Raw genomic sequence first — 115343 nt, 5'->3', positions numbered from 1 at the left:
AAAGATAAAGCCGATGGCCGCTGTTTTGTCGCTCAAATTGATTTCGTCCCTGGTATGGATTTAGCCAGCCAAGATTGGGAAATTTATTTAAGCCAAATGCGCCCTGTGCAATCGGTTGAAAGCGGTGAATTGACGATAACGCACGTTAAAGGCGATTTACATCGTATTACGCCAACGGCTGCTTTTAAGGGATTTGTTAAGGGCGAGAAAAAGCAACTGACATTCCGTGGTGAGCCGTGGCAATTGGCTGAAACCGACGCTATGCCAAACTATTACCTCGCAGCAAAAGGATTAGAGCCCGTCATTATCGCCAGCACTCAAGTGGGTAAAGATGCCGAAACGGGTTTAGAGACGCGTCCGTATGTTGAAGGGTTTACGAATTTTAAAACCCAATATCAACGCACTGAAACGGATAAACTCGCGCCAGCCGATGCCGCGCAATTATTTAAAGCCAATCGAAGCGTGAGTGACGATGCCGCCTTGGCTGTGGATACCATTATCCCAACGCCACAAAAGGTGAAGATCCATTCAACCGATACACCAGTATCCCTTGCTGGTGGTATTAAGCTCGAATATCAGCATGATAACCCAGAGCAAAAGCGTCAAGTTGCGGCGGCGGTGGTACGTTTAGCTCGCCTAGGTGTGGCTGAATCTGCTAGTGGCATTACGGTGAAATTTGCCAGCCAAAAAGGGGATGAGGGCAGTTATCGCTTAGATATTCAGCCAACTGAAATTGTGATTGCTGCCAATGATGCGGCGGGCTTCTCTTACGGTTTGTCATCATTAGCAAGCCTTGTGGATGTGAATTCGCTGAAAGTGAATGCGATGACCATTGAAGACAGCCCACGTTATCTGTTTCGTGGTATGCACATTGATGTGGCACGTAATTTCCACAGCAAACAATTGTTGCTGGATTTGCTCGACCAAATGGCGGCTTATAAGCTCAATAAACTGCATTTACACATGGCTGACGATGAAGGTTGGCGACTCGAAATCGACGGGCTACCTGAGCTGACCGACATCGGTAGTAAACGTTGTCATGATTTAGATGAAAATTCCTGCTTATTACCGCAGTTAGGCAGTGGACCGTTTGGCGATACTAGTGTCAATGGCTATTACACTAAACAAGACTATATCGACATAGTGAAATATGCTGAGGCGCGTCAAATTCAAGTGATCCCATCGATGGATATGCCGGGTCATAGCCGCGCCGCGATTAAAGCGATGGATGCGCGTTTTCGTCGATTACAGGCTGAAGACGTAGAGCTTAAAAACACGGGCAAAGTGCAAGTTGTCCCTGTCCAGGAAACGGCAAATCAAGCTAGCACAGCGGTAAAAGTGTTAGATGCGGGCGCTCGTCAATTGCAAGCTGAAGGGAAAACCACTGCAGCTGAGCAATATTTGTTATCCGATGCAAACGACAAAACGGTTTATTCTTCAGTGCAATATTACGACGACAACACGCTTAACGTCTGCATGGAATCGACTTATCACTTTGTCGATAAAGTGATTGATGAAATTGCCAAGTTACACCAAGCCGCGGGTCAACCATTGACGCGTTACCACATTGGTGCCGATGAAACGGCGGGAGCTTGGAAACAATCTCCGCAGTGTTTAGCATTTGTCGCCAATAACGATAAAGGCGTTAAGTCGATAGATGACTTAGGCGCTTATTTTATTGAACGAATTTCGACTATGTTAGCGGCAAAAGGCATTGAAGCAGCAGGATGGAGCGATGGTATGAGCCATGTTCGTCCTGAGAATATGCCCGCTAAGGTGCAGTCTAATATTTGGGATGTGATTGCCCACAAAGGTCATTCGCGCGCCAATCAGCAGGCGAATCTCGGCTGGGAAATCATACTTTCTAATCCTGAGGTATTGTACTTTGACTTCCCCTATGAGGCCGATCCTAAAGAGCATGGTTATTACTGGGCGAGCCGCGCGACCAATAGCCATAAAGTCTTTAGCTTTATGCCTGATAATTTAGCCGCTAACGCCGAGCAATGGACCGATATTGAAAATCAGCCATTCGAAGCGGATGACAGAATAAAACTTGATGAGGCGGGTAACAAAGTCTCGGGTCCAAGGGAGAAAGGTAAACCCTTTACTGGCTTGCAAGGGCAGGTTTGGAGTGAGTCGATTCGCAGTGACGATACGATTGAATACATGGTGTTTCCGCGTTTGTTGATGCTGGCTGAGCGTGCTTGGCATCAAGCTGCGTGGGAAGTGCCTTATCAGTATCAAGGCGCTGTGTATAACCAAAGCTCTGGGGCTTTTACCTTAGCCATGCGTGATGCACAGGCAAAGGAGTGGCAACAACTTGCGAATACCTTGGGCCACAAAGAGTTTATCAAGCTAGATAAAGCGGGGATTGATTATCGCGTACCGACGGTCGGCGCCGAGATCCGTGACGGTAAACTGTTTGCTAATATTGCCTATCCCGGGCTCAAACTTGAATACCGAAGTCTAAATGGCCAATGGCAAGCTTATCAAGCGGGATTGGCGGTCACTGCACCGATTGAGATCCGCGCCATTGCGGCCGATGGTATTCGTAAAGGCCGAAGTTTAATCGTTAACTAAATCAATTTTTATATCTGGCTGTATTTTAAAGATAAAATACAGCCTTTTTGTTTTTCTGTGTCAGTGATTCCCTAAATTTGATTTTAGATCATAAATCACTTAAAAAAGTAAATGACAACGCTGTCATTTTTGCTGTAACATTGAGTTAACTAAAGTTGAGCGCTGTATTAACGGCAAATAATAAGCAACGGTAGCGCTGCATTGATAGGTGAAGAGGGGTGTCATGGGGTTAGTCCAGACAAAAGATCAACCACTGTTTATAGGTGTAGATGGAGGCGGTAGTAAATGCCGAGCCACCATCTACTGCGCAGACGGTACCGTTTTAGGGACAGGTGTTGCTGGACGCGCAAATCCACTGCATGGTCTCACACAAACATTTGAATCCATTGAAGCATCGACTCGCCTGGCGTTGCTGGATGCGGGCATGAACGAGAGCGATAGTCACTTGCTTGTGGCGGGTCTTGGTCTTGCTGGCGTAAATGTCCCTAGGTTATATCAAGATGTTATCAACTGGCAGCATCCTTTTGCAGCCATGTATGTCACTACCGATTTGCATACGGCTTGTATTGGTGCCCACCGCGGGGCCGATGGCGCTGTGATCATCACGGGTACTGGCTCTTGCGGTTATGCCCATGTTGGTGATACCAGCTTGAGTATTGGTGGTTATGGTTTTGCCTTGGGCGATAAGGGCAGCGGTGCTTGGCTGGGACTAAAAGCCGCCGAACACGTGTTGTTAGTACTCGATGGCTTTGCCGTACCGACGCGATTAACTGACATGCTGTTGAGCTACTTTAACGTCACCGATGCGCTCGGCATTGTCGAAAATCTAGCCGGTAAATCATCAAGTTGCTACGCCGCATTAGCCAGAAGTGTGCTCGATTGCGCCAATGAAGGTGACGCAGTCGCGACTGCCATAGTGCAAGAAGGCGCAGATTATATTAGCGACATGGCGCGTAAGCTATTTAGCCTAAATCCGGTGCGTTTTTCGATGATCGGTGGCCTTGCAGAGCCTTTACAAGCCTGGCTCGGTGCCGATGTGGTCGCCAAAATTTCAGAAACCTTAGCACCACCCGAACTTGGTGCTATGTATTTCGCCCAACAAGAATTTAATAAGTCGTTGTCAGTGCACATAGGCACTGAAGCCAAATCCTGTATTTGAACGTGAAGGTAAAAGACATGACAAACACTATTATGGAACAAGAAGCACGCACTGCACCGCAAAAAATTGCGGGTCAATTAGAAGCTAACGCTGACATCATGCAGCAGTTAGGTGAGAAACTGCGCGCCTTCGCCCCTCGTTTTGTGATGATAGTAGGTCGCGGCTCATCGGATCATGCGGGAGTGTTCGCTAAATACTTATTTGAGATTGAAGCGGGTGTACCGACCTTCGCCGCCGCACCTTCAGTGGCGAGTGTGTATGGTAAAACCTTGAAACTCGAAGGCGCGTTAGTCATTGTGATTTCACAATCTGGCCGGAGCCCTGACATTTTGGCGCAGGCGCGTATGGCAAAAAATGCCGGTGCTTTCTGTGTTGCCTTAGTGAATGATGAAAGTGCACCGATTAAAGATATCGTCGATGTCGTTGTGCCTTTACGTGCCGGCGAAGAAAAAGCCGTTGCCGCGACTAAGAGTTACCTCGCGACGTTGTCGGCGATTTTACAACTTGCCGCCGCTTGGACTCAAAGCGAATCGCTTGCTAGCGCCGTCGCTTCTTTACCCCAAGCGCTGCAAACGGCGGTGGACGCTGAGCCACAACTCACGCCAGAATCCGTTGCCGACGTGAAGAACTTAGTCGTACTCGGCCGTGGTTTAGGTTATGCGGTATCCAAGGAAATCGCGCTTAAGCTAAAAGAAGTGTGTTCAATCCATGCCGAAGCGTTCAGTAGTGCCGAGTTCCTCCACGGCCCTGTTACTTTAGTTGAGAAAAAACTCACTATCGTCGATGTGTGTATTGGCGATGAATCTTACGCTAGCCATATTGAACAAATTGAAAACGTGAGCCAACGCGGCGCCGATTTAGTGCATCTGAATCAAACCTCGACTGACATTCACCCACGTGTGGCGCCGTTAGCGTTATTACAACGTTTCTATATCGATGTGGCTGCGGTTGCGATTGCCCGCGGTATCGATCCTGATCAACCGGCGGGCCTTAAAAAAGTGACTCAAACGCTTTAAGCTGCCTAGCTTTAAGTGGCAAAAGTTTAAGAGGTTTAGGTGCTGCGGATTAGATTTAGCGGACTTTTAGCTGCACGATTAAGCAGCTGCACGATTAAACCTGTTCAGCTAAGCTCGTGCAGCTAAGCCCTCGCAGTGAACTTAATTTAAGACTTAAGTTACTCGTGTTATTTATTGAAAGAGGTTTGCGATGAAAATCACCTTGATCGCCGAGCGTATTTTTGATGGTGAATATTTCCATCAAGATGTGCCTGTGACTGTTGAAGACGGGCACATTCTGGCGTTTGATACGGTTGTTGGCGCGAAGGAAATCCGCCAAGCCGGAACGCTGGTGCCTGGTTTTATCGATGTACAAGTGAACGGCGGCGGCGGGGCGTTATTCAATGCCAATCCGAGTGTTGATTGTATTGAGACTATCGGCCGTGCTCATGCGCGTTTTGGCACGACAGGATTTTTACCCACACTTATCACCGATGATGTCAGCGTGATGGCCAATGCGGCCGATGCCGTGGCTGAGGCTTTAGTCAAAGGTAGCGCTGGCGTTTTAGGGGTGCATTTTGAAGGGCCACATTTATCTGTACCTAAAAAAGGTGTGCATCCACAGGGCTTTATTCGCGAAATCACCGATGCTGAACTCGCCGTATTTTGTCGTCAAGATCTGGGGATTAAAGTGGTCACGCTTGCGCCTGAGAATGTGTCGCCAGAGGTGATCCGTACGCTCGTTGCTTCGGGCGTTAAGGTGTGTTTGGGTCATTCTAATGCCGACTACGATACTGTGGTTGCGGCATTAGCGGCAGGCGCTACGGGCTTTACTCATCTTTATAATGCTATGTCTCCTCTGGGCTCCCGTGAGCCTGGCATGGTTGGCGCGGCGATTGAGAGTGAAACCGCTTGGTGTGGTTTGATTGTCGATGGTCACCATGTGCATCCAGCGGCGGCAAAGGTCGCACTACGGGCAAAACCGAGGGGCAAAATGATGTTAGTCACCGATGCTATGCCGCCTGTGGGTATGGACGGTGAGACTAGCTTCGAGCTCTTCGGTACGCAAGTGCTGAGAGTCGGCGACAGATTAAATGCCGTGACCGGTGAGCTGGCGGGTTGTGTGCTCGATATGGTGACTGCGGTCAATAATACGGTGAACTTGTTAGGTTTACCTTTGGCGGAAGCCTTGAGAATGGCGGCGTTATATCCCGCACAGTTCCTCGGGATTGAGCATAAAGCTGGCCGTTTAGCACTGGGACATAGGGCTGATTTTGTTTTGCTCGATGCGCAGAACAAAGTGCAGGCAAACTACATTGCGGGACGGGCCGTCTATTCAGGACAGAGGATAGGGGCACACCCTTAAATCGCTTTCTCAGTTTAGGTGATGTGTAACAATTGGCCCTTGTCGTATTTTGATGACAGGGGCTAAGTTTTTTTATTGTACAGCACTCATTTTATTCAGTATTAGTTTTGTACCGTATTAGTTTTGCTCAACTTTTATAAAAGCTTTTAATAACAATAATAAAGGATGATGGCATGGGGACTACACACACAAATGCAATTGTGCCAGTAAAGGTGAATAAACCTAGGTTGATGTCTCTGGATGCACTGCGCGGCTTCGATATGTTTTGGATTTTGGGCGGTGAGGCCCTGTTTGGTGGCTTGCTTATTTTAACGGGCTGGGCAGGTTGGCAATGGGGCGATGAACAAATGCACCATAGCCAATGGCATGGTTTTCACTTCTACGATTTGATTTTTCCGCTGTTTATTTTCCTCTCTGGTGTGGCCTTAGGTTTATCTCCCAAACGTTTAGATAAATTACCGATGAAGGATCGATTACCTGTGTATCGGCATGGGATTAAACGACTCTTTTTATTGCTGCTACTGGGCATTTTATACAATCACGGTTGGGGTACGGGCGCGCCTGCCGATCCTGAAAAAATTCGCTATGCCAGTGTGTTAGGTCGAATCGCTTTTGCATGGTTCTTTGCCGCATTACTGGTGTGGCATACGAGCCTACGAACGCAAGTTATTGTCGCCTTAGGCATTTTGCTCGGTTATGGCGCAATGCAACTTTGGTTGCCTTTCCCCGGTGGACAGGCAGGCGTGCTTTCGCCAACGGAATCCATCAATGCCTATGTCGATTCGATTTTATTGCCCGGCGTGAGCTATCAGGGGCGCACGCCCGATCCTGAAGGTTTACTGTCGACCATCCCTGCCATAGTCAATGCGTTAGCGGGTGTGTTTGTCGGCCACTTTATTGTTAAATCCCATCCTAAAGGTGAGTGGGTCAAAGTGGGATTACTCGCCGTAGCGGGTGGTGCTTGCTTAGCCTTAGGTTGGCTGTTGGATCTTATTATTCCGGTCAATAAAGAGCTGTGGACCAGTTCATTTGTGCTAGTGACGTCGGGCTGGAGCATGATCCTGCTGGCGGCATTCTATGCCTTAGTCGATGTGCTTAAGTGGCAAAAAGTCGCATTTTTCTTTGTGGTGATAGGCTCCAACGCCATCATTATTTACCTAGCCTCGAGTTTAGTGGATTGGAAATATATCGCCCAAAGCGTGTTTGGTGGCCTAATGATGGCCTTACCTGAAAGCGCTCAAGCGTTAGCTGCGGTTATCAGCTTACTTGCGGTGCAGTGGCTGGTGTTATATTGGATGTATCGCCGCAATATTTTTGTCAGAATTTAATCTGTTCGCTTAATTGCTTGAGCCGCACGCACTTAGTGTCTGCGGCTTTTTTTTACATTATTTTCTGGATGTGAGTCATCACTTACTTATAACTTATCAGTTGGCCAATCGAGGATTACGAGGGAATATTCGCGAGAATTTATTAAATGACAGCGTTGTCTTTTTGTGTTATTTGTTTTAACATCACTGAAACAATGGTGCGTTTGGATGATAACATTAGCCATTGCGGACTAGTCGCGATACGGATATTCGGGAACTTAGGCATTAATTTAAACCCCGTTATCACCTAAATAATTAATTACTATAAGAAGCAGGTTTATGGAAATGACACTCGATAAAAGCCAGCAGAAAAGCAGCTTTCTCCCCATGGCCATAGTGGCCGCTCTCTTTTTCATCCTCGGATTCGCCACTTGGTTGAATGGTTCTTTGATGCCTTATTTGAAACAAATATTGCAACTCAATCCCTTTCAAGCGTCGTTGATCCTGTTTTCTTTCTACATTGCAGTGACCTTTACTGCCTTGCCATCCGCTTGGCTTATTCGCAAAGTTGGCTACAAGAATGGTATGGCGATAGGCATGGGCGTGATGATGTTGGCGGGCTTACTGTTTATCCCTGCTGCGGAAACACAAATATTTGCCCTATTCCTTTTCGCCCAATTAGTGATGGGCGCAGGCCAAACCCTATTACAAACTGCGGTTAACCCTTATGTGGTGCGTTTGGGGCCTGAAGAATCTGCGGCCGCCCGTGTCAGTGTGATGGGGATTTTGAATAAAGGTGCGGGTGTGATTGCGCCTTTGGTGTTTTCGGCGTTGATTTTAGACAGCTTTAAAGACCGTATTGGTACTGAGCTAACTCAAGTACAAATTGAAGAAATGGCTGACGGTTTAGTATTCCCCTATTTAGGCATGGCCATTTTTATCGGTATTTTAGCGCTCGCGGTAAAAAAATCACCTTTGCCAGAGTTGTTGAATGAAGATGAAGCTGCTGAAAATACTGATAAAGGGCAACTTAAAGCGGCATTATCTCACCCTAACTTAGCGTTTGGCGTGTTAGCGCTGTTTGTTTATGTTGCTGTAGAGGTTATTGCTGGCGATACCATTGGTACATTTGCTTTGTCTTTAGGCATAGAGTCATACGGTGTTATGACTTCCTATACTATGGTGTGTATGGTGTTGGGTTATTCTTTAGGTATCCTGTTAATTCCTCGTTTTATTTCACAGCCTAAGGCTTTGATGGTGTCGGCTATTCTGGGTTTGTTACTGACATGCGGTATTTTGTTTGGCGACAATAATTCCTACGCTATTGCTAATGTTTTGTTAGTGCCTTTTGGCGGTGTGGCGCTGCCCGATACTTTGTTGATGATTGCTTTTCTTGGTTTAGCTAATGCGATTGTTTGGCCTGCGGTGTGGCCGCTAGCTTTATCTGGTATGGGTAAATTGACCAGTACAGGTTCTGCGCTTCTCATCATGGGGATTGCAGGTGGCGCCTTTGGTCCAGTGTCTTGGGGGTTAATGAGCTCAGCGACAGATATGGGCATGCAGGGTGGTTATATTGTGATGTTGCCATGCTACTTGTTCATCCTTTTCTACGCGGTGAAAGGCCATAAAATGCGTAGTTGGTAGTCAAGTCTGTTTGAACAGCTAAAAAGAAGCCCTCGATGATGAGGGCTTTTTTGTGTCTTAGTTAATCTAACCTAAGGCGAAATTAAAATGCGTAACTTACGCTCGCAAGTACGGTATCTGAGTTTTTGAATGCGCCATCAGAGACTTTTTGGTCACCGCTGAGATCTGTGCCTAACCAAGCGAGAGAAAGCCCAAAGCCTGCCAATTCGGTCGATACACCAATGGAGTAATCTGAATAGCTATCAAAACCTTCACCATCATCTAAGGCATCACCCACGTTATAGCCGTAGTGCAGATCGAGACTCCAGTTTTCAACAAATTCGTAGGAGTAGTTTAGCTCTCCATAGTGATAATCTAAGTCAGTACCACCGTAATCATTGGTAAACCAATAGGCTAGGCGAAAGCCCTTAAATTCCATACCCGTAATCACTTCGAAATAACCTATATCACTCTCGCCTGAGTAGTTATAACGGTTAAGGGTGATGTCGTAGGTCAGATCTTCGTTGATCTCACCACCATAGGCGACATAGAAATCGTATTCGATCGCTGGGCCGTTATAACCTGGCTCATCAAAGTCCACGTTACTTGCCCAAGCCCCAACAGAGAAACCCGAATCGAAGATCCAATCGATACCACCTTGCAGGGCAGGATCGCCAGCGGTTTGTGATACGCCGCGAAAACGATAGTCGTTAGTAAGACTAATTTCCCCAGTCACTTCGGCGGCGACCATGCCGGAGAATAGGGTCGTGGTTAGCGCGAGTCCGACAAGCTGTACCAGCCGTTTTTTTTTCAGATTATTATGCACGGTATTTCTCCCATTTTCTTTGTTGACTCGGACGTGTTACTGGCGACCATGGTTATTCAATCGCGCCAGTGCATCCGTTGGTTTGCCAAACAACAGCCTAGGAAAACCCGTTGCTGTGACCTCATGGCGAGTTATTGCTAAGAGAACTTAGCTTTTTTTGAGGCTAACATCAGCCTCGTTGATCTCACTTTTGTTCGAAAATGACGTAAACCTTGCGGCAGGGCTCCACGACTTCCCAAGTGCCTTGAAAACCCGCGGGTATGATAAACCTGTCACCCACAGTGAAAGTCTGCGATTGACCTTGAAGATCGGTGATAACACTCATCCCTTCGAGGATTTCGCAGTACTCGTATTCAGTGTAGTTTATTTTCCAAGCGCCTGATTCACTTTGCCAAATTCCACTGTGAAATTGATCACAAGGGCTAGAATAATGATTCTCTAGCCCTTGAGTTGGATTGCCAGTTAACAACTTTTCCGCCGGTAACTGGTAGGTTTCGACGGGTGTTTGCACCGTAGCAAAGCGAATAATGGCGTTGATACTCACAGTCATTTGCGATTTCCTTGTTGAGCTGATATTCGGCTATTTCATCGTTGGCATCACAAACTCGGCTTGAGTCTGTTTGCCTACGGGCCAGCGGGCAGTAATAGCCTTACGTTTGGTATAAAAACGCACGCCATCGGGGCCATGCATATGCAGCGGCCCAAAGAGTGATCGCTTCCAACCGCCAAAACTGTGGAACGCCATCGGCACTGGGATCGGCACGTTCACTCCAACCATACCGACTTGTACGTGGTGGCAGAAATGTCGCGCCGCTTCACCACTTTGGGTGAAAATCGCCGTGCCATTACCAAATTCGTGTCGGTTAATCAGCTCAAGCGCCGTTGGGTAATCTTTCACGCGCACAATAGCCAGCACTGGGCCAAAGATTTCTTCGCGGTAGATGCTCATTTCAGGCGTGACATGGTCGAATAGACAGGCGCCGAGAAAATAGCCCTGCTGATGATCTTCAACACTCAGTTTACGGCCATCGACCAGCAGCGCTGCACCTTCTTGCACACCGGCTTCAACATATTGGGTGACCTTGGCAAGGTGTTGTTTTGAGATCAGCGGGCCCATTTCCATCTCCGGCGTTAGGCCGTTGCCGACTTTTAAGGTTTGGATTTGCGGTAGCAGTTTTTCCACTAACGCGTCGCCCACATCGCCTACCGCGAGTACGACTGAAATTGCCATACAACGCTCGCCAGCACTGCCATAAGCTGCGCCTATTAAGGCGCTCACGGCTTGATCTAAATCCGCATCTGGCATGAGTAACATATGGTTTTTCGCGCCGCCTAAGGCTTGCACGCGTTTGCCATGTTTAGAGGCTGTGCTGTAGATGTATTCGGCAATCGGAGTTGAGCCTACAAAGCTCACCGCTTGCACATCTTTATGGGTGAGTAAGGTATCGACGGCTTCTTTGTCGCCGTTAATCACGTTAAACACGCCATCGGGAAGACCCGCTTCTTTAAGCAGCTCGGCAATCCGCATCACCGAGCTTGGGTCTTTTTCTGAAGGTTTCATAATAAAGGTGTTACCGCAGGCAATCGCGATTGGGAACATCCACATGGGAACCATCACGGGGAAGTTAAAGGGCGCTATGCCTGCGACAACACCTAAAGCTTGATTAACTGACCAAGAATCGACGCCGCCACCCACTTGCTGGGTGTGTTCACCTTTAAGCAAGTGCGGAATACCACAGGCAAATTCGACCACTTCGAGACCTCGGATCAACTCGCCCTTAGCATCGTCTATCACTTTGCCGTGCTCGCGGGTGATAAGCTGCGCCATTTCATCTAGGTTCTGCTCAACTAAGGCTTTGAATTTAAAAAGCACTCGAGCACGGTTGAGCGGCGTGACTTGCGACCAGGTTTCAAAGGCATTTTTTGCGATTGCGATGGCTTCGCCGACTTCGGTTTCGCTTGCCAGTGAGACTTGGCCACGTAGCTCACCCGTAGCGGGTTCAAAAATATCTTGGGTTCTTATACTGGCAGGGGTGTGCTGACCATTAACAAAATGAGTGATCTTGAGCATAGTTAACCTTTGAAGTTCCCCGCCGCAGCGGGGTGTTAAATGTGAGAGTGGAACGAACCGCTGGTGCTATTATCCAACGGCGTTAATGGCATCGCTTAGGCTATTAACCATTTGGTCAATCTCGCGTTTATCGACAATCAGTGGCGGTGACATGGCAATGATGTCGCCCGTGGCTCGCACTAAAGTGCCGTGGCGGAAGCAGTGTTCAAACACGCCGTAACCCCGTTTACCCGCGCCTTGAGCGTTAGGGGAGAATTGAATCCCCGCCACTAAGCCTGTGTTGCGGATATCAATCACATTCGGCAACCCTTTGAGGCTGTGCACGGCGTCTTCAAAGTAGCGCTCAAGCTCAAAACTACGTTCGAATAATTGCTCATTCTCATAAATCGATAGTGTGGCAAGTGCGGCGGCGGCTGCGACTGGATGACCTGAATAGGTGTAACCGTGGAAAAACTCAATCAGTTCTGTGGGGCCTTGCATGCAAGTGTCGTGGATAAAATCTTGCACAAACACTGCGCCCATAGGGATGGCGCCGTTATTGATGGCTTTAGCAGTGGTGATCATGTCTGGAATAACGCCCCAACGTTGACTCGCAAAAGCGGCGCCAACGCGGCCAAAAGCGGTAATGACTTCGTCAAAAATCAGTAGGATGCCGTGCTTTTTAGTGATTTCACGCAGACGTTTTAAGTAACCTTGTGGCGGCAATATCACCCCTGCTGAGCCTGACATTGGTTCAACGATCACGGCGGCAATATTCTCGGCGCCATGCAGGGTCACTAGTTGTTCTAATACTTCGGCTTTTTCAGCGCCAAAGTGCGAGAGTCCACGGGTAAATGCCGCATTTTGGATATCTAAGGTGTGCGGTAAGTGATCGACGCCTTGCAATAATTGGCCGCTAAATGCTTTGCGGTTATTGCTTAATCCACCCACAGAGATGCCGCCAAAGCCGACACCGTGGTAACCCATTTCGCGCCCGATAAAGCGGGTGCGTGAGGCTTGACCATTGGCTCTGTGATAGCAAAGTGCCATCTTAAGCGCAGTATCGACGGACTCAGAACCTGAGTTAGTAAAGAAGACTTTGTTCAATCCCTCAGGACTGAGCTCGACTAACCGCTCGGCAAGTTCAAAGGCGATAGGATGACCCATTTGGAAGGAGGGCGCGTAGTCCATCTCTTTAATTTGTTTGCTGACCGCTTCGCTGATTTCTTTGCGACCATGGCCTGCGTTACAACACCATAAACCGGCGGTGGCATCTAATACCTTATTACCATCAATATCCGTGTAATACATGCCTTCCGCTTTGGTGAGTAATCGCGGGTTGGTTTTGAATTGGCGGTTGGCGGTAAAAGGCATCCAGAAATGTTCAAGTGAGGGTGCGCTTGAGGAATTGAGCGGCAAATCGGCCATAGTGTCTACCTTGTCCTGTATTTTCAGGTCTTGTTTTAGGGTGGCTAATATTTGCTATGCTATGTTAGAAATAATGAACATGGAAGAGCCGTGTGCAGTTATTTGTGGCAAAAAAGCTATTTTTGTAAAAAATATTGAATTTTATTGCTTAAACAGCGTAACCTGAAGCTCGGATTATGACTGTGATGATGTTTAGCATTTGCGTTAAAGTCGTCACAGACCACTATTTTCTTGTCGATGAACGATAAACCACACCTATACGAATTATTAAGAGGTCATCATGAGCACACCGAAGAAACGTAGCGAATGGGAAAGTCTGGCTGCCAGCCTGTCTATTAATGGTAAGGCGTTTATCAATGGCGAATACCAAGATGCCGTTTCGGGTAACACCTTTGATTGTATTAGTCCTATTGATGGTCGCTTGTTGGTAAAAGTGGCGAGTTGCGATCTTGCAGATGCTAATCTTGCGGTTGCTAATGGCCGCAGTGTATTCGAGTCTGGTGTTTGGTCGCAGCAATCTCCGGTAAAGCGCAAACAAGTGATGATACGTTTCGCCGAGTTACTGGAAGAAAATGCCAATGAACTCGCGCTGTTAGAAACCCTCGACATGGGTAAACCAATTCGTTTCTCCAAGGCTGTGGATGTGGCGGGGGCTGCCCGTGCGATTCGCTGGTCTGGCGAAGCGATTGATAAAATTTACGATGAACTCGCGCCAACGGCTCACAATGAAATTGGCATGATCACCCGTGAGCCTGTGGGGGTTGTGGCCGCGATTGTTCCGTGGAACTTCCCAATGCTGATGGCGTGTTGGAAGCTCGGGCCCGCGCTGGCCACGGGTAATAGTGTAGTGTTAAAACCCTCTGAAAAATCACCCTTAACGGCTATCCGCATGGCGCAACTCGCCATTGAAGCTGGGATCCCACAAGGCGTATTAAACGTGTTGCCAGGATTTGGTCATACCGTAGGTAAAGCCTTAGCGTTGCATATGGATGTGGATACGTTGGTGTTCACAGGTTCCACCAAAATTGCTAAACAATTAATGATTTACGCTGGTGAGTCGAACATGAAACGCGTGTGGTTAGAGGCGGGAGGCAAGAGCCCCAATATCGTCTTTAATGACGCGCCAGATCTGAAAGCTGCCGCTGTTGCTGCGGCCGAAGCCATTGCCTTCAATCAAGGTGAAGTTTGTACCGCAGGTTCGCGTTTGCTGGTGGAATCTGGGGTGAAAGATGAGCTTATCGCGCTTATTGCTGAGGAGTTAGCATCATGGCATCCGGGGCATCCACTCGATCCCGCCACTGTAAGCGGCGCCGTTGTCGATAAACAACAGTTAGACACAGTACTCAGTTACATCAAAGCGGGTAAAGACGAAGGTGCGACCTTAGTCCACGGTGGCTGCCAAGTTATGGCCGACACGGGCGGTGTATATGTGCAGCCAACAGTATTTTCTAACGTAAACAACCAAATGAAAATTGCCAGCGAAGAAATCTTTGGCCCTGTGTTATCTGTTATTGAATTTAATGGCATGGAAGAGGCGATATCGATAGCCAACGATACTATTTACGGTTTAGCCGCTGGCGTGTGGACATCGGATATCAGCAAGGCCCATAAAACCGCTAAAGCCCTGCGCTCTGGCATGGTGTGGATCAACCATTATGATGGCGGCGATATGACAGCGCCATTCGGTGGCTATAAACAGTCAGGTAATGGCCGAGATAAATCTCTGCACTCCTTCGACAAATACACAGAATTGAAAGCGACTTGGATCGTGCTATAACCGCTCTTTTTTTGTCTATATAAGAGAAGGAGCCGCTTTCGCTCAATACTAAAACCTCTTTTCATATTACATGGAAAGAGGTTTTTTATTTTTTGTAGCTCAAGGCGTCCCCATTTTTCTAAGCCATATTTCACTTGTAAAATCTGCATCTGTTACCGTAAATAAAATGTTACCGTCTTGATTCGTAATGTTGTTGCTCATTTATACCCGATAGAATATTGACTTTAAACACTCCCATTAATATCTCAATTTACTTCCATTCTTATCTGCTTCATAAATATCGTAAGTTATCGCTTATAAATTTGTGGCTTTCAAACATTACCATTAATGAATTTAGTCATAGTGTAGTGGCATAGTGTGAAAAGTGTTGTAAGTTATTTGTGATATTATAGGGTGCTTAGAGTATTGAATAAGAAGGCAAGTATGCACAATGTAGAAGAGTTTGGGGCAATTGTCAGTAAAGCTCTAGATAGTTACAAATCCGATTTTATGGAACTTGTTAGGGAATATGCGATTTCTTGTAAAAATCAAGGTGAGGCATATTGCGATTTTTTTGTCGACATCGCCTCTATGATGAATGGCGCATGGCTTTTAACTGCAGTATGTGAATTTGAGTATGTTTATGAATTTAAAGCCTTTAATTGGTATTGGTTATTGAATGTTGATATAGACAATATGCCAGAAGATGATTTGTTCTCCCTACAAAATAAGCTATATGAAATCGGTTATATTTGGTTGGTGGAGCAATTAATTTCCTCTAAAAAAGAAATAAAATGTATCGAAATTAGGTTGTTTCATAATGGCAGCAATGAATACCAATCTTTGGCATAATTAGCTTCTAACAGAGCTAAACGACATCAGTCACTGGGCTCATTGGATAGAATTTTTTGTGTGTGGTTATGTCATACCGTTGGTAGTATTTACCTCTAGGGCAAGTATGAAGAACTTTATTAGCAAAGATCTAGATATTGAAGAGTTTAAAAAAGATTCGATAACATCAGAGAAAGTTTTATAAATTCTCTAAAAACAGCAAGTAAAGGTTATCGAAATGTAAGGTTCTTCGCTTGTGATGAAAGTGGAGTCCCCATTAAATGGGTATGGGATGATGAAACGTTCACACATAACTGGGAAGAGGGCACTCTTGAAGACGCTATTCAGTTTGCCCGTCACATGATAAATAGTGGAATGTATTTTGCGTTTATGGGTTGTTTGTCTGGTTCCTGTGATCTTGATATTTGGCTGACCACTTTTGAAAACCCCATAAAGAAACCTACATGGCCAAGTGGTAAAGAACCCAAATTTGAGATTATCCATGAAGTGTTAACTCGTTAGGGCTTTGTTTACCGATCTAAATTAGGAAACAAAGCCTCGTTATGACTGCATATTTTATCTCAAAGTAAGAGCATTCACCTGTAAATACGTGATTTTAGCGCGCAACTGCTGTAGCCTCGTGGAAATTTATTGTTTCTTATTTTGATCTTTTAGGATGCAGGTCTTGAGCTTTGCCATCTAAGGTTGTTCGTTAATTTCCCAGTGATTTTTTGCTGAGCCAATCACTCGTCAGCAAAGCGTTCACTCATTAGAGAGGGTGTCATGTGAATGCACTTCAAAACCCAATTAGGCAGTTCAATGTCGTCAAACTAGCTGTACTGGCATTACTAAGCTTTTTGGCCGGTTGTTCTTCAATGCAGACGGGTGAGAATGGAAACTGGGTGGGATTCACGGAAGCTGGTCAGGCTTCATTTTATGGGGATAAACATCAGAATAAGCAGACGGCCAGCGGTGAACTTTACAAACATAAATTAAAGACAGCAGCGCATAAAAAGTTACCCTTTGGCTCGAGTGTTAAGGTCACCAATGTCGATAATGGCAAAAGTGTGATTGTGAAAATTAATGATAGAGGGCCTTTCGTGCGTGGCCGCATTATTGATCTGTCTAAATCGGCGTTCAGTAGCATAGGCAACACTTCCTCTGGTTTGATTGACGTGAAAATAGAAGTGATTAAGTAGCGGCTATTTTGAAAACGGCTATCTTGAACACGGCCATATCGAAAAGGTCGTTTTGAAAGCTGCATCTTAAAAATGAGCAGTTTGAAAGCACTCTCTTCAAAACACGGCTTCGACGTAATCTAATGATTGAATGCACTAATAATTGAGCACATAAAATTGAGTCGACGCTTTTAAATAAAATCTCAAAGCAGACAATTTGTTAAGCCGATATTTGGGCTTTACGGCATTTGGTGAGAGACTAGCGGCAGACTTGGATAACAGTAAAAGGACCCGCTATGGAATACCCACTTGTTAGTACGCAGTGGCTCGAAGCACACCTCACCGATCCCCATTTAGTCTTGCTCGATGCCAGTATGGAAACCGTTATTGGTAAAGAACCCTTAGTTTACGATGAGCCTATTTGCATTCCGCGCTCACGTCGATTCGACTTGGAAAATGTGTTTTGCGATAAGACTTCAACCCAAATTCATGCCTTGCCGACGTTTGAGCAATTCAGCCAAGGGATAGCTCAACTTGGGATTGAGGTCGACAGTGTTATCGTTATCTATGATAACCAAGGCATTTATTCATCTCCACGGGCGTGGTGGACCTTTAAAGTCATGGGCTTTAATCGAGTCTATGTACTTGATGGTGGCTTGCCTCAGTGGATTGAAGAAGACCGCATTACCTCATCGCGTTATCAAGCCGAAGGCGTCGATTATGGCCCGACGGATATTGATACTTTTGCGGATGTGCTGCAATACCACCCCGAGCGGGTGATGGATGCTGAGGCCGTGTTATCACGTATTGAAGATGCCGGAACGGCGATTGTCGATGCCCGTGGTGCGCCACGCTTTTTAGGGAAAGTGAGTGAGCCGCGTCCCGGTGTGCGCTCTGGGCATATTCCTTGCTCGGTTAATTTACCCTTCGCTCAAGTGCTCGATGGTAATAAAATCAAAACGGTCAGTGAGCTACAGTCTATTTATCAAGGGCTAGCAGCGGATAAATCCACAAGGATATTCAGCTGTGGTTCTGGGATTACGGCGTGTATTTTGATCTTAGCTTCGGTTGCAGCGGGGCATAAAAATCCTATCCTCTATGACGGTTCATGGGCGGATTGGGGCAGCCGTAACGATCTGCCGATAGAGTGTTAATTGAGTATCACCATTGAAATTAGTGCTGTAGATTAATTAAGTTAGCGTGGTTTTTGTTGAACATCATGTGACTTTTACGTCGTTTGGCGAAATGCCAAGGAGAAACCTTTGATAGCGAGATTGATCGATAAGTTGGTATTTGGATTTATTTTAGTGATTGCCTTACAGTTACCACAACTGGCTGATCATTATCAGCAATTTTTATCAGGCCTTTATGAATCGACTCGATGGCAGGTAGAAGGTTACGAGGCAACGGCTAAGGAATATCATTACGCCGATGTTGATGCCATGATTGCCAGCCACCAGCAAAATGAGGAGCCAAGTGTGCGTGCCGACGCTGAGCAAAAGGTACAGACACTGGCGCTTTATAAAGCGTTAACACAGGGCGTGGCGATCTTTAATACGGGCAATTTGTTTGAGAAAACTGCCTATATGTTTAACCCTGTTCGCTTTGATTATCTTGAGAAAACCATCAGTAACTTTAAGCCAGGGATACCTTTAACTTCTAGTGGTATTGGCTTTGGCGTCTTGGTGGCTTTAGTCGTGCATTATCTTGGGTCTATCCCTTTTATCCTGTGGGCAAGGCGTAACAAGCGACTTAAAACAAGTCCTTAAATCTGTGATACAGCATGCCTGCAGCGAGTATAGGTGAGCGGAATGTTGGGCCGCCGGGGAAGGTGATGTGTTTGATTTTAGCGAACACATCGAAATGTCCCGCCTGTTGGCAAATAGCCTCGGCAAGCAGTTTTGCCGCCATGTGAGTGGCATTCACGCCGTGTCCCGCATAGGCTTGGGCGTAAAAAATATTATTTGCATCGGGAAGGCGACCAATTTGTGGCATACGGTTAGCACCGATACCTATCATACCGCCCCATTCATAATCGATACGCACGCCTTTTAACTGCGGGAAAACTTTCTCAAGATTCGGTCTCAGTGCCGCTTCAATATCTTTCGGATCTTTACCCGAATAGGTACAAAGGCCGCCAAACAGCAAACGACGATCTGCCGATAAGTGAAAGTAATCTAGGGCAATTCGCATATCTGCGAAGGCCATGTTTTGCGGGATAATACTCGCGCATTGGGCCTCAGTTAAGGGCTCTGTTGCCAATAAATAACTGCCTGCAGGTAATACTTTCCCCCCTACAAAGCTATTAAGTTTGTGGCCGATATAGGCATTGCCCGCCAGCACTAAGTATTGGCATGTGACTTCGCCCTTAGCAGTAATGACCTTAGGTTTGGCGCCTTGAATGATTTTTTCAGCAGCGCTGTACTCAAACAACTTAGCGCCGAGATTACGGGCGACGCGTGCCTCACCCAGAGCAAGATTCAGCGGGTGTAAATGGCCGCTGCCCATATCTACCAGCGCACCTTGATAAAAATCTGAGCCTATGACTTCACCTAATTGTGGCTTAGTTAACAGCTTGATTTCTTGCTGATAACCCATGGCCTTGAGTGCGCTAAATTCTTCTTCAAGCTCATCCATGTGACGAGGTTTTACCGCTAAGTCGCAATAACCCATTTGCAGATCACAGTCGATACTGTGTTCTTGTATGCGATTTCGCACAATTTCGACGGCTTCAAAGCCCATCTGTTGAATTGCTTGAACACCTTCAGTGCCTATTTCACTTTGAAATTGTGCAGGGTCATGGCCTATGCCGCGAATGAGTTCGCCGCCATTACGTCCCGATGCGCCCCAGCCAATTCGCCTCGCTTCTAACAGCACGACACTCATACCACGCTGCGCGAGTTCTATGGCGGTATTGATACCGCTAAAGCCGCCGCCCACGATACAGACATCGGCATTGATATTGCCTTCGAGTTGTGGGTGAGCGTAAATTTCTTTAGCAGTATCAACATAATAAGAGTGTGGATACTGTTCACTGTGCACTGGAGGTTTGCTTGCCATTATGGCTCCCAAAAATTGTTTTTATTGTAAATTGGACTTGTCTCAGTATACTCATCACACTTTTAACATGACGCAAAAAAGTGTTCGTTTTATTTAACACGCTTTTTATGTAGAATACAATGAAAGCAGTAAAACACGCGCTTTTTGGGCGAAAATGCGTTCTGGATGGTGTTTATCCTGAACAACCTGTTCGTCATCTATCGGGATTGACCCGAGCCTTTAGGGGGATGTGAAATTTGGATATTGGAGCCAGCCTCAAAACTGTTCGAAAAATGAAAGGCTTATCTCAACGAGAATTAGCCAAACGTGCTGGTGTGACTAACAGTACGATTTCAATGATCGAGAAAAACAGTGTTAGCCCGTCAGTCAGCTCTTTAAAAAAAGTGCTGTCGGGTATCCCGATGTCTTTAGTGGACTTTTTCTCCATTGAAGCCTCAACGGATAGTGAGCAAAAGGTCGTCTATCGATCCAATGAATTACTGAATATCGGTACTGGGCCACTTGAATTTAAACTGATTGGCCGTGATTACCCGAACCGTGCAATGTCAGTGATGAATGAGATTTACCCACCCGGTTCAGATACGGGTGAAGAGATGCTAAAGCACGAAGGTGAAGAGGCCGCTATGGTGATAGAAGGTAAATTCGAACTCACTGTTGGGGATGAAGTGTATATTTTGGAAGCGGGTGACAGTTATTATTTTAACAGTGAATTACCCCATAGATTCCGCAATCCCTTCGATGAACCTTGTCGCCTTGTGAGTGCGACTACGCCTGCAAACTTCTAATTAAGTCATTAACTTACCCTATTATTCAACATATTAGGCCACTTATTAGCTAAAAGTGAGTGGCGTAATACTGTTATTCAACATTCCTGCGTATTTACCTACTTTCTAACCCTGTCATATTGGTTATGTATCCTCTTCTTTGTGTAAATAATATTGGTTCAAATTTGGTTCGAATACGGTTTAATTTACCCTGTAAAAAGTGAGCTTTATGCTGGTGTAACCGCTGGTTTATATACATGAATTAGCGTGAAATGGGAAAAATATACATTTAACTACATGTTATTTATGCTTATTAAGAATAAGTGGATTAAATAACCTTTAACAAGTGTTTAACCTCTTGCCTAGTGCTAAATTTCGGTGTACTGTGTGAAAAAATGAACATTTAAAGGCAAAGTGTTCGTTATGCTAGTAAAATCAATTCTAAAGGTGAGATATGTCAGCCGATTTACCCCTCATAGGTGTTATTGCATGCAATCAACAATTGGGATCACACCCCTTTAATATTGTTGGTGAAAAATACCTTTTAGGCGTAGTTAATGGCGCGAAAGGCTGGCCGTTAGTGATCCCATCTTTAGGTGGCGATTTACCGATAGACGCTATTTTAGATCGTCTTGACGGTATTTTGTTTACTGGCTCTCCTTCTAATGTAGAACCCCATCTTTATGCAGGCCAGCCGAGTGAGCTTGGTACACACCATGATCCTAAACGTGACGCGACAACTTTGCCGCTGATCCACGCTGCTATTGCTGCTGGGGTACCTGTATTAGGTATTTGTCGCGGTTTTCAAGAAATGAATGTGGCTTTTGGTGGCAGTTTGCATCAGAAGCTCCATGAGGTGGGTGGCTTTATTGAACATCGAGAAGATAAAACCACACCCTTAGATGTGCAGTATGGGGCTTCTCACAGTATTACTGTTGAGCCCGGGGGGCTTATTTACGAGGCCTGGGGCCGTAACTCTGCAGAGATTAACTCTGTACATACTCAAGGCGTGGAGCGCCTGGGTGTTGGGTTGCGGCCAGAAGCTTATGCTCCAGATGGGTTAGTGGAGGCTTTCTCCGTAATTGGTACTAAAGAATTTGCCCTCGGTGTGCAATGGCATCCAGAGTGGAAGGTGAGCGAGAATCCGTTTTACCTCTCCATTTTCAATGCCTTCGGTGATGCATGCCGACGTAGGGCTACAACTCGAGTGAAATAATAATGAATAAGCTAATCGCTTTTTTAAAAGAACGAAAAATCACAGAAGTCGAATGTGTTATCAGTGATATGACTGGCATCGCCCGCGGCAAGATTGCTCCAGTCGATAAGTTTCTTGATGAAAAAGGCATGCGTTTGCCCGAAAGTGTGTTGTTGCAAACTGTGACCGGTGATTTTGTCGACGAAGAGATTTATTACAGTTTGCTCGATCCCGCCGACATCGATTTTGTTTGTGTACCCGATGAAAATGCTGTCTTTATGTTGCCTTGGACCATCGAAGCCACGGCACAGGTTATCCACGATTGCTACGACAGAATGGGTAATCCGATTGAGCTGTCACCACGTAACGTGTTGAAAAAAGTCTTGTCTCTCTATGACGAACAGGGCTGGGAACCTGTTATCGCTCCCGAAATGGAGTTCTATTTGACTCGTCGTAGTGACGACCACGATTTACCCTTAAAGCCTCCAATTGGTCGTTCAGGTCGCCCCGAAGCGGGTCGCCAGTCATTCTCTATTGATGCTGCCAACGAATACGATCCTATGTTTGAAGACATGTACGATTGGTGTGAGCTTCAAGGTTTAGATATCGATACTTTAATCCATGAAGATGGTCCCGCACAGATGGAGATTAACTTCAGTCATGGCAACGCATTATCTTTAGCTGATCAAGTGTTTATCTTTAAGCGCACTTTACGGGAAGCCGCGCTGAAGCACGATGTTTGCGCCACTTTTATGGCAAAACCCGTGACGGATGAGCCTGGCAGTGCGATGCATATTCATCAAAGCGTGATCAATAAAGAGACGGGCAAGAATATTTTCACCAATGAAGATGGGACTAAGAGCAAGCTATTCTTGGGATATATTGCAGGCCTACAAAAATTCATTCCTGAGTTGCTGCCACTGATGGCGCCAAATGCGAACTCGTTTCGTCGTTTCCTCCCCGGCACTTCGGCACCTGTAAACTTAGAATGGGGCGATGAAAACCGTACCTGTGGTTTACGCATTCCAGAATCTTCACCACAAAACCGTCGCATTGAAAACCGCATTCCCGGCGCCGATGCTAACTGTTATTTGGCGATTGCCGCGAGCTTGTTGTGTGGCTATATCGGCATGGTTGAGTCGCTAAAACCTTCGACTCCTGTGCAAGGTAAAGCCAATGAAAGTCGTAGCAATAATACCCATTGTTTACCACTGACATTAGAGGAAGCATTAGCGGCGATGGAAGAAAGTGATGCCTGTAAGCAATATTTAGGCGAATCCTTCACCACTGGATTTGTGGCGGTAAAACAGGCTGAACTTGAAAACTTCCGCCGTGTTGTCAGCTCATGGGAACGTGAATTCCTATTACTCACTGTGTAATGTTTTGGATTGATTGCACTGACCGTGTTGCCGCGTTAACCCAAGGAATAAGGGGTTAACGTTGGCCATAATGATACTGATGTGTGCACTGTTTTAGTGAGGTTGCACTTAACTGGTGCAACTCGCTTGTTAAATAATATGATGGTTTTTAATGGCTTGTCCGTTAAAGTGATTATTCAATTCCATTGCTTGTCTGCAAGGGAAGTAAAATAGGCTTAACAATTTTAGGTTGTTCGCTTGCTAGCGTTACTAACTAATTGTTATTCATTTTTAAAATGTGTTTATCTAAGTGTTTTTTTGCGATTGCTTAGGGACTTGAGGCATTTGCCTTAATGTTGCAAAATGTACAAGCAGTGTCATATCTAGTCTATTTTTTTGAGTGTTAATGCAATACCGATGCCTCGAAAATTTGGCACGAAACCTGATACTTAACAAATTGCAGCAAGATATAAAGTAGGCATGGTTATCATGCCGTAGAGACTGCCGATGCGGTTTTTAAGGTGTAGCATTGGTCGAAAATAACAACAATATCCGGGCAGCCCGGTGACACAATGTCAGAATTTGCTTAAGCAGTTCTGCTACCCGAGAAAGGAGAAAGCATGAAGCTATTTAATAAGATGACCACATTAGCGCTGGTGACTGCGAGCGTATTTGCGAGCGCAGTGGCCCAAGCGGAAGAAGTGGTTCGCGTGTATAACTGGTCAGATTATATCGCGGAAGATACCTTAGAAAACTTCAAGAAAGAAACGAGCATTAGGGTAATTTACGATGTATTTGATAGTAATGAAGTGCTTGAGGCTAAATTACTGTCTGGTCGTAGTGGCTACGATATCGTTGTACCTTCTAACCACTTTCTCGCTAAGCAAATCAAAGCGGGTGCTTTCAAACCTTTAGACCGCGCTAAGTTACCTAATTTTAAAAATTTAAATCCAGCCCTGATGAAGTTGCTTGAAAAAGCCGATCCGGGTAACCAATATGCCGTGCCTTATTTATGGGGAACCAATGGCATTGGTTACAACATAGATAAAGTGAAAGCCGCTGTGGGGGAAGATGCGCCATTTAACTCAATGGAACTGATCTTCAATCCTAAATACGCTGAAAAAATTTCTAAGTGTGGCTTTGCTATGTTGGACTCTGCCGACGACATGGTGCCACAGGCGATGATTTATTTAGGCTTAGATCCTAACAGCACTAAGGCTGAAGATTATGAAAAAGCGGGTGAGTTACTGGAAAAAATTCGTCCTTATGTGACGTATTTCCATTCTTCACGTTATATTTCTGACTTAGCAAACGGTGACATCTGTGTCGCTTACGGTTTCTCCGGTGACGTATTCCAAGCGAAAGCCCGTGCTGAAGAAGCAAAAAATGGCAATAAGATTGGCTACTCCATTCCAAAAGAAGGTGCCAATCTGTGGTTCGATATGTTAGCTATCCCTGCTGATTCAACGAACGTCGATAATGCACTCACGCTGATTAACTATTTTCTGCGTCCAGAAGTCATAGCGCCTATCTCTAACTATGTGGCCTATGCTAACCCGAACGATCCCGCTCAACCTCTGGTTGATGAGGCTATCCGTACCGATCCTGCGATCTATCCACCACAAGAAGTGTTAGACAAACTTTATATCGGTGAAATTCGTCCTTTGAAAATTCAGCGCGTATTAACTCGTGTTTGGACCAAAGTGAAGTCAGGACAATAGTCGATAGGGGGCAAGCCTAGCTTGCCCCCAGCTTGGCAAACTTCTATGTCCAATCCTATGCATAGTTAATCCACGTATAGGATTTGACACAGTTTGTTTAACCACTTTTCATTCATTAATCGTGTTGAACCTAGAGTTTGAGCGTATCTACGCCTCATTTTCGGGTGGAGAAGTACTATGGCAATCACCTCGAGCGTCACCAATAAACCGACAACAAAGACGCAAGAAAAAGTACTGCTCAAGATTGAGCGGGTAAGCAAATTATTCGATGACGTGCGGGCTGTCGACGATGTGTCATTAACTATCAATAAAGGCGAAATTTTTGCCTTACTTGGCGGGTCAGGTTCGGGTAAGTCAACACTACTGCGCATGTTGGCGGGTTTTGAAAAGCCCACCTCTGGCCGTATTTTCCTTGATGGGGAAGATATCACCGATTTACCGCCATACGAACGTCCCATCAATATGATGTTTCAATCCTATGCTTTGTTTCCCCACATGACAGTGGCACAAAACATTGCATTTGGTTTGAAGCAAGACAAGCTGCCTAAAGCCGAAATTGAACAGCGTGTGCAAGATATGCTGAAACTCGTGCATATGGAGCAATACGGTAAGCGTAAACCGCATCAGTTATCTGGTGGTCAGCGCCAGCGTGTTGCACTTGCCCGTTCATTGGCGAAACGACCTAAATTATTACTGCTCGATGAGCCTATGGGCGCATTAGATAAAAAACTGCGTACCCAAATGCAGCTAGAAGTGGTTGAAATCCTTGAGCGTGTCGGCGTGACCTGCGTGATGGTGACCCACGATCAGGAAGAAGCCATGACAATGGCTGGTCGAATTTCGATCATGAGTGATGGCTGGATAGCTCAAACTGGCTCGCCAATGGATATTTACGAAAGCCCGAACAGCCGCATGATTGCCGAGTTTATCGGTACTGTGAATTTGTTTGGTGGCGCGATTGAAGTGGATGAGGTCGACCATCTGATCATCAAGTCCAATGATTTGGCCCAACCTTTCTATGTCGGTTATGGCGTCACGACTAACGTTGAAGATAAGAATGTTTGGCTAGCTGTGCGTCCCGAAAAGACCATTATTAGCCGTGAACAGCCTGAAGGTCAGTACAACTGGGCGAAAGGAATCGTGCATGATATCGCTTATTTAGGCGGTATTTCAGTCTATTACATTCGTTTAGAGAATGGTCAAATCGTACAGTGCAGTATGACTAACCGTGAACGCCGCGCCGATCATGCCACATGGGATGACGAAGTGTTCATTAGTTGGGAGGACACCAGTGGCGTGGTGTTGAGATCATGAAGAAACCCATTAAAGTAAAGTGGCTTAAGGGCCGCTTCTGGACCATAGGTATTCCCTACGCTTGGCTGCTGCTGTTTTTTGCCTTACCGTTTGCGATTGTCCTTAAACTGAGTTTTTCGACGGCGGCGATTGCTATCCCGCCCTATGAAGCAACATTCCAATATGCAGACGATGTATTAAATATCTTCCTGCATTTGGGTAACTATTTGATGTTGCTTGATGATTCGCTATATTACATGGCTTATCTCAGCTCATTGAAAATGGCGTTAATTTCGACCTTGGGCTGCTTGATTATTGGCTACCCAATGGCCTATGCCATTGCCCGTGCCCCTGCGCGGTTGCAAACCGTGCTGCTGCTGTTAGTTATGTTGCCTTCTTGGACTTCATTTTTAATCCGTGTTTACGCTTGGATGGGGATCTTAAGTAACACAGGGATCATCAATAATTCACTGATGTGGTTGGGGGTTATTTCTGAGCCGTTACAGATCCTCAATACCAATATTGCCGTGTATATCGGTATTATCTATGCGTATTTACCCTTTATGATTCTGCCCTTGTACGCCACCTTAGTGAAACTTGATATGAGTTTGATTGAAGCTGCGTCTGACTTAGGTTCAAGCCGTTTGAATACCTTCTGGAAAATCACTTTCCCGCTGTCAAAAAGTGGTGTGATTGCTGGTTCTATGTTGGTGTTTATTCCTGCCGTGGGTGAGTTTGTGATCCCAGAGCTACTCGGTGGTCCCGATTCCTTGATGATAGGTCGAGTGTTATGGCAAGAGTTTTTCAATAACCGCGACTGGCCTGTGGCTTCGTCACTGGCGATTGTGATGCTGGGCTTATTGATTATTCCGATCACTTTATTCCATCGCTATCAGGCGCGTAGTTTGGAGAAAGACCTATGAAAAAATTAAGCTTTTCTTCAGTAATGCTCTGGTTTGGCTTGTTTTTCTTGTATGCACCTATGTTAGTGCTGGTGATTTATTCCTTTAACGACTCTAAATTAGTGACGGTATGGGGCGGATTTTCACCTAAATGGTATGGCGAGTTATTTCAAGACCAACAAATTTTAGATGCAGTATGGACCAGCCTGCGGATTGCGTTTTATAGCTCAACTATGGCGGTCATTATCGGTACTATGGCAGCCTTTGTGATGACACGCTTTAAGCGTTCATGGGCAAAACTGACCCTGTCGAACATGATTACTGCACCGCTGGTAATGCCTGAAGTGATCACTGGTCTGTCTTTGCTTTTACTGTTTGTGCACATGGCAGATTTGTTGGGCTGGCCCAGAGAGCGTGGCATGATGACAGTGTGGATTGCACACTCAACATTTTGTGCTGCCTATGTGGCTGTGGTGGTGTCTTCAAGATTGCGCGAGCTTGATATGTCAATCGAAGAGGCGGCAATGGACTTAGGGGCAACACCGCTCAAGACTTTCTTCTTGATCACTGTGCCTATGATTTCGCCGGCGCTGGTGGCGGGTTGGTTGTTGTCATTCAGTTTGTCCTTAGACGATTTAGTGATCGCAAGTTTTGCCTCAGGCCCTGGTGCAACGACCTTGCCTATGGTGGTGTTCTCTTCTGTACGTTTAGGCGTTTCTCCTAAGATCAATGCCTTAGCGACGCTGATCATACTGTGTGTTTCACTCATCGCTTTCCTTTCTTGGTATATGGCAAGACGGGCAGAGAAACGCGACCGTACACCAATGAACTAGTTAGCTTAATTTTGGGATGGCTTTGGTATTGCCAAAGCCATCCTTGATATTTGTCACCGCTCCCATCACCCGCTTTGCTTTGCAGGCTAGTCCTGTTACTCAAGATCACCAGAATTGAATCACTGAGCTAAAAATAATCGCGTGTTTGATATATCAAACAAAATGTAAATTATTGCGCTTTTCTGGCTAGTGTTTCGTTTTATGAAGGTGTAGGATGTGATGGCTGTTTAAAATAATGAACATTAGAATTCAAGGGAACAACATGTCTGCCATAGCTCACGCTGGATCATATTATGCGGCATCGGCCAACGATAAGGTTGAACGTCCGCGTCTACAGGAATCGATTGAAGCCGATGTTTGTGTGATTGGCGCAGGTTATACAGGCCTTTCTGCCGCGCTGCATTTATTAGAATCTGGCATGAGTGTGGTGGTGTTAGAAGCCGCTCGCATTGGCTGGGGCGCCTCGGGCCGTAATGGCGGACAAATCGTTAATAGTTATAGCCGTGACATTGATACTATTGAAAAAACAGTCGGTAAAGAACAAGGTAAACTCTTTGGCCAAATGGCCTTTGAGGGCGGGCAAATCATCCGTGATCGTATTGCTAAGTATAATATTCAATGCGATCTAAAAGATGGCGGCGTGTTTGCCGCGATGAACGAAAAGCAAATGGGCCATCTACGCCATCAAAAACAACTGTGGGAAAGCCACGGCCATGTTAATCAGCTCGAACTTCTCGATGCTAAAGGTATTCGCGGTGTGGTAAATACTGAGCGTTATGTCGGTGGTCTACTCGATAAAAGCGGTGGCCATATTCACCCGCTTAATTTAGCCCTAGGCGAAGCGCGCGCGGTTGAATCCCTCGGCGGTAAAATTTTTGAAGACTCAGCGGTGTTAAGTGTCGATGAGGGCGATAGCCCTGTTGTGCATACGGCGCAGGGCAGTGTCAAAGCCAAGTTTGTGGTCGTGGCGGGTAACGCTTATTTAGGTAAGTTAATGCCTGAGTTGCAGGCGAAATCTATGCCCTGCGGCACGCAAGTGATTACCACAGAGCCTTTGAGTGCCGATCTGGCGGCGAGCTTATTACCGCAGGATTACTGCGTCGAAGACTGTAACTATCTACTCGATTATTTCCGTCTGTCTGGCGACAAGCGGATGATTTACGGCGGTGGCGTAGTGTATGGTGCCCGCGATCCGGCGGACATTAAATCGATCATTATTCCGAATATGCTCAAAACCTTCCCACAATTAAAGGATGTGAAGATCGATTATGCGTGGACGGGTAACTTCCTACTGACGCTATCGCGCCTGCCACAAGTCGGTCGTATCGGTAAGAATATCTATTATTCACAGGGTTGCAGTGGCCACGGTGTCACTTATACCCATCTGGCAGGCAAGTTATTGGCTGAAATGCTCAACGGCCAAGCCACGCGCTTCGATGCCTTTGCTGCATTGCCACATTATCCTTTCCCCGGCGGTCACGCACTTCGCGTCCCTTTTAGTGCTATCGGAGCTTGGTATTACACGTTAAGAGACAAACTAGGTCTTTAACATCATCACTTTTAAGAAGCTAAGTAGCTTCATAATACGAGGAAATCCTTGTGCAATTAAATGATCCGAGTTTGCTACGTCAACAGTCTTTTATTAATGGTCAATGGTGTGATGCCGTTTCTGGTGACACGCTAAAGGTGGTTAATCCCGCAACCAATGCCGTGATTGGCTACGTTCCTAATATGGGACAAGTTGAAACTGAAATGGCGATTAAGGCGGCAGAAGCGGCTTTACCTGCATGGCGAGCACTCACAGCCAAAGAGCGCGGCGCTAAGTTAAGGCGTTGGTTTGAATTACTCAATGAAAACAGTGATGACTTAGCATTACTCATGACGACTGAGCAGGGTAAACCGCTGGCAGAAGCGAAAGGTGAAGTAACCTATGCCGCTTCGTTTATCGAGTGGTTTGCCGAAGAAGCTAAACGTATTTATGGCGATACCATTCCTGGGCATCAAGGGGATAAGCGCTTGATAGTAATTAAGCAGCCTGTCGGTGTAACCGCCGCGATTACGCCGTGGAACTTTCCTGCTGCTATGATCACCCGCAAAGCCGCTCCAGCGTTAGCTGCGGGTTGCACTATGGTGGTAAAACCTGCGCACCAAACACCCTTTACCGCATTAGCGATGGCTGAACTTGCTAAGCGTGCAGGTATTCCTGCGGGCGTATTTAGTGTGTTAACGGGTGATGCGGTGCAGATTGGTAATGAAATGTGCAGCAACCCGATAGTGCGTAAGCTGTCTTTCACTGGCTCAACCAATATCGGTATTAAATTAATGGCGCAATGTGCGCCTACCTTAAAAAAACTGTCGCTAGAGCTTGGCGGCAATGCACCATTTATCGTATTTAACGATGCCAATATCGATGCCGCTGTCGAAGGCGCCATGATAGCTAAATATCGTAATGCCGGCCAAACCTGCGTCTGCGCTAACCGCATTTATGTGCAAGACGGTGTATATGACGAGTTTGCCTTAAAACTCAGCACTGCAGTGGGCAAGCTTAAGGTTGGAGAGGGCATTAACGAGGGCGTCACTACGGGTCCGTTGATCAATGCTGCCGCAGTCGAGAAAGTACAAAGTCACCTTATCGATGCTATCGCTAAAGGCGCCTCTGTGCTCGCGGGCGGCAAAGTTCATGATCTTGGCGGTAATTTCTTCGAGCCAACCGTGCTCACCAATGTCGATAAAAGCATGCTTGTTGCCCGCGAAGAAACCTTTGGTCCACTCGCGCCGCTGTTTAAATTCAGCGATGTCGACGATGTGATTAAACAAGCTAATGATACTGAATTTGGCCTTGCCGCCTATTTCTATGGTCGCGATATTTCATTGGTGTGGAAAGTCGCCGAAGCCTTGGAATATGGCATGGTTGGGGTCAACACTGGCTTGATTTCGACGGAAGTCGCACCTTTTGGCGGGATGAAATCTTCAGGGCTTGGCCGCGAAGGCTCTAAGTTCGGTATCGAAGAATATCTAGAAATCAAATACATCTGCATGTCCGTTTAATACGGCCCGATTTGGCGAGTGAGGAAGACTAAATGACAACAACCAATGATTCATTGATGGCACGTCGCCAAGCCGCAGTTGCGGGTGGTGTCGGGCAAATTCACCCTATTTTTACCGCCCGCGCCGAAAATGCGACTGTGTGGGATGTTGAAGGTCGCGAGTTTATCGATTTTGCGGGCGGCATTGCCGTGCTCAATACGGGCCACCTTCATCCTAAAGTGAAGGCGGCGGTTGCGGCTCAGCTGGATAATTTTTCCCATACCTGTTTTATGGTGCTCGGCTACGAGAGCTATATCCAAGTATGTGAAAAACTCAATCAACTGGTTCCAGGGGATTTTGCCAAGAAGACGGCACTATTCACTAGTGGTTCAGAAGCGGTTGAAAACGCAGTTAAAGTGGCGCGTGCCTATACCAAACGTGCTGGCGTGATTGCGTTTACGTCTGGCTACCATGGTCGCACTATTGCGGCCTTGGCATTGACCGGAAAAGTCGCGCCTTACAGTAAAGGTATGGGACTTATGTCGGCGAATGTGTTCCGCGCCGAGTTCCCGTGCGAAATGCATGGCGTGTCCGATGATGATGCTATGGCCTCGATTGAACGTATCTTTAAAAATGATGCCGAGCCGAGTGATATCGCCGCCATTATTTTAGAGCCAGTGCAGGGCGAGGGCGGTTTCTACGCCGCATCGCCCGCCTTTATGCAACGTTTACGCGCACTATGCGACCGTGAAGGCATTATGCTGATCGCCGATGAAGTGCAAACAGGCGCGGGCCGTACAGGCACTTTCTTCGCTATGGAGCAAATGGGGGTTGCTGCAGATATCACGACCTTTGCCAAATCTATTGCGGGTGGTTTTCCACTCTCGGGCATTACTGGCCGCGCCCAAGTCATGGACGCAGTGGGTCCCGGTGGTCTTGGTGGTACTTATGGTGGTAATCCGTTAGCGTGCGCCGCTGCGCTTGCTGTCATTGAAGTGTTTGAAGAAGAAAAGTTGCTAGAAAGGGCAAATGCCATTGGTGAGCGCATTAAGTCTGCCCTGAATGTAATGCAGGTCGAACATGCGCAAATCGCCGATGTGCGTGGTTTAGGCGCTATGATCGCCATCGAATTGATGGAAGAGGGTAAACCTGCACCGCACTATTGCGCGCAAGTGTTGAGCGATGCCCGTGACCGTGGATTGATTTTATTATCCTGCGGTACTTACGGTAATGTGCTGCGCATTTTGGTGCCATTAACGGCGCCGGATGCACAAATTGATGCAGGCCTTGGTATTCTTAACGCCAGCTTCAATGCCGTACTGAAAAGCTAATATCACTTTGATATAAAAACGGTTTTAGATGACAGTTTTGCATAATAAAAATCCCGCTTCGGCGGGATTTTTATTGGGGCGATTGTTTTGGAGTTGGCTGTTTTTACTGCCAGTGACTTTCAGCACTCATCAGTTAAATGAATCGCTATTTTTTAATCTCCATTAGGATCTGCAGCGCTTTTTTGCGTTTATCAAGATCATACAAGTCGTTGGTAAAGATAAACTCATTCACGCCGAGTTCTTTTACGATCATTTCCAAACGATGCTTAATCGTCGCTGGGCCACCAGTAACTGATAAACCTAAGAAATTATCGACATAGGTTTCTTCTTGCGCACTCCATAAGCCATCCATAGTGTCAACCGGTGGCTTTAGCCATAACTCGTGACCACGGATAAGTGCCAGCACGCGCTGTTTTGAGGTCGTTCCCAAATATTGCGCCTCTTCATCTGTATCGGCGGCAACTAACGGTAAGCCAAGCATCACATAGGGTTTATCAAGCACTTGAGAAGGTTTAAAGTCGCGGCGATAGATTTCAATCGCATCGTAGAGAAAGCGTGGTGCAAAGTGGCCCGCAAACACATAGGGTAAACCGCGCTGCGCCGCTAACTGTGCGCTAAAGAGACTCGATCCCAATAACCAAATCGGCACATTAGTGCCTTCTCCGGGAATCGCTCGCACCGCATGGCGACCATTGTAAGGGCCGAGTAAGGTTTGTAATTCACTGACTTCTTCGGGGAATTGTTCGGCGCGACTGGTATCACGGTTCAGTGCTCGGCTGGTAATTTGATCGCTGCCGGGCGCGCGGCCCAGTCCTAAATCGATTCGACCAGGATATAAGCTTTCAAGGGTACCGAACTGTTCGGCGACCACTAAAGGCGCATGGTTTGGCAGCATAATCCCACCCGCGCCGACGCGAATACGCTGAGTATTGCCAGCAATATAGCCAATTAATACCGAGGTCGCCGCGCTAGCGATACCGGGCATATTATGGTGTTCGGCAAACCAAAAACGATTAAAGCCGAGTCTGTCGGCTTCCTTGGCATACTGCAAACTGCTGTGCAGTGTTTCACCCACGCTTGAGCCTTGGCGCATGGGCGCGAGTTCCAATAGCGAGAAGGGAATATCGGCCAATATTGATGTCTGCTGTGACATAGTGTCTCCAAGTGACTGCCGTTTTTGCTAGCGACAACAAGAGGTGCTAACTGTGTTAGCGTATTGTTTGTTGCATTGCTAGGCTCATTGCTAAGAAAAAGCGTTAACGGCTCAGTCTTGATGAATAAAGGTATTCAGTGATATTGATATGGGGCTAAGTTCCGTGCTTCTCAAGCTTGAACGGCTAACTCTTTACCCTTCGTTATTTCATTAGTTATGTCAATTTGAGTTTGCACTTGAGCAGCGCTATTAAATCGAGTGCGTCCGAGTTCATACTTGCTTTGTAACAAATTGAGGGGCTGAAGTCATCCGCGTGTGAGGGCCGATAATGTGGAACTGAAGTTCTTATTCTCAGCAACTCAGCGCTAAGCCAGTCACAGTAGGATTGCATGACTTTCGCTAAAGCTCATTTGGTTATGAGTAGCAATATAAGGGTATAAACGATGTTGAATGAAGTGATAAAAAAACTACCGATAGCAGGGCTATCGGCAGTTAATGTTATGCAATAGAAAAATCGCTATTGTCAGTCGAGCATTACTGCTCGGCTTTCACATCCCGTAGCGATGCCGCAGCACTTTCACTAATATCATCATCAGCAGCATTGTTATGTGAATGGTGAGTCTCAGTCAGGCGACGCATCAGAGGTAATACCGCAAGTGCGATAAAGGTACAGACCACAGCGGCTATACCTAGTTTATTAAACAGACTTGTGTATACGGGTAAGGTTTGCAGTGGGTCGACTAAATCCTTGGGGACACTGGCGAAGTTAGCAACCACACCGCCCAGATACTGTGAAATACCTGATGCGACGAAATAGGCACCCATCATAAAGCCGCCCATACGTGCAGGTACGTAGCGAGCAATCATGGCAAGTCCAAGACCACTCACCAGCAATTCCCCTAAAGAGTAAGAGGCATAGCCCCAGATCATGATCCATGAAGAGGTTTTACCATTGACTGCAAATTGGCCCGCAAAGCCATAGATAAAGAAGCCAATTGCCACAACGGCAAAACCGAGGGCAAACTTCGCCGCGATAGAAAAGTCTTTATCATTGCGTCCAGCCCACGAATAGCTCCATGCGAGTACTGGACTTAATACCATAATCCATAATGGATTTAATGCTTGGAACTGGGCAGGTGACCAAGTCCACAAGTGGGTACCAAAAACTTGAAAATCCCAATCCACGTTACGCAGGGCAAACAGCGCGAGTGACGTTGACATTTGTTGATAGAAAATAAAGAAGAACACGGTTTGCACGGTAAGGATCAGCGCTGCAATCAGTCCAGCTCTTTCACTGGTTTCGCTGGTGCGGATCAAGTGGAAGAAGATTGCCAATACGGCTACGCCTGCTGCATAAACGAAGACGCGCGCAACAGCTTCGTATTCAAGAATAATGGCTGAAGCGACAACCGACAATGCGGATAGACCCAATACAATCGCGAGGTTTTTCTTGTTCACTGGGCGAGTATCTGGCTCAGAACCGTAATGGACTAGACTCTTACGCATGAGTGCATAGTTACCTAACCCCACCAATATACCGACACAGCACACGGCAAAGGCTGCGTGCCAGCCAAATTCGTTACCATACTGGGCGTTAACGTAATCTTTAATCCAAGGCGTGAGTAACATAGAGAAGGTCGATCCCACGTTTACCGCCATGTAATAGATGGTAAAAGCACTGTCGATTTTAGAGTCGTCACCTTCGTAAATCTTACGGACTAAGTTACCCGCATTCGGCTTGAATAGGCCGTTACCGACCACAATCACGCCGAGCGCTGAAAACATAAACCACGTATTTTCAGTGGGTACGGCCATTAGCGCATAACCCAGAGAGAGGATCCCCGCACCGAGCAGCATAGTGCGTTTGGTGCCGAGGATTTTATCCCCAACCCAGCCACCAATCGCCGGTGATACATAAATAAGTGCCGCACAGGCACTCCATACTAAGTTTGCACGTGAGTCATCAAAGCCAAGGCGCTGCACCATAAAGTACACAATCAGCGCTTGCATGCCGTAATAACCAAAGCGTTCCCATAATTCGATAAGAGACACAGTCATAAATGAATGTGTTTTACTTACCGGAGCAGTCCCAATAGTCATATCGCTTGCTTCCAACATTGTTGTTTTAATATTTGAGCTCAAAAGTATAAGGCGATAACCAATTCAAACCAATGGCAGACATAGGCAAAAACAGACTTTGTTACAAATGACCTTATCAATTTTAAGGTGGATTTAAGCGGGGACAGTTCTATCCAAGTTTTTCTGCTGCGGATAAATCAAGGAACATTCGCAGTACTATCGGATAAGCAGATAATGGCATGTGCGGGTATGCGCTATGGTGTATTTAAATACATTGAGGTTGATTGCTGTTTGTCCAGCAGGCATAGTGCGCTTGGAAATTCTAATGTAGATCACTTTAAAACGAAAAGTTCTACTTAGCAGCGTCTCTACAGTTGCAGATATGCATCAGGTTGTTAATGCACCGCTTTGCGTTAAATATATTTAAACGGAGTATATGAATGTTACGAATTGGTATCGATCTTGGTGGCACAAAAATCGAGGTAGTCGCATTAGATAGCGATGGTAACGAAGTCTTTCGTAAACGCATCCCGACACCGAGAGAATATGTTGCGACAGTCAATGCTTTGGTTGCATTGGTAACTGAAGTCGAAGACAGCCTGCAGCAAACCGCCACTATCGGAATAGGTATTCCTGGGGTTGTTTCTCCTTTTACTGGCCTAGTAAAAAACGCTAATTCAACTTGGATCAATGGTCATCCACTCGATGTGGATCTGGGGACTCGATTAAATCGTAAAGTAAAAATTGCTAATGATGCGAACTGTTTTGCCGTATCAGAAGCGGTAGATGGCGCTGCCGCAGGAAAGTCAGTTGTATTTGGTGCCATTATTGGAACGGGATGTGGTGCTGGTATCGCCATCAAAGGCCAAGTACATGATGGTGGCAATGGTATTGGTGGTGAGTGGGGTCATAATCCTTTACCGTGGATGAAAGCCGATGAATTTAATACCACGACGTGTTTTTGTGGTAATAGAGACTGTATCGAAACGTTTATATCTGGAACGGGTTTTGTTCGCGACTTTCGCGCTGCGGGCGGTGTTGCTGACAGCGGTATTGAAATTGCCCAAATGATGCAAGCGGGAGATCCGCTGGCAACTCAAGCATTTAACCGCTTTATTGATCGTTTAGCCCGTTCATTGGCCCATGTGATCAATATGATGGATCCTGATGTTATCGTCCTTGGCGGCGGCGTGTCTAACATCGATGCTATTTATACCGAATTACCGAAAATTTTGCCGCTCTATGTGGTTGGCCGAGAGTGCCACACACCCGTTGTTAAAAATTATTATGGTGCTTCATCGGGGGTGCGTGGCGCCGCTTGGTTGTGGGGACGCTAATCCTAGACTCAATCAAGAATAGTGTTTGATATTAAAGGCTGAATTCATTTATTTGAATTTGGCCTTTTTTTGATTTAGTCATTCAAAAGTTTTACATTTCATTGACAACTCTTTATCTTAAGTACTGGTAATTCTTACCCTAAGTGCTATTTTTAATGCTGTATAGAAAGTATAAAAATAAAGTAGATCAAAATAATTACGCTATTGTCGTTCTCTTGGGAGTTTACTAGATGAAGCATTTGTCCATCAGTACTAAGTTGTTGTGGATTACATCAGCATTATTTTTATCGATAGTGGCTATTTTATCTATCAGTTTATGGTGGACACTGTCGGCTCAAAACGCGCAATTATCGGATCAAGTTCAAAATACCCTACAAACTGAAACGCGGGATAAACTCGAAGCCCGCGCCGGTGAATATGGCGAAATGGTCGCTGGATTTATTAACGAAGCCTATCGTATTCCTTACTCTTTTGCCGGTATGGTGGAGAGTACGGCAGAAGAACTTCCCTTAAAGCGTGATCGTTTAGAACTCACTGTGGCGGCTGTGCTTAAGAAGAATGCGCAAGTTTCCTCCATGTATGCCCAGTTTGAACCTAATGGTTATGATGGGCTCGATACTGAGTTTCTGAATATTAATTCCAGCCACAGTGTCACGACATCAGGTGCCCTAGAGGTTTACTATACCCGTGATGACAATGGCACTGTTGCACATCAACAGGTTGAAGATTCGTCAGAAAAATACCTTACTAGCCTAAATGAATTTGGGATCCGTGATGCAGAATGGTATTTATGCGGTAAAGAAACCTTAAAGCCCTGTCTAATGGAGCCGTATTTATACGAAATCACTCCCGGTAATAAAGCATTAATGACCTCGCTAACTGTTCCTGTGCTTAAGCGTAAACAGTTTATCGGTGTGGTCGGTGTTGATTTAAACTTACCCGTTTTTCAAACCCTTATCGATAAGTTATCTAAGAGCCTCTACGATGGGCAAGCGAAAGTAACTTTATTGAGTACCCGCGGTTTAGTGGTTGCAGCAAGTCATTACAGTAAAAAGGCTCGTCCTTTAGCTGAGTCAATAAATCCAGCTATTGCCTCACAAATTATCTCGTTACACAAGAACTCTGGTTACATGGTTAACGATGATGAAATTATTGTAGCCTACCCAATAAAGATCCCTTTAGCGAATGCCGAGTGGTCCTTAGTGATCCAAGTGCCGACTGCGCAGGCGTACAAGAGTTCGATTGTGTTAAATAATGACATGGATGAAATGGCAACTTCCTTGGGAAGTTTGTTGCTCATGGTCGGTGTTGTCGTGTCGATTGCTGCTGTGATTACGATTAGCCTAGTGATCCGTAGCATTATTTCACCCTTAAAGATGATCCAAGGCCGTGTAGAACACTTGGCAAGCGCTGATGGCGATTTAACGCAATCGATAGAAGTGGACTCCCATGCAGAGTTGATTGCGTTAGCAAAAGGTTTCAACTCCTTTATTTATAAACTGAAAAACCTGATTGCCGAGCTTAAAACCCTCGCGAGTCGTTCTCAGGAAGAAAGCCAAGCTTCAGCGAAAATTGCCCAGCTCACGCGTGATAGTGTCAATCGTCAATATGGTGAAATTGAGAGTGTGGTAACGGCCGTAAACCAAATGAGTGCCACCGCACTTGAGGTTGCTAAGGCGTCTGAGCAAACCGCTGCAGAAACAGAAGCTATGTCACGCAACATTCGTCACAGTGAAGAAAGTCTGACTAAGGCGATGGGCTTTGTGGCGACTATGTCTAAAGAGTCAATGGAAGCTAAGCTGGCCGTGAGTAAAGTCGCAGACAGCAGTATGAATATTAGTCGTATTCTTGAGGTGATCAGCTCCATTGCCGCACAAACAAACCTGCTGGCATTAAATGCGGCGATTGAGGCGGCGAGGGCGGGTGAACAAGGACGGGGTTTTGCTGTGGTGGCTGACGAAGTTCGTGCGCTGGCATCTAAGACTCAAAGCTCGACGAATGATATTAGTACTCTTATCGATGCACTGCAAAAAGAAGTTCAAAGTGCTTCTGGCATCATAGATAAAGGCGCGGAACGGGCACAAATGGCCGTATCTCAAACTGAGCAAGCGCTGAACTCATTGAACTCTATGGTGAGTCAGATTGAAGAAATTTCTGGCCAAGTGACCCATATCGCGGCAGCAGCAGAAGAGCAGAGCGCGGTGACTGAAGAGGTTAATCGCAATATTACAGGCATTTCTGATTCGGCTTCTGAACTTGCGCGTCTTGCGGGTGAAGCACAGCAAAGCAGTGTAGTTTTAGCAAACTTAGTGAAGCAGCAACATGAGCAGTTAGGCAAGTTAAAAACCTAGCACTCAGATATTTGTGGAATTAGCTCATTGATTTTAAATAGGCTCTTTGATTGTGTTGCTGCTTAACACTTATCAAAGAGCCTATTTTTATGGATATTTAAATAACATCGAATAGGCTAAAAATTTAAAACAGTTCAGCGAGGGGAATGTGTAAATACACGGATATTGTGTGATAACTAGCGGAGAACAGTTTTTTAGATACAAAAAAGCCCATTGAATCAATGGGCTTTTTCGTTGAATCGGGTGGTGGCCCCTCACGGACTTGAACCGTGGACCTAACGATTATGAGTCGTGTGCTCTAACCAACTGAGCTAAGGGGCCGACTTAAGGTAATCGTCATTACCTGAAGCGGGAGGAAGTATACTAAGCTTACTTACGCTTGTCACCCGTGTTTTGGCTGGAAATTCACGCAACTGATTCAATTGGTTATCTGTTAATCAACTTAAATGCTATTGTCGCCTAAATTTAAGGCTTCGATGTTGTGCTTGTGCATAAATTGAGGTGATAAAGACAATAAAAAGCCCTGCATGGGCAGGGCTTTAATCCATCTTAGCTGACTTTAGGCTTGTAACAGCCTATTCATCTAGGAACGATTTTAAGATTTCTGAGCGTGAAGGGTGACGCAGTTTGCGCAGTGCCTTAGCTTCAATCTGACGAATACGTTCACGGGTCACGTCGAACTGTTTACCCACTTCTTCAAGTGTGTGGTCAGTGTTCATATCGATACCAAAACGCATACGCAGTACTTTCGCTTCACGGGCGGTTAGACCTGCTAACACTTCGTGAGTGGCGTTTTTCAAGCTTTCGCTGGTCGCAGAATCCAGTGGTAATTCGAGGGTTGTATCCTCGATAAAATCACCTAAATGCGAATCTTCATCGTCACCGATTGGGGTTTCCATGGAGATAGGTTCTTTAGCTATTTTCAGTACCTTACGGATCTTATCTTCCGGCATCATCATACGCTCAGCCAGTTCTTCAGGTGAAGGCTCGCGGCCCATTTCCTGTAGCATTTGGCGAGAGATACGGTTCAGCTTGTTGATCGTTTCGATCATGTGTACTGGAATACGAATCGTGCGCGCTTGGTCGGCGATAGAACGGGTAATCGCCTGACGGATCCACCAAGTTGCATAGGTCGAAAATTTGTAACCACGACGGTATTCGAATTTATCCACGGCTTTCATTAAGCCAATGTTACCTTCTTGGATTAAGTCCAAGAATTGCAGACCACGGTTGGTGTATTTCTTCGCGATAGAAATTACCAGACGTAAGTTGGCTTCAACCATTTCTTTCTTCGCACGGCGAGCTTTGGCTTCACCGATTGACATACGACGGTTGATGTCTTTTATAGCAGAAATTGCTAAGCCGGTTTCTTCTTCAACTGCTGCAAGCTTGGTACGACAACGAATGACGTCATCTTCAACCATTCTTAGGCCTTCGGCATAAGGTTTCGTTGAGGCTTTCTCAGTGTTGAACCAATCGAGGTTGGTTTCGTTGCCAGTGAAGAATTTGACGAAGTTTTTCTTCGGCATTTTGGCTTGTTCAACGCACAGTTTTAATACTAAACGTTCTTGAACACGCACGCGGTCCATCATAGTGCGCATGCTTTTGACTAAACGGTCAAACTGCTTAGGCACTAAGCGGAATTCTTTGAAGATTTCGCCGATTTCGAAGAGGGCTTTTACCGATTCAGGGTGTTCACGGCCCTTAGCTTCGATAATTTTCAGTGCGCTTTCGTAAGCGGCTCTGAGTTGACCGAATCTTTCACGAGCTTCTTCAGGATCAGGCCCTTTGTTGCCTTCTTCTTCATCTTCGCTGTCATCGTCATCTTCTTCGTCATCTTCATCGTCCAGCTCTTCTTCAGATAATTCTGAGCCGATGTGAGTGGCGGTCGGGGCGACGTCATCTTCGTCCGGGTTTACAAATCCAGAGATAATATCAGATAAGCGCAGTTCGTCGGCTTCAAATTGGTCGAATTGCTCAAGGATCATAGCGATCGCTTGTGGGTATTCGGCGACTGAACTTTGAACTGTGTTGATGCCTTCTTCGATGCGTTTGGCGATAACAATTTCGCCTTCGCGGGTCAGAAGCTCAACGGTACCCATTTCACGCATGTACATGCGTACGGGATCGGTTGTGCGGCCAAGTTCGCTTTCTACTGTTGCCAGTGCTGCGGCGGCTTCTTCTGCTGCATCTTCGTCTGTGTTGTCTTCCGACATCATCATGTCATCGGCATCGGGGGCTTCTTCGAACACCCGGATACCCATGTCATTTATCATCTGGATAATATCTTCGATCTGGTCAGAATCGACCATGTCTGCAGGTAAGTGATCGTTCACTTCTGCATAGGTTAAGTAACCTTGCTCTTTACCTTTGGCAAGCAACAGCTTAAGTTGCGACTGCGGAGTATGATCCATAGATATCATCCAAGTTGGGAAACTGTTACAACGACGGACACTTAGCATAAGCCAAGTGCCGCGCAAATCGTCAATTATAGCCGTGTGCACATATCTGTGCTAGTCACTGGGGCAGCGAATGAGGACATTTTTGCCTCAGTTTAACCCTTTCATGACTGAGATCAGCTTCGAGAGCTGTATCTTCTCTTCTTTTGTATGAGTCTGTTTTAGACTCAATTCCTGATATCGTTGTTCAATATATTGATTGTTCAACCAAACTAGGGTTTGTTTAAACTTTTCGAGCAAGTTTTCATCCGCCACTTGATGGTCCCATTGGGCCAATTTATGGAGAGTGCCGCTGTAGGGGTGCTCTCGGAATTGTTCAAGTAGTTGTGCGCTGTTTAACGTTTGCTCTCGAGTCATCTCCAATAACAGTGGCAGCAATTCTATGCCTGGCATCTGCAAGTGGGCGAGTGCGGGTTGTGGGGGTAAACCCATACCCAGTTTAGGATGTTGTACTAACAGTGCGATGGCGAGTCGCAATGGTGTTCCGCGTCCTTTTAATCCTTTACTTGCCATTGGTTTAGCTTGTTTCACGCTAAAGCCTAGCTTCTTTTTCATATCTTCAGAGCTGTTCATTCCTAACTTGTGAGCTAAGTTCTCAAGTAGTAAATTTTGCAGCACAGTGTCTTGAATTTTTTCAATTAAGATAAAAGCTTGTTTCGCTAAGTTGCCTTTATCTGTACCGTATTTTGTCGCTAACGTATCAAACAGAAACTCGGGTAGTGCAATGGCAGAGTCCATTAAGGTTTCAAATGCATCTTTACCAATTTTACGTACCATAGAATCAGGATCTTCGGCCTGAGGCAGGAACATAAATCGCACTTGATCGCCCGGCTTTAATAATGGCAATGCCGTTTCTAAGGCGCGCCATGCCGCTTCAGTACCTGCTCTGTCGCCGTCGTAACAGCAAATCACTTCTTTAGCGCTGCGCAGCAAAAGCTGAAATTGCTCTGCTGTGGTCGAGGTGCCTAATGATGCGACAGCATAATCGACGCCAAATTGCGCCAATGCCACCACATCCATATAGCCTTCAACGATCAGTACTTTGTCTGGATCGCGATAGCGCTGCTTTAGTTCATAGAGACCATAAAGCTCATTGCCCTTATGAAATATGGGCGTTTCTGGAGAATTCAAGTATTTGGGTGTGCCATCACCTAAAACTCTGCCACCAAAACCAATGACTCGTCCGCGCCTGTCGCGGATAGGAAACATGAGGCGGTCACGAAATCTGTCGTAACGTTTCCCACTGTCGTTGCTAATTAACATACCTGCAGTCAGTAACTTATCCTGTGCATCTTGATTCTGACGATAGCGGCCCAATAAGCCATCCCAACCGTCTGGCGCAAAGCCAATACCAAAATGTTCTACTACATCATCGGATAAACCGCGATAGGCAAGATAATCGATAACTTTTTGTTTATCTTGGTGTTGTCTAAGTTGGTTTTGAAAGTAAAGGCTTGCTTCTTCCATGAGTTGATATAAGTCACGACTTAAACCGTCATCATGTCGCTTGCCTGTGCCTTGTTCTCTGGGAACCTCTAATCCAAGCTGGCCCGCCAAATCTTCAATGGCATCAATAAAATCGAGTCGGTCATACTCCATCACAAAATCGATGGCGTTGCCGTGAGCACCGCAGCCAAAGCAATGATAGAACTGTTTATCACGGCTGACGGTAAACGAAGGTGATTTTTCGCTATGAAAAGGACAACAGGCCGAGTAGTTCTTACCCGCCTTTTTCAAGGGCACTTTACGATCGATAAGTTCGACTATGTCAGTGCGAGCGATTAGCTCATTGATAAAATCACGAGGTATTGCCATTGAGTGCTTAAAATCCCGCCTTGCGCGAATTTAAACAAACAAGCCGCGCATAGGCACGGCTTGTTCATACAGTGAAACGCTAATTATTGCAATTTAGCACGGATCATAGCGCCGATAGCGCCCATGTCTGCACGTCCTTGCACTTTAGATTTCAATGCTCCCATTACTTTGCCCATATCCGCCATGGCGGATGCACCTACTTCTACAATAGTTGCATCGATGAGCGCCGCGATTTCCGCCTCTGTAAGAGGGGTAGGCAGGAAAGCTTCAATAACTTGAATCTCTGCTGCTTCCACGTCGGCCAACTCGTTACGACCCGCTGCTTCAAATTGAGCAATCGAGTCACGACGTTGTTTCACCATTTTGGTTAAGACCGCTATAACCTGTTCATCAGTCAGAGATTCGCGTGTATCCACTTCAATCTGCTTGATGGCGGCTAATGCCATACGAATAGTGCTCAAGCGCGCCTTCTCTTTGGCGATCATGGCCTGTTTCATATGGTCTTTTAGCTGATCAATTAGGCTCATATGAGATTAATATAAACGTACGCGACGTGCGTTTTCGCGAGAAAGCTTCTTAGCTAAACGTTTAACTGCAGCTGCTTTTGCGCGCTTACGTGCAGTAGTTGGCTTCTCGTAGAATTCACGAGCACGCACGTCGGCTAAAATACCAGCTTTTTCACAAGAGCGCTTGAAACGACGCAGAGCTACGTCGAATGGTTCGTTTTCACGTACTTTAATAATTGGCATACGCCATCACCCCTTAGGTGTAGGTTGTTCTGGTTCAATTGCTCGAACCAAGTCTATTTAAAATGGTGCGGAATTTTATACCGAGACACCTAGGCTTGTAAAGCCCTAAAACTGAGCTCAGTCCTATAGTGGACTCAATATGGCCTGCGTGACTGGAGTAATTGAGCGCTTGCAGGTAGAATTGGCGCCCTTTAGTTAGCAATTGATGAGACACCATGCGGGTTTTAGGTATTGAAACATCCTGTGACGAGACAGGTATCGCCGTCTATGACGATGAACTGGGCTTATTATCTCATACTTTATACAGTCAGGTTAAGCTGCATGCTGACTATGGTGGTGTGGTGCCTGAGTTGGCGTCACGTGACCATGTGCGTAAAATTGTGCCGCTTATTCGTCAAGCGCTGAAAGATGCGAATACTGAAATTGCTGATCTCGATGGGATTGCCTATACCAAGGGCCCAGGTTTGATTGGTGCTTTGCTTGTTGGCGCCTGTGTGGGGCGGTCTCTGGCATTTGCTTGGGACAAGCCTGCCATTGGTGTGCATCATATGGAAGGACATCTACTGGCGCCTATGCTTGAAGATGACGCGCCCGAGTTCCCATTTGTGGCCTTATTGGTCTCTGGTGGCCATTCTATGTTGGTTAAAGTCGACGGGATTGGCCGCTATGAAGTATTAGGCGAGTCTGTTGATGATGCTGCGGGTGAAGCGTTTGATAAAACAGCGAAGTTAATGGGGCTGGATTATCCCGGCGGTCCGCGTTTAGCAAAGCTTGCTGCTAAAGGTTTACCTGCAGGGTATAAGTTTCCGCGGCCTATGACCGATAGACCTGGACTCGATTTTAGCTTTTCGGGTCTAAAAACCTTTACCGCTAATACCATTGCTGCCGAACCTGACGATGAACAGACTCGTGCCAATATTGCGCGTGCTTTTGAAGAAGCTGTGGTTGATACGCTAGCGATTAAATGTCGCCGTGCACTGAAGCAAACAGGCTATAACCGCTTAGTGATCGCCGGTGGCGTGAGTGCGAATACGCGCTTAAGAGAAACCTTGGCCGAAATGATGAGCTCGCTTGGTGGACAAGTGTTTTATCCCCGTGGTGAGTTTTGTACCGATAACGGCGCTATGATTGCCTTTGCAGGATTGCAGCGTTTAAAAGCGGGGCAACACGAAGATTTGGCGGTAAAAGGTCAGCCAAGATGGCCGTTAGATACCTTGCCACCTGTGGCATAAAACGCCTTTGATGTTGATAGGTTATGTTGAGACAAAAAAACTGCGCTTATAGCGCAGTTTTTTATTGGAATAATGTTGTCACATTAAGATTTTTTAGGTGTTTTTTTACGTGAAACTTTGGACTCTTCACCTTTAAGTAGCCGTTGGATATTGTCTTTATGACGAATAATGATAAGCGTCGATAGCATGGCAACGGGAATGGTAAATCTGTCGTCTAACCACCAAGTATAAAGTGGTGCAAGCAATGCCGTCAGAATGGCTGCAAGGGACGAGTAGCGGCTAATTAAGAGTAGAACAATCCAAGATGCCATTAAGCAAATGGCTAAATCATCGCCAATGGGAGCCATAGCACCAAAAGCTGTTGCGACACCTTTCCCCCCCTTAAATCCAAAAAATACGGGATAAATATGCCCAAGGCAGGCGGCGATAGCGATAAGTCCGAGTGAGACTGCATCTATGCCCATCAGATAGGCTAAATAAGATGGCAGGGCGCCTTTGAGCATGTCGAAAAACAACACCATGGCAGCCGAACTCGCGCCGCCAATTCGCAGTACATTGGTAGCTCCCGGATTACCTGAACCCTGTAATCTTGGATCGGGTAAACCCCTCATTCTACAAACCAGCACAGCACTCGAGATTGAACCAGCCAAATAGGCGGCCAAAATCATCAAAAGTGTCAGTGTTAATGGACTCACATTGGTTTCCTTACGCGTCTTAAGGTATTATCGCGCAACAATTTAAAAAGCTGACTCAGTTGTCAATCCCGCTATAGGTTTGTGGAATAACTCGCCCATTTGAGGTTGAGATATTTTCTGAATGAGCAAATCCTTTTAGGGCGTTATCCTACTGTGGATTGGCTCGAGTAGAAAGCAAATTAGTTATCTGTCAGAAGATTGCGGATTATACAGCTAGGATCGCTTTTAGCTTATCAGACCTCATAGTAGTAAGTTAGTTGGAGAAAGCATGGATAAAGTACTTATACGGCAATTACGCGTTGATACTGTGATTGGTGTCTACGAGTGGGAAAAGACAATCCATCAGAGCCTGTTGCTAGATTTAGATATGGCGTGGGATAACAAACCTGCCGCCGCGACAGACGATTATCAATATGCGCTTTGCTATGAGACAGTTTCCAATCGATTAACAGAACTTATTACTGAGTATCCAATCGAGTTAATCGAAACGGTTGCCGAGCGCGTAGCGGATTGCTTACTTCAAGAATTTAACGTGACTTGGGTGAAAGTTGTCGTGATGAAGCCGGGGGCAGTCGCTACTGCCGCATCGGTTGGCGTTGAGATAGAGCGTTCACGTTAGATAAGAGTTTGATCAACTCTACTGTTGATTAAGAAATCATGTTTATCTTCAGATAAATCGGACATTGCATGGCACGTATTTATATCAGTCTAGGTAGTAATATCGAGCCTGAACAGCATTTGCAAGCGGGATTAATATCACTGCGAGCGTGTTTTGGGCCGCTGCGTCTCTCATCCATGTATGAAAGTGAAGCGGTAGGTTTTAGTGGCACTAACTTTCTGAATATGGTTGTTAGTGCTGAAACTGACCTTAATATTGCTGCGGTAGTTGCGCAGTTTAAGCAAATCGAGCAGAATCACGGCCGGCTTGTCGGGGCGAAGAAATTTAGCCCAAGAACTTTAGATTTAGACCTGCTGCTTTATGACCATGTGGTATGTGAAACGCCCGTTACGCTCCCCCGTGCAGAGATAGTTAATAATGCCTTTGTGCTATGGCCATTAGCCGAGTTAGCGCCGGAATTGATTCATCCCGTGGTTGATAAAAGCTATGCCAGTTTGTGGCAAGAGTATGATAAAGAGTCACAGCGGCTTTGGCCTGTGATGTTTGAATGGCCCCAAGGGCTGACGTTTTAATTTATTGATAGGATTGTCATGGATACGTTTCAGGTCATTATTTTAGCGCTTATTCAAGGGCTAACTGAGTTTTTACCTATTTCTAGTTCTGCCCACTTAATTCTGCCTGCTCAGCTTTTAGGCTGGGAAGATCAAGGTTTGTCATTCGACGTGGCGGTGAATACGGGGTCGTTATTTGCTGTGGTGATTTATTTTAGACACGAGTTATGGACTATGTTTAATGCTTGGGTTGCAAGCATTTTTAAAGGTCAGCAATCCGAAGACAGCAAGCTGGCATGGTGGATTATTCTGGCGACGTTACCCGCTGTATTTTTTGGTTTTATGGCTAAGGATTTTATTGCAACTCACCTGCGTAATACAGAGGTTATCGCGGTCACGACAGTCGTTTTTGGTTTATTGCTGTGGTGGGCAGATAAGATGTCGCGCCGCGATTTAACCATCTATCAGACTGGATGGCGCAAAGCCTTGTTAATTGGTTTCGCGCAGGCGCTTGCTTTAATCCCTGGAACTTCACGTTCTGGTGCCACTATGACCGCGGCGCTAATGCTAGGTTTGAGTCGAGATGCTGCGGCTCGCTTTTCATTCTTAATGTCAGTGCCTGTGAGCTTAGGCGCGGCAATTTTAGTGGGTAAAGATTTGGCGGAAAGCGCGCTGCCAATTGATTATCAAGCATTGATCTTAGGCACTTTGATTTCCTTTGTTGCAGCTTATGCATGTATTCATTATTTCTTGAAAATCATCAGCCGCATGGGAATGACCCCGTTTGTTATTTACCGTTTGGCACTGGGTGCTGTGCTGTGTGGATTTATTTTTTTGTAGTCATTCCAGCTTAGTCATTATAGTGAAATTATGAATAATAGAATCGGGTCAAGTACCCGATTTTTGTTTTTGGAGCTTCCTCATTTTTCTGAAGCTTAACTTATTTTTGGAGCTTTATATGGGTCTCGAATATCAGTGTCCAACCTGCGGACTTACGTTAAAACAACACAAAGCCTCACAAGGTTTTTATTGTGCAAATAAGCATCACTTTGATCGGAATGAGCAAGGGTATTGGGTTTTTACTAAACCACAACGCCAAAAGCCGACAGGGGATTCGCGCGAGCAAGTTAGGGCTAAGCGTTTTCTTCTCGAATCAGGCATCTTTTCGCCTTTAATCGATAAACTGGCTGAGTTAATCACGGGCTCTATCAAGCCTGACGCTTGTTTATTGGATTATGAATGCGCTGAGGGCTTCTATTTGCGTGCTTTAGCTTCCAAGTTGGCAGAGGTCGAAAATCCGCGAAACGTCCAGTACGTGGGTGTAGCGGACGCAGAAAATGCTATTTTTGCTGCAGCAAAAGCGCAGACTCCTGGGATCTTGTGTTTAAGCTCTTCTAAAAAAATTACCCTTTGCTGATAATTGTGTGGATTTTATTACTGTTATTGATAGGCCGTTAAAGGGAAAGGAGTCTGTCAGGGTATTGAAAGACGATGGGACCATGTTACTGGTTATGTCTGGGCCACGACATCTATGGCAACTTAGAGAATATATTTATTCCGACTTGGCTGAAAAACCTTTCCAAGTGAATTTACCCTCAGCATTATTGGTAAAAGAAACTCAGTCACTGCGCTTTACTTTATCAGTTACAGGTGAACAGGCATTAACGTTATTGGATATGGCACCCTATGCGTGGCGTGCAACTGACAAGATGAAACACGATATTCAAGCTAATCATTTTGAGTCGCTAGAAATTGACTATGTATTAGTCTTAGCACATAAACGCGTGAGTGAATCGCTATAGGTTAAAACTTGCAGTCGATGCGGTTAATTTTAAGACAATTCATAGGCTTAGTTAGATGGTTTTTTGATGTTTTAAAAGGCTATATTACTCAAGTCTATGATTCTGTTTGACGTTTTTATGTTATTTTTATGTTGGATAGGCTGGAGGTGTTATTGTTTTTAACTTTAGGCCTATTTGTTCAGTGACAAATACAACCTTCTTATTGCCTTTGTTTCCCATATAGCCTCGATTTTTTTATCTATAGCTGTGCTTTAAATTAATAGCTTTCACTTCCCATAAATACATTTTTTATGATAGATGAGGCTGATTGTTAGGGATGCTTAAAAATGCAAACGAGAAGTTTAGATTAATAACGCGACTTTATTTAAAAGAGGAATAGCACTCGTTTATACAGAAGTATGCCAAGGCTAACTTTTAGGGGGAGGTAGGCGAATCGCCTTTAACATGCCTTTGGAAGTTTAAAACCAATTTAGCGATTTTGTATTGCAGCATTCGCTATTCTTTGCATGGCAATCTTGAATTGCAGGTATAAAAAAAGGCTTAGATTGATGTGCTTATCGCTTTCATCTTTCTTAAGCCTTTTGTCTTAACTTACTAAATAGTAAGCTAAATTACCTTTCATTACTTCTTGTAACGAGAAGCAACGTTGTCTAAACGGTCGTTTGCGCGTTTAGCTTCTGCTTGTGCGTCCATAGATGCTGCTTTTGCATCTTTAACGTCTGCAGACAGTTTGCTTTGCTCTGATTTCAGAGAACCAACATCAGCTGACAATTGATCAACTTTGTTGCCCAGAGTTGCAACGCTTTCTTCCAGAGCAGTAGTGTTCGCGCAACCACCTAGTAGGGCAGTCATTGCTAAACCAGCAATCATCAGTACTTTTTTGTTCATTGTAAAAAATCCCTTAAAATAGGTTGGATTTGAATGTTTCGTTACTTTGTAAGCGAAACTGCCTAATTATGACATAGCTATTTTAATTTGCTACGAATATTAATGTGTTTAACCACTATAGGCATATAAATTTTTTTTAAAAGCTTTTTTTCTATGTGATATCGACATTTCTAATCGTAAAAAGGGGCATTATTCACCATGCAGTGATGCACGACTTACAAATCTTTTACAAATTACTGGTTGTCCATCGGCAGTTTTGTTTGCATTTTTTGTTTAAACTGACTGACGGCTTCAACTCGATGTAAATTTAAGGCTTGTTTTATCTCTGCACCTTGGAAACCAGTGGCAATGATGGCGGCAATATCGACATTATTGGCGACAGTGAAGCACTGAGTTAAATACTCTCCCTGAGGATATGGGATGTTTTCAAATCCTGTGCGGCCACGCATATCTGCGGTGCAAGCTAATATAAGTTGCGTTAAGCGCTCTGGTTTACGCCAAAAGTCAGCTTTATCGAATATTTTAACGATAGTTTCGGCTCTGAGCTCGAATGCCTGATGGACGTTCTGATGTTGGTCGCTGACGAGTAACGCCAGATCGCGTGCCTCATTCGGTACTCGTAAACGGGTACAGAGTGCTTTTATGAGTGGCAAGCCTTTTTGGCCGTGGCCGTGATGCTTTGGTAAATGCTCTTTTGGACTCAGAGCTTTACCCAAATCATGCACTAGGGCGGCAAACCGAACGCTTTTATCCTCAGTGAGCAGTGCAGCTTGAGCGAGCACCATTAAGGTATGCACGCCAGTATCTATTTCAGGATGCCATTTTTCAGGTTGAGGTATGCCAAATAAGGCGTGAATTTCAGGGAACAGGACTTCGAGTGCGCCACATTGGTGCAGTACCTCAAAAAAGACTTCTGGGTGAGGTCCGCCTAAACTTTTATCAACTTCTTGCCAAACTCGCTCCGCCGTTAAAGCGCTAAGCTCATCGCTTGCGCTAATTTGACGCATCAGTGCCAGGGTTTCTGCGGCAATTTGAAATCCTAAGGCATGAAACCTTGCGGCAAAACGGGCAACGCGTAACACTCGCAGTGGATCTTCAACGAAAGCATCCGACACATGGCGTAACAGGCGCGCGTTAATATCCTCAATACCATTAAAAGGATCATATAAGTTGCCCTTTTCATCTTGGGCGATGGCATTGATGGTTAGATCTCGGCGCAACAAATCTTGTTCTAAAGTCACATCAGGGCTGGCGTGGCAACTAAAACCACCATAACCCAGACCAATTTTTCGTTCGGTTCGGGCTAAAGCATATTCTTGTTGATTTTTAGGGTGTAGAAATACGGGGAAATCTTTACCCACTTGGCGGTAACCCTGTTGCAGCATTTGTTCTGGTGTTGCTCCAACGACGAGGTAATCTTTATCTTTAATGGGAAGATTGAGCAGGCTGTCACGTACAGCACCGCCGACGAGATATATTTTCACAGGCAAGATTCGGCTAATGTGTCATGAACATAGCTTATCACGCTCATTAAGATGATGGATAAAGTCGTTGCGAGATATTTGCGCACTTATCTGTCACATTGATGTTGCAGATATTTTGACAATAACATTAGGACGCTTTAACGTGGGGCGTTATTTTTAAATTAGGATGATTGGTGGTATGTACAAGGCCTTTTACGGACTCAGCGATAACCCTTTTTCAATTGCACCCAATCCCCATTATTTGTTTCTGAGTGATAGGCACAGAGAGGCGTTAGCCCATTTAACCTATGGGTTAGGGGAAACGGGCGGTTTTGTGTTGTTAACAGGGGAAGTCGGCACGGGTAAAACAACAGTATCTCGCTGTTTACTTGGGCAATTGCCCGACAATACCGATACTGCTTTTATCCTTAATCCGTCGTTAACTGAGCTTGAATTACTCGCAACGCTTTGTGATGAGCTTAAGATTTCCTACGGCGATAATCCTACACTCAAGCAATTGACTGATCACTTGAGCCGTTTTTTATTGGCGAATCACAGCAAAGGTCGTAATACCGTGCTCATTATCGATGAAGCACAGCATTTACGTCCTGAGGTGCTGGAGCAATTGCGTCTTCTGACTAATTTGGAGACGGACACTAAGAAGTTACTGCAGGTGATTTTAATCGGTCAGCCGGAATTACAGCTGTTATTGAAGCGCCAAGAATTGCGTCAGTTAGCCCAGCGGATCACGGCTCGTTATCATTTATTGCCGCTCAATGAAGATGAAATCGCCCTCTATGTGCTGCATCGTTTGCAAGTGGCAGGGCGGTTTGAGCCTTTATTCACCCGTAAAGCCGTTAACGTTTTGCAGAAATACAGTGGCGGCATTCCTCGATTAATTAACCTCTTATGTGAACGTTCACTGATGGCAGGCTATGCACAATCGCGGGTGCCCATAGATCATCATATGGTGCGGCAAGCTGCGGCTGAAGTATTAGGTGAAGAAGAACCGACTCAAAATAGATATCTGTGGCCGACAGCAACCGCTGCGGCGTTATGTGTTGCGTTTGGTGTGTCTTATTGGTTATTTACTGATAAGTCAGTCAATACGGCGCCAGCGTCCAATTTGGTTTCTGAGTCTGTGCCAATTAATGTGGCGTCATTAAATGCTCAAACCTTGGGCGGGGAAGACATCGCTGATAAGTCAGTAAAACCGACTAATCAACCAAGCGGTCAGACTTCCATTCCCGATCCCAATCAGCGTCTGTTAAACGAGGCGATTAATCAGAGTCGCAATATCGATACTGCTTTTGCAGGTTTATTTAGCGTGTGGGGCAAAGTGCCCTATAAAGGCTTGACGGCTTGCCAATCGGCGGTTGAGCAAGGATTAGCTTGCTATCAACAGCAGGGTAACTGGATGTCACTGACTCGGCTTAATTATCCGGCTGTCGTGTATTTGGTTGATGACAAGCAACAAGATTTTTATGGTGCAGTGCTTGCGGTAGAGGGGGAACAATTACTGATGCAACTGGGTGAGCAACAACTTTGGGTTGATAGAGCTTGGTTTAATCAACATTTCAGTGGCACCTTCGAAATATTATGGCAAGCACCTAATTTGCCTATGATGGATATCAGTCAAAAATCGAGTCCTGGTCAATTACAGTGGTTAGAGAATGCGTTAGCCCATGTGAATGGTCGTAGCCCCCGTCGGGTTAATCAATTTGATGTGCAATTGGAAAATGATCTTAAAACCTTCCAAAGTCAGCATGGATTAAAAGCCGATGGTATTGCAGGGAATCAAACATTAGTGAGATTAAATTTGTATTTAAGTCAGCAAGGCCCAAGGTTAACTGATGATGGGGCGCGCAGCTGATGTCCATTTTACTCGATGCCGTAACCCGCAATAAACAACAGCAACAATCACCGTTACCTGATGCTGTGATGACGCCAAGGGCGAATTATCCACAGCCTCGTAAATCGGGTGTGCCGATAGGAAAACTGTCTATATTAGTCGTTGCAGTTGCCGCAGGAATTGGTGTGGCTTGGGGATTAAGCGTTTGGGATAAAACTCGACTTCCCCAAAGTGATACTGTGGCAGTGGCTAACGTACTGCCATCAACGTCATCATTGCCAGCTTCGACTGGGATTAAAAATGAGCTTCAGTCTAACTCGGTTGGATCTGCCTCTGAGCTCCAAGTTGAGCCCAGTGCTGCTTCAGGTGTTCGGCTTGCTGGGAAAGTAGCGCTTCCTCGGACGCAGACTTTACCCGAGCTAACGGTATCGCCGCAATTTCAGGCTGAGACTGTAGTATCAAATGCGCCTCAAATGAATGCTAGCGCGAATATAACGACCAATTCTGTTGGCATGCCGGCTCAAAGTGATAGCAATTCGGGTTTTAGTGATTCAAGCTACGCAGATTATATGTCGACGTCAGCCCAAGTCGATGCGGCAAGTCAGGAAGCGGTTGTGCCAGCAGAGACGCAAGCACAGCAGCCTATGATGTTAGGCGCTAATGCCAATGAGTCGGGTCTAGCGAGTCTTGAAGCCCTGCGTCAGCAAGTCAGTGCCGCGGCGGAAGATGTCGGTTTAGAGACCAATAAAAGTCGCGATGAAGATAAGTTAGTGGCTTCCTTTCAAAATGCATTAAAGGATGTGGAATATGTTAATGCTGCAGAGACGAATGTCACTGAAGCTAAATTAGATCCGATCCCCAAAACTGCTGTGGATGAAATTCCGAAATACGGCCAATTACCCGCAGGTCTGCAATTACAAGTGCCTGAATTTAATATCGTTGCTCATGTTTATTCCAGCGACCCTGCCCAGAGATGGCTGAATGTAGACGGTGCTGAGTTACAAGAAGGGGATATGATTGCTGGTAAGCTGAAAATCATCTCTATTCGTCCAAGGGACATAGTGTTAGATATTCAAGGAACCCAGTTTAAGGTGCCCGCAATCTAATCAGGTATTACGATAAGTCATGCTAGCGGTTATTTGTGGTAACAATGAATAAGTAGTTGATAAAAAAGGCGCACTAGGCGCCTTTTTTGATCTCAGCTAATCTCAACTTAATCAAACAGTCTGTTGGCTAAGAATAGGGTCAGTGCGTAACCGACGCTGTAGCAGAGGAAAAGTGCAGGAACATATTTCAAGTAACTCACAAAAGTCAGTTCTTTCACTTTACTCATGGCTACAATACCTGATGCTGAACCGATAATCAGCAGTGAACCACCGACTCCGACGCTGTAAGTCAAGCCAAGCCATTCAGGAGTACTCAGCACTGGATTGGCTTTTAACAATGCCGCTGTTAGCGGTACGTTATCAATTAAGGCTGAGCCCATACCAGTGACGAAGTTAGAGATGTTTGGATTAAACTGAGTATAAGCTTCAGTCAACATGTCTAAGGTGCCAATTTCTTTAAGCATACCAACGAGCAGTAAAATACCTAAGAAGAACAACAGAGTGTCGTATTCAACTTGGCGAATATACTCTAGGATCTTGATTTCTTCTTTATCACTGCGCGTGGTATGGCCAATCAGGAACATAATTGATAGACCCGTTAAGAAGGTTAACACTGGCGGGATACCAAACAATATGTTGAGTAGCATGGTCATTAAAATGGTGCAGAAGAAGACGAGGGCAATCAATACATCAACGGTTTGATAAGTATGTTTGATTGGCGTCGTGCTCACAACACCTTCGGCTTTGAGTGAGAACAGAGTTGCCAGTAAAATCACGCTCACGGCCGATGGGATAAATAACATCAGCAGTTCAGACATATGCACATGTCCAGCTAAGAAGATCATCAGTGTCGTCACATCGCCAGTGATCAGGGCTACACCGCCTGAGTTCACCGCGAAGATAATCAACACTGCCATTCTACGGCGCATTTGCTTGTCGAGTTTAAAGGTGGTTAATAAACCTAAAGACACTAAAGTCGCGGTGACGTTATCACAAAATGCTGAGAGCACGAGTGCAAATAGGGCGACTTGGATCATTAACATACGCACTGATACTTTCTGCGGAAACAGCTTTTGCACCATGATTTGGATCATACCCTTAGCATTCAAATATGCTACGAAGGTCATGGTCGACATCAGAAAGAGCCAAAGTGTGGCAATCTCGAGCAAATTTTCATTGAGCTGATGGGCAACGATTTTCTCATTAGCTGGTTCCCCTGCAGCCATAAACAGCGCTACCCAAGAGATACAACCAAAGAATAAGGTGGTTTTTGCTTTATTAAGGTGGGTCACTTCTTCGAAAATAATACTGAGCAATGCGAGCACGGCCAGTAAGATGAGAAAGGTATTTAACATAACTGCAATTCCAACTGCTGTTTTGATGTCGTAGGGCGACTTGAGTCAACCTAAAGATTGGGCATATCAAGGCTAAATTAAGCTAGCCGTGTTAGCGCGTGCGGATCAGAACATAATGGGCTAGAGAACGCAACTGTTAGCTGTAACTCAATTTAATGCTTCTTTGTGATGTCTATCTCATGCTTTTGGGTTGCTAATTAGTTTTATATATTGGTTATTGTGATTATTGCAGCGTTATTAACTGTATTGTTTGATTTGATTACCGCGTTAAAAGTGAGATCTACGATTAAAGTCTAAGCAGTTAGTTTGCATATTCTTCAATTAATTTTTATTCAGGTCGTTATTCCTGAATTGTCATGCCTATGTAGGCAGGCATTTTTAATGCTTGCCTTTTGAATGAGTGCCCGCTAGGAAGTAGAGTGCTCTTAGCACTCAGTCCTGCAGAATTCTGCGTCTTGAGCTTGTTTGGGTATCAATACTGGATATTGTGTTTTGGAGTAGAGGAAAATGACATTTGTTATCTGGAGTCTTTTGCTTTTAGGCTCACTCGTTTGGTTAACGTATTGTGGTAAGCAACTTATTGCGCTGGGCTTGATGGGTTGGCCTTAGCACGTTATTGAGCATATCCACTTGACCTTACAATTCATGGTAGCTGCGAAAATATTTAAATCGGCTTTAGGTTCTAAAAAGTCTGATCGTTATTAAAGTGACACAAAGTTAACTAAATCTAATAAAAGCAAAGGGACGCATTGGCGTCCCTTTGTTATGTTTAAACGGCTTAAATACTAAAGCTTAGGCTTAACTTGCCGCTTTCATGCTAGCCAATACGCGATCAGCCGCTTCTAAGGTTAAGCGCATTTCTTCTTCGCCATGGGCCATTGACAGGAAGCCTGCTTCATAGGCACTTGGCGCTAAGTAAACACCTTCATCTAGCATGCCGTGGTAGAAAATACGGAACTGTTCGATATTGCATTGGGTCACTTGATCGAAACGAGTGATCTCGGGTTGTTCCGTGAAGAAGAAACCGAACATGCCACCAACATAGTTGATCGCCATTGGAATACCGTGCTTATCCGCAGCCGCTTTAAAGCCTTCTGCAATACGTTTGGTTTTCGCGCTCAGTGCTTCGTATAGACCTTCTTCACACAGGGCTTCCATTTGTGCCAGACCCGCTGACATCGCAATGGGGTTACCCGATAACGTACCCGCTTGGTAAACCGGACCTGTAGGAGCGATAAATTGCATCACATCTTTACGGCCACCGAAAGCCCCCACTGGCATACCGCCACCAATCACTTTACCGAGTGTGGTTAAGTCTGGTGTGACGCCGTAGTAACCTTGAGCGCCACTTAGTGATACGCGAAAACCTGTCATCACTTCATCGATAATCAACAGCGCGCCAAACTCATCACACATATCACGCAGACCTTGAAGGAAACCAGGGACAGGTGGAATACAGTTCATGTTGCCAGCAACGGGCTCGATGATGATGCAAGAAATCTCAGTTGGATACTGCTCGAACAGGGTTCTAACTGAATCTAAATCGTTATACACAGCCGTTAAGGTGTGTTTGGCGAAATCTTCAGGAATACCGGGTGAGCTAGGTTGACCTAACGTTAACGCGCCAGAACCGGCTTTCACTAACAGGCAATCTGCGTGGCCGTGGTAGCAGCCTTCAAATTTTAAGATCTTGTCACGATTGGTAAAACCGCGTGCCAAACGGATAGCACTCATAGTGGCTTCTGTACCTGAACTCACCATGCGTACTTGCTCGATAGAAGGCACCATAGAGATGACTTTTTCGGCCATTTGCACTTCAAGCTCAGTTGGCGCACCAAAAGATAAGCCATTTTCTACCGCTGCTAATACCGCAGCACGGATTTTAGGATGGTTGTGGCCGAGGATCATCGGGCCCCAAGAACCGACATAGTCTATATAAGCTTTACCATCGGCATCGTAAATATAAGCGCCGTTAGCTTTTTCAATAAACAGGGGCGAACCGCCTACACCATTAAATGCACGAACCGGAGAGTTAACGCCGCCGGGGATGGTTTTTTTAGCCTGTTCAAATAGCGCTTCGGAACGGGTCATGTTTAGTCCTTAAAGTCTGTAGCCAATTAGCGATCGGCTTTACGTGAATACCAATTAACCGGACACTCATATTTTTCGAGTTGATTATCAACGCCGAGTGTCAATGCAAACAAAGCCATGCGAATTAACAGCCCATTATCCGCCTGTCTGAAGATAGCAAGATTGGGATGGCTATTTAAATCATTATCTAACTCATTGGCTTGCGCCCGTGAATCCCTTGGAAGCGGGTGCATAATGACAGTGTTAGATTTGCAATGCTGAGTGTAAATACTGCGATTTAAGCGGAACTTGCCGCGATACTTATTTGCTTCTTCCTGTGAAGGGAAGCGTTCTTCTTGAATGCGAGTGAGATACAAAATATCTGCTTGATCTAAATGGCCTTCAAGTTGGTCGGTTATTTTGATGCTATGGCCAGCATTTTCAATGTCGGAGATCACATAATCAGGCATAGCTAATTCAGCGGGTGAAATCAGTGTGAAACTGATGTTTTTATACATGCAGAGTAAACGCGACAGTGAATGTACAGTACGGCCAAATTTTAAGTCGCCGACCATAGCGATGTGCATGCCATCGATACCGCGGCCAGCACATTTGAGTTCTTTTTGGATAGTGTATAAATCGAGTAAAGCTTGGGTCGGATGCTCGTTCGAACCATCGCCGCCGTTGATCACTGGGACGCGGCTGCCTTCAGCAAACTCTTTGACCGAGTAAGAGTCTGGATGGCGCATGGCAATGACATCAGAATAGGTGGATAACACCCGCGCCGTATCGTACAGGGATTCACCTTTAGATAAAGACGATGAAGCCATGCCTGTGGTTTCACGTACATGGCCGCCGAGCAAGTTAAAGGCACAGCCAAAACTCACGCGGGTACGGGTACTCGGTTCGAAAAACAGGTTACCTAAAATGGCGCCATCGAGCACATTATTGCGCTTCTCTCGAAGTGCATAGGGCATCATGCGGCTAGCGACATTAAAAATAGTTTGGATTGAGTCAAGATCTAACTGGTTTACGGAGAGGATATGGGATCCTTCGAACTGATTCATCAGCCTGTTTTCCAATTTGCTAGGGGGCATTTTAAGCAGCATTATCGCGCTTATCTGCCCTGATGTTATGTAGGGTGGCTGAGGCGCGATTGTAGCAGAAGCGCTGGGGCAACGAAATAGCCACATTGCCACTGTGTTAGATTTTTGCGATGAAGCCCAAAGCTTTTAATCTGCCGTCTCAGGTTTGAATCAAAATTAGGTATTGAATAGCGGCTAGATTTTGAAGCGATATTAGGCTTGGCCTGAACGAATCTCATGTTGTAGGTTCGACCAACTGATCACCCCAACCACATTGTCTGGTGTATCTTGATAGATAAACACCTCACCGCAGCGTTTGGGCGACAATAGTGAATAGACTTCATTGAGGGTGGTGCTGTCGCTTAGCCCTTGCATGGGATGGCGTGATAGCGTGGTACTGTCATCATAGGATTGCATTTCAAGACTAAGCATTTCGATAATGCCATCGGCATTGCGGACTAGCACAGGGCGACCTTCGGCGCGTTTTAGCACTTCGAGTAACAATTCATCGTTGTTATTGACGATAACAAAGCGTTTATCCATTAAGGCTCGTACGCCTTTTTTCTGCAGTGCTAAATTCACGGGGGCGACCTTATAACCTAGTCCCATAATTTCTAATTGCTTAAAGAAAATGGAGTCGGTCTTAAAACCCTGATAAGCAATTAAAAAAGCCGGAATTGTTACAAACATTGCCGGTAAAATAATGCTGGCGTCATTAGTCATTTCTAACAGGGCGACTAAGGCGGCCAGCGGCGCGCTTAAACACACGCCCATCATGGCTGTCATGCCGATCACAGTGTAAAGCCCTACATAAGGGGCGATGGACGGGAATAAGATAGCGCTGATCAGCGCCAAAATCGCCCCGAGCAGCGCGCCGATACCATAAAGTGGACCAATTAAACCGCCGGGAATACCTAAGCCAATCGCCGCAATAGTGGCAATGATTTTGGCAAATAATAGGGCGATTAACAGCAATAGGCTTGGATGTTGGCTAATGGCTTCGCCAATAGCGAGATCGCCTGTGCCAAGGGCTTGTGGCAATACTAGACCTATTAAGGTGGTGACGCTGCCCGCCAGTAATAGTCGGTAAATGAGTGGCCAGTTTTGACCCGTCGCGGTGACTTTTAAGAGTGAGTAATTAAACAGCGCCGCGGCGCAGCCTAATACCACGCCGCCAATGGCGAGAATAGGGTAATGGTCTAAGGGAATGTGGATCACTTGAATACGGTCAAATTCGTGCACATTACCAAACACCAGTTGGCTTGAAACTGCGCCACAAATTGCTGATAGCATAATCGGGAAAAAGTAATGGATTTTATATTCACGTACTATCACTTCGAGTACAAAAATCACCGCCGCCAAGGGCGCGTTAAACGTTGCGGCAATCCCTGCTGCAATGCCACTGGCACACATGATGCGTACGCTATTATCGGGAAGATTGAATTTTTCAGCAAGAAAACTGGCGCTGACAGCACCCAGATGAATGGCTGGACCTTCACGGCCGACTGAGAAATTTGTGCCAAGGGCAAAGAGTGCTTGAAAAAATTGCCCAGCGGCGGATTGTAGGGGGATTTTACCATAATGCAGTTTAACTCTATGTAACACATAGGCTATTCCCATACGTTTGTAGCGTTTGGAGCCCAAATTCGCCACTATCCAAATTAATATTGCGCCTAAAAGGGGTAACAGGGCTCGCCAGTCGGCGACGTTCCCCGTAAAATCCAGCGCCTGTATTTGGGTGTAATGATTAGCCCAAACGAGCAAGAGTCGAAACAGTAAGATCACACAGGATGCAAAAACAGCAAATAACAGTGCCAGTATGCACAGCTGTGCACTGATGCGCGCTTGAGATAAATGGTCACGTAGCTCATTGGTTAAATACTTTTTGGCTGTGACGATGGCATGTTGGATAGCGACTTTATTTATCGTTAATTGCACTACATTGGCCTGAGTTGTATTGTATCGAACTCGTTCTTGAGTTGATTGTATTTTATATAAGGGGCTGTTACCTAATGCCAAATTATCATCGTTGGCTAGATCGGCTGCAAGTGATGGATCTCAAGTATCGTCCATCTTCAGTATATTTATCGCTTTTAGTGTTAGTTTCTATTCTTTTTGGGGCTTGGATAAGTTTTCTGCTATTAAGCAGCGATGAGCCTGTTGTTAAGCATATCAGCAGCAAGACTCAACGCTTGACCGCTGAGTTAGAGGCACAGACCCAACTACTTGCAACCCGAAATTTAGAGCTGTCCGTCGAGCGAGAGGCTAATACCCAAATGCAAGAAATGTTTGGCCAGCAAATGAAAAAGCAAAAAGAATTGGAACATGAACTGGCGTTTTACCGCAGCATTATGACACCGGATGATAATGCTGAAGGTGTCGCTATTCACGGACTTGAAATGACGCCGGGCGCTTTGGCCGATGAATACCATCTCAAGTTGGTGTTGACTCAGTTGCAAAAACGTAAGCAAGCGATTCAAGGTCGAACTGAATTGACGCTCATTGGTGTGCAAGATGGCAAATCTGTTAGCTTGAGTGTGAACAAACTCACGGGTTCTAAGTTGGAATTTGATTTTCGTTATTTTCAAGTCATAGATACCAAGGTTACTGTTCCTGCTGGCTTTAATTTACAACAAGTGAAAGTCAAAGTGCTGGTGCCTTCGAGCCGCTGGACTAAGAATTCGCAGACCGAACATGTCTATAGTGCCCCTGAGTTATTACAGGGTAAAAAAGAACCACGGGTAATACTTGAACAAAACAGTCAGGTAAAGGATAATTTGCCCCAGAAAACTGATGTAAGAGGTAGTAATGACTGATCAAGCTGATACAGCAATGCCAATCCAATTTACCGATGCGGCAGCCGCTAAGGTGAAAGGTTTGCTGGAAGAAGAGCAAAATCCTGCACTTAAGCTACGAGTCTATGTGACTGGTGGTGGTTGTTCTGGATTTCAGTACGGCTTTACCTTTGATGAAAAGGTCAATGACGGCGATTTTACGATAGAAAAACAAGGTGTTCTCTTGGTTGTCGATCCTATGAGCCTACAATATTTGGTCGGTGGTGAAGTGGATTACACTTCAGGACTGGAAGGTTCTCGCTTCTTCGTGAAAAACCCTAACGCAACCACAACTTGTGGCTGTGGTGCTAGTTTCTCTGTGTAAAAAGTTTTTCTGTTTAATGATGACTAACTTTGCATCTTTTTAGGCGTGGAGTGAGATCAAAAAAGCCGTCGCAATGACGGCTTTTTGTTGGGCTAAATTTATTTTCTACAAGAGCTTAGCTCATGATGTTCAGGTTAAGCTTAGGTTTAAACCATGCCTTTACCTTTTTATCAAAGGCTATCCAAACTTGCAGTAATGACAAGACGATCAAAGTGATAAAAATCACATAGTCAGGCAGTTTTCCCTGCCATTCACCTAAGTAAACTGTCGTTGGACCTACCACTAAGTTGCCCGGATCGTACATGATCACTGGCAGCATGCTAATCAATCCAAGCTGCACGACTGTGTAGCCGCGCAGCATGATAAGCCCTGCTTTTTGCCGACCGATAATGGCAATCACCATCAGGAGGGTTAGCAGACAAAATAACACCCCTTGCTTAGCGATTAAGCCACTCACTGACGCAACAACATACACTAGCAATAGGGCAATGAGTCGTTTCGGAAAGTGTTGACTCAGGGCTGTACTTGCCTCTGATGTCGGTATCGCCGATTTTTGCTCGCTCATAGGCATTCTCGTTTAGCGATAGCGATTAGTGGCTTTGCTTAGGCGCTAATCTTTGATCTAACTCATAAGGTGGGATTACCACACCTAAATCATCTAATACTGGGAATACGGCGACAAAGAGGTCGTCATCTTCCATGCCTGGCACCCATCTTTCGTGAAATTCGTCGAGTGGAATCGCTAACGTTTGGCAATCACTCCATTCATCCACAGCCCAAGAATCAGCGGCTTCTTCGGTTGGCCACATTGGGATGCAATCTTCTTCTTCAGTGGTTAACATCACGCAACCGTCTTGATCTTGTAATGTCCAAAGTATTTTGTGTTCTTTAACTTGTTCAACGAGGTAATCGTAACGGGCTTCTGGCGTCATTGCTGCTGTCTCAGCGAGGTTTTTAACAGTCTTGCTCATGAAAAATATCTCTTTTGCTTGGATAGGGCGAAGCCTGTTGTGTCTCTAATGTAAAAACCTAGGGCACAGCAAAATTCGCCAGTTGGCTAAATGGTAACATTAGAGCGGGATTAGAAAAAGAACAACAGCGCCAAGAGAGCGCTGTTGTGTTAGATCTTCGGCTTTTATTCTGCCGCGTGGAAGTAGCGATAGATAAAGCCCGCCAAAATGGCACCGGCAATCGGTGCTACCCAGAACAACCAGAGTTGTGATACCGCCCAGTCACCGACAAACAGTGCAGGGCCTGTGCTACGCGCTGGGTTCACCGAAGTATTGGACACAGGAATACTAATAAGGTGAATTAAGGTTAAACCTAACCCTATGGCAATTGGGGCAAATCCCTTAGGCGCTCGCTCATCGGTGGCTCCTAAAATAATAATCAAGAAGAACAGTGTCATAACGATTTCACAAATCATCACCGACAGCATGCTATAGCCACCTGGTGAATGCTCACCAAAACCGTTAGAGGCAAATCCGCCCGCGAGTGAAAATCCCTCTTGTCCTGAAGCGATGAGATACAAGATGCCTGCGCCAACAATTCCACCCGCGACTTGGGCTACGATATAGGGCAATAATTCTGCTGCCGGAAAACGTCCCCCAGCCCAAAGGCCGAATGACACTGCAGGGTTGAGATGACAACCTGAAATATGGCCAATCGCAAAGGCCATGGTTAATACGGTTAATCCAAAAGCTAAAGCGACGCCGAGTAAGCCTATGCCTACTTCTGGAAATGCGGCGGCAAGTACAGCACTACCACACCCTCCAAGGACTAACCACAAGGTGCCGAGAAATTCTGCCGCCATTTTTTGTGACATGTTCATTGTTTGATTTCCTATTCTTTTAAAGACGCTTGTTTGTTAATCAGTGCGTCTTTATTCCTAATTTACCTGCCTATTAGCGGATCTTGTCTGAGTGAGCAAAATCGCGCTGTAGACATGAGTTCCCTTAAAACCAGTTTCTTATTGAACGCCTATGAGGCTATTCCTAAGTGTTTGAGCTGTTTATAGCAATATCCTGTATCCGTTTTTACTATAGTGAGACTTGATTAAGCTTCAGTGACGAAACTTTTTTACTCATGCTTCTGTCACTAAATGCTTCAGTAATTAAGAATAGATGGCTTTAAAATAGCTGCTGATTTTCTTGAGAAATTTAGGCTGGAAGAGGGGGGAAAGATTAGTTTGTCTTTTAAAGACAACAAGAGCTTCATGTAGAAGCTCTTGTTTAGGTTATCGCTTTAGTATTTTGCGACGGCCAATTACTTAGCGCTAAATCGTCCGCCGAGTATGGCTTCACGGGATGCGCCTGTTACTGCAGGGAGATTAGCGGGTAAACCTAAGTGATTGCGCATGGCGAGCCAGGCAAAGGCGATGCCTTCTGCCCACTTAGGATCGACGCCAAGGGCCGAGGTAGTATCCAGCTTATAACCTGGTAATAAGGCTGCAAGACGCTGCATCAGTTGACCATTAAATGCACCGCCGCCACAGACGAATAATTCCCCTTCATTGGATAGTTTTATAATGTCTTGGGCTATGCTGTGGCAGGTTAAATCCAATAAAGTTGATTGAATATCTTCTTCATCTAAATGATTAAAGGGCGATAATTGCTGCTCTAACCAAGCTTGGTTAAACAGTTCGCGACCAGTGCTTTTAGGGTAAGCAAGGGAAAAATACGGATGCGAAAGCAACTGAGTTAATAAGCTTTCATCAGTTTTTCCGGATGCAGCCCATTCGCCATTTTTATCGAAGGGTTCACTTTTAACCTGTTGCATCCAGGCATCAATTAAGGTGTTGCCTGGCCCTGTATCAAAGCCTAAGACTTCTTCGCTATTGCCCGGCAGATAGGTGATATTGGCAATACCACCAATATTGAGGATGACACGTTTTTTACCGACTTGGGCAAAGGTTTGCTGGTGGAATGCGGGTACTAAGGGCGCGCCTTGCCCACCAAGGGCAATATCTTTGCGACGAAAATCGGCAATGACATCTATGCCTGTTTCGGTCGCAATAGTATTAGGATCGCCTATTTGTAAGGTAAAACCCACTTCGAGGTTTGGCATATGGCGCACAGTTTGACCATGGCTACCAATGGCGATGACATCTTCTTTCGCAATAGCACATTTAGCCATCAGATTATTGACTGCTAAGGCAAATAGCTGACCCACATTTCGATCTAAACGGCCGAGGCGGTTAATTTCATCTGAGCTGGGTAAGCACAGGCGCTGTAGACCTTTGAGTAAATGGCTCGGAATAGCTTCGGTATGACTTGCGATAAGCTGCGGCTGCGCGCCTGAAAAGTCGACCAATACTGCATCGACACCGTCCATGCTGGTGCCTGACATCAGTCCAATATAATAAGCGTTTTTCATTGGGAGGAATCCATCCGTCGTTATTGCATTGCCAATTGCGTTTGCTTGTTTTGCGAAAGTGTAGTCATCAATTGCTTGCTAAGTGCATCGAATTGATTTTTTTCTTTTCTCGCAATTGATTCGGATTTCGGTAGCGTAATCGTTCTCGGGTTGCGGTGTACGCCATTGACGATAAATTCGTAATGTAAATGAGCCCCAGTGACACGGCCTGTTTTACCTAAAGTACCAATAATTTGTCCTTGCTTAACGTTGGCGCCTTTGCTGACATTACGTTTTGTGAGGTGTAGATATTTGGTGGTATAGGTATCGTTATGTTTGATAAACACATAGTTACCGTTGAATTGATTATAACCAGACTCAATAACGCGTCCACTACCCGCAGCTTTAATGGGCGTGCCAATGGCTGCGACATAGTCTACACCGCGATGGGCTTTGACTTGGCCTGTCACTGGGTGCAAACGTCTTGGGTTAAAGTTGGAGCTGACATACTTAAAATCGACCGGTGAGCGCAGGAAGGCTTTACGCATGCTAGTGCCATTTTCGGAATAATAGTTACCGTCGGTATAGCGAATGGCAGTATAGCGCTCATCTTGGTTAACAAATTCTGCAGCTAAGATATTACCATTCCGCAAAAATTCACCATCGGCATATTCTTGCTCGTAAATAATGGCGAAGCTGTCGCCTTCGCGTAAGTCTAAGGCAAAGTCGATATCCCAGCCGAATACGGTCGATAATTGTAATATCTGGTTGGCAGACATGCCTGCATCGACGGCGGCATTCCAGAAATTGCTCTTAATTTTGGCACTGGTGAAATGGTTGCGGATTTCCACATCCTTTTCGGAGATTTTTTCGTTGTATTGCTCTTGGCTTTTAGTGATGACTAGCGTGGAAATAGCATCGACCCGATAACGCACTTCAGTCAAATTACCGTTTGCATCCTTTGAAATCACAATTTCTTCGCCCGGCATTATCTTAAGTAAGTTTTGCTTGGCTAAAGGCAACTGGGTGATTTCATAAACATCTTTGCTGGTTAAGCCAGCGCGATCAAATACCGCAGCTAAAGTATCACCATTTTTGACGTTAAAATGTTCGACATCTCTGTGAAGAGCGCTTTCGTGGGATCCTGCGGCTTGATTATTGACTCCACCTGCAGCAAGCGCATCGGGTGAGGATAACGGTTCAGCCGTTGTCGGAGCATTATCTGTTTGACCTTCTGGCAACTCAGGGCGTTCAGGCGAGCGAAAAGCTAAGGGCACATCATAACGGGTGTTGATTTGAGCTTGGTCATCAATGCTAGTGGTTTGTCTTGAAGCTTGCGCTTCTTCAGAAGGTAGAAGCATGGTTATCATTGTGATAACTGAAAGAATGCTAAGGAGAATTTGATGCTTTTTAGGCAACAATTTAAATAACGTTATAACCTTTCCCATTGACGCCGATACCAATAACCAGAGACTTAAATAATCCCGTTAGTGTACACACTTTCAATTGTGGTGGCTAACAAGTAACATAAGTCTCTTCATTTTATGATCATGGCCTTAGGAGTCCCTGCCGAGATGGCTGATTTAGACCAAGTATTAGCAGAAATTAGACGTGGTACCGATGAGATTTTACTCGAAGCGGATCTGCTGGAAAAACTCAAAGAAGGACGTCCACTCCGTATTAAGTTAGGCGCTGACCCTACCGCTCCGGATATCCATCTTGGACACACTGTAATCTTGAATAAATTAAGATTATTCCAAGAGTTAGGTCATGAAGTCATTTTTTTGATTGGTGACTTTACTGGTATGGTGGGGGACCCAAGTGGTAAAAATAGCACACGTCCGCCGCTCACCCGTGAACAAGTTTTAGCGAACGCGGAAACCTATAAAGAACAGGTTTACAAGATCCTCGATCCTGCTAAGACTCGTATCGAATTCAACTCAAGCTGGTTAGAGCCATTGGGCGCCGCTGGTATGATCCGTCTCGCGTCTAAGCAAACTGTGGCTCGTATGATGGAGCGTGATGACTTTAAGAAGCGTTATGCCTCGGGTCAGTCGATTGCGATTCATGAGTTTATGTATCCTTTACTTCAGGGCTATGACTCAGTTGCGCTGCAGGCCGATGTTGAGTTGGGTGGTACAGATCAAAAGTTCAACCTGTTAATGGGCCGTGAACTGCAAAAAGCCGAAGGCCAAAAGCCACAAGCTGTGATCATGATGCCGCTGCTCGAAGGTTTAGACGGCGTGAAGAAAATGTCTAAATCGGCGCATAACTATATTGGCGTGAGCGAACCTGCCAACGAAATGTTTGGCAAGCTGATGTCAATTTCGGATGACTTGATGTGGCGCTACTTTGAACTACTGTCATTCCGCCCACTGGCTGAAATTGAACAGTTTAAGCAAGATGTGGCGAATGGGTCTAACCCACGTGACATTAAAATCGCCTTAGCTAAGGAAATTATCACACGTTTCCACGATGCAGCGTCTGCCGAAAGTGCGCATCAAGCCTTTGTCGATCGTTCTAAGGGCATGATCCCCGATGATATCGAAGAAATTGAGTTAGTTGCGGGTGAAGGTATTGCGATTGCCAATCTGTTGAAAGACGCAGACTTAGTGTCGTCGACTTCAGAGGCGATGCGGATGATCAAGCAAGGCGCGGTGAAGATGGACGGCGAAAAGCTAGAAGATAGCCGTATGACTTTGTTCGCGGGTACTGTTGCTGTATTCCAAGTCGGTAAACGTAAGTTTGCCAAAGTGACTTTGGTATAGTGACGTTGGTTTAGTTAGGTTTACGCTACAGTAAGTTTAAACGAACAAAAAGAGCGCCTTAGGGCGCTCTTTGTTTTTGAATCTTTTCACAAAACAAGATTAAGGCGCTGTGTTGGCCTCATGCTCGGCGATATTACATCTGTCGGTGCCAAAGTGTTGCCCGCCACTGCATTTCCATGCCAATTGGGCCGAACTTACCTGCCAAAGTTTAGCGTTTTGTTTCAGTGAGATAATCAACAGCATCTGTGGATGCTGCTTGGAAAGTTCGCTCACTTGATAGGTCAAAATGCCATCTTTATTGGTTTGAGTTCGCACTAAAGTAAATTTGTTGCCTGCATATTGGCTGCTGATTTTATTGGGATCTTCCGACCAAGGCTGATGTTGCGCCTGAGCGGTACGTAGTTGTTGATTAAAATGACTTACAGGCTGAACGGCGTAGGAAACGATAATGGGCTGTAAAGCCTGTGCTTTGGGGGCCAGTATTAAGCCATTAAGGGCGAGAAGGGCTATCAATCCAAAAAACTTCATACAAACCTCATTGAAACGAAACGGCTCAGTCAATTTTTCAAAGGTGAAATACGCAGTGGTATTGACTCATTGTTAGTTTCGACTCGTTTTTAGGGATCAAGTTTCAAAGACGGATAAATTTTGTGACTACTGCATCGCTAATTGGTCTGACATGGTCTGGTAATCGATTAGGTCGACATGTTCCGTTACTCTGCGATTGAGCATGTCGATCTTAAGGCTTGTCACACCAGGTATCGCAACATCGATGATTTTCCCCGGTTTGCCAAATTGTTCACCTGGACCCTTGAAATGATAGTTACCTATCATCACTACTAAAGAGCCTGCGTTATACATATGTTCTATGTTGAAGTTGTACTCGAGCACGCCCTCGTGGGCGCGCTCAAGGAAGTCGATGATGAAGCGGCCGCCAGTGTATTTACGGTTGGCGGTTTTGTCGAAGAAGACGCTTTCGCGGTTATAGAATTTTCGCAGTGTCTTATAGTCGTGTTCAGTCAGCGCATTCATATATTTTACGGCTAGCTGCTGTTCTTGTGGCATTTCACCTGAGTTGGCTTGCGCCGCTGCAGGATTGAGGGCTGGAACAAAAATGAGGCACAAAATAAAACACAATATTCGCAAACTATTCCCTCTTGGTCTTGAGATCAAAGGCCGGTAATGAAAGATGCCACTTGATGGCACTTAAGCGGATTAACAGGGCACTGGCCATCGCCAGAAACAGCGCCATTTTTTCGCCCATACCGTAGGCTAAGCTCATGGTATAGCCGATACCACCTATGATCGAAGCTGTGGCATAGACTTCTGTGCGTAAGACCATAGGAACTTGTCTACACAGTAAGTCTCGAATAATGCCTCCTCCCACGCCAGTGATCAAGCCCATTACGACGGCAATCATCCCACTCAAGCCCATATTGAGGGCCTTTTCAGCACCTATCACGGTAAAGAGGGCCAATCCAAAGGCATCTGCGACGGGTAAAATATACTCGGGTACCTTACGAGGGCGACGGACTAATAGCAAACAGACGAGCACGGTCGCGAGGATCACTATGATGTAATTCGGGTCGCGGATCCAGAACACTGGCGTTGCACCAATTAAGGCATCACGAATACTGCCACCACCGACAGCGGTAACCGAGGCGAGCACGATAACGCCAAAGGGGTCCATTCTATGGCGTCCAGCGGCAAGTGCGCCGGATAATGCAAATACAGCGGTACCCCATAAATCAAAAAAGTAGATCCACTGGCTCATTTACTCATCTCTTTGATATGGATATTTAATGCGTCAACAGAGATGCGGATTTCAATCACAGATAAAATCAGTGAATAGAGCAAGAGCAGTAGGCTAGCGCCAAAAATCACTGAGCCGGTTTTATTAAAGCCTATATAGATAAAAATCATACACAGTACGCATAGGGCAAAGCTTGACACGCCTGCTTCCTGCATTCGACGAATGATAGTAATACGCTGGCTCAGGTTCTTAATTTGATCTTTATGTACGGGTTTTTCACCATTGCTTAAATTTCGGATTAATGCGGCTAAGGCAAAAAAACGATTGGTATAAGCTAATAATAACAATGAGATAGCAGGAAATAACAACGCAGGTGTTGTTAATGAAACATGCATGTTTTCGAGCAAGATGGTCAGCCTTTAACTTCACGTTGAGATAATGCGGCATCATATCACAGGCTTTGTAACCAACGTAAACTTGCCCATAACAAGGGCAGTATAATGATAAAGCTAAACCAGATAGCACAGGCACGTGAGGTCAGCTTAATTGCAGGCGTGATGTCATCACAGGTTGGCTGCGGACCGTAGCACAATTTATCCACATTGATACGCACGCCAGCAAACTTCTGTGGTCCACCGAGCTCGATTCTCAAAATACTGGCCACGAGATTCACACTGAGAACATAACCTCGAATAGCGTGATGATTTTTAGGGGCTCTAAAAAGTTTTGCAAACGCCTTAGGCCCGCCTTGAATGGCGAGCGACAGGCTCCACAACCAAGCCGGAATCGCCAGCAAGATAATCGATACACCATTCACAGTACTGCAGAAATGTTGATACTTTGGTTGAATGGGCGGCCAGCTCAATTCGAGTTGTTTGAGCATTCGCACAGCTAGCACTAGCGGTGCTCCAGCAATAGCGAAAAAGAAAATGGTCGATGCTGTGCCGTAAATAGGCGCTGTGGCGAGTTTTTCTATGGTGGCTTTGGCTAGGCCGATTTCCGACAAACTATCGGTATCGCGCACTACCCAAGGCTGTAAAAGCTTTTTTGCGCTGGCATTGTCTCCACGTTTTAAGGCTTTAGCGATTTCATCGGCGACTTGGCTAAACCCTGCATCGGTTAAGCATAGATAAAGCACCAAAAATTCGAAAAACCATGGAAAGGCGGCCAGTTCGAGCAAAAAGGTGATAATGGCCCAAAACGGAAACAGTAACAGCATCATAGCTAAAAAGCCTGCTGTGGCTTGTTGGCTTGGAGAGCGTTCTGGGCGATTTACCTTGGCGGCGAGTTGCTTAGCTAAATGGCCAAACCAAATAAGCGGCTGCATTTCCCGTGGTAATGGCGCTAACCGCGCCAATAACAAAGCAAAAAAAAGTACCAAAAAGCCTTCAAACAAAGCGCCATCTATCTCGACAAGTTGTTGATAAAAAGAGGTGTGCATTCGGTACTTTCCACTTAAGTGATTATTTTATTGCGCTAGGATTCAGTTGCTCAAGCAGCAACATCACCATCAGAGCCGAGTGATAACCCGCTTTGACAATATAAGAGTCGAAATCCACTGGCGAGTCATTGTTGGCGTTATCCGATAAAGAGCGGATCACCACAAATGGCACTCCAAACTGATGACAAACTTGAGCGATTGCCGCGCCTTCCATCTCACAGGCAGCCATAGTCGGGAAGTTTTTGAGCATGGCTTGGGTGCGAACAGGATCGCAAATAAAGCTGTCGCCAGTACAAATCAAACCTTCAATCGCTTTGACTTCACCCAGTTGAGCAATCGCTTTGTTGGCTGCTTCAACTAAATGTGCGGCAGGAATAAACGCAGCAGGTTGCTGCGCCATTTGGCCAATTTCATAACCAAAGGCGGTGACATCCACATCATGGTGACGCACTTCAGAAGAAATCACGATATCGCCAATGGCCAGCGAATCCACAAAACCACCGGCAGAACCAGTATTGATCACCGCATCCGGCGCATATTTTTCGATGAGTAGCGTGGTCGCAATACTTGCGGCGACTTTACCTATGCCTGAGCGAGTCACTACTACGTCTTTACCCGCGAGAGTACCAGCAATAAATTCAATACCAGCAATGGTTTGCGATGTCGCATTTGTCATGGCGGCGATCAGGTGAGCGACTTCTGGCTCCATTGCGCCAATAATTCCAATTTTCATGGGAGACCTTTTTGATTCAACACTTAAAGAGTGGGACACGGGAATGCTGGCTAATATACCACACAGTTTTATGCAGTCGTTATGGCGAGATTGGGATTGCTTGATAATCGCGGGGTAAAACGCGGGAGGGTTAACGAAAAAAGTGCGCTCCTAAGATGCACGCTTTCATCTATCTATTTTATCCATCAACCGATTGCGATAAGTCACTAGCCAATGGCTGAACTCGTTTGCACGAGTCCAGCCATTGGAGTGCTTGTTAAAATGACAAGGGTAAAATGTTTTTTACCTGTAAAACAAACACGTTGGCGCTTAATCTATAGCGCTTAGTCTAAGTAATTAAGAATACCTTGGGCGGCATCGCGACCTTCGGCAATGGCTGTCACGACTAAGTCAGAACCACGCACCATATCACCACCGGCAAACACCTTCGGGTTGGTGGTTTGGAATGGGTTTTCATCTAACTTACTCGCTTTGACTCGGCCCCATTGATCGAGCTCGATACCGTGTTCGGCAAACCAAGGTGCTGGGCTAGGTTGGAAACCAAAGGCGATAATAATGGCATCGGCTTCGAGCAATTGTTCGCTACCAGTAATCGCTTCGGCGCGTTGACGACCGCTTGCATCGGCCTTGCCCATGGCTGTTTCGACGCATTCAATGCCGATCACTTTGCCATTTTGGGTTTTAATCGCCACAGGTTGACGGTTAAACAGGAAGTTAACGCCTTCCTCCCGCGCATTTTGCACTTCACGACGTGAGCCTGGCATGTTGGCCTCGTCCCGGCGGTAAGCACAGACTACGCTGCTGGCACCTTGTCTGACGGCTGTGCGCACACAATCCATCGCAGTATCACCACCGCCTAATACCACCACACGTTTACCTTCAAGGTTCAGGTAGGGCGTTTCAGTATTCTGGGTGCCCATTAAATGATGGGTGTTACCAATCAAATAGGGCAGGGCTTGGTATACGCCTTGGGCATCTTCACCCTCAAGGCCTGCTTTCATCGCGGTATAGGTGCCCATACCGAGGAAGACGGCATCGTATTCTTCGAGCAGTTTAGTAAATGGGATGTCCTTACCGACAGTGACACCGAGTTTGAACTCAATGCCCATGCCTTCTAATACACTGCGACGGGTCGCCATAACGGCTTTGTCGAGTTTAAAAGACGGAATACCGTAGGTGAGTAGACCACCAATTTGTGGATATTTATCAAAGACCACAGCTTTAACACCGTTGCGAGACAGAATATCCGCGCAGCCTAAACCCGCAGGACCCGCACCGACAATCGCCACTCGTTCAGGGCGTGGCGTGACCTTGCTCATATCGGGGCGCCAGCCTTGGGCGATCGCTGTGTCGGTAATGTATTTTTCGACATTACCGATAGTGACAGCGCCAAAGTCGTCGTTCAGAGTACAAGCACCTTCACAGAGTCTGTCTTGTGGACAAACACGGCCGCAGATTTCGGGCAGAGTGTTGGTCTCATGTACTAAATCTGCCGCTTCCATGATGCGACCTTGTTCCGCTAGCTTGAGCCAGTTAGGAATATAATTGTGTAGCGGGCACTTCCACTCACAATAAGGATTGCCGCAATCTAAACAGCGGTCCGCTTGCTCAGCCACTTGAGGCTGAGCAAAAGGCTGATAGATCTCAATAAACTGAGTCGCACGTTTAGCCGCAGGGTGTTTAGCGGGGTCTTTACGACCCACTTCAATAAATTGAAAATCGTTACTCATGCGCCATTACCCCGCTTTTACAACTAATTCTGGGCTCGATTTCTCTAATTTGAGCAGATCGGCCACGGCAATATTTTTAGGTTTTACTAATACGAAGCAATCTAACCAGTTACCAAAATCACTTAAGATCATCTTGGCATGTTCGCTGCCCGTTTCGGCCACGTGGGCTTCAATCAGACCTTTTAAATGTTGTTGATGAATAGGTGATTCGAGTTTTTGAGTATCGACAAGCTCAGTATTCACACGGCGATTGAAGCGGCCGAATTGATCGAACACATAGGCAAAACCGCCTGTCATCCCAGCGCCGAAGTTCACCCCTGTTTTGCCAAGGACAACCACAATGCCGCTGGTCATGTATTCGCAGCCGTTATCGCCAAGCCCTTCAACCACAGCAATCGCCCCAGAGTTACGGACTGCAAAACGCTCGCCTGCTTGACCTGCGGCGAAGAACTTGCCGCCCGTCGCGCCGTAAAGACACGTGTTACCGACAATGGCGCTACGCTCACTTTGGAACGGGCTGCCAATTGGCGGGTAGATGACGATTTGGCCGCCAGACATGCCTTTACCCACATAGTCGTTGGCATCGCCGCAGAGTTTTAACTCAAGGCCAGGACTGTTCCACACGCCAAAGCTTTGGCCGGCACTGCCGTTAAAGCTCAGTTTGACCGGTGCTTTGGTGCCTTTGACGCCGAGTGTGCTTGCGATATAGCCTGACAACGTCGCGCCAACGGAACGGTCTGTGTTGTTGATGCTGTAAGCGGCATCGAAACTCTCGCACTTATCGACAGCGCTTTGGCATTCGTTTAATAAATGCTGGTTAAGCAGCCCTAAATCGGCCGGTGGATTGGTTTCTTGCCAAGTGCGTGACGAGGTTGCAGGCACCTTGGGTTGATACAAAATCGGTGACAGATCTAAGCCTTGTTGCTTCGCGGTTTGGCCTTCGAGGGCATATAACCATTCACTGCGACCGACTAAGTCTTCAAACTTGCTCACCCCTAAGGTCGCCATCCATTCACGTACTTCCTGTGCAACAAACTCAAAGTAAGTCATCACTCGCTCTGGCAGACCATGGTAATGGTTGTCACGCAGGTTTTTATCTTGCGTTGCTACGCCAGTCGCACAGTTGTTCAAGTGGCAAATACGCAGGTATTTACAACCTAGGGCGATCATAGGCACAGTACCAAAACCAAAGCTTTCGGCGCCTAATAACGCGGCTTTAATCACATCGGTACCGGTTTTTAAGCCGCCATCGACCTGCAGGCGAATTTTATGACGTAGACCATTTTCCACTAGCGATTGATGCACTTCGGCTAACCCTAGCTCCCATGGACTGCCCGCATATTTCACTGAGGTAATTGGGCTAGCACCTGTGCCGCCGTCATACCCTGAAATCGTGATCATGTCCGCATAGGCTTTGGCCACGCCGGTGGCGATAGTGCCCACACCGGGTTCTGACACAAGTTTCACTGAAATCAGCGCTTTAGTATTGATTTGCTTCAAGTCGAAAATCAGCTGGGCTAAATCTTCGATAGAGTAAATATCGTGGTGCGGCGGCGGTGAAATCAAGGTCACACCAGGACGTGCATGACGCAGTCCGGCGATTTCAACACTCACTTTATGGCCGGGTAACTGACCACCTTCACCGGGTTTTGCCCCTTGGGCGACTTTAATCTGCAACACATCGGCATTAACTAGATAATGCGCCGTGACGCCAAAGCGTGCCGAGGCAATCTGTTTAATTGCTGAGTTGCGTTCAGTATTAAAGCGGCGTGCATCCTCACCACCTTCACCTGAGTTCGAGCGGCCACCTAAGCGGTTCATCGCGATAGCCAGTGCTTCATGGGCTTCAGGGCTCAAGGCGCCGATACTCATGGCGGCGCTGTCAAAACGTGAATATAGATTTGATGCCGCTTCTACATCGGCGACATCAATCGATGTTTGCGCGCCCTTAATACCGATTAAGTCACGCAGTGTGGCCACGGGACGATTGTCGACGAGTTCGGCGAATTTTTTATAGCTCGCGAAGTCTTTGTCAATCAATGACGCTTGCAAGGTGTTGACCACATCAGGGTTGAAGCAGTGATACTCGCCGCCCTCAACGTATTTCAGCAGGCCACCTTGCGGTAATGGCACATGGGCACGGTAGGCCGCTTTGTGCAGAATAGCTTGGTCTTGGGCGATGTCTGCAAAGCCTGCACCCTCGATGCGACTAATTACGCCTTTAAAACACAGTTCGATCACTTCGCTGGCAATGCCTATGGCTTCAAATTGTTGGCTGCAACGATAGGAGCCGACAGTGCTGATGCCCATTTTGGACATGATCTTACGCAAGCCTTTTTCGATGCCGTAGCGGAAGTTCAACATCAATGCCGTGGTATCGGTTAAGTCATGGCGTTTTGCCAGTTCGGAAATTGACTCATACACTAAATACGGATAAATCGCCGTGGCACCAAAGCCAAGCAATACAGCAAAGTGATGCGGATCTCGCGCCGATGCGGTTTCAACAATAATGTTGGTGTCGCAGCGCAGGCTCTTATTCACCAGCATTTGTTGCACAGAACCGACCGCCATGGCCGCGGGGATCACTTGCGCCGTTTTACCTATGGCTCTATCCGAAAGGATCAACAAAGTCGTGCCGCTGCGGGCTAAACGCTCGGCTTCGGCTGTGATACGGCGAATGGCACTTTCTAAGCCTTCCTGTGGTTCGTAATTTAAATCGACAATATTGGCGCGATAGTAAGTGCTATCTAATCCCAGTAACTGGTTAAAATCACTGAATAATAAAATAGGTGAATTGAACATTACCCGGTAAGCATGCCCAGTCGTTTCATTGAAGAGGTTCTGTTCACGGCCAATACAAGTGGTCAACGACATGACGTGCTTTTCACGTAAGGGGTCGATAGGTGGATTCGTTACTTGAGCAAATTTCTGCCTAAAATAGTCATACAGTGAACGTGACTTTTTCGACAATACCGCCATAGGTGTGTCGTCGCCCATGGAGCCTGTGGCTTCTTCACCTTGCTTCGCCAATACCCAAATGACTTGTTCTAATTCCTCACGGGTATAGCCAAATTGTTTTTGGTATTGCAGCAATAGTTCAGGGCTTAACTCGCTGGCACCGTGCTGCTCTGAGGCTAAATCTTCCGCTGGCGTTAAAGTACGGCTGTTTTTCGCCATCCACTCTTTGTAAGGGTGGCGGCGTTTAAGATCGTTATCAATTTCAAAAGATTGGTACAGGCGGCCGTTCAAGGTATCTAATACCAGCAATTCGCCAGGCCCAACACGGCCTTTTTCAATCACTTCATCGGCGGCGTAATCCCAAATTCCGACTTCGGAAGCTAAGGTCAAAATACGATCTTTTGTGATCACATAACGCGATGGACGCAGACCGTTACGGTCTACGGCGCAGGCGGCATGGCGACCGTTGGTCATCACAATACCAGCCGGACCATCCCAAGGCTCCATGTGCATAGAGTTAAAGTCGTAGAAGGCTTTTAATTCGTCATCCATTTCTGGATTACTTTGCCAAGCAGGCGGGATCAATAGACGCATGGCACGGTATAAGTCCATGCCACCAGATAACAGCATTTCCAGCATGTTATCTAAAGATGAAGAGTCTGAGCCTGTTTCATTCACAAAGGGAGCGGCCTGCTGCAAATCTGGCAGTAGCGGCGAATTAAACTTATAGGCACGGGCGCGGGCCCATTGACGGTTACCCGTAATCGTATTGATTTCGCCGTTATGGGCTAAATATCTAAACGGCTGAGCTAATGGCCATTTAGGAGAAGTATTTGTTGAGAAACGCTGATGGAATAGGCAGATAGAGCTTTTTAAGCGAATGTCCGCGAGATCGGGATAAAACGCGGGCAAGTCTACAGGCATCATCAGACCTTTATAGACGATAACTTGGCCTGACAAACTCGCGACATAGAAGTCTTTGTCGTCGATGATCTGCTGCTCTAGGCGGCGACGCGCCATATAAAGGCGACGTTCCAAGTCTTTTTCACGCCAGCCAATGGGGGCGTTGATCAGCACTTGATAGATTTGTGGCAGGCTAGCCTTGCCAATTTCACCTAACACATCGGGATTGACAGGCACCTTGCGCCAGCCTGCAATACTTAAGGTTTCACGCTCGAGTTCGCGCTCAAGAATAAACTTGGCTTGGTCAGCCAGTTCATCATCTCGACTTAAAAACAGCATACCTACGGCAAATTTTCTGCTCAAATGCCAATCATTTTCCGCGGCAATCGCTTCAAAAAATTGCACGGGTAATTGCATTAATAAACCACAGCCGTCGCCAGTGCGACCGTCGGAGGCAATGCCCCCTCGGTGCTTCATGCGATCTAGACCATGGATTGCCGTGCGCACTATACGGTGGCTGGCTTCGCCATCCATCTGTGCTATCAACCCAAAACCACAATTGTCCCGCTCAAAACTGGGATGATATAAGCTCATACAAAAACCTCCCTAGACCTCAACTGATTACTACTCGGGGAGAAAATGTAAAGACTTTCTATAGATATGCACCCGAACCACCCAAATTAGCCTGAGATTCAATAAAGGTCAAACCAAAAATTTGCATAAAACATGGGTATTAATTCATGTTTCATACACAAATCACAATTGCCTTACGTTAACGTCAACAGTAAAATGTGCCGTATAACATTATGAATAAAAAGAATTTTAAAAACTATCAAACTCAATATTTACCAAGGTGTAACATGCTGATGGGATTGTTTTTGATTTAGAAATAGTGATTTTTATTGCAAACACAGTAAATAGATAAAAAATTAAAATTGTTGAATTGTTATTCATTTTTGATGTGAGCAAGATCTCAGCGGTAAGCTGGCTAATTTGAGGATGCGCACATTTATGATAATAACGGTATGAGTCAGGCGGGAATTTGATGTAGCGCCAAGAAAACTCTCGCTACCTTATTTACACTAAGCTTTTTCTTCTATTTGTTCACGTATTTTCTTTTCTATTTGTGATTTTATCTTGGTTATTCTCAATGAAGCGATATGAAATTTGGTGGGTGCTCTGATGGGGCTTGATGCATATGTGAACACCTTTGGTGCCGTTTGTAAGGCGCGATATGGCACCCGACTGCGAAAACTCACTATAGATGCCAAGTTTACTTGCCCTAACCGTGACGGCACTTTAGGGCGCGGAGGTTGTACTTTCTGTAATGTGGCGTCATTTAGCCATCAAACCGCCGAACTATTGAGTATTACTGAGCAACTCGAACAGGGTAAGAGCCGCTATCGTGAGGCGAAGCCTCAGGCACAAGCCGATAAATTTATTGCTTATTTTCAAGCTTACACTAGCACTTATGATGAATATCAAGTGTTAATGGCTAAGTACGATGAAGCGGTTAAAGATGGCGAGATAGTCGGTTTATGTGTTGGAACTCGCCCCGATTGTGTGCCGAATAATGTACTGGATTTACTGGCGCGTTATCAGGCAAATGGTGTCGATGTGTGGTTAGAACTCGGGTTGCAAACAGCCAAAGATGAAACACTGCGTAGAATTAACCGTGGCCATGATTTCGCCTGTTATTGTGACACTGTGTCTAGGGCGAGAGCTCGCGGTCTTAAGGTGTGCACTCATCTCATTCTTGGTTTACCCGATGAAACCCATAGCGATTATATGGCGACTTTAGCTGCTGTATTGCAGCATGGCGTTGATGGCTTGAAGCTACATCCTTTGCATATCGTCGAAGGTAGCACTATGGCTAAGTCGTGGCGAAGTGGGCGCTTACCTTTATTGAGTCTTGAGGATTATGCCCACAGTGTCGGCGAGATGATCCGCCATACCCCCCTAGACGTGATTTTTCACCGTGTCACCGCTTATGCGAAAAAGCCTATGCTATTAGCACCCGATTGGTGTGCCTATCGTTGGGATGGATTGGTGGCGATTGTGGATAATTTGCAGCATTATGGTGGACAAGGGCACGCATTAGCGCAACGATAGAGGCAAGTTAGTGGGATAAATTTACTCCCTAAATGTTATGTCGTCGCTATTATTTCGTAAGCGTTTATTTACGACTATTAGTTTGTTTTTTTGTTAATTTTAATCTGAATTAGACCATGAATATCGCTATAAGTTGCACTGACAATTTTAGTGGGTATCATGTGATAAATTCGTTTTAAGCATTGAACCACTTAAGGGAGGCCTTATGGCCACAGTTGAATTAGAAGCAATCCTAGATCTCAATACTCTCGAACAGTACTGCAGCGCCATTGGTGCCGGTACCTTACTCAAGAGTGTGGTGTTATTTGAGCAGTTAATGCCTGAATATGTTGGAAATCTAGTGAAAGCTAACGACGCAGCAGACAAAGATACCTTATGTTCAGAAGCACATAAATTTAAAGGTGCTGCAGGTTCTGTGGGGTTAAAACGTATTCAGCAGATCGCCCAGTTATTACAGCATGGCGAAGAAGCAAGATGGGATGCTGAACATGGCTCTTGGGTTGCTGACATCGTTGAACACGCGAGTGCAGATTTACAACAGTTAAAGTTATTCCTCCAAGCCAAAGCATAAAATATTACTTGCTAAGGTAAGTTAAGGCGCAGCGATAATGTCTATTGTTGCGCTCAATTGAGTGAATCTTGCATTGGTTTTACGATTAAGTTTATTGTTTTCGACATTTTCTTGTTAGCGCTTTTCCCATCTTATTTTGTTACTCCCACTTAAGTTTTACGGCGAACCGATTGAATATCGATTCGGGTCACAATCCTGATATCTTATGCCGCGTTATTGCTCATCACTTATGCTAAAGTAGATTTAATTTCTTAATTCATAACCTTCATGGCAATCGAGAAAATGAAAAGTTTACCTAGCTTAAAAAACTTATTCTATTTGGTGAATCTCCATCAAGAGCAGAATTTTAACCGCGCCGCTAAGGTGTGTTTCGTCAGTCAATCAACACTTTCAAGTGGGATCCAAAACCTAGAAGAGCAGTTAGGGCATCAGTTGATTGAGCGAGACCATAAGTCATTTATGTTTACCGCCATTGGTGAAGAAGTGGTGCAGCGCGCCCGTAAAATTCTCACTGATGTGGATGATTTGGTGGAATTAGTGAAAAATCAAGGTGAGCCGATGACGGGGGATATTCGCTTAGGCTGTATTCCAACCATAGCGCCTTTCCTATTGAGTCGTGTGATCCGCCAGTGTCAGCAATCTTATCCGGCGATGAGTTTATTATTGAAGGAAGATACCACTGAGCGTTTGTTAGATGCTTTGGGGAAAGGAGAGCTGGACTTATTAATCCTAGCGCTACCCGTTGATACTAGCGGTTACCACAGCATGAAAGTGGGCATAGATCCTTTCAAAATGGTGGCCCACAAAGATTTAGCGGGTGGCATACATCAACCTATTGATTATCAAACTCTGCCGGACGAGAGTATTTTTCTTCTGCAAAGTGAGCATTGCATCACAGGCCATGCTATTACTGCATGTCAGCTAGGTGATAGTGCGAAAGTCAATCCGTTTGCCGCCACCAGTTTGCATACTTTAGTGCAGATGGTGAACAGTAAACTGGGCACCACGTTTCTTCCGCAAATGGCCATTGACGCGGGTATTTTGAATGACACAGATTTAGTGGTGATGACGCCACCGGGTGAGGCACCTTACCGTGATATCGGCCTTGTCTGGCGTCAAACCACCAGTCGGATCTTAACTTTCCGCACTTTAGGTTTAATGATCCAAAAATTATTAGCTAAGGACGAGGAATAAACTGACTGTAACTGCAAAGCATTAATTCAAGCTAAAGCTTAAAGTCGATTACAAATCAGAGCGGGGAAACGCCAAACACTTCAATTGAGTGTTGTTTCCCTTTGAGTTTGACTGGGCCTAGATTTGATAGGTGATACTGAGTGTTGGGGTTATCTAAACGTCCTGCGAGTGCGCCTGAAATCAACATGCGCTGTCCTAGTGGATTACATTGATCTTGCAGTCTTGCTAAGGTATTGAGCACGTCACTAAAGAAACTAATTTCTTGTTTCTGTACACCAACAACTGCAGCGACGACTTGGCCACAATGGGCCGCCGCTTTAAATTTCGGCACAAAGCCATAATGCTCTTCAAAGTAGCGGCGTTGCCAGTTCAGTTGTTGGCTAAATTCAAAATAAATATTCATGCAGCGGTCGTGAACTATCCCTTCTTCTAATGGCCAGTGAAGCAGCACTGCATCTCCCATATAGCGGTAGATTTCAGCTTCGTTATTGGACACTGTATCTGAAAGTAAACTAAAGCTGTCTTGGATCAATCGACTAAAGCGGTAATCGCCAAGTGATTCGGCATGTGTGGTTGAGGCGACCATGTCTAAATAGAGGAATAAGCGCTGCTCGTATCTTGGCTTGTGGTATTTACCAAGGCCTATGTTGAGTAAAATACGCGGCCCGACTAATAATGCCATTTGCTCGACAAAAGCTAAGCTGACTCGTACAACGACCAAATATACGATCAATGCTTGGAATGAAGGACTATAGAGAATGTGCGCCGTCAGCATTTGTCTGAGGGTCGACATGTGATTTTCGATGGCCCACATATTTAAAAACTGAGTCATGTAAGCTAACGTCGTAGCACCCAGTAATAAAAACAAGCCCTTAAAGATGACTGAAAACACATAGGGGAGGCGATTGATTGCACTGAAATCGGCAATGACGTTCGACATCCAATGTAAGCTGCCGAAAATAATCCCCATGTAGATAGCAAGTGTTGCGAGATCAGCCGAACTTACCGCCCATTGGGGCAGCTCTGGTGATTGGGCATATCGAAAAAACACGAATGCAGCCATGGCAATCGCCCAAGCTAAAATCGCAAAAAGGAGTTTTTTCGCTTGTCTACGTGCTCTCACTGCTTGATTGGTATCCGAATACGGCTGTGATTTCAGGATGCCGTAGTTTATAGAAAAGAGTCACCTTAGTGCCAGTGAAATTTGTGATCTGGATCAATCCAAGTCCATATCGTTACTAAAAATTAACCAAATACCTTATTAAGTATCATAGCAGTGAAACTGGTCTTTAAATAAAAACCCCTAGGGTTAGTCATTTTGAGGCTACCATCTTCGGCAATGCTTTGTGTTAACGCCTTACTATTCGCGGCCTTAGGTCGCAATTGCAGCACTTCGCCGTGACGCGCTGTAAGCCTCTCTACTTTTCCGAGGGCGATAAGCTCCATGATCTCTTCCCAATCCTGTTGCAGTAATTGCAACTCGTGCGGATCTGGTTCCCACAATATTGGTGTACCTATACGGCGCTCACCCACAGGAATATGCCTCTCTCCTTCAACGGGTACCCAAAGTACTCGCTGTAACTTATGGCAGACTAAGCTGTTTTGCCAGGTTAATCCTTGGATATTCGATAGCGGCGCCACGCAGACATAAGTGGTCTCCAGTGGTCGCCCCTGTGTATCAATGGGGATAGTTTTAAGCTCGACCCCTAAATGCAGAAAATCTTGCTCAGGTTTAGAACCCGCCGTTGCGCCTAATTCCATTTCGATTAATTGACCGACCCAACCTTTATCGCGTTTAAGATCCTTGGGGACACGAATGCTTCTTTGGCTTGCTATCTGCGCCAAACTCACGCCCGCCATCATGTTGGCACGTTCGAGTAGTTCAGATAGATTTTCGGGGGGGATAATTCGATTCATGGTTGGATTTTACTTAAAAATAACCGCTTAGCAATGGCGGTTAAAAAACGAGCACTACAGGGGGAGTGAACTTGTACCGAATGTTTTTATTCTAAGTAACTGATTTTAAATTTTATATCCGTGTTAACCCCCGTTTTGCAAAAAAGTGTTCAAAGTTACTCTCTGCTTTCCCTTGCGTTCCCCACATACTTATCCACAGATATTATGGATAACTCAGGAAAGTGAGCCTCTTAACCTAATAAAAATCCTAAGTCAATGCGAATAAAGTGCATTTATTCTGGCTTTTGTGGACAGTTGTGGACACTATTTGTGTATAAAGTTGAGTAATATCGCGAGAATGATAGAAATACTTCTTGCTGGTCAAATAATGAGCTTTATTGGTTTTTTAGTCTAAAATAAATCATGATTAATGTGCAAGTTTATGAATTTGTTTGCTATTAAGTTTTAACGCTAAATTTTAAAAACGATGGTAAATAGATGTTTTTTGAACGTTATAACAAGTTCACCTGAGTTTCAAACAGAGATATCCACAGAAAATGTGGATATCCCCGGATTCCATCCCCTAGCATTGTTGATAAATGTCTTTTAAGTCAGATGTTATCCAAAGCTTAGGATAAAATAGAGGTTTGCTGAGAGACTAGCTTTATGAAACAATCAGTTTATTAAAATTTAATGTGATTTGGAGTCCATGTGATTGATAGCGACGGCTTTCGCGCAAATGTGGGCATTATAATTTGTAACAGATATGGCCAAGTCATGTGGGCTAGACGTTTCGGTCAACACTCATGGCAATTTCCTCAAGGTGGCGTCGATGATGGCGAGACAGCAGAAGAGGCGATGTACCGTGAGTTGTATGAAGAAGTGGGCCTAAGACCTGAACACGTGCATATATTAACCTCGACCCGTTCTTGGTTGCGCTATCGTTTGCCAAAGCGTTTAGTCAGACAAGACAGTAAACCTGTGTGTATCGGGCAAAAACAAAAGTGGTTTCTGTTACAACTGAAAAGCCAAGATAGTGCGATTAATTTGAGTTCTTCTGGGCATCCTGAATTTGACGATTGGCGCTGGGTAAGTTATTGGTATCCTGTGCGGCAAGTCGTGTCATTTAAGCGTGATGTTTATCGTAAGGTGATGAAAGAGTTTGCGGTAACGGCATTGTCATTCCAAACCCTAGAAATACCTAGGAAACGGGGAAGACAAAAAACAACGGGCTGATTTTCAAAAGAGGATTGAAAACAGTGTTAAATACGCTTAGGGATATTACTCAGGCTGTGGCATCTGCCCACAGTTTGGAAACCGCATTAGAAATCTTAGTTTCATCGACTAAAGCGGCGATGGAAACCCAATGTTGCTCCATCTATATCCTAGAAGAGCAAGAACTCGTGTTATCTGCAACCGATGGTCTTGAAAAAAGCGCCGTTGGTCGAGTACGTATGCCGCTGACTGAAGGTTTAGTTGGACTCGCTGCCCAGCGAGAAGAGGCCGTTAATTTAGCGGATGCTCGGCTTCATCCAAGGTTTAAGCTTTTTCCTGAAGTCGCCGAAGAAGAATACCGCGCTTTTTTAGCTGTACCTATTATCTACCAGAAGGCTGTGGTTGGGGTGATAGTGGTACAGCAGGCGAGTGCTCGTCAATTCAGTGAGGGCGAAGAAGCCTTCCTGATGACCCTCGCCGCCCAATTAGCGATGGCAGTGCGTGGGTTAAAACAAAAAGCACAAGTCAGCTCCCATCATCAACAAATTCTGTTTCAAGGTACTTCAGCATCAAACGGTATCGCCATTGCGTATGCCTTCGTACTTGGTGGGGAAATCCCCCTTGAACAGCCTGAGGTGCGTTCTGACGATATTGCCTATGAATCGAGTCGCTTAACCACGGCTATGGTGCGTTGTAAAGAAGCGATAGGTGCCTTATCTCAACGGTTTGATCGTGAGCAAGATGACGAAGTTGTCTCCATTTTCAATGCATTACAGTTACTGCTCGATGATGCTAGTTTAGGCGGCGAATATACCCGTGAAGTGCAATTAGGCTGGGCTGCTGAGTCGGCGGTGAGCCGAGTGTCTCTACGTTATATTCAACAGTTTTTAGCAATGGAAGACCCTTACCTTAAGGAGCGGGCTAGCGATATTCGCGACTTAGGTCAAAAAGTATTGCGCCAACTTATTGAGCCAGAACGTCTAGAGCTTGAGCCCGATAAACCTGTAATCCTCATTACCCGTGAAGCCGATGCGACTATGTTGGCTGAGTTCCCAAGGCAAAAGCTTGCGGGTATTGTCACGGAGCTTGGTGGCGTAAACTCCCATGCCGCCATTTTAGCCCGCGCCTTAGGTGTGCCTGCAATCACAGGTGTCGAGCAACTGTTATCTGCCAATATTGACCAAAAACTTCTAGTCGTAAACGCAAGCCGTGGTCAGTTATTGGTGTCGCCATCACCCGCTATTGTCGGTGAGTATCGTAGCCTTATTTCGGCACAAAAAGCCTTGCAACGCCAGTATGCCCAAGAATTAGCGCTGCCTTCTGTAACCTTAGATGGTTCACGTATTCGCTTGTATCTCAATGCGGGATTACTCAGTGGTGTGGCCTCTGAAATTGCAGAGGGCGCCGACGGTATTGGGCTTTATCGCACTGAAATTCCTTTTATGTTGCAACAGCGCTTCCCGAGTGAATCTGAGCAAGTCAAAGTCTATCAACAGGTCTTATCGGCAGCGTCCGGTCGACCTGTGGTGATGCGTACTTTAGATGTGGGAGGCGATAAACCTTTACCGTATTTCCCGATTAAAGAAGACAATCCTTTCCTTGGATGGCGCGGTATTCGCTTGTCTCTGGATCATCCTGAGCTGTTTTTGGTGCAGTTACGGGCCATGCTACAGGCTGGGGGAGACGGTAAACAGTTAAGTATTTTGCTGCCTATGGTCAGCAACTTAGATGAAATCGATCAATCCTTAGAATATTTGCAACAAGCCTATGTCGAATTAAAAAACGATGTTAACAGCGACATAGTGATGCCACGAATAGGCATTATGCTCGAAGTGCCCGCCATGCTATATCAGTTGGATGATGTGGCAAAACGAGTGGATTTTGTCTCTGTTGGTAGTAATGATTTAACCCAATATTTACTGGCTGTTGACCGTAATAACCCGCGGGTGAGCTCGTTATTTGACAGTTATCATCCTGGAATATTGCGGGCTTTGCATCAGGCGCACCTCGATTGTCGATACCATAAACTCGATATTAGTATCTGTGGAGAGTTAGCGGGCGAACCTATGGGGGCCATTTTGCTGGTGGCTATGGGATACGATCAGTTGAGTATGAATCAGGGCAGTTTAGCGCGGATCAATTATCTATTGCGTCGTGTTGCGCGGGCCGATTTAGATCAATTACTTGCTAAAGCGCTGAGCCTATCAAACGGCTTCCAAGTGCGTGAGCTGGTTAAAGAATATTTGACCCAGCAGGGTCTTGCAACAATTCTTAATTAACTAATGCTGTGTTTTGCTTTAAGCTAAGGCCCTCAATTTATCACGCTGTAGGTACTCGTGTGGATAGTTTGTTGTTGGTGTTCTTTATTTGCTTGGCTTTAGGCGCATTTGTCGGCTTTATGGCAGGATTATTAGGTATCGGTGGCGGCTTGATTGTGGTGCCTGCACTGCTTTATATTTTGCCATCGGTCGGTATTAGCTCTACTCAGCTCCCCCATATTGCAATTGCCACTTCGCTAGCAGCCATTATTCTCACCTCTATTTCGTCGGCACGTGCCCACCATAAGCGTGGCAATGTGCCTTGGAATTTATTCAAATCAATGTTACCGGGCCTGATTATAGGCGCGCTGGCTTCAGGTTTTATTGCTGAGCGTATTCCCGCTGATAAGTTACAACAAGGTTTTGCCATCTTTGTGATTTTAATGACAATTCAAATGGCTTATCCCGTTAAGGCCGAATCAAATCGTCAATTACCTAATTCAGTAGTGCTTTTTGTTGTATCGGCTTTTGTTGCGGTTTTGGCAGGTTTGACCGGGATAGGTGGCGGTATACTGATAGTGCCATTTTTGACTTTTTATGGTTTACAGATGCGTCAAGCCGTGGGCTTTTCTGCGGCGATGGGCTTCTTAATCTCTCTTTCTGGCAGTTTCGGCTATATTATTGCAGGTATGAATGCCCCTGAGTTGCCCTATGGTACCTTAGGCTATATCTATTTACCTGCATTGTTTGGTTTAGTGATCACTTCTGTCTTGATGGCGCCTGTGGGGGTAAAAGCGGCGAGCACTTGGCCAACACCTGTACTTAAAAAGATATTTGCATTGTTACTTCTATGTGTCGGCCTTAAGTTAATTCTGACCTAGTTTTTATGTTTATCTCAGTTTGAGGCTGCTAATGGATGTGTTATGGCGTTGAGTTTCCCCAATATCGATCCCGTGATCGTTTCATTTGGACCGTTTAATCTTTTTGGACAAACCTTTGAACCGGCACTGCGTTGGTATGGTTTTACCTATTTAGTCGGATTTGTTGCGTCCATGTGGTTGTTGAACCGCCAAGCCGACCGTTCAAAGGGGATATGGGCGCGGGAGCAAGTCTCAGATTTACTCTTTTATGGTTTTCTTGGGGTGATTTTAGGTGGCCGTATCGGTTACGTGCTTTTTTATCATTTCGATTATTTCCTCGCCAGTCCCCTCTATTTATTTAAAATCTCTGAAGGTGGCATGTCCTTCCACGGCGGTTTGATGGGCGTGATTACGGCGATGCTCTATATCGCGTGGAAACAAAAACGTACTTTTTTTGCTGTCGCCGATATGGTGGCACCTGTTGTGCCTATTGGTTTAGGCGCTGGTCGTATTGGTAACTTTATCAACGGCGAGCTTTGGGGACGAACCACTGATCTGCCTTGGGCTATGGTGTTTCCAACTGGTGGGCCTGACCCACGTCATCCATCCCAGTTGTATCAGTTCGCCCTTGAAGGCGTAGCATTATTCCTATTACTTTACTGGTTTAGCAAACGTACCGATAAAGTCGGTGCAGTCTCTGGTATGTTCTTAGTCGGTTACGGTATGTTCCGTATTATGGTTGAAACTGTGAGGCAACCCGACACACAGTTGGGACTTTACTGGGGATTTATGACTATGGGGCAGATACTCTCTGTGCCTATGGTGTTAATCGGTTTGTACTTGATTTTTCGTAAGCAAGGTAAGCAGCAATGAAACAGTATTTAGACTTAATGAAGCACATATTAGCCGAAGGCGTGGATAAATCGGATCGCACAGGTACTGGGACTCGCTCGGTATTTGGCTATCAAATGCGCTTCGATTTGAGCAAAGGTTTTCCTTTGGTGAGTACCAAAAAATGCCATATGCGCTCTATCATCCATGAATTGCTGTGGTTTCTGAAGGGGGAAACTAACGTTGCCTATTTACGCGAAAACAAGGTCAGCATTTGGGATGAATGGGCCGATGATAATGGCGATTTGGGCCCAGTTTATGGTGCCCAGTGGCGCAGTTGGCCAACCCAGAGTGGTGATGCTATCGATCAGATTTCGCAAGTTATCGCCCAGATAAAATCTCAGCCAGATTCTCGCCGTCTTATCGTTTCTGCGTGGAACGTGGGCGAACTGGATAAAATGGCTTTGGCACCGTGCCACGCATTTTTTCAGTTCTATGTAGCCGATGGCAAATTATCTTGTCAGCTGTATCAGCGTAGTTGTGATGTGTTTCTTGGTTTGCCATTTAATATTGCCAGTTATGCTTTGTTAACTATGATGGTCGCCCAGCAATGTGACTTGGCCTTAGGTGATTTTGTGTGGACGGGTGGCGATACCCATTTATATTCTAATCATATGGAACAGACGGCACTGCAGTTAAGTCGTGATCCAAAACCGCTGCCGACCATGACTATTGTACGCAGACCTGAGTCGATTTTTGACTATCAATTCGATGATTTTGAATTAACAAACTACGCTCCACACCCTCATATCAAAGCCCCTGTTGCTGTGTGATGTATGTTTTTTAGCCTAACACTTCGGGATAACCGAGGTGTTAGGGAGAAACTTACGATTATATTTGTTATTACAATTCGTCTACACTCAATTCATTATGATTTTTAGGAGTGCAAGATGGAAAAAGCAATTAGAAATTTTCTGAGCCAAGAGTCGGCTGGCGGTATCCTGTTATTGGTTGCTGTTGCCTTAGCCATGCTGATGGCCAATTCCCCCTTATCTGGACTTTATCAAGGCTTTTTAGGCACTGACGTTCAAGTCAAAATTGGCGAGCTCAATATACACAAGCCACTCATCCTGTGGATAAATGATGGCTTGATGGCCATATTCTTTTTGCTGATTGGTTTAGAAGTGAAACGTGAGTTACTTGAAGGCGCCTTATCTAGTGTCGCTCAAGCTTCCCTGCCTACCTTTGCTGCCATTGGCGGCATGTTAGTCCCTGCTGGTGTGTACTTACTGTTTAACTATGGTGATCCTGTCACACAGGCGGGCTGGGCGATTCCTGCCGCGACTGATATTGCCTTTGCCTTAGGTATTATGGCACTGCTCGGAAGCCGCGTTCCTGTTTCACTGAAAGTCTTCTTACTTGCTTTAGCTATTATTGATGACTTAGGCGTCATAGTGATTATCGCGCTGTTTTACAGTACTGACTTATCAACCATCAGTTTAGTGATTGCCAGTTTAGCGATTGCGGGCTTGGTTGGGTTAAACCGCAAAGGGGTTACCTCACTTTTACCCTATGGCATCTTAGGGTTAATCCTTTGGGTTGCCGTACTTAAGTCTGGAGTGCATGCGACTCTGGCTGGCGTCATCATTGCTTTTTGTATTCCATTGCGGGCAAAGGACGGCAGTTCACCCTCAGAAGGCTTAGAGCATAGTTTGCATCCTTGGAGTACTTTCCTCATTTTGCCAGTGTTTGCTTTTGCCAATGCGGGCGTTTATGTCGGCAATATGAATTTGGAGACGTTAATTTCTCCTGTACCTGTTGGTATTGCATTGGGCCTGATGTTAGGTAAGCCAATCGGTGTAATGTTATTTAGCTTTATTGCGGTGAAACTAAAATTAGCGCAATTGCCCGATGGCGTAGGTTGGAAGCAGATTGCCCCCGTCGCGGCCATGTGCGGTATTGGTTTTACTATGTCTATGTTTATTGCGTCGTTAGCCTTTGAACATGCAGACCCTATGTACGGTGACTTAGCACGCCTAGGAACTTTAATCGGTTCGATTATGGCAGCGTTAGTCGGGTATTTCTGGTTATCAAAAGTGTTACCTAATAAAGGAGTATGACTATGATAAAGTTGAAATTAATGGGAATCGTAACGCTCTTATGTTTATCGACAACCGCGACGGCATCGCAAATTTCGGCCTGTAATCAGGATGCAAACTCGCAGACTTGCCAAAGCTATCTTGAAGGAATAGTGGATGGCGCTTTGATGTTTAAATCTGATTCCTTAGGGGCGAGATTAGAAACTAATGGTTATGAATCGAGGGCACTTAAGTATCGCGGTGGTAAACGTTTCCAAGAAGCGAATCGAACCTATTGCGCCGAACGTATTCCTGAACGTAACGTTTTAGTTTCAGGAGTCACTGAAGCGGTAAGTCTGGGGAATGCTGCCGATTTGGAGCAGTTACAAGGCATAGTTACTAACTTACTCGACTGCCAGCGTTTAAAGTAACTTGACTGGGAATCATCAGGTTTTTAATCATTTGATTTTAAACTATCGAGTTTAAAATAACACAGTAACCCCTCAGCGCCTTGGCGTTTGAGGGAGCATTAACAGCGGGTTAGCATGCTGCACTTGAATTATAACCACTTGTATTATTTTTGGATGATTAAGAAAAAGGGCTCAGTCGCGAAGGCGGCCGAAGCCCTATGTTTGACGCCGCAAACGATAACGGGGCAAATTCGTGCCTTAGAAGATAGGTTAAACGGCAGTCTGTTCAAGCGAGTCGGGCGGACATTGGAGGCGACAGAATTAGGTGAATTGGTTTTTCGCTACGCCGATAAGATGTTTAGCCTTAGCTATGAAATGCTCGATTTACTTAACTATCAAAAAGCGGATGCCATGTTATTCGAGGTGGGTATTGCCGATGCCTTATCTAAAGCTTTAGTCAGCCGAGTGTTATTATCCGTAGTGCCTAATGACAATTCTATGCACTTAGCCTGCTATGAGGCGACTCACGAGAGCCTAATGGCACGTTTACGTGAGCATAAACTGGATATGATCCTTTCGGATTGTGCCGGTGAGTCACTGAAATACCCTGAAATTTTATCTAAAAAATTAGGCGAGTGTGGCGTGAGTTTTTTCTCCGCTGAGACTTATAGCGCTGATTTTCCTGCCTGTTTAGAACAAGGCCAGCTATTAATCCCCGGCCGTAGAACTTCACTCGGACAACAGCTATATCGCTGGTTTGACGAGCAAAATCTTAAAGTCAGTATTTTGGGCGAGTTCGATGATGCGGCCATGATGAAAGCCTTTGGTTACCTTAAACGAGGTATTTTTGTCACTCCGTCGATTTATCGCCAAGAAGTGATTTCCCATGGTATGAATTTGCTCGGTGAAACCACCGATGTGAAAGAGGAATACCATGTGATGTTTGCCGAACGTATGATCCAACATCCTGCGGTAAAGCGATTATTGGATACAGATTTTAGCGATCTCTTTGAGGGGCTCGATACGCAAGTACAACAATGCTAATTTTGTGAGTCAATATGAAGGGTTAATCGACACTTTAGTCAGTGAACTGATAGACTAATGCCAAATCTGTGTTGGGAGAAATACCTTGGAATTAATGAACATCGCAAGGGTTCGCTGGGCATGTCGCCGTGGGATGCTGGAATTAGACGTCTTGCTTCAACCTTTTGTTGAAAACTTCTATCAAGAAATGTCCGATGAAGATAAAACCGTGTTTATCCGTTTGTTGGAATGTGAAGATCCAGAATTGTTTGCTTGGTTTATGGGCCATGAAGTGTGCCCTGATATTGAACTGGCTCGTATGATAGTGAAAGTCCGTGGAAGACCGGCACCATAGTTTCAGTGTAAAAGCCTCTTTCGACCAACGACTCTCGTTGGTCGTTTTTATTGGTGTCTGTTCTAGCTCATTTCTGCTTTGGCCCCAAAGCGACATTATCGCCTTATCTCTGCTTAAATATTTGTTTATCGTACTTGTTAGTATTTTTTTGCTGTCGCAGTTGTGGCGACTGCAGCATTGGCGTTTAGATTTTGTGCTGAGTGATAAAGGCGAGGGGCGTTTGTCAACGGGGTCGCACTTTCAGGTACTAAAACGCACTTGGGTCACGCCCTTTGTTTGCTTGATTTATATCGAAGTGGATACTCAGCTACGGCTCTTGCTGGTTTGGGCAGATATGTTAGACGATACTGACTATCGACATTTATGTCGGCTGTTGCTGCGGGCTAAAATACAACAGACTAAACCTCATTCTGAGATTTAGTCTGTTTATGATGAAGTCACCTATGCGTATGCGGTTACTTTTCTGGTAGTAAAATAGTCGGGCGAGGCGCGTCTAATTTCTCTGGATGATCGATATTAAAATGCAGCCCACGGCTTTCTTTACGCTCCATGGCACAGCGAATAATTAATTCGGCCACTTGCACTAAGTTACGTAATTCGAGCAAGTTATTGCTAACCCTGAAGTTACTGTAATACTCCTGAATTTCTTGCTGTAACATCAGGCAGCGGCGCAGTGCACGCTCCAGACGTTTATCAGAGCGTACAATTCCAACGTAGTCCCACATGAATAACCGCAGTTCGTGCCAGTTATGGGCGATGACCACTTCCTCATCCGAGTTCGACACTTTACTTTCATCCCATGCTGGAATTTGTCCCGGGATTTGAATTTTATGCAGTTGGCTTTCTATGTCCTGTGATGCCGCACGGGCAAACACTAAACATTCGAGTAACGAGTTACTCGCCAGACGATTGGCACCATGTAAGCCCGTATAGGCGACTTCACCAATAGCATAGAGACCATTGAGATCCGTCTGACCGTGCATATCTGTCATTACTCCACCGCAGGTATAGTGAGCAGCAGGCACGACAGGGATTGCATCCTTAGTGATATCAATTCCTAGATCTAAGCAACGGCTATAGATGGTCGGAAAATGCTTCATCACAAAGTCAGCATCTTTATGGCTGATATCCAGATACACACAGTCGGCACCGAGACGTTTCATCTCATAGTCGATGGCGCGGGCAACGATGTCACGGGGAGCGAGTTCAGCGCGTTCATCAAAGTCCGGCATAAAGCGGCTGCCATCAGGACGACGCAGATAAGCCCCTTCACCACGCAGGGCTTCGGTGAGTAAGAAGTTGCGCGCATCTGCGTGGTACAAACACGTCGGATGGAATTGGTTGAACTCCATATTCGCCACGCGGCAACCTGCACGCCATGCCATGGCAATACCATCACCACTAGCGACATCGGGGTTTGAGGTATATTGATAAACCTTAGAGCTACCGCCTGTTGCTAACGCAACAAACTTGGCCTTAACGGTTTCGACGTGCTCTTCATTGCGATTCCACACATAAGCGCCTAACACACGATTACCTGGGCGATTTAACTTACGGGTGGTGATGAGGTCGATGGCGTTATAGCGTTCTAAAACTTGAATATTGGGGTGGGCGAGTGCGCGCTCTTGCAGTGTGGTTTGCACTTCTTTGCCTGTGGCATCGGCAGCGTGCAGAATACGTCTGTGGCTATGGCCGCCTTCACGGGTTAAATGGTAAGGTGCGTCTTTTGCATTACCGTCAGTGGTTTCTTCTTTATCGAAGGCAACGCCACATTCGATAAGCCATTGCATCGCACTCTTGGCATTTTCAGCCGTGAAAGTGACAACGTCTTTGTCACATAAACCCGCCCCTGCGATTAAGGTGTCTGCAACATGGGATTCGATAGTGTCACTTTCGTCGAAGACGGAGGCGATACCGCCTTGGGCGTAGTAAGTCGACCCTTCCGAGAGTGGGCCTTTTGAAAGCAGAATTACTTTTGCTTTTTCAGCAAGATGCAAAGCTAGTGTCAGACCTGCGGCACCGCTACCTATGACTAATATGTCAGATTGGTGTTCAACTACTTGTTTCATCGGGTATCATGATGTGACTGAAGAGTGCCAACTATGGTAAACCAACTCACCGATTATGGGTACTTTCCTTTTTACCTTACTTTTTTTGTATAATTTTTAGAACTTTTTCAAAGCCCGCGAGTCTACATAAGTGAATATGATTCGAGCGACTGAGAAATCAGCATTTTAGATTTAGGAGAAGTCGGCTCGGATGAGTGGACAATTAAGTGATCAACAATTAGTTGAGCGCGTACAACAAGGTGATAAAAACGCTTTTAACCTGTTAGTGCTTAAATATCAAAGTAAAGTCATTAGCTTGATATCCCGTTATGTACGGAACCAAGCGGACGTTGCTGATGTGGCACAGGAAGCGTTTATCAAAGCTTACAGAGCTTTGCCAAACTTTCGCGGTGAAAGTGCATTTTATACTTGGTTGTACCGCATCGCAGTAAACACTGCGAAGAATTATCTCGTATCACAGGGGCGTAGAACGCCTGCGAATGATGTTGATGCAGAAGATGCCGAATATTACGAAGGCAGTGACGCGCTGAAGGAGTTTGCCTCCCCAGAACGGCTAATGTTATCGGATGAAATCAAAAAAGTGATTTTCGATACATTAGAGACCTTGCCTGAAGAATTACGAATGGCCATCTCATTGCGTGAACTCGATGGTATGAGTTACGAAGATATTGCCATAGTCATGGATTGTCCTGTCGGGACCGTAAGATCGCGTATCTTCCGAGCTCGAGAGGCAATCGATAAAAAGCTCCAGCCGTTGCTGGAAGCCTAAATTCTTATTTTAAGAAACCCTTATATTTAGACAGGTGAAAAATGGATAAATTAGGTCAAGAATGGGTATCTGCCGCAGTCGATGGAGAGACTGATGCGCAGACCATGGCAGAGTTATCTGCTGATACACATTCACATGATAAATGGCATAACTATCATATGATAGGCGATGCCATGCGTGGCGAATTGCCGCAGACTATTGTGTTAGATCTCTCTGCTAGCATTGCTGCCGCCATTGAACTTGAGCCAGCGATAGTTGCGCCTAAGCATCATGCGTCTAAAGTCACTGCACCTGTAACGCCACAAATTGCCGCCAATTCGGAGCAAAGCCGCGTCGTACCTTTATTTAAGCAATTTGGTCAATATGCCATTGCTGCGACGGTTGCTATGTTTGCGATTGTGGGTGTGCAGAATTACAATCAAACCGCCGATGATGCCGCGTCACCATCGCCCGTGTTAATTACAAGGCCGCTGATTGGTAGCGCATCACCTGTGAGCCTACAAACCGGTCCTGTACAACAGAATCAAGGCTATACCAATGATCAGGTGAATGAGCAACGTCGCCGAATTAATACTTATATCCAAGATCATATGTTGCAACAACGATTGAATACTGGTGCGGTTGTAGAGGACAATACCGAGGTCGTACCCGTTCCGGTCAATCAATAACGAGGAGTTAGCTTGCGTCTAATCCTGTTGGCTTTATTAGCCTTGGTCTTTCCTGCAACCGCGCAGGAAGACATGCCTGCCAAAGCTTGGCTCGAGAAAATGAGTCAGGCTTTACGAGAGAAAGAGTTTAAAGCATCGATTATTCAACTTCAGGCCGATCATATTCGGCCTTTGGTTTACCTGCACGGTAAGGTGAATAATCAAGAAGTTGCCTTTCTAGAATACCTTAACGGTCCACCCAAAAATGCAGTGCGTGTCGGTAATCGTGTGACCTTTATTGAGCACGATGAGCCTGCGTATAGTATCGTTTCTAATCATATTCAAGGTGTCTGGCCTGCTGCTTTCTCTGCCAATATGGCGGACTTAGAAGTGGGTTATCAGTTTGTACTCGGTGGCCGTACCCGTATCGCTGGGCGTCCGGGGCAGATGATCCGCCTGTTGCCTAATGATGAATTCCGTTATGGCTTTCAAATTTGGCTTGATATGGAAACCTATCTGCCGCTGAGATACGACATGCTGACTCAAGATAAGCAATTACTTGAGCAGATAATGGTGATTGAACTCATTGAATTAAGCGAGCCGCCAGCCATTTTGCAAGAGGCCTATAAGCAAGAGTGGCCGGCAGTTATCGATCAAGCCGAGCGCCAAGACGGTCAAAACTGGCAATTTGCTTGGTTACCCGCAGGTTTTACTGTGGTAGTGCGCGACCATCATAGATTAATTGGCAGTCACGAAGCGGTGGAATACATAGCACTGACTGATGGACTGGCAAATATTTCTGTTTATGTGGCGCGTGCGGGCACGAGTCCATTGCCTGAAGAATTAATTACCCGTAATGGCTTGTCGTTAGTCTCAGAAAAAGTCGGTAATGCCGAAGTGGTTGCTGTGGGTAAAGTGCCGACAGAAACCTTAACGCGCATTGCTAAAAGTCTGACGCTAGAATAGGACGCCGATTATGATGGAAGAAATTGCCAGAGTCGTCTCCAGTGATAGTCAAGGCTGGTTGACGGTTGAAGTGGAACTTAAGAGTACCTGCAAGAGCTGCAGTAACAGTGAGTCTTGCGGGACCTCTGCTGTCGCTCAGGCTTTTTCCTCTAAAACCCAGCAATTTTCTATTCAGAGTGACCGCCGCTGCGAGGCTGGTGAATTACTCAAATTAGGCCTTCCTGAGAGCGTGATCCTCAAAGCCGCGGCATTAATCTATTTAATGCCGCTGTTTGGCCTGTTTGTCGGCGCGGCGTTAGGACAATTTTTAGGCCAGTTGCTTGAGTTTAATCCTAACCTAGGTGCCATGGGCTTTGCGGCCGTTGGTGCCTTGATTGCGTGGTCTTTTGGTAAGCAACAGGCTAAACGTTTAGAAGTTGATGCTCAGCCTGTGATTTTGGCCTATTTAGGTAGGAGCATCAATTTAAACGAATTAGCTCAATAATTTCAATGTTTTATTTTTTATCAAATAACAGCTAACTGCGGTTTTGGGCGTTGTTTTATCGGCCTGTCTTAAGTAGGAGTGAATGTGATTGGTATTGAAACCGCAATCAGGTACAATTTCGCTCCTTTGAACCGTATCCATTTTCAGTATTAGTCATTGCAGCATAATGAAACAAATTAGAAACTTCTCAATTATTGCCCATATCGACCATGGTAAATCGACGCTATCAGATCGTCTTATTCAGGTTTGTGGCGGTTTAACCGACCGTGAAATGGATTCTCAAGTTTTAGATTCTATGGATCTAGAACGTGAGCGTGGTATTACGATTAAGGCACAAAGTGTCACTTTGGATTATAAAGCCAAAGATGGCCTTGTCTATCAACTCAACTTTATTGATACCCCAGGTCATGTTGACTTCTCCTACGAGGTCTCGCGCTCATTAGCTGCCTGTGAAGGTGCTTTGCTGGTGGTTGATGCGGGTCAGGGCGTTGAAGCTCAGACATTGGCAAACTGTTATACCGCGCTGGATATGAATCTAGATGTGGTACCCATTTTAAACAAGATTGACTTACCACAAGCCGATCCAGAACGTGTAGCTGCCGAGATTGAAGATATCGTTGGTATCGATGCGATGGATGCTGTGCGTTGTTCGGCTAAAACCGGTGTCGGTGTCGATGAGGTTTTAGAAGTCATTGTTGCCAAAATTCCACCGCCAGAAGGCGATCCTGACGCACCATTGCAAGCCTTGATCATCGATTCTTGGTTTGATAACTACCTAGGCGTAGTGTCTTTAGTGCGAATTAAACACGGTAGCCTGAAAAAAGGTGACAAGTTTAAGGTAATGTCTACAGGACAAAACCACACTGCGGATCGCGTCGGTATTTTCACCCCAAAACAAACTGATAAAACCGAACTTAAAACCGGTGAAGTCGGCTTTGTAATTGCGGGTCTGAAGGAAATTCACGGCGCGCCCGTAGGTGATACGTTAACTTTAGCCAAAAATGGTGCTGAAAAGCCGTTACCTGGTTTTAAGAAAGTGAAGCCACAGGTATACGCTGGCGTATTCCCAATTTCGACCGACGAATATGAAAACTTCCGTGATGCGCTGAACAAACTCAGCCTGAACGATGCGTCATTATTCTTTGAACCTGAAAGTTCTTCGGCACTCGGTTTTGGTTTCCGCATTGGCTATTTAGGCCTGCTCCACATGGAAATCGTACAAGAGCGTTTAGAGCGTGAATACAACCTAGAGTTGATCACCACTGCGCCAACCGTAGTGTACGAAGTTGTCATGACCAGCGGTGAAACGATTTACGTTGATAACCCGTCTGATCTGCCTGCGATTAACAACATTGAAGAAATGCGTGAGCCGATTGTTGAGGCCAACATTTTAGTGCCAAAAGAATACTTAGGTAACGTGATTACCCTGTGTATTGAAAAACGTGGCACCCAAGTGAACATGGTTTACCACGGTAACCAAGTGGCTGTAACTTACCATCTGCCAATGGCGGAAGTGGTCATGGACTTCTTCGACCGTTTGAAATCCACTAGCCGTGGCTATGCATCCCTCGAATATAACTTTATTCGTTTCGATCCTGCAGACATGGTGCGTTTAGATATTCTCATCAACGGCGACCGAGTCGACGCCTTGGCTATGGTTATCCATAGATCAAACATTCGTCACCGTGGTTTAGCCTTAGTGGATAAGATGAAAGAACTTATTCCACGTCAGATGTTTGATATTGCGATTCAAGCGGCGGTGGGCAGTCAAATTATTGCCCGTTCAACCGTAAAAGCCCTGCGTAAAGACGTAACGGCTAAGTGTTATGGCGGCGACGTTTCCCGTAAGAAAAAACTCTTAAATAAACAAAAAGAGGGTAAGAAACGGATGAAGCAAGTGGGTAACGTTGAGGTGCCACAAGAAGCATTCTTAGCGGTACTTAAGCTAAACGAGTAATCGTTAGCATAATAAGTGACAATTTAGTTGACTATTGCGCCGCTGTTTGCGGCGCTTTAGTTAGGTTATCGCATTGGTTTATCACTTTGGTTTACCAAGGTCGAATACGGTAAGTTAACTAAAGTATGATATTCGCTGAGTTAGGCACCTTTAATTATTTTTAAGGCAGGAGTTCAATAAGCAATGGCAGCGTATTTTTCCATTATTCTAGTGCTAATCACCCTGATCTCAGGACTTATTTGGTTAGTCGATGTGCTCGTTTTCGCCCCAAAGCGTCGTGAGAGTTTAGCGTTAGCAAAGGCATCACAAGCGAATTTAACTGAAGAAGCTGAGTACCAAATCATTCGTGAGTCGACCATAGTCGAAACCGCGCATTCTATCTTCCCTGTGATTGCCTTTGTGTTGATCCTACGTTCATTCATTTATGAGCCATTTCAAATCCCATCGGGTTCTATGATGCCAACCCTCTTAGTGGGCGACTTCATTCTGGTGGAAAAATTTAGTTATGGGCTTAAAGATCCCGTATGGCGCACTAAACTGGTTGAAACTGGTGAGCCCAAACGCGGTGATGTGGTGGTATTTAAATATCCTGAAAATCCGCAAATTGACTACATCAAACGTGTTGTCGGTTTACCGGGTGATAGAATTATTTACCGTAACAAGCAGTTGATGATCCAGAAGGCCTGTGGCGTTGAGCAAACAGCTTGCCCAGAACCGCAAGTTATCGCCCGCACTGAGATCAGTCGTGGTGATTACAGCCAAGATGGTGTGCCGTTGCTGCGTTATAAAGAGGAATTGGGTGATGTCGCCCACGATATCTTGATCAACCCAAGTCGACCTGACATGCTGGGGTATTTTAAGCGCGAAGGTAATTTACCCGCGGGTGAATTTTTAGTGCCAGAAGGCCATTACTTTGCCATGGGTGATAACCGCGATAACAGTACCGACAGTCGTTTCTGGGGCTTTGTGCCAGAAGAGAACCTTGTTGGTAAAGCGGTAGCGATTTGGATTAGTTTTGAATTTGACCGTTCAAAAGCCGACTTCCTCCCAACTTGGGTGCCTAGCGGTGTGCGTTTTGAGCGTGTAGGTGGAATTAAATAGCATGGAACCGATTAAAAATTTGCCACGTTTGTGTCGTACCTTAGGTTATGAGTTCAAGAATATTGAGCTTTTGACTCAAGCGCTGACCCACAGAAGTGCGGCAAATAAGCATAATGAGCGCTTAGAGTTTTTAGGTGATTCAATTTTATCTATCGTGATTTCTGATGCTTTGTATCATCAGTTTCCGAAGGCAACCGAAGGCGATTTAAGCCGGATGCGTGCCACCTTAGTTCGCGGTGATACCTTAACTATCATCGCCCAAGAGTTTAAGCTCGGCGATTATTTATATCTCGGTCCTGGCGAGTTGAAAAGTGGCGGATTTAGACGCGAGTCGATTCTTGCCGATGCAGTTGAAGCCATTATTGGCGCCGTTTACCTTGATTCCGATCTCGAAGTTTGCCGTGCATTACTGTTGAAATGGTATGCCGAGCGTTTGGCCGAAATCCAACCTGGGATCAGTCAGAAAGACGCTAAGACATTACTGCAAGAACATTTACAAGGGTTTAAAAAGCCGCTGCCTGATTACCAAGTAATCAACATAGAAGGCGATGCCCACGATCAGACATTTACCGTTGAATGTCGTATTGAAGACTTGAGCCAAAGCGTCATTGGTGTGGCGAGTTCACGCCGCAAAGCCGAGCAAATCGCGGCCGCTCAAGTATTGGAGTTACTAAAGAAATGACCAAAAAAACAGACTTGTCAGGTATCGATGCTGCAAAAGCGGCAACTGAGCCGAGTTTAGATGAATTACTGGCAAGGATGAATGCGGCCGCGCCAACGCCGTCGGCCCAATACGATGTCACTTATTGCGGCATGGTGGCGATCATTGGTCGCCCTAACGTCGGTAAATCAACGTTAATCAACCGTTTGCTTGGTCAGAAGGTAAGTATTACTTCTAAAAAGCCACAAACAACGCGCCACCGTATCATGGGTATTCATACCGATGGTCCGAAGCAAATTGTGTTCATCGATACACCAGGTTTACACATAGAAGAGCAGCGGGCGATTAACCGCCTGATGAACCGCGCAGCTGCCAGTTCGCTTGCCGATGTAGCTATGGTGATTTTTGTGGTCGATGGCATGACGTGGACCGCCGATGATGAGATGGTGTTGAGTAAATTACGCCGTGGCGGTGAAGAGCGTCAGACAATTCTGGCGATCAATAAAGTCGACAATATCAAAGACAAAGAATCGCTGTTCCCGTATTTGGAAGAAGTCGCCAAAAAATATCCTTTCGATGAAATTTTGCCGATTTCTGCCAGTAAAGGCACTAACGTTAAGCGCATTTTAGAGCTAGCGGCGGCGTCGATTCCTGAAGGACCTTTCTTCTTCCCTGAAGACTATGTTACCGATCGTTCGCAACGTTTTATGGCGTCGGAAATTGTGCGTGAAAAACTGATGCGCTTCTTAGGTGATGAATTACCCTATGATGCGACAGTTGAGATTGAACAGTTCAAGATGATGGAAAATGGCGTTTATCAAATTAATGCCTTGATCCTTGTTGAGCGTGAAGGTCAAAAACGTATGGTGATTGGTAGCAAGGGCGAACGTATTCGTACTATCGCAACTCAAGCTCGCTTAGACATGGAGACCTTGTTTGATAATAAAGTTTTCCTCGAAGTGTGGGTGAAAGTGAAATCCGGTTGGGCCGATGATGAACGCGCCTTACGAAGCTTAGGTTACGGCGACGATTAAGCATTAACTTCAGCGAGCGCGCTTACCGATGAAACGTGGTTACGTTTTACATCATCGCCCATATCGAGAGTCCAGTGTCTTAGTTAACCTCTTAGTTGACGGCATTGGACGGGTTGATGTGGTTGCCCGAACCGGCAGCGGTAAGCGCTCTATCAAGAGTATTCTCCAGCCCTTTCAACCGCTGATCTTCGAATTTAGCGGTAAGTCTGAATTAAAAACCTTAACTCAAGTCGAAGCCGCTGCGCCTGCTGTGCCTCTTTCTGGTCAAAGCTTGTTTGCTGGCATGTATATCAATGAGTTATTGGTTCGCACTTTGTCTGTACAGCACAATGCCGAAGAGTTGTTCCTCATTTATCATCAAGCCTTAGTCGGCCTTGCCGCGAAGTTTTGCCAATCCCAACTGCGTTATATTGAGCTTGCCTTGCTGCGGGAATTAGGTTTTATGCCTTCTCTTAGCCGCGATACTCAAGGTGAAACACTCGTGCCTGACTATTATTACCAGCTCGTGCCTGAGTTAGGTTTTCAATTTGTACTCAACTCCCGTGCTCGCAATGCCTATCAAGGCGCCATGTTGACGGCGCTTAACGATAACCAGCTCACCGAAGCACATTTTTTGAGCGCTAAGTTGTTGATGCGCTCCCTGTTAACGCCATTACTCGGGACTAAACCTTTGTTGAGTCGACAATTGTTCGTCAGCACTGCCGTGCCAACTAAGATTGATGGGAATAATTCGCCCTAGCTCCTGTTTTTTAGCGTGAGCCTAAGTACAATAGGCCGCAATATCAGCGTTAAACATTAAGGAGTTCCCGATGAGCCGTATCTTATTGGGCGTGAATATCGACCATATTGCTACTCTGCGCCAAGCCCGTGGCACCAGTTATCCTGATCCTGTGCATGCTGCTGCCGTTGCTGAACATGCTGGCGCCGATGGCATCACTATCCATTTGCGTGAAGACAGACGCCATATCATAGACCGCGATGTATATCTGTTGGCAAAAACCTTGAAAACCCGCATGAATTTTGAATGCGCTGTGACCGAAGAAATGCTTAACATCGCCTGTGAAATTAAGCCGACCTATGTCTGTTTAGTGCCAGAAAAACGTCAAGAAGTCACCACTGAAGGCGGTTTAGATGTAGCGGGGCAGTTAGATAAAATCACTGCTGCAGTGACTCGTTTAGCTGCTGAGGGTATTCAAGTCTCCTTATTTATCGATGCCGATAAAACTCAAATTGATGCCGCTGTTGCCTCTGGCGCACCGCTTATTGAAATTCATACGGGCTGTTATGCCGATGCTAAAACGGAAGCAGAAGAAGCCACTGAGTTAGCGCGTATTAGCGAAATGGCAAAATACGCCCATGGCAAAGGTTTAGTGGTTAACGCGGGTCATGGTTTGCATTATCACAACGTGAAACCCATCGCGGCGATTCCTGAGTTATATGAACTTAATATCGGCCATGCGATTGTCGCACGTGCCGCTATTGATGGTTTAGCGACAGCAGTGAAAGACATGAAAGTGTTAATGCTTGAAGGTCGTCGAGGCGAATAATGGCGATTGTCGGCCTAGGCACAGATATCGTCGAGATTGAGCGTATTCAGGTGCATGTGGCGCGCGCAGGTGACAAGCTCGCTAAACGAGTGCTGACCGAGTCTGAGTTGGCCATTTATACTGCCCATAGTCAGCCAAGTCGTTATCTTGCCAAGCGTTTTGCGGCAAAAGAGGCCGCAGCCAAAGCTCTCGGTACGGGTATTGGCCGCGGTGTGTCGTTTCAGCATATTCACATTGGCAACAATGAGGATGGTGCACCGACGATTCACTTTACCGAGGGGGCGCTGACGCGTTTACAGCAGCTTAAAGCGACGGTTGGGCATATCTCTATTGCCGATGAAAAATCCTATGCGATTGCGACGGTAATCATAGAGTCTCAATAAACCCGAGTTTGCGTCTGTTGGTGGTAAAAAAGGAACCTTAGGGTTCCTTTTTTCATTTCTGGATGGGTATCTAAATAAATGCAAAATCAGTGAATGCAACAATTTATTTACTTTTACTGTTCAGTTTAATTGTTTTACGTTAGTTTATGGCTTTCGCGTCGCTCAATTTAGCGCAGTTAAAAGCAGGGGCAAATGAAGAGGAACCCGACATGAAATCCGCCGCAGAGCAGTTATCGACCTACAAAAGTGTGCATTTAAATCAGCGTAATATTCAGACCCATTTTATTGGCATCCCACTGATTATTTGGTCTGCTTTCCTGTTGCTGGCCACAGTGCGTATTCCGCTGGGCAGTATGGGGGAGACAAGTTTAGCAATGATAGTCGGTATGCTCGTGTTGGCCTATTATGTCCGTTTACACTTAAGGCTTTCAATGGGGCTCATATTATTCATGGTACCTGTGCTGCTCACTACTGAGTGGGCGGCGCATATCGCCGGTGCCACTTGGCTTGCCCTAGGAGTATTTGTGGTGGGCTGGGTGTTCCAGCTAATCGGCCATCAATATGAAAAAGCCAAGCCTGCCTTTGTGGATGACTTAAATCAGCTATTAATTGGGCCATTTTTCTTAATGGCGGAAGTGTATTTTATGTTGGGCTTAGAAAAGGCGCTGAATGCCCAGATAACGCCAATGGCGCTTGAGAAGCGTCGTATACTTGAGGCGAAAAAATCTGCATAGCTTGGCTAGATAGTGAATTAGAGTAGATAGATTTATAGCTCGGGGGAGCATCATCGCTTGGAGGAAATCGTCGGCCGGACCACATCTTAACTTGTGTGGTTCGGCCAATTTTTATGCTCAAAATTGAGGATTAAACTCTGGGGGGATGATAATACAGCGGGATAATTCTCACTGTATTAATCATATTCTCTGACACATCAATTATCTCTAATGGATAACCTGCTAAACGTAAACTGGTATTCGCAGAAGGAATTTCCTCCAGATACTCCAGAATCAGACCATTGAGGGTTTTAGGGCCATCGGTGGGAAAGTTCCACTTCATTTCTTTATTCAAATCGCGGATCGTAATGCCCGCATCGACTAAGTAGCTGCCATCTTGCTGGACCTTAATGTCTTCACTCGGGGTGGTCAACATAGAAGTGGTAAAGTCGCCGACAATCTCTTCGAGAATATCTTCGAGTGTTACTAGACCTTGAATATCACCATATTCATCAACGACTAAGCCGATGCGCTCTTTATTTTGTTGGAAGTTAGCTAGTTGCACATTGAGTGGCGTACCTTCTGGCACAAAGTAGAGTTCTTTCACTGCGCGTAGCAAAGATGACTTGCTAAATTGCTCTTTAGATTGGAGGCGCAGGGCATCGCGTAAATGAATAAAGCCCACTGCATCGTCTATGGTGTCGCGATACACTAACACTCGGGTATGTGGACTTTGGATCACCTGACGATTGATAACCTTAAATTCGTCATTGACGTTAATTCCGTAGATATCTGAGCGTGGCACCATAATATCTTCAACGGTGACTTTCTCTAAATCCAAGATAGATAACAGCATTTCTTGGTGGCGTCGGGGGATGAGTGCCCCTGCCTCATGTACCACTGTGCGCAACTCTTCTTGGCTTAGTGCATCGCTACTATTAACGGTTTTTATCCCCATCAAACGTAAGATACCTGTGGTTATCAAATTAACGCTTGAGACAACATAGGCAAAGGTAGAGGAAAATATAAGTAGCAGTATGCTAGAGGGAAAAGCAATACGCTCAGGATTTAATGCTGCGATGGTTTTTGGCGTGACTTCAGCAAAAACGAGCACGACTAATGTAAGCACGCCAGTTGCAACAGCGACCCCTAAGTCACCCCAAAGACGCATACCAATGATAGTCGCAATAGCAGATGCGGAAATATTGACTAAGTTATTGCCAATTAAGATCAATCCAATCAAACGGTCAGGACGCTCAAGTAACTTCAAGGCTCTAATCGCCCCTTTATGGCCATTGTTGGCTAAGTGGCGTAAACGGTAACGGTTGAGAGTCATCATTGCGGTTTCTGAGCCTGAAAAATAGGCAGAGAATAGGATAAGCACTAGTAAAACGATCAGGAGTGCGCTTGTCGATATAGCGTCCAAAAAAGGCTCCAATGTGGCCAGTAAACTTAAGTAAATACCGACATTTAAAAAAAGTGTCAAGTCGGCCGCAGCAATAACTGCCCCAGCCGACTTAAATGTTTAGTTGAGGATTAATTCTTTGACAATGCGCGCGCCAAAATATGCGAGCGAAAGTAAGGATGCGCCAGTCAGAGTATAAATGACTGCGGTACGAATTTTACAACCGACCCAATACTGTTGCCACAGCATAGTAATGTATACAAACCAAGCCATTATCGACAGAATTGCCTTATGACCTTTACCATCGGCGAACATATCTTCAAGGAAGATAAAACCAGTCGCGAGCGACAAACTGAGCAAGATAACGCCGATAATCACTAGGTGATACAGTTGTTTTTCAACTGTCATCAGCGGCGGAATGCCAGGGCTCAGCATAAATTGTTTTTTCTTCAGTTTATTTTGGATCATCGCCAGTTGTATCGCATACAGGGCGGCAATCATCAGGGCGCTGTAGGCCATGAGTGACAATACGACGTGGGCTAATACTTCAGGATAAAGCTCAAAATGCGTGATGAATTTAGGCGGCAATAACCAGAGTAGGGCAACCGAAAGCACTGAGCAGGCGTAAACCACGGGCACGACGACGATGACTTTCAGCCTGAACATCAATATCGTAAAAGTAAAAGCGATAATCCAGTTCACTAAGGAAATCACATTCGTCAGGCTAAAGTTTTGGCCATCTGTGGTGAAAATCACTTGTGATAATGCTGCAGCATGCAAAATAACCGCAATAGCGGCAAAGCCTGCGACAGCACGGCGATTCGGACCGTCTGGGTGAAACAATCTACTCGTCACTAGTACCAATGCAATGCAATAAAAAAACATGGCTGAGGCAGAAAAGATGACCATGGGTAATTAACCTATTTGTGTAGTTAAAGGTGCCTTAAAAACGGGGCATACAGATCAATATTTTCCCTAGAATAACATGAGCTGTCGGCAAATGGGCAGTGACATGAGTTGCAAAATTTAGCAGATTCTTATTGTTAGGGTTAAATAGTGTGTCGACGACAATAAAACATGACTCAGCGCAAGTAAAACACTTAACCACAATCAAGATGGGTGCAGCAGTAGCATAATGCGTATGCATCGTTATAATACAGCCCATCAATCGAGATTCTTAAAGGTATAGAACAGGACGATGTTTGAGAACCTAACCGACAGACTGTCACGCACACTGAAAAATATCAGTGGCCGTGGTCGCTTAACTGAAGAAAACGTTAAGGAAACCCTGCGCGAAGTGCGTATGGCACTGCTGGAGGCCGATGTTGCCCTGCCTGTGGTGCGCGAATTCGTTAATAATGTAAAAGAACGTGCCGTTGGCCAAGAAGTCTCTAAAAGCTTAAGTCCAGGCCAAGCCTTTATTAAGATAGTTCAAAGTGAACTTGAAAAATCCATGGGCGAGGCGAATGAAGCCCTAGATTTAGCCACTCAGCCGCCAGCTGTGATTATGATGGCGGGTCTGCAAGGTGCGGGTAAAACCACCAGTGTGGCAAAACTGGGTAAATTTTTACGCGAACGCCATAAAAAATCGGTATTAGTCGTCAGTGCTGACGTTTATCGCCCTGCGGCGATCAAACAGCTTGAGACGTTAGCGCAAGAAGTGGCGGTGGAGTTTTTCCCATCGGACGTTAGCCAAAAGCCAATCGACATTGCGAAAGCGGCGATTGCCCACGCTAAATTAAAGTTTATCGATGTGGTGATCCTCGATACCGCGGGTCGTCTGCATGTCGACGAAGCCATGATGGACGAGATCAAAGGCTTACACGCAGCGGTCAAGCCTATCGAAACCTTGTTCGTGGTCGATGCAATGACAGGTCAAGATGCGGCAAACACCGCTAAGGCGTTTAACGAAGCTTTACCACTGACAGGGGTGATCTTAACCAAAGTCGATGGTGATGCGCGCGGTGGTGCGGCGTTATCGATTCGCCACATTACGGGCAAGCCGATCAAATTCCTCGGTGTCGGTGAAAAGACAGACGCGCTAGAACCGTTTCATCCCGATCGTATCGCCTCACGCATTTTGGGCATGGGCGATGTGTTATCGCTTATCGAAGAAGTTGAGCGTGGCGTCGATAAAGAAAAGGCCATGAAGCTGGCTTCGAAAGTGAAGCAAGGTGGCAGTTTCGATTTAGAAGATTTCCGTGAGCAGTTACAGCAAATGAAAAACATGGGCGGCATGATGAACATGCTGGAAAAACTGCCCGGTGTCGGTCAATTGCCCCCAGAAGCCTTAGCGCAAATCCAAGACGGCAAGATGACAGGTCAAATGGAAGCCATCATTAATTCGATGACTTCCAAGGAGCGTAAGAACCCTGATTTAATCAAGGGCTCACGCAAACGTCGCATCGCTGCCGGTTCTGGCACGCAAATTCAAGATGTAAACCGTTTATTGAAACAGTTTACTCAAATGCAAAAGATGATGAAAAAAATGTCTGCTAAGGGCGGCATGCAAAAAATGATGCGCGGAATGCGTGGCATGATGCCGCCAGGAATGAAATTTCCGGGACGTTAATCGGGCATTTTTAGTTAAACTTAGCACTTTATCAGTCGGTTGACTCTGGCAACAATGAACCGCTTACTGAGGGCGCAGGCGTAATAATCGCCATCTTTGGTTGCATTCGTTGGAAAGTCAGGTAAAATCTTCCGGCTTTCTATCTGGGACTCTTCGCGAACACGGGGTTCCAGTTTTTATTTTTGCTTCAAGCAAATCATTAGAGGATTGAAAACGCATGGTTACCATTCGTTTAGCTCGTGGCGGCGCAAAAAAGCGTCCATTTTACAACATCGTTGTTGCTGATAGCCGTAACGCTCGTGACGGTCGTTTCATCGAGCGTGTTGGTTTCTTCAACCCATTGGCCCGTGGCCAAGAAGAAACTTTACGTTTAGACCTAGCTCGCGTTGAGCACTGGGTTTCTAACGGTGCAGCTGCTACAGAACGTGTAGCAAAACTGATCAAAGACGCTCGTAAAGCAACAGCTTAATAGCGTTAAGGTATAGATTGATGAGCAGTAACCAACAGCCAGTCGTACTGGGGAAATTAGGCTCCTGTCATGGCATTAAAGGTTGGCTGAAAATCACCGCCTATACCGATTCTGTTGAAGGTATCTTTGACTATTCACCTTGGCTTATTAAAGAAAATGGTGAATGGCGCGAAATAAAGGTCACCCAGTGGCGTTATCAAGGCAAGGCCGTTGTTGCCTTACTTGATGGCGTAGAAACACGGGAGCAAGCGCAAATGCTCACAAATTGTGAGATTGCGATTTTGCCGGAACAGATGAACGATTTGCCAGCAGATGAATTCTACTGGCGTGATCTCATCGGTTGCGAAGTGGTCAATACAACAGGCTATAACATGGGGATTGTCGATCAGATCGTGGAAACAGGATCGAACGACGTATTACTCGTTAAAGCCAACGCTAAAGATAGTTTCGGCAAAGTGGAACGTATGATCCCCTTTGTCCCTGAGCAGTTCATCAAAACGGTGGATCTGCAAGGTAAACAGATTTTAGTGGATTGGGATCCTGACTTCTAAGTCGAGGTACAACAGATGTGGTTAGGGGTAATAACCCTGTTCCCAGAGATGTTCCGTGCCGTGACAGACTTTGGAGTTACGGGTCGAGCCGTGAAAAACGGCCTGCTCGAGTTGCACACGTGGAATCCCCGTGATTTCACCCATGATAGACATAATACGGTAGATGACAGGCCTTACGGCGGTGGTCCCGGAATGTTGATGATGGTGCAACCCTTGCGCGATGCCATCCATGCAGCGAAAGCCGCAGCGGGTGAAGGTGCGAAGGTGATTTATTTGTCACCTCAAGGACGTAAGCTGGATCAGCAAGGCGTCACTGAGTTGGCTCAATCATCACGTTTGATTTTGGTCTGTGGTCGATACGAAGGTATTGATGAACGCATCATTCAAACGGAAGTGGATGAAGAGTGGTCGATAGGGGATTACGTGCTTTCGGGCGGCGAATTACCGGCGATGACTCTGATAGATTCAGTATCGAGATTGGTTCCTGGCGTGCTAGGAAAACAAGCTTCGGCGGAGCAAGATTCTTTCTCCGACGGTTTACTGGATTGTCCACATTACACTCGCCCTGAAAGCTTGGATGGTCTTGACGTACCGGCAGTGCTGCTAAGTGGCAACCACGAACAAATTAGACTCTGGCGTTTACAGCAAAGCCTTGGTAGGACTTTACTTAGACGGCCAGAATTATTGCAAAATCTAGCTCTGACTGACGAACAAACGACTCTATTAGCGCAGTTCGTTGAAGCAATGAACAAGCATGCTTAGTCGTAGCTCAGTTAATTCTAGAACGGAGTAAGTTATGAACAACATCATTAAAATGCTCAACGATGAGCAAATGAAACAAGACGTACCTGCGTTTGGTGCTGGTGATACAGTAGTCGTTCAGGTTCGTGTTAAAGAAGGCGATAAAGAGCGTTTACAGGCTTTTGAAGGCGTTGTAATTGCTAAGCGTAACCGTGGTCTGCACTCTGCATTCACAGTACGTAAAATCTCTAATGGCGAAGGTGTTGAGCGTGCTTTCCAAACGCACAGCCCACTGATCGCTAGCATTGAAGTTAAGCGTCGTGGTCGCGTTCGTCGCGCCAAACTGTACTATCTGCGTGATCGTTCAGGTAAATCTGCACGTATCCGTGAGAAGCTGGCAACTAAGTAATAGTTACCGCTACAGAAAACAAGACGTAGTGTTCGCACAGAAAACCGCCCTAGTGGCGGTTTTTTGTTGCTGTTTTTTGAGTATTTATACTTGATCTAAAGAGAATGAACAGGCATAGTGGTCGCCTAATTGTAATGGTGTAGCATTACAAAGGTACATTGCGATAGATTTACGCTATTTTATATCCGAAATGAATGCCCAAGCTGACTTGAAGTCCTGCTTCGACAACTGGGTTAAACACTAAGTCTTAGGTGGTAAGCATGCAACAAGATACGATTAACAACGTACACATCAGTTCAGAGAAAGTCTTAATCACGCCGCAAGAGCTTAAAAATGCCTTGCCACTCTCTGAGCATGCTTATCGCTATATCCTCAATGCTCGCAAAACCGTGGCTGATATTGTTCATAAGCGCGACAATCGAGTATTGATTGTCACTGGTCCTTGCTCCATCCATGATATCGCCGCTGCTAAGGAATACGCTTTAAGGCTTAAAACCCTGCACGATGAACTCAGTGATGAGTTTTATATCTTAATGCGAGTGTACTTTGAAAAGCCGCGTACCACGGTAGGTTGGAAGGGCATGATCAACGATCCCGATATGGATGAATCCTTCGATGTCGAAAAAGGCCTGAAAATGGCCCGTGAGCTAATGATTTGGTTGGCCGAGTTAGGACTGCCTGTTGCAACCGAAGCACTCGATCCTATCAGTCCTCAGTACATTTCTGAGCTTGTCACTTGGTCTGCCATTGGTGCTCGCACCACTGAATCGCAGACTCATAGGGAAATGGCATCGGGTCTTTCTATGCCGGTGGGCTTTAAAAATGGCACCGATGGTAAGCTCGATGTAGCGATTAATGCGCTAAAATCGGCGGCCAGTAGCCACAGATTTATGGGCATAAACCAACAGGGCCAAGTCGCATTATTGCAAACTGCAGGTAATCCCGATGGTCATGTGATTTTACGTGGAGGTGCAACGCCCAACTATGATGCGGCGAGTGTGGCAGAGTGTGAGGCGCAGCTTCATAAAGCCAAACTCAATGCACGTTTGATTATCGATTGCAGCCACGGCAATTCATCCAAAGACTACAGCCGCCAAAAGCCTGTGTGTGAAGATGTGTTCGAGCAGATTTATAACGGCAATAAGTCGATTATTGGCGTCATGCTAGAAAGTCATTTAAATGAAGGCAATCAAAGTTGTGATAGGCCATTAAGCGAGCTAGCTTACGGTGTTTCTGTAACAGATTCTTGTATTAATTGGGAAAAAACAGAAACCATTTTACGGGAAGGCGCAGCGAAGTTATCTTCAATACTTCCAACGCGTTTCAATATGCTTAAAGTAGCTAACGCTTAAATTAGTTACAGCTTAATGGACTCAGGTATGAATGAAAAAACAACGGCCGAATTAGAACACCTTCGCGGCCTGATTGATGGTGTTGATCAGCAATTACTACACTTACTGCGTAAGCGCTTGGATCTCGTGGCGCAAGTAGGCACGGTGAAACACGGCGCCGGTTTACCTATTTATGCGCCTCAGCGTGAAGCAGCCATGCTGGCTAAACGCCGTGAAGAAGCAAAAACTATGGGGATCGAGCCGCAGTTGATCGAAGATATTTTGCGTCGCTTGATGCGTGAGTCTTACCTCAATGAAAAAGATGTTGGTTTTAAGCAAGTTAAAAAAGATCTTGGCTCAGTGGTGATTATCGGCGGTAAAGGGCAACTCGGTGGACTATTTTCACAAATGCTGACTTTATCCGGCTACCAAGTGAATTTGCTCGATAAAGACGATTGGCAGCAAGCGGATAACCTATTTGCCGATGCGGGCATGGTGTTAGTGACTGTGCCGATTGCGATTACTTGCGAGCTTATTCGTGAAAAGCTGACCCAATTACCAGCCGACTGCATTCTGGCGGATTTGACCTCCATCAAGACTGAGCCAGTTAAAGCCATGCTTGAGGCGCATTCTGGTCCCGTCGTTGGTTTTCATCCTATGTTTGGTCCTGATGTGGGCAGTCTGGCGAAGCAAGTCGTGGTGGTGTGTCATGGTCGCTCGCCGGAAAAATACCAGTGGTTGCTTGAGCAGATCGCCATTTGGGGAGCGCGGATTGTCGAAGCAGAACCAGAGCGTCACGACAATGCGATGCAGCTAGTGCAGGCAATGCGTCACTTCTCGACCTTTGTGTATGGTTTGAATCTGTGTAAGGAAGAGGCCGATATTGATACTTTACTGCAATTTAGCTCGCCGATTTACCGATTAGAATTAGCTATGGTAGGGCGCTTATTCGCCCAAAGCCCAGAGCTTTACGCCGATATTATTTTTGCACAGCAAGATAGCCAGCATGCTATTGGTGATTATTTAGATAACTACCGTGAAGCGTTAGAACTGCTAAAACGGGGTGACAGGAACGAGTTTATTAAGCAGTTCCAAAGTGTCGCCAAATGGTTTGGGGATTTTGCCCCTCAATTCCAGCGCGAGAGTCGTATTATGCTGCAATCGGTAAATGATATGAAAACCAATTAATAAATAAACAGTTACTCTTTAAAACGCCCATCATTGATGGGCGTTTTTTTATGGATTTTTAACAGGTCACATTGTATTAATTAGCAATTGCTTAAGGTGATCTTTCTCTAACATTTAGCATCTCACTTTAGAAATGACTGTCGCTTATGGCACGTTTAGGTAGACTAGTTTTAAACATGTAAAAATAAAGCATGAATTTAAATTAGGAGTCTATCCATGTTCTGTATTCAGTGTGAGCAAACCATTCGTACACCCGCTGGCAATGGTTGTAGTTATTCCCAAGGTATGTGTGGCAAGTTGGCGGCAACGTCCGATCTGCAAGACTTGCTGATTTACATGCTACAAGGCGTGTCTGTATATGCGGTTAAAGCTCGCGAGCTGGGCATTATCGATGCTGAAATTGATAGTTTTGTGCCTAAAGCCTTTTTCGCGACCCTCACCAACGTCAACTTCGATGATGAGCGCATTATGGCCTATACCCAGCAGGCGGCTAAGTATCGTGCTCAGTTAAAAGCTTCTTACGAAGCGGCTTGTGAACAAGCCGGTATTGCTGCTGAGCAAGTGCCGCAAGTCGCTCAGTTAGTGCTGGGGACCAGTAAGATTGAAATGCTAGCGCAGGCGCCGATTGCACTGCTGAATAAAGATAAGCATGAAGTTCATGAAGACATCATGGGATTGAGGTTATTGTGTTTATATGGCCTTAAGGGTGCGGCTGCTTATATGGAGCATGCTCGCGTGTTGGGTCAGACTGATGCTGATGTGGCAGGGCGCTTCCATGAAATCATGTCTTTCTTAGGTGAGCCGAGTGTTGATGGCGATAAGCTGTTTACTACTGCTATGGACATAGGTCAGTTGAACTACCGCATAATGGCAATGCTGGATGCGGGGGAAACTCAAGCCTTTGGTCATCCTGAGCCAACTGTGGTCAACACTAAGTCAGTTAAGGGCAAAGCCATACTAGTCTCTGGCCATGACATGAAGGATTTAGAGCTTATTCTCGAGCAGACTGTAGGCAAGGGTATCAATGTGTTTACCCACGGTGAAATGCTTCCTGCACTAGCGTATCCAGCCTTTAAAAAATATGCACATCTTGTCGGAAATTACGGCAGTGCTTGGCAGAATCAACAGCAAGAATTTGCCAATTTCCCTGGCGCTGTAGTGATGACATCTAACTGTATTATCGATCCAAATGTGGGTAGTTATAGTGATCGTATCTTTACTCGCAGCATAGTGGGCTGGCCTGGTGTGGTGCATATCGAAGGAGATGATTTCTCGGCTGTCATTGATAAAGCGTTAGCCTTAGAAGGCTTTATCTATGATGAAATCCCACACACTATCACTATTGGTTTTGCCCGCAATGCCTTGATGGCCGCAGCGCCCGCCGTGGTTGAAAATGTGAAAAGTGGTGCGATTAAGCATTTCTTCCTTGTTGGCGGTTGCGATGGCGACAAAGCCGACAGAAGCTACTTCACTGAACTTGCTAAATCCACACCTAAGGAT

101 protein-coding genes, 1 tRNA gene and 1 pseudogene (2 of these 103 running past the window's edge) are annotated in these 115343 nt (G+C 45.7%); 66 read left to right on the top strand and 37 right to left on the bottom strand.

Features of this window, described 5'->3' with window-relative positions; translation table 11 throughout:
• The 6 genes from HQQ92_RS14315 to nagP all read left to right on the top strand — a co-directional run.
• On the top strand, window positions 1-2580 hold the 3' portion of the coding sequence (locus HQQ92_RS14315) for a family 20 glycosylhydrolase (RefSeq protein WP_173246235.1). Its footprint begins 219 nt before the window's first position; only the last 2580 of its 2799 coding nucleotides appear in the window; its start codon lies off the left edge, out of view; the stop codon is at window positions 2578-2580.
• 223 nt (window positions 2581-2803) lie between these two features.
• Complete coding sequence (nagK, locus tag HQQ92_RS14310; RefSeq protein ID WP_173246232.1) at window positions 2804-3739, top strand: N-acetylglucosamine kinase; 936 nt, start codon at window positions 2804-2806, stop codon at window positions 3737-3739.
• A 17-nt stretch (window positions 3740-3756) separates the two neighbouring features.
• The gene (gene nagB-II, locus HQQ92_RS14305) at window positions 3757-4755 is read left to right on the top strand and encodes a glucosamine-6-phosphate deaminase NagB-II (protein ID WP_028760900.1); all 999 of its coding nucleotides are present in this window, start codon (window positions 3757-3759) and stop codon (window positions 4753-4755) included.
• Between the two features lie 190 nt (window positions 4756-4945).
• Window positions 4946-6100 (top strand): N-acetylglucosamine-6-phosphate deacetylase, encoded by a 1155-nt coding sequence (gene nagA / locus HQQ92_RS14300; RefSeq protein ID WP_173246230.1) that lies wholly within the window; start codon window positions 4946-4948, stop codon window positions 6098-6100.
• A gap of 173 nt (window positions 6101-6273) precedes the next feature.
• Window positions 6274-7428: a transmembrane glucosamine N-acetyltransferase NagX gene (nagX, locus tag HQQ92_RS14295; protein WP_173246227.1), complete on the top strand. Its 1155-nt coding sequence runs from the start codon at window positions 6274-6276 to the stop codon at window positions 7426-7428.
• 324 nt (window positions 7429-7752) lie between these two features.
• Window positions 7753-9051, top strand: a complete 1299-nt coding sequence (gene nagP, locus HQQ92_RS14290) for an N-acetylglucosamine MFS transporter NagP (RefSeq protein WP_105252977.1) — start codon at window positions 7753-7755, stop codon at window positions 9049-9051.
• A gap of 82 nt (window positions 9052-9133) precedes the next feature.
• Here nagP and HQQ92_RS14285 read toward each other — a convergent pair whose 3' ends face one another.
• From HQQ92_RS14285 to HQQ92_RS14270, 4 genes are all read right to left on the bottom strand, one after another.
• Window positions 9134-9856 (bottom strand): TorF family putative porin, encoded by a 723-nt coding sequence (locus tag HQQ92_RS14285; protein WP_173246224.1) that lies wholly within the window; start codon window positions 9854-9856, stop codon window positions 9134-9136.
• Between the two features lie 184 nt (window positions 9857-10040).
• Window positions 10041-10406, bottom strand: a complete 366-nt coding sequence (locus HQQ92_RS14280) for a cupin domain-containing protein (RefSeq protein WP_173246221.1) — start codon at window positions 10404-10406, stop codon at window positions 10041-10043.
• Window positions 10407-10436: 30 nt separating this feature from the next.
• The gene (locus HQQ92_RS14275) at window positions 10437-11927 is read right to left on the bottom strand and encodes a CoA-acylating methylmalonate-semialdehyde dehydrogenase (RefSeq protein ID WP_173246218.1); all 1491 of its coding nucleotides are present in this window, start codon (window positions 11925-11927) and stop codon (window positions 10437-10439) included.
• 69 nt (window positions 11928-11996) lie between these two features.
• Window positions 11997-13334, bottom strand: a complete 1338-nt coding sequence (locus HQQ92_RS14270) for an aspartate aminotransferase family protein (RefSeq protein ID WP_173246214.1) — start codon at window positions 13332-13334, stop codon at window positions 11997-11999.
• Window positions 13335-13614: 280 nt separating this feature from the next.
• Between HQQ92_RS14270 and HQQ92_RS14265 the strand changes: the two genes are divergently transcribed.
• The 5 genes from HQQ92_RS14265 to HQQ92_RS14245 all read left to right on the top strand — a co-directional run bounded on the left by HQQ92_RS14265 (window position 13615) and on the right by HQQ92_RS14245 (window position 18868).
• The gene (locus HQQ92_RS14265) at window positions 13615-15111 is read left to right on the top strand and encodes an aldehyde dehydrogenase (protein WP_028760892.1); all 1497 of its coding nucleotides are present in this window, start codon (window positions 13615-13617) and stop codon (window positions 15109-15111) included.
• A 423-nt stretch (window positions 15112-15534) separates the two neighbouring features.
• Complete coding sequence (locus HQQ92_RS14260; protein ID WP_173246211.1) at window positions 15535-15942, top strand: hypothetical protein; 408 nt, start codon at window positions 15535-15537, stop codon at window positions 15940-15942.
• A gap of 764 nt (window positions 15943-16706) precedes the next feature.
• The gene (locus HQQ92_RS14255) at window positions 16707-17120 is read left to right on the top strand and encodes a septal ring lytic transglycosylase RlpA family protein (RefSeq protein WP_173246207.1); all 414 of its coding nucleotides are present in this window, start codon (window positions 16707-16709) and stop codon (window positions 17118-17120) included.
• A gap of 275 nt (window positions 17121-17395) precedes the next feature.
• On the top strand, window positions 17396-18253 hold the full coding sequence (locus HQQ92_RS14250) for a sulfurtransferase (protein WP_173246205.1): 858 nt from the start codon (window positions 17396-17398) through the stop codon (window positions 18251-18253).
• A 108-nt stretch (window positions 18254-18361) separates the two neighbouring features.
• Window positions 18362-18868: a DUF2937 family protein gene (locus tag HQQ92_RS14245; RefSeq protein ID WP_105249911.1), complete on the top strand. Its 507-nt coding sequence runs from the start codon at window positions 18362-18364 to the stop codon at window positions 18866-18868.
• Here the strand turns inward: HQQ92_RS14245 and HQQ92_RS14240 are convergent.
• A complete protein-coding gene (locus HQQ92_RS14240) occupies window positions 18852-20159 on the bottom strand; it encodes an FAD-binding oxidoreductase (RefSeq protein WP_173246202.1) in 1308 nt (435 codons plus the stop codon). The two genes, HQQ92_RS14245 and HQQ92_RS14240, sit on opposite strands and share 17 nt — an antisense overlap.
• Before the next feature lie 236 nt (window positions 20160-20395).
• On the opposite strand from HQQ92_RS14240, the gene HQQ92_RS14235 reads away from it, so the two are divergent.
• The 10 genes from HQQ92_RS14235 (at window position 20396) to gabT (ending at window position 32583) form a co-directional block, all read left to right on the top strand.
• Window positions 20396-20944, top strand: a complete 549-nt coding sequence (locus HQQ92_RS14235; protein ID WP_028760885.1) for a cupin domain-containing protein — start codon at window positions 20396-20398, stop codon at window positions 20942-20944.
• Between the two features lie 433 nt (window positions 20945-21377).
• Window positions 21378-22139, top strand: coding sequence for a gamma-glutamyl-gamma-aminobutyrate hydrolase family protein (locus HQQ92_RS14230; protein ID WP_173246199.1), 762 nt, complete (start codon window positions 21378-21380; stop codon window positions 22137-22139).
• Between the two features lie 2 nt (window positions 22140-22141).
• The gene (locus HQQ92_RS14225; RefSeq protein ID WP_105249908.1) at window positions 22142-23497 is read left to right on the top strand and encodes a glutamine synthetase family protein; all 1356 of its coding nucleotides are present in this window, start codon (window positions 22142-22144) and stop codon (window positions 23495-23497) included.
• Window positions 23498-24096: 599 nt separating this feature from the next.
• Complete coding sequence (locus HQQ92_RS14220) at window positions 24097-25197, top strand: polyamine ABC transporter substrate-binding protein (RefSeq protein WP_028760882.1); 1101 nt, start codon at window positions 24097-24099, stop codon at window positions 25195-25197.
• A gap of 177 nt (window positions 25198-25374) precedes the next feature.
• Window positions 25375-26511: a polyamine ABC transporter ATP-binding protein gene (gene potA / locus HQQ92_RS14215; RefSeq protein ID WP_028760881.1), complete on the top strand. Its 1137-nt coding sequence runs from the start codon at window positions 25375-25377 to the stop codon at window positions 26509-26511.
• A complete protein-coding gene (locus tag HQQ92_RS14210; RefSeq protein WP_173246196.1) occupies window positions 26508-27413 on the top strand; it encodes an ABC transporter permease subunit in 906 nt (301 codons plus the stop codon). Before potA ends, HQQ92_RS14210 begins: the two co-directional genes overlap by 4 nt.
• Entirely contained in the window at window positions 27410-28225 is an 816-nt protein-coding gene (locus HQQ92_RS14205; RefSeq protein WP_105249905.1) for an ABC transporter permease subunit, read from the top strand. The genes HQQ92_RS14210 and HQQ92_RS14205 overlap by 4 nt, the downstream gene beginning before the upstream one ends.
• A gap of 262 nt (window positions 28226-28487) precedes the next feature.
• A complete protein-coding gene (locus tag HQQ92_RS14200) occupies window positions 28488-29774 on the top strand; it encodes an FAD-binding oxidoreductase (RefSeq protein WP_173246193.1) in 1287 nt (428 codons plus the stop codon).
• A gap of 50 nt (window positions 29775-29824) precedes the next feature.
• Window positions 29825-31273: an NADP-dependent succinate-semialdehyde dehydrogenase gene (gabD, locus tag HQQ92_RS14195; RefSeq protein WP_173246190.1), complete on the top strand. Its 1449-nt coding sequence runs from the start codon at window positions 29825-29827 to the stop codon at window positions 31271-31273.
• Between the two features lie 32 nt (window positions 31274-31305).
• Window positions 31306-32583: a 4-aminobutyrate--2-oxoglutarate transaminase gene (gene gabT, locus HQQ92_RS14190; protein WP_028760876.1), complete on the top strand. Its 1278-nt coding sequence runs from the start codon at window positions 31306-31308 to the stop codon at window positions 32581-32583.
• 145 nt (window positions 32584-32728) lie between these two features.
• Here the strand turns inward: gabT and HQQ92_RS14185 are convergent, their stop codons facing one another.
• Together HQQ92_RS14185 and HQQ92_RS14180 are read right to left on the bottom strand one after the other, a co-directional pair.
• Window positions 32729-33736 (bottom strand): LLM class flavin-dependent oxidoreductase, encoded by a 1008-nt coding sequence (locus HQQ92_RS14185; protein WP_028760875.1) that lies wholly within the window; start codon window positions 33734-33736, stop codon window positions 32729-32731.
• Between the two features lie 534 nt (window positions 33737-34270).
• Window positions 34271-35836: a peptide MFS transporter gene (locus HQQ92_RS14180; protein ID WP_105249902.1), complete on the bottom strand. Its 1566-nt coding sequence runs from the start codon at window positions 35834-35836 to the stop codon at window positions 34271-34273.
• Between the two features lie 419 nt (window positions 35837-36255).
• On the opposite strand from HQQ92_RS14180, the gene mak reads away from it, so the two are divergent.
• The gene (mak, locus tag HQQ92_RS14175; protein ID WP_028760873.1) at window positions 36256-37152 is read left to right on the top strand and encodes a fructokinase; all 897 of its coding nucleotides are present in this window, start codon (window positions 36256-36258) and stop codon (window positions 37150-37152) included.
• A gap of 230 nt (window positions 37153-37382) precedes the next feature.
• Window positions 37383-39503 (top strand): methyl-accepting chemotaxis protein, encoded by a 2121-nt coding sequence (locus tag HQQ92_RS14170; protein WP_105249900.1) that lies wholly within the window; start codon window positions 37383-37385, stop codon window positions 39501-39503.
• A gap of 244 nt (window positions 39504-39747) precedes the next feature.
• Here HQQ92_RS14170 and HQQ92_RS14165 read toward each other — a convergent pair.
• The 5 genes from HQQ92_RS14165 to rpsU form a co-directional block, all read right to left on the bottom strand.
• A tRNA-Ile gene (locus HQQ92_RS14165) sits at window positions 39748-39824 on the bottom strand.
• Window positions 39825-40078: 254 nt separating this feature from the next.
• A complete protein-coding gene (rpoD, locus tag HQQ92_RS14160; protein ID WP_105249892.1) occupies window positions 40079-41917 on the bottom strand; it encodes an RNA polymerase sigma factor RpoD in 1839 nt (612 codons plus the stop codon).
• Window positions 41918-42052: 135 nt separating this feature from the next.
• Complete coding sequence (dnaG, locus tag HQQ92_RS14155) at window positions 42053-43777, bottom strand: DNA primase (protein ID WP_173246187.1); 1725 nt, start codon at window positions 43775-43777, stop codon at window positions 42053-42055.
• Between the two features lie 83 nt (window positions 43778-43860).
• On the bottom strand, window positions 43861-44304 hold the full coding sequence (locus HQQ92_RS14150; protein ID WP_028760869.1) for a GatB/YqeY domain-containing protein: 444 nt from the start codon (window positions 44302-44304) through the stop codon (window positions 43861-43863).
• Window positions 44305-44310: 6 nt separating this feature from the next.
• A complete protein-coding gene (gene rpsU / locus HQQ92_RS14145; protein WP_006080725.1) occupies window positions 44311-44526 on the bottom strand; it encodes a 30S ribosomal protein S21 in 216 nt (71 codons plus the stop codon).
• Window positions 44527-44741: 215 nt separating this feature from the next.
• On the opposite strand from rpsU, the gene tsaD reads away from it, so the two are divergent.
• A complete protein-coding gene (gene tsaD / locus HQQ92_RS14140) occupies window positions 44742-45758 on the top strand; it encodes a tRNA (adenosine(37)-N6)-threonylcarbamoyltransferase complex transferase subunit TsaD (RefSeq protein WP_131523062.1) in 1017 nt (338 codons plus the stop codon).
• Window positions 45759-45841: 83 nt separating this feature from the next.
• Here tsaD and plsY read toward each other — a convergent pair whose 3' ends face one another.
• Window positions 45842-46453 (bottom strand): glycerol-3-phosphate 1-O-acyltransferase PlsY, encoded by a 612-nt coding sequence (gene plsY, locus HQQ92_RS14135; protein ID WP_028760867.1) that lies wholly within the window; start codon window positions 46451-46453, stop codon window positions 45842-45844.
• A 268-nt stretch (window positions 46454-46721) separates the two neighbouring features.
• On the opposite strand from plsY, the gene folB reads away from it, so the two are divergent.
• From folB to HQQ92_RS14115, 4 genes and pseudogenes are all read left to right on the top strand, one after another.
• Window positions 46722-47072 carry a dihydroneopterin aldolase gene (gene folB, locus HQQ92_RS14130; RefSeq protein WP_173246184.1) on the top strand — a complete coding sequence of 117 codons (351 nt, stop codon included), beginning with the start codon at window positions 46722-46724 and terminating at the stop codon, window positions 47070-47072.
• A 68-nt stretch (window positions 47073-47140) separates the two neighbouring features.
• On the top strand, window positions 47141-47644 hold the full coding sequence (gene folK, locus HQQ92_RS14125; protein WP_173246181.1) for a 2-amino-4-hydroxy-6-hydroxymethyldihydropteridine diphosphokinase: 504 nt from the start codon (window positions 47141-47143) through the stop codon (window positions 47642-47644).
• A gap of 18 nt (window positions 47645-47662) precedes the next feature.
• On the top strand, window positions 47663-48463 hold the full coding sequence (locus tag HQQ92_RS14120; RefSeq protein WP_173246178.1) for an undecaprenyl-diphosphate phosphatase: 801 nt from the start codon (window positions 47663-47665) through the stop codon (window positions 48461-48463).
• 118 nt (window positions 48464-48581) lie between these two features.
• Window positions 48582-49425, top strand: a pseudogene (locus HQQ92_RS14115) (putative RNA methyltransferase).
• Between the two features lie 621 nt (window positions 49426-50046).
• Here HQQ92_RS14115 and HQQ92_RS14110 read toward each other — a convergent pair.
• Both HQQ92_RS14110 and HQQ92_RS14105 read right to left on the bottom strand, forming a co-directional pair.
• Entirely contained in the window at window positions 50047-50313 is a 267-nt protein-coding gene (locus HQQ92_RS14110; RefSeq protein ID WP_006080732.1) for an Lpp/OprI family alanine-zipper lipoprotein, read from the bottom strand.
• Between the two features lie 233 nt (window positions 50314-50546).
• Complete coding sequence (locus HQQ92_RS14105; protein ID WP_173246175.1) at window positions 50547-51797, bottom strand: multifunctional CCA addition/repair protein; 1251 nt, start codon at window positions 51795-51797, stop codon at window positions 50547-50549.
• A 178-nt stretch (window positions 51798-51975) separates the two neighbouring features.
• Here HQQ92_RS14105 and HQQ92_RS14100 point away from each other — a divergent pair, with 178 nt between their 5' ends.
• On the top strand, window positions 51976-53649 hold the full coding sequence (locus tag HQQ92_RS14100) for an ExeA family protein (RefSeq protein ID WP_173246172.1): 1674 nt from the start codon (window positions 51976-51978) through the stop codon (window positions 53647-53649).
• Complete coding sequence (locus tag HQQ92_RS14095; protein WP_173246169.1) at window positions 53649-54734, top strand: general secretion pathway protein GspB; 1086 nt, start codon at window positions 53649-53651, stop codon at window positions 54732-54734. The genes HQQ92_RS14100 and HQQ92_RS14095 overlap by 1 nt, the downstream gene beginning before the upstream one ends.
• Window positions 54735-54841: 107 nt before the next feature.
• Here HQQ92_RS14095 and nhaD read toward each other — a convergent pair whose 3' ends face one another.
• The 4 genes from nhaD to HQQ92_RS14075 form a co-directional block, all read right to left on the bottom strand.
• A complete protein-coding gene (gene nhaD, locus HQQ92_RS14090) occupies window positions 54842-56089 on the bottom strand; it encodes a sodium:proton antiporter NhaD (protein ID WP_028760859.1) in 1248 nt (415 codons plus the stop codon).
• A gap of 798 nt (window positions 56090-56887) precedes the next feature.
• Complete coding sequence (gene hemL / locus HQQ92_RS14085; RefSeq protein ID WP_105249882.1) at window positions 56888-58180, bottom strand: glutamate-1-semialdehyde 2,1-aminomutase; 1293 nt, start codon at window positions 58178-58180, stop codon at window positions 56888-56890.
• 26 nt (window positions 58181-58206) lie between these two features.
• Complete coding sequence (locus tag HQQ92_RS14080; protein WP_105249881.1) at window positions 58207-59226, bottom strand: aspartate carbamoyltransferase; 1020 nt, start codon at window positions 59224-59226, stop codon at window positions 58207-58209.
• A gap of 231 nt (window positions 59227-59457) precedes the next feature.
• Window positions 59458-61182, bottom strand: coding sequence for a chloride channel protein (locus HQQ92_RS14075; protein ID WP_173246166.1), 1725 nt, complete (start codon window positions 61180-61182; stop codon window positions 59458-59460).
• A 74-nt stretch (window positions 61183-61256) separates the two neighbouring features.
• Here HQQ92_RS14075 and HQQ92_RS14070 point away from each other — a divergent pair, with 74 nt between their 5' ends.
• Both HQQ92_RS14070 and erpA read left to right on the top strand, forming a co-directional pair.
• Entirely contained in the window at window positions 61257-62060 is an 804-nt protein-coding gene (locus HQQ92_RS14070) for a DUF6776 family protein (protein ID WP_173246164.1), read from the top strand.
• The gene (gene erpA / locus HQQ92_RS14065; protein ID WP_006080742.1) at window positions 62053-62403 is read left to right on the top strand and encodes an iron-sulfur cluster insertion protein ErpA; all 351 of its coding nucleotides are present in this window, start codon (window positions 62053-62055) and stop codon (window positions 62401-62403) included. The genes HQQ92_RS14070 and erpA overlap by 8 nt, the downstream gene beginning before the upstream one ends.
• A 115-nt stretch (window positions 62404-62518) precedes the next feature.
• On the opposite strand, the gene HQQ92_RS14060 is transcribed toward erpA, so the two are convergent.
• From HQQ92_RS14060 to HQQ92_RS14040, 5 genes are all read right to left on the bottom strand, one after another.
• Window positions 62519-62968, bottom strand: coding sequence for a hypothetical protein (locus HQQ92_RS14060; protein WP_173246161.1), 450 nt, complete (start codon window positions 62966-62968; stop codon window positions 62519-62521).
• A gap of 25 nt (window positions 62969-62993) precedes the next feature.
• Window positions 62994-63374 (bottom strand): DUF2750 domain-containing protein, encoded by a 381-nt coding sequence (locus HQQ92_RS14055; RefSeq protein WP_028760853.1) that lies wholly within the window; start codon window positions 63372-63374, stop codon window positions 62994-62996.
• A gap of 164 nt (window positions 63375-63538) precedes the next feature.
• Window positions 63539-64234 (bottom strand): aquaporin Z, encoded by a 696-nt coding sequence (aqpZ, locus tag HQQ92_RS14050; RefSeq protein ID WP_173246158.1) that lies wholly within the window; start codon window positions 64232-64234, stop codon window positions 63539-63541.
• Between the two features lie 434 nt (window positions 64235-64668).
• Window positions 64669-65778, bottom strand: coding sequence for an anhydro-N-acetylmuramic acid kinase (locus HQQ92_RS14045; RefSeq protein ID WP_173246155.1), 1110 nt, complete (start codon window positions 65776-65778; stop codon window positions 64669-64671).
• Between the two features lie 20 nt (window positions 65779-65798).
• Window positions 65799-67205: a peptidoglycan DD-metalloendopeptidase family protein gene (locus HQQ92_RS14040; RefSeq protein ID WP_173246152.1), complete on the bottom strand. Its 1407-nt coding sequence runs from the start codon at window positions 67203-67205 to the stop codon at window positions 65799-65801.
• A gap of 126 nt (window positions 67206-67331) precedes the next feature.
• Between HQQ92_RS14040 and tyrS the strand changes: the two genes are divergently transcribed.
• On the top strand, window positions 67332-68525 hold the full coding sequence (gene tyrS, locus HQQ92_RS14035; protein WP_173246149.1) for a tyrosine--tRNA ligase: 1194 nt from the start codon (window positions 67332-67334) through the stop codon (window positions 68523-68525).
• Window positions 68526-68624: 99 nt separating this feature from the next.
• On the opposite strand, the gene HQQ92_RS14030 is transcribed toward tyrS, so the two are convergent.
• The 8 genes from HQQ92_RS14030 to gltB form a co-directional block, all read right to left on the bottom strand.
• On the bottom strand, window positions 68625-69053 hold the full coding sequence (locus HQQ92_RS14030; RefSeq protein ID WP_028760848.1) for a hypothetical protein: 429 nt from the start codon (window positions 69051-69053) through the stop codon (window positions 68625-68627).
• Between the two features lie 126 nt (window positions 69054-69179).
• Window positions 69180-69671 (bottom strand): nuclear transport factor 2 family protein, encoded by a 492-nt coding sequence (locus HQQ92_RS14025; RefSeq protein ID WP_028760847.1) that lies wholly within the window; start codon window positions 69669-69671, stop codon window positions 69180-69182.
• Between the two features lies 1 nt (window position 69672).
• Window positions 69673-70299, bottom strand: coding sequence for a trimeric intracellular cation channel family protein (locus HQQ92_RS14020; RefSeq protein ID WP_173246146.1), 627 nt, complete (start codon window positions 70297-70299; stop codon window positions 69673-69675).
• Entirely contained in the window at window positions 70296-70673 is a 378-nt protein-coding gene (locus HQQ92_RS14015; protein ID WP_012088590.1) for a DUF2721 domain-containing protein, read from the bottom strand. Before HQQ92_RS14015 ends, HQQ92_RS14020 begins: the two co-directional genes overlap by 4 nt.
• A 56-nt stretch (window positions 70674-70729) precedes the next feature.
• Window positions 70730-71719 carry a cobalamin biosynthesis protein gene (locus HQQ92_RS14010; RefSeq protein ID WP_028760845.1) on the bottom strand — a complete coding sequence of 330 codons (990 nt, stop codon included), beginning with the start codon at window positions 71717-71719 and terminating at the stop codon, window positions 70730-70732.
• A gap of 22 nt (window positions 71720-71741) precedes the next feature.
• Entirely contained in the window at window positions 71742-72452 is a 711-nt protein-coding gene (locus HQQ92_RS14005) for a 5'-methylthioadenosine/adenosylhomocysteine nucleosidase (RefSeq protein ID WP_173246143.1), read from the bottom strand.
• A gap of 323 nt (window positions 72453-72775) precedes the next feature.
• Complete coding sequence (locus HQQ92_RS14000) at window positions 72776-74182, bottom strand: FAD-dependent oxidoreductase (RefSeq protein WP_173246140.1); 1407 nt, start codon at window positions 74180-74182, stop codon at window positions 72776-72778.
• 6 nt (window positions 74183-74188) lie between these two features.
• On the bottom strand, window positions 74189-78637 hold the full coding sequence (gltB, locus tag HQQ92_RS13995) for a glutamate synthase large subunit (RefSeq protein WP_173246138.1): 4449 nt from the start codon (window positions 78635-78637) through the stop codon (window positions 74189-74191).
• Between the two features lie 588 nt (window positions 78638-79225).
• Between gltB and HQQ92_RS13990 the strand changes: the two genes are divergently transcribed.
• From HQQ92_RS13990 to oxyR, 3 genes are all read left to right on the top strand, one after another.
• Window positions 79226-80155 carry a TIGR01212 family radical SAM protein gene (locus tag HQQ92_RS13990; RefSeq protein ID WP_173246136.1) on the top strand — a complete coding sequence of 310 codons (930 nt, stop codon included), beginning with the start codon at window positions 79226-79228 and terminating at the stop codon, window positions 80153-80155.
• 205 nt (window positions 80156-80360) lie between these two features.
• Entirely contained in the window at window positions 80361-80726 is a 366-nt protein-coding gene (locus HQQ92_RS13985; protein WP_028760840.1) for an Hpt domain-containing protein, read from the top strand.
• Between the two features lie 282 nt (window positions 80727-81008).
• Window positions 81009-81920, top strand: a complete 912-nt coding sequence (gene oxyR / locus HQQ92_RS13980; RefSeq protein WP_028760839.1) for a hydrogen peroxide-inducible genes transcriptional activator OxyR — start codon at window positions 81009-81011, stop codon at window positions 81918-81920.
• Window positions 81921-81975: 55 nt separating this feature from the next.
• Here oxyR and HQQ92_RS13975 read toward each other — a convergent pair whose 3' ends face one another.
• Window positions 81976-83043, bottom strand: a complete 1068-nt coding sequence (locus tag HQQ92_RS13975) for an adenylate/guanylate cyclase domain-containing protein (protein WP_105249866.1) — start codon at window positions 83041-83043, stop codon at window positions 81976-81978.
• A gap of 122 nt (window positions 83044-83165) precedes the next feature.
• Window positions 83166-83837 carry a DNA mismatch repair endonuclease MutH gene (mutH, locus tag HQQ92_RS13970; RefSeq protein ID WP_131523041.1) on the bottom strand — a complete coding sequence of 224 codons (672 nt, stop codon included), beginning with the start codon at window positions 83835-83837 and terminating at the stop codon, window positions 83166-83168.
• 690 nt (window positions 83838-84527) lie between these two features.
• Between mutH and rppH the strand changes: the two genes are divergently transcribed.
• The 10 genes from rppH (at window position 84528) to HQQ92_RS13920 (ending at window position 93267) form a co-directional block, all read left to right on the top strand.
• Window positions 84528-85052: an RNA pyrophosphohydrolase gene (gene rppH, locus HQQ92_RS13965; protein ID WP_006080762.1), complete on the top strand. Its 525-nt coding sequence runs from the start codon at window positions 84528-84530 to the stop codon at window positions 85050-85052.
• Window positions 85053-85075: 23 nt separating this feature from the next.
• Window positions 85076-87310 (top strand): phosphoenolpyruvate--protein phosphotransferase, encoded by a 2235-nt coding sequence (gene ptsP / locus HQQ92_RS13960; protein ID WP_105249864.1) that lies wholly within the window; start codon window positions 85076-85078, stop codon window positions 87308-87310.
• A gap of 59 nt (window positions 87311-87369) precedes the next feature.
• The gene (locus HQQ92_RS13955; protein WP_113940671.1) at window positions 87370-88170 is read left to right on the top strand and encodes a sulfite exporter TauE/SafE family protein; all 801 of its coding nucleotides are present in this window, start codon (window positions 87370-87372) and stop codon (window positions 88168-88170) included.
• A 42-nt stretch (window positions 88171-88212) separates the two neighbouring features.
• Window positions 88213-89022, top strand: a complete 810-nt coding sequence (gene lgt, locus HQQ92_RS13950; protein ID WP_173246133.1) for a prolipoprotein diacylglyceryl transferase — start codon at window positions 88213-88215, stop codon at window positions 89020-89022.
• Complete coding sequence (thyA, locus tag HQQ92_RS13945) at window positions 89019-89813, top strand: thymidylate synthase (protein WP_105249861.1); 795 nt, start codon at window positions 89019-89021, stop codon at window positions 89811-89813. Before lgt ends, thyA begins: the two co-directional genes overlap by 4 nt.
• 117 nt (window positions 89814-89930) lie before the next feature.
• Window positions 89931-91100, top strand: coding sequence for a Na+/H+ antiporter NhaA (gene nhaA, locus HQQ92_RS13940; protein ID WP_028760832.1), 1170 nt, complete (start codon window positions 89931-89933; stop codon window positions 91098-91100).
• Between the two features lie 2 nt (window positions 91101-91102).
• Window positions 91103-91489, top strand: coding sequence for a hypothetical protein (locus HQQ92_RS13935; protein ID WP_028760831.1), 387 nt, complete (start codon window positions 91103-91105; stop codon window positions 91487-91489).
• 114 nt (window positions 91490-91603) lie between these two features.
• Window positions 91604-92512 carry a transcriptional activator NhaR gene (gene nhaR, locus HQQ92_RS13930; protein ID WP_028760830.1) on the top strand — a complete coding sequence of 303 codons (909 nt, stop codon included), beginning with the start codon at window positions 91604-91606 and terminating at the stop codon, window positions 92510-92512.
• 85 nt (window positions 92513-92597) lie between these two features.
• The gene (locus tag HQQ92_RS13925) at window positions 92598-92846 is read left to right on the top strand and encodes a succinate dehydrogenase assembly factor 2 (RefSeq protein ID WP_173246130.1); all 249 of its coding nucleotides are present in this window, start codon (window positions 92598-92600) and stop codon (window positions 92844-92846) included.
• Window positions 92827-93267 (top strand): protein YgfX, encoded by a 441-nt coding sequence (locus tag HQQ92_RS13920; protein WP_173246127.1) that lies wholly within the window; start codon window positions 92827-92829, stop codon window positions 93265-93267. The genes HQQ92_RS13925 and HQQ92_RS13920 overlap by 20 nt, the downstream gene beginning before the upstream one ends.
• A gap of 34 nt (window positions 93268-93301) precedes the next feature.
• On the opposite strand, the gene nadB is transcribed toward HQQ92_RS13920, so the two are convergent.
• Window positions 93302-94915, bottom strand: a complete 1614-nt coding sequence (nadB, locus tag HQQ92_RS13915; protein WP_028760827.1) for an L-aspartate oxidase — start codon at window positions 94913-94915, stop codon at window positions 93302-93304.
• Between the two features lie 190 nt (window positions 94916-95105).
• Here nadB and rpoE point away from each other — a divergent pair, with 190 nt between their 5' ends.
• From rpoE to HQQ92_RS13855, 12 genes are all read left to right on the top strand, one after another.
• A complete protein-coding gene (gene rpoE, locus HQQ92_RS13910) occupies window positions 95106-95684 on the top strand; it encodes an RNA polymerase sigma factor RpoE (protein WP_028760826.1) in 579 nt (192 codons plus the stop codon).
• A gap of 41 nt (window positions 95685-95725) precedes the next feature.
• The gene (locus tag HQQ92_RS13905) at window positions 95726-96352 is read left to right on the top strand and encodes a sigma-E factor negative regulatory protein (RefSeq protein ID WP_028760825.1); all 627 of its coding nucleotides are present in this window, start codon (window positions 95726-95728) and stop codon (window positions 96350-96352) included.
• Window positions 96353-96364: 12 nt separating this feature from the next.
• Window positions 96365-97297: a MucB/RseB C-terminal domain-containing protein gene (locus HQQ92_RS13900; RefSeq protein WP_173246125.1), complete on the top strand. Its 933-nt coding sequence runs from the start codon at window positions 96365-96367 to the stop codon at window positions 97295-97297.
• A gap of 10 nt (window positions 97298-97307) precedes the next feature.
• Window positions 97308-97781, top strand: a complete 474-nt coding sequence (locus HQQ92_RS13895) for a SoxR reducing system RseC family protein (RefSeq protein WP_105249858.1) — start codon at window positions 97308-97310, stop codon at window positions 97779-97781.
• Window positions 97782-97947: 166 nt separating this feature from the next.
• Window positions 97948-99738, top strand: a complete 1791-nt coding sequence (lepA, locus tag HQQ92_RS13890; protein ID WP_028760822.1) for a translation elongation factor 4 — start codon at window positions 97948-97950, stop codon at window positions 99736-99738.
• A gap of 183 nt (window positions 99739-99921) precedes the next feature.
• Complete coding sequence (gene lepB, locus HQQ92_RS13885) at window positions 99922-100839, top strand: signal peptidase I (RefSeq protein ID WP_168823422.1); 918 nt, start codon at window positions 99922-99924, stop codon at window positions 100837-100839.
• 1 nt (window position 100840) lies between these two features.
• A complete protein-coding gene (gene rnc / locus HQQ92_RS13880) occupies window positions 100841-101521 on the top strand; it encodes a ribonuclease III (protein WP_012088603.1) in 681 nt (226 codons plus the stop codon).
• Window positions 101518-102534 carry a GTPase Era gene (gene era / locus HQQ92_RS13875; protein ID WP_028760819.1) on the top strand — a complete coding sequence of 339 codons (1017 nt, stop codon included), beginning with the start codon at window positions 101518-101520 and terminating at the stop codon, window positions 102532-102534. Before rnc ends, era begins: the two co-directional genes overlap by 4 nt.
• Window positions 102535-102562: 28 nt before the next feature.
• Entirely contained in the window at window positions 102563-103273 is a 711-nt protein-coding gene (gene recO, locus HQQ92_RS13870; protein WP_168823420.1) for a DNA repair protein RecO, read from the top strand.
• A 70-nt stretch (window positions 103274-103343) separates the two neighbouring features.
• Window positions 103344-104081: a pyridoxine 5'-phosphate synthase gene (gene pdxJ, locus HQQ92_RS13865; RefSeq protein ID WP_006080782.1), complete on the top strand. Its 738-nt coding sequence runs from the start codon at window positions 103344-103346 to the stop codon at window positions 104079-104081.
• A complete protein-coding gene (acpS, locus tag HQQ92_RS13860; RefSeq protein WP_028760816.1) occupies window positions 104081-104464 on the top strand; it encodes a holo-ACP synthase in 384 nt (127 codons plus the stop codon). The genes pdxJ and acpS overlap by 1 nt, the downstream gene beginning before the upstream one ends.
• Window positions 104465-104673: 209 nt before the next feature.
• Complete coding sequence (locus HQQ92_RS13855; protein ID WP_173246121.1) at window positions 104674-105198, top strand: DUF962 domain-containing protein; 525 nt, start codon at window positions 104674-104676, stop codon at window positions 105196-105198.
• Between the two features lie 130 nt (window positions 105199-105328).
• Here the strand turns inward: HQQ92_RS13855 and HQQ92_RS13850 are convergent, their stop codons facing one another.
• Window positions 105329-106603 carry an HlyC/CorC family transporter gene (locus tag HQQ92_RS13850; protein ID WP_173246117.1) on the bottom strand — a complete coding sequence of 425 codons (1275 nt, stop codon included), beginning with the start codon at window positions 106601-106603 and terminating at the stop codon, window positions 105329-105331.
• 99 nt (window positions 106604-106702) lie between these two features.
• Entirely contained in the window at window positions 106703-107491 is a 789-nt protein-coding gene (locus HQQ92_RS13845) for an inner membrane protein YpjD (RefSeq protein ID WP_028760813.1), read from the bottom strand.
• A 289-nt stretch (window positions 107492-107780) separates the two neighbouring features.
• Here HQQ92_RS13845 and ffh point away from each other — a divergent pair, with 289 nt between their 5' ends.
• The 8 genes from ffh to hcp form a co-directional block, all read left to right on the top strand.
• Entirely contained in the window at window positions 107781-109154 is a 1374-nt protein-coding gene (ffh, locus tag HQQ92_RS13840; RefSeq protein ID WP_006080787.1) for a signal recognition particle protein, read from the top strand.
• Window positions 109155-109371: 217 nt separating this feature from the next.
• A complete protein-coding gene (rpsP, locus tag HQQ92_RS13835) occupies window positions 109372-109623 on the top strand; it encodes a 30S ribosomal protein S16 (protein WP_006080788.1) in 252 nt (83 codons plus the stop codon).
• Window positions 109624-109643: 20 nt separating this feature from the next.
• A complete protein-coding gene (gene rimM, locus HQQ92_RS13830) occupies window positions 109644-110174 on the top strand; it encodes a ribosome maturation factor RimM (protein ID WP_006080789.1) in 531 nt (176 codons plus the stop codon).
• 15 nt (window positions 110175-110189) lie between these two features.
• Window positions 110190-110936, top strand: coding sequence for a tRNA (guanosine(37)-N1)-methyltransferase TrmD (gene trmD / locus HQQ92_RS13825; protein ID WP_028760810.1), 747 nt, complete (start codon window positions 110190-110192; stop codon window positions 110934-110936).
• Between the two features lie 34 nt (window positions 110937-110970).
• Window positions 110971-111324, top strand: coding sequence for a 50S ribosomal protein L19 (gene rplS / locus HQQ92_RS13820; protein ID WP_006080791.1), 354 nt, complete (start codon window positions 110971-110973; stop codon window positions 111322-111324).
• Window positions 111325-111584: 260 nt separating this feature from the next.
• Entirely contained in the window at window positions 111585-112676 is a 1092-nt protein-coding gene (locus tag HQQ92_RS13815; protein ID WP_173246114.1) for a 3-deoxy-7-phosphoheptulonate synthase, read from the top strand.
• Between the two features lie 27 nt (window positions 112677-112703).
• Window positions 112704-113843: a bifunctional chorismate mutase/prephenate dehydrogenase gene (gene tyrA / locus HQQ92_RS13810; RefSeq protein WP_173246111.1), complete on the top strand. Its 1140-nt coding sequence runs from the start codon at window positions 112704-112706 to the stop codon at window positions 113841-113843.
• Between the two features lie 216 nt (window positions 113844-114059).
• Window positions 114060-115343, top strand: the 5' portion of a protein-coding gene (gene hcp, locus HQQ92_RS13805; RefSeq protein ID WP_113940658.1) for a hydroxylamine reductase. 381 nt of this gene lie beyond the right edge of the window; 1284 of the gene's 1665 nt are visible here — the first part of the coding sequence; its start codon is at window positions 114060-114062; the stop codon falls past the right edge of the window.

Source organism: Shewanella sp. DC2-4, from assembly GCF_013248875.1.
GTDB lineage: Bacteria > Pseudomonadota > Gammaproteobacteria > Enterobacterales > Shewanellaceae > Shewanella > Shewanella oncorhynchi.
This window is presented reverse-complemented; position numbering and strand designations above follow the sequence as displayed.

Excerpts from the sequence above, each read along its gene's own strand:
- HQQ92_RS14275 (WP_173246218.1), bottom strand. The coding sequence starts at position 11,927 with ATGCTCAAGATCACTCATTTTGTTAATGGTCAGCACACCCCTGCCAGT.
- thyA (WP_105249861.1), top strand. The coding sequence starts at position 89,019 with ATGAAACAGTATTTAGACTTAATGAAGCACATATTAGCCGAAGGCGTG.
- oxyR (WP_028760839.1), top strand. The coding sequence starts at position 81,009 with ATGAAAAGTTTACCTAGCTTAAAAAACTTATTCTATTTGGTGAATCTC.
- HQQ92_RS14120 (WP_173246178.1), top strand. The coding sequence starts at position 47,663 with ATGGATACGTTTCAGGTCATTATTTTAGCGCTTATTCAAGGGCTAACT.
- HQQ92_RS14080 (WP_105249881.1), bottom strand. The coding sequence starts at position 59,226 with ATGAATCAGTTCGAAGGATCCCATATCCTCTCCGTAAACCAGTTAGAT.
- nagK (WP_173246232.1), top strand. The coding sequence starts at position 2,804 with ATGGGGTTAGTCCAGACAAAAGATCAACCACTGTTTATAGGTGTAGAT.
- HQQ92_RS13895 (WP_105249858.1), top strand. The coding sequence starts at position 97,308 with ATGATGGAAGAAATTGCCAGAGTCGTCTCCAGTGATAGTCAAGGCTGG.
- HQQ92_RS13815 (WP_173246114.1), top strand. The coding sequence starts at position 111,585 with ATGCAACAAGATACGATTAACAACGTACACATCAGTTCAGAGAAAGTC.
- HQQ92_RS14005 (WP_173246143.1), bottom strand. The coding sequence starts at position 72,452 with ATGAAAATTGGAATTATTGGCGCAATGGAGCCAGAAGTCGCTCACCTG.
- HQQ92_RS13990 (WP_173246136.1), top strand. The coding sequence starts at position 79,226 with ATGGGGCTTGATGCATATGTGAACACCTTTGGTGCCGTTTGTAAGGCG.
- HQQ92_RS14270 (WP_173246214.1), bottom strand. The coding sequence starts at position 13,334 with ATGGCCGATTTGCCGCTCAATTCCTCAAGCGCACCCTCACTTGAACAT.
- HQQ92_RS13855 (WP_173246121.1), top strand. The coding sequence starts at position 104,674 with ATGAAATCCGCCGCAGAGCAGTTATCGACCTACAAAAGTGTGCATTTA.
- trmD (WP_028760810.1), top strand. The coding sequence starts at position 110,190 with ATGTGGTTAGGGGTAATAACCCTGTTCCCAGAGATGTTCCGTGCCGTG.
- HQQ92_RS14220 (WP_028760882.1), top strand. The coding sequence starts at position 24,097 with ATGAAGCTATTTAATAAGATGACCACATTAGCGCTGGTGACTGCGAGC.
- HQQ92_RS14280 (WP_173246221.1), bottom strand. The coding sequence starts at position 10,406 with ATGACTGTGAGTATCAACGCCATTATTCGCTTTGCTACGGTGCAAACA.
- HQQ92_RS14230 (WP_173246199.1), top strand. The coding sequence starts at position 21,378 with ATGTCAGCCGATTTACCCCTCATAGGTGTTATTGCATGCAATCAACAA.
- HQQ92_RS14055 (WP_028760853.1), bottom strand. The coding sequence starts at position 63,374 with ATGAGCAAGACTGTTAAAAACCTCGCTGAGACAGCAGCAATGACGCCA.
- recO (WP_168823420.1), top strand. The coding sequence starts at position 102,563 with ATGAAACGTGGTTACGTTTTACATCATCGCCCATATCGAGAGTCCAGT.
- ffh (WP_006080787.1), top strand. The coding sequence starts at position 107,781 with ATGTTTGAGAACCTAACCGACAGACTGTCACGCACACTGAAAAATATC.
- hemL (WP_105249882.1), bottom strand. The coding sequence starts at position 58,180 with ATGACCCGTTCCGAAGCGCTATTTGAACAGGCTAAAAAAACCATCCCC.
- HQQ92_RS14110 (WP_006080732.1), bottom strand. The coding sequence starts at position 50,313 with ATGAACAAAAAAGTACTGATGATTGCTGGTTTAGCAATGACTGCCCTA.
- HQQ92_RS14100 (WP_173246172.1), top strand. The coding sequence starts at position 51,976 with ATGTACAAGGCCTTTTACGGACTCAGCGATAACCCTTTTTCAATTGCA.
- rpsU (WP_006080725.1), bottom strand. The coding sequence starts at position 44,526 with ATGCCAATTATTAAAGTACGTGAAAACGAACCATTCGACGTAGCTCTG.
- nagX (WP_173246227.1), top strand. The coding sequence starts at position 6,274 with ATGGGGACTACACACACAAATGCAATTGTGCCAGTAAAGGTGAATAAA.
- erpA (WP_006080742.1), top strand. The coding sequence starts at position 62,053 with ATGACTGATCAAGCTGATACAGCAATGCCAATCCAATTTACCGATGCG.
- dnaG (WP_173246187.1), bottom strand. The coding sequence starts at position 43,777 with ATGGCAATACCTCGTGATTTTATCAATGAGCTAATCGCTCGCACTGAC.
- HQQ92_RS14250 (WP_173246205.1), top strand. The coding sequence starts at position 17,396 with ATGGAATACCCACTTGTTAGTACGCAGTGGCTCGAAGCACACCTCACC.
- HQQ92_RS13905 (WP_028760825.1), top strand. The coding sequence starts at position 95,726 with ATGGATAAATTAGGTCAAGAATGGGTATCTGCCGCAGTCGATGGAGAG.
- HQQ92_RS13845 (WP_028760813.1), bottom strand. The coding sequence starts at position 107,491 with ATGGTCATCTTTTCTGCCTCAGCCATGTTTTTTTATTGCATTGCATTG.
- HQQ92_RS14260 (WP_173246211.1), top strand. The coding sequence starts at position 15,535 with ATGCACAATGTAGAAGAGTTTGGGGCAATTGTCAGTAAAGCTCTAGAT.
- nhaA (WP_028760832.1), top strand. The coding sequence starts at position 89,931 with ATGGAAAAAGCAATTAGAAATTTTCTGAGCCAAGAGTCGGCTGGCGGT.
- HQQ92_RS14000 (WP_173246140.1), bottom strand. The coding sequence starts at position 74,182 with ATGAGTAACGATTTTCAATTTATTGAAGTGGGTCGTAAAGACCCCGCT.
- HQQ92_RS14070 (WP_173246164.1), top strand. The coding sequence starts at position 61,257 with ATGCCAAATTATCATCGTTGGCTAGATCGGCTGCAAGTGATGGATCTC.
- HQQ92_RS14170 (WP_105249900.1), top strand. The coding sequence starts at position 37,383 with ATGAAGCATTTGTCCATCAGTACTAAGTTGTTGTGGATTACATCAGCA.
- rplS (WP_006080791.1), top strand. The coding sequence starts at position 110,971 with ATGAACAACATCATTAAAATGCTCAACGATGAGCAAATGAAACAAGAC.
- nhaD (WP_028760859.1), bottom strand. The coding sequence starts at position 56,089 with ATGTTAAATACCTTTCTCATCTTACTGGCCGTGCTCGCATTGCTCAGT.
- rpsP (WP_006080788.1), top strand. The coding sequence starts at position 109,372 with ATGGTTACCATTCGTTTAGCTCGTGGCGGCGCAAAAAAGCGTCCATTT.
- era (WP_028760819.1), top strand. The coding sequence starts at position 101,518 with ATGACCAAAAAAACAGACTTGTCAGGTATCGATGCTGCAAAAGCGGCA.
- HQQ92_RS14200 (WP_173246193.1), top strand. The coding sequence starts at position 28,488 with ATGTCTGCCATAGCTCACGCTGGATCATATTATGCGGCATCGGCCAAC.
- HQQ92_RS14180 (WP_105249902.1), bottom strand. The coding sequence starts at position 35,836 with ATGACTATTGGGACTGCTCCGGTAAGTAAAACACATTCATTTATGACT.
- HQQ92_RS14240 (WP_173246202.1), bottom strand. The coding sequence starts at position 20,159 with ATGGCAAGCAAACCTCCAGTGCACAGTGAACAGTATCCACACTCTTAT.
- HQQ92_RS14205 (WP_105249905.1), top strand. The coding sequence starts at position 27,410 with ATGAAAAAATTAAGCTTTTCTTCAGTAATGCTCTGGTTTGGCTTGTTT.
- HQQ92_RS14210 (WP_173246196.1), top strand. The coding sequence starts at position 26,508 with ATGAAGAAACCCATTAAAGTAAAGTGGCTTAAGGGCCGCTTCTGGACC.
- HQQ92_RS14225 (WP_105249908.1), top strand. The coding sequence starts at position 22,142 with ATGAATAAGCTAATCGCTTTTTTAAAAGAACGAAAAATCACAGAAGTC.
- HQQ92_RS14010 (WP_028760845.1), bottom strand. The coding sequence starts at position 71,719 with ATGCACACCTCTTTTTATCAACAACTTGTCGAGATAGATGGCGCTTTG.
- nagP (WP_105252977.1), top strand. The coding sequence starts at position 7,753 with ATGACACTCGATAAAAGCCAGCAGAAAAGCAGCTTTCTCCCCATGGCC.
- tsaD (WP_131523062.1), top strand. The coding sequence starts at position 44,742 with ATGCGGGTTTTAGGTATTGAAACATCCTGTGACGAGACAGGTATCGCC.
- lgt (WP_173246133.1), top strand. The coding sequence starts at position 88,213 with ATGGCGTTGAGTTTCCCCAATATCGATCCCGTGATCGTTTCATTTGGA.
- HQQ92_RS14265 (WP_028760892.1), top strand. The coding sequence starts at position 13,615 with ATGAGCACACCGAAGAAACGTAGCGAATGGGAAAGTCTGGCTGCCAGC.
- HQQ92_RS14185 (WP_028760875.1), bottom strand. The coding sequence starts at position 33,736 with ATGTCACAGCAGACATCAATATTGGCCGATATTCCCTTCTCGCTATTG.
- gltB (WP_173246138.1), bottom strand. The coding sequence starts at position 78,637 with ATGAGCTTATATCATCCCAGTTTTGAGCGGGACAATTGTGGTTTTGGG.
- HQQ92_RS13985 (WP_028760840.1), top strand. The coding sequence starts at position 80,361 with ATGGCCACAGTTGAATTAGAAGCAATCCTAGATCTCAATACTCTCGAA.
- pdxJ (WP_006080782.1), top strand. The coding sequence starts at position 103,344 with ATGAGCCGTATCTTATTGGGCGTGAATATCGACCATATTGCTACTCTG.
- HQQ92_RS14040 (WP_173246152.1), bottom strand. The coding sequence starts at position 67,205 with ATGGGAAAGGTTATAACGTTATTTAAATTGTTGCCTAAAAAGCATCAA.
- folB (WP_173246184.1), top strand. The coding sequence starts at position 46,722 with ATGGATAAAGTACTTATACGGCAATTACGCGTTGATACTGTGATTGGT.
- HQQ92_RS14095 (WP_173246169.1), top strand. The coding sequence starts at position 53,649 with ATGTCCATTTTACTCGATGCCGTAACCCGCAATAAACAACAGCAACAA.
- tyrS (WP_173246149.1), top strand. The coding sequence starts at position 67,332 with ATGGCTGATTTAGACCAAGTATTAGCAGAAATTAGACGTGGTACCGAT.
- folK (WP_173246181.1), top strand. The coding sequence starts at position 47,141 with ATGGCACGTATTTATATCAGTCTAGGTAGTAATATCGAGCCTGAACAG.
- HQQ92_RS14015 (WP_012088590.1), bottom strand. The coding sequence starts at position 70,673 with ATGCATGTTTCATTAACAACACCTGCGTTGTTATTTCCTGCTATCTCA.
- nagB-II (WP_028760900.1), top strand. The coding sequence starts at position 3,757 with ATGACAAACACTATTATGGAACAAGAAGCACGCACTGCACCGCAAAAA.
- gabT (WP_028760876.1), top strand. The coding sequence starts at position 31,306 with ATGACAACAACCAATGATTCATTGATGGCACGTCGCCAAGCCGCAGTT.
- nhaR (WP_028760830.1), top strand. The coding sequence starts at position 91,604 with ATGCTGCACTTGAATTATAACCACTTGTATTATTTTTGGATGATTAAG.
- HQQ92_RS14045 (WP_173246155.1), bottom strand. The coding sequence starts at position 65,778 with ATGAAAAACGCTTATTATATTGGACTGATGTCAGGCACCAGCATGGAC.
- HQQ92_RS14020 (WP_173246146.1), bottom strand. The coding sequence starts at position 70,299 with ATGAGCCAGTGGATCTACTTTTTTGATTTATGGGGTACCGCTGTATTT.
- rimM (WP_006080789.1), top strand. The coding sequence starts at position 109,644 with ATGAGCAGTAACCAACAGCCAGTCGTACTGGGGAAATTAGGCTCCTGT.
- acpS (WP_028760816.1), top strand. The coding sequence starts at position 104,081 with ATGGCGATTGTCGGCCTAGGCACAGATATCGTCGAGATTGAGCGTATT.
- HQQ92_RS14030 (WP_028760848.1), bottom strand. The coding sequence starts at position 69,053 with ATGAAGTTTTTTGGATTGATAGCCCTTCTCGCCCTTAATGGCTTAATA.
- HQQ92_RS13935 (WP_028760831.1), top strand. The coding sequence starts at position 91,103 with ATGATAAAGTTGAAATTAATGGGAATCGTAACGCTCTTATGTTTATCG.
- rnc (WP_012088603.1), top strand. The coding sequence starts at position 100,841 with ATGGAACCGATTAAAAATTTGCCACGTTTGTGTCGTACCTTAGGTTAT.
- rpoD (WP_105249892.1), bottom strand. The coding sequence starts at position 41,917 with ATGGATCATACTCCGCAGTCGCAACTTAAGCTGTTGCTTGCCAAAGGT.
- HQQ92_RS14060 (WP_173246161.1), bottom strand. The coding sequence starts at position 62,968 with ATGAGCGAGCAAAAATCGGCGATACCGACATCAGAGGCAAGTACAGCC.
- lepA (WP_028760822.1), top strand. The coding sequence starts at position 97,948 with ATGAAACAAATTAGAAACTTCTCAATTATTGCCCATATCGACCATGGT.
- potA (WP_028760881.1), top strand. The coding sequence starts at position 25,375 with ATGGCAATCACCTCGAGCGTCACCAATAAACCGACAACAAAGACGCAA.
- mak (WP_028760873.1), top strand. The coding sequence starts at position 36,256 with ATGTTACGAATTGGTATCGATCTTGGTGGCACAAAAATCGAGGTAGTC.
- nadB (WP_028760827.1), bottom strand. The coding sequence starts at position 94,915 with ATGAAACAAGTAGTTGAACACCAATCTGACATATTAGTCATAGGTAGC.
- mutH (WP_131523041.1), bottom strand. The coding sequence starts at position 83,837 with ATGAATCGAATTATCCCCCCCGAAAATCTATCTGAACTACTCGAACGT.
- HQQ92_RS14150 (WP_028760869.1), bottom strand. The coding sequence starts at position 44,304 with ATGAGCCTAATTGATCAGCTAAAAGACCATATGAAACAGGCCATGATC.
- nagA (WP_173246230.1), top strand. The coding sequence starts at position 4,946 with ATGAAAATCACCTTGATCGCCGAGCGTATTTTTGATGGTGAATATTTC.
- rpoE (WP_028760826.1), top strand. The coding sequence starts at position 95,106 with ATGAGTGGACAATTAAGTGATCAACAATTAGTTGAGCGCGTACAACAA.
- tyrA (WP_173246111.1), top strand. The coding sequence starts at position 112,704 with ATGAATGAAAAAACAACGGCCGAATTAGAACACCTTCGCGGCCTGATT.
- aqpZ (WP_173246158.1), bottom strand. The coding sequence starts at position 64,234 with ATGAACATGTCACAAAAAATGGCGGCAGAATTTCTCGGCACCTTGTGG.
- lepB (WP_168823422.1), top strand. The coding sequence starts at position 99,922 with ATGGCAGCGTATTTTTCCATTATTCTAGTGCTAATCACCCTGATCTCA.